At 64.3% G+C, this 115343-nt stretch carries 99 protein-coding genes and 2 pseudogenes (2 of these 101 cut by a window edge); 48 read left to right on the plus strand and 53 right to left on the minus strand.

Annotation, left to right across the window (positions count from 1 at the left end):
* Both IPM16_22700 and IPM16_22705 read right to left on the minus strand, forming a co-directional pair.
* Positions 1-1624: the 5' portion of a protein kinase gene (locus IPM16_22700; GenBank protein ID MBK9125916.1), read on the minus strand. It extends 470 nt beyond the left edge of the window; 1624 of the gene's 2094 nt are visible here — the first part of the coding sequence; the start codon lies at positions 1622-1624; the stop codon falls past the left edge of the window.
* Between the two features lie 57 nt (positions 1625-1681).
* A complete protein-coding gene (locus IPM16_22705) occupies positions 1682-2608 on the minus strand; it encodes a hypothetical protein (GenBank protein ID MBK9125917.1) in 927 nt (308 codons plus the stop codon).
* A 444-nt stretch (positions 2609-3052) separates the two neighbouring features.
* Between IPM16_22705 and IPM16_22710 the strand changes: the two genes are divergently transcribed.
* The 5 genes from IPM16_22710 (at position 3053) to IPM16_22730 (ending at position 7472) form a co-directional block, all read left to right on the plus strand.
* The gene (locus IPM16_22710) at positions 3053-4048 is read left to right on the plus strand and encodes an NAD-dependent epimerase/dehydratase family protein (GenBank protein MBK9125918.1); all 996 of its coding nucleotides are present in this window, start codon (positions 3053-3055) and stop codon (positions 4046-4048) included.
* Entirely contained in the window at positions 4045-5322 is a 1278-nt protein-coding gene (locus IPM16_22715; GenBank protein MBK9125919.1) for an MFS transporter, read from the plus strand. The genes IPM16_22710 and IPM16_22715 overlap by 4 nt, the downstream gene beginning before the upstream one ends.
* Positions 5323-5463: 141 nt before the next feature.
* Entirely contained in the window at positions 5464-6183 is a 720-nt protein-coding gene (locus tag IPM16_22720; protein MBK9125920.1) for a CPBP family intramembrane metalloprotease, read from the plus strand.
* A 302-nt stretch (positions 6184-6485) separates the two neighbouring features.
* Complete coding sequence (locus tag IPM16_22725; protein ID MBK9125921.1) at positions 6486-6818, plus strand: hypothetical protein; 333 nt, start codon at positions 6486-6488, stop codon at positions 6816-6818.
* Positions 6819-7130: 312 nt separating this feature from the next.
* Entirely contained in the window at positions 7131-7472 is a 342-nt protein-coding gene (locus IPM16_22730) for a hypothetical protein (GenBank protein ID MBK9125922.1), read from the plus strand.
* Between the two features lie 35 nt (positions 7473-7507).
* On the opposite strand, the gene IPM16_22735 is transcribed toward IPM16_22730, so the two are convergent.
* The 6 genes from IPM16_22735 to IPM16_22760 all read right to left on the minus strand — a co-directional run bounded on the left by IPM16_22735 (position 7508) and on the right by IPM16_22760 (position 13898).
* A complete protein-coding gene (locus IPM16_22735; protein ID MBK9125923.1) occupies positions 7508-7807 on the minus strand; it encodes an N-acetyltransferase in 300 nt (99 codons plus the stop codon).
* A complete protein-coding gene (locus IPM16_22740; GenBank protein ID MBK9125924.1) occupies positions 7788-9431 on the minus strand; it encodes an MFS transporter in 1644 nt (547 codons plus the stop codon). The genes IPM16_22735 and IPM16_22740 overlap by 20 nt, the downstream gene beginning before the upstream one ends.
* 130 nt (positions 9432-9561) lie before the next feature.
* Complete coding sequence (locus IPM16_22745; GenBank protein ID MBK9125925.1) at positions 9562-10596, minus strand: tetratricopeptide repeat protein; 1035 nt, start codon at positions 10594-10596, stop codon at positions 9562-9564.
* A gap of 114 nt (positions 10597-10710) precedes the next feature.
* Entirely contained in the window at positions 10711-11760 is a 1050-nt protein-coding gene (locus IPM16_22750; GenBank protein ID MBK9125926.1) for a folate-binding protein YgfZ, read from the minus strand.
* A 15-nt stretch (positions 11761-11775) separates the two neighbouring features.
* Positions 11776-12369: a hypothetical protein gene (locus IPM16_22755; protein MBK9125927.1), complete on the minus strand. Its 594-nt coding sequence runs from the start codon at positions 12367-12369 to the stop codon at positions 11776-11778.
* A 182-nt stretch (positions 12370-12551) separates the two neighbouring features.
* Complete coding sequence (locus tag IPM16_22760) at positions 12552-13898, minus strand: DUF4397 domain-containing protein (GenBank protein ID MBK9125928.1); 1347 nt, start codon at positions 13896-13898, stop codon at positions 12552-12554.
* 176 nt (positions 13899-14074) lie between these two features.
* On the opposite strand from IPM16_22760, the gene IPM16_22765 reads away from it, so the two are divergent.
* Positions 14075-14521: a PaaI family thioesterase gene (locus tag IPM16_22765; protein MBK9125929.1), complete on the plus strand. Its 447-nt coding sequence runs from the start codon at positions 14075-14077 to the stop codon at positions 14519-14521.
* A 306-nt stretch (positions 14522-14827) separates the two neighbouring features.
* The gene (locus tag IPM16_22770) at positions 14828-16117 is read left to right on the plus strand and encodes a hypothetical protein (GenBank protein MBK9125930.1); all 1290 of its coding nucleotides are present in this window, start codon (positions 14828-14830) and stop codon (positions 16115-16117) included.
* 145 nt (positions 16118-16262) lie between these two features.
* On the opposite strand, the gene IPM16_22775 is transcribed toward IPM16_22770, so the two are convergent.
* Both IPM16_22775 and IPM16_22780 read right to left on the minus strand, forming a co-directional pair.
* Positions 16263-16745 carry a hypothetical protein gene (locus IPM16_22775; protein MBK9125931.1) on the minus strand — a complete coding sequence of 161 codons (483 nt, stop codon included), beginning with the start codon at positions 16743-16745 and terminating at the stop codon, positions 16263-16265.
* Positions 16746-16847: 102 nt separating this feature from the next.
* The gene (locus tag IPM16_22780) at positions 16848-18263 is read right to left on the minus strand and encodes a phosphomannomutase/phosphoglucomutase (GenBank protein MBK9125932.1); all 1416 of its coding nucleotides are present in this window, start codon (positions 18261-18263) and stop codon (positions 16848-16850) included.
* A 179-nt stretch (positions 18264-18442) separates the two neighbouring features.
* Between IPM16_22780 and IPM16_22785 the strand changes: the two genes are divergently transcribed.
* Positions 18443-19618, plus strand: a complete 1176-nt coding sequence (locus IPM16_22785) for a putative C-S lyase (GenBank protein MBK9125933.1) — start codon at positions 18443-18445, stop codon at positions 19616-19618.
* Positions 19615-20271: a deoxyribonuclease V gene (nfi, locus tag IPM16_22790; GenBank protein MBK9125934.1), complete on the plus strand. Its 657-nt coding sequence runs from the start codon at positions 19615-19617 to the stop codon at positions 20269-20271. The genes IPM16_22785 and nfi overlap by 4 nt, the downstream gene beginning before the upstream one ends.
* Here the strand turns inward: nfi and surE are convergent.
* From surE to IPM16_22805, 3 genes are all read right to left on the minus strand, one after another.
* Positions 20260-21024, minus strand: coding sequence for a 5'/3'-nucleotidase SurE (gene surE, locus IPM16_22795; GenBank protein MBK9125935.1), 765 nt, complete (start codon positions 21022-21024; stop codon positions 20260-20262). The two genes, nfi and surE, sit on opposite strands and share 12 nt — an antisense overlap.
* Positions 21025-21603: 579 nt before the next feature.
* Positions 21604-22356, minus strand: coding sequence for an alpha/beta hydrolase (locus tag IPM16_22800; protein MBK9125936.1), 753 nt, complete (start codon positions 22354-22356; stop codon positions 21604-21606).
* 27 nt (positions 22357-22383) lie between these two features.
* A complete protein-coding gene (locus IPM16_22805) occupies positions 22384-23649 on the minus strand; it encodes a UDP-N-acetylglucosamine 1-carboxyvinyltransferase (protein ID MBK9125937.1) in 1266 nt (421 codons plus the stop codon).
* A 144-nt stretch (positions 23650-23793) separates the two neighbouring features.
* Between IPM16_22805 and IPM16_22810 the strand changes: the two genes are divergently transcribed.
* Together IPM16_22810 and IPM16_22815 are read left to right on the plus strand one after the other, a co-directional pair.
* Positions 23794-24453: a polymer-forming cytoskeletal protein gene (locus IPM16_22810; GenBank protein MBK9125938.1), complete on the plus strand. Its 660-nt coding sequence runs from the start codon at positions 23794-23796 to the stop codon at positions 24451-24453.
* Between the two features lie 1275 nt (positions 24454-25728).
* Complete coding sequence (locus IPM16_22815) at positions 25729-25917, plus strand: hypothetical protein (protein MBK9125939.1); 189 nt, start codon at positions 25729-25731, stop codon at positions 25915-25917.
* 693 nt (positions 25918-26610) lie between these two features.
* Here IPM16_22815 and IPM16_22820 read toward each other — a convergent pair.
* Both IPM16_22820 and IPM16_22825 read right to left on the minus strand, forming a co-directional pair.
* Positions 26611-28566, minus strand: coding sequence for a VWA domain-containing protein (locus IPM16_22820; protein ID MBK9125940.1), 1956 nt, complete (start codon positions 28564-28566; stop codon positions 26611-26613).
* Between the two features lie 199 nt (positions 28567-28765).
* On the minus strand, positions 28766-29848 hold the full coding sequence (locus IPM16_22825; protein ID MBK9125941.1) for a hypothetical protein: 1083 nt from the start codon (positions 29846-29848) through the stop codon (positions 28766-28768).
* 197 nt (positions 29849-30045) lie between these two features.
* On the opposite strand from IPM16_22825, the gene IPM16_22830 reads away from it, so the two are divergent.
* Positions 30046-30645 carry a LysE family transporter gene (locus IPM16_22830; protein ID MBK9125942.1) on the plus strand — a complete coding sequence of 200 codons (600 nt, stop codon included), beginning with the start codon at positions 30046-30048 and terminating at the stop codon, positions 30643-30645.
* A gap of 172 nt (positions 30646-30817) precedes the next feature.
* A complete protein-coding gene (locus tag IPM16_22835; GenBank protein ID MBK9125943.1) occupies positions 30818-31456 on the plus strand; it encodes a DsbA family oxidoreductase in 639 nt (212 codons plus the stop codon).
* Positions 31457-31467: 11 nt separating this feature from the next.
* Here IPM16_22835 and IPM16_22840 read toward each other — a convergent pair whose 3' ends face one another.
* The gene (locus IPM16_22840; protein MBK9125944.1) at positions 31468-32124 is read right to left on the minus strand and encodes a hypothetical protein; all 657 of its coding nucleotides are present in this window, start codon (positions 32122-32124) and stop codon (positions 31468-31470) included.
* Positions 32125-32394: 270 nt separating this feature from the next.
* Here IPM16_22840 and IPM16_22845 point away from each other — a divergent pair, with 270 nt between their 5' ends.
* The 5 genes from IPM16_22845 to rplT all read left to right on the plus strand — a co-directional run bounded on the left by IPM16_22845 (position 32395) and on the right by rplT (position 35328).
* Positions 32395-33138, plus strand: a complete 744-nt coding sequence (locus IPM16_22845) for a hypothetical protein (protein MBK9125945.1) — start codon at positions 32395-32397, stop codon at positions 33136-33138.
* Between the two features lie 222 nt (positions 33139-33360).
* Positions 33361-34020 carry a DedA family protein gene (locus IPM16_22850; protein ID MBK9125946.1) on the plus strand — a complete coding sequence of 220 codons (660 nt, stop codon included), beginning with the start codon at positions 33361-33363 and terminating at the stop codon, positions 34018-34020.
* Positions 34021-34134: 114 nt separating this feature from the next.
* The gene (locus IPM16_22855) at positions 34135-34623 is read left to right on the plus strand and encodes a translation initiation factor IF-3 (protein ID MBK9125947.1); all 489 of its coding nucleotides are present in this window, start codon (positions 34135-34137) and stop codon (positions 34621-34623) included.
* A gap of 16 nt (positions 34624-34639) precedes the next feature.
* Complete coding sequence (rpmI, locus tag IPM16_22860) at positions 34640-34876, plus strand: 50S ribosomal protein L35 (GenBank protein MBK9125948.1); 237 nt, start codon at positions 34640-34642, stop codon at positions 34874-34876.
* A 98-nt stretch (positions 34877-34974) separates the two neighbouring features.
* Positions 34975-35328, plus strand: coding sequence for a 50S ribosomal protein L20 (gene rplT / locus IPM16_22865; GenBank protein MBK9125949.1), 354 nt, complete (start codon positions 34975-34977; stop codon positions 35326-35328).
* 490 nt (positions 35329-35818) lie between these two features.
* On the opposite strand, the gene IPM16_22870 is transcribed toward rplT, so the two are convergent.
* The 4 genes from IPM16_22870 to IPM16_22885 all read right to left on the minus strand — a co-directional run bounded on the left by IPM16_22870 (position 35819) and on the right by IPM16_22885 (position 39866).
* A complete protein-coding gene (locus tag IPM16_22870; GenBank protein MBK9125950.1) occupies positions 35819-36391 on the minus strand; it encodes an AAA family ATPase in 573 nt (190 codons plus the stop codon).
* Between the two features lie 81 nt (positions 36392-36472).
* Positions 36473-36829: a hypothetical protein gene (locus IPM16_22875; protein MBK9125951.1), complete on the minus strand. Its 357-nt coding sequence runs from the start codon at positions 36827-36829 to the stop codon at positions 36473-36475.
* A gap of 4 nt (positions 36830-36833) precedes the next feature.
* Positions 36834-37154: a hypothetical protein gene (locus IPM16_22880; protein ID MBK9125952.1), complete on the minus strand. Its 321-nt coding sequence runs from the start codon at positions 37152-37154 to the stop codon at positions 36834-36836.
* Positions 37155-38777: 1623 nt separating this feature from the next.
* Positions 38778-39866, minus strand: coding sequence for an NAD-binding protein (locus IPM16_22885; GenBank protein ID MBK9125953.1), 1089 nt, complete (start codon positions 39864-39866; stop codon positions 38778-38780).
* A gap of 39 nt (positions 39867-39905) precedes the next feature.
* Between IPM16_22885 and IPM16_22890 the strand changes: the two genes are divergently transcribed.
* Entirely contained in the window at positions 39906-40823 is a 918-nt protein-coding gene (locus IPM16_22890; protein MBK9125954.1) for a pseudouridine-5'-phosphate glycosidase, read from the plus strand.
* Between the two features lie 256 nt (positions 40824-41079).
* Positions 41080-43827: a right-handed parallel beta-helix repeat-containing protein gene (locus IPM16_22895; GenBank protein MBK9125955.1), complete on the plus strand. Its 2748-nt coding sequence runs from the start codon at positions 41080-41082 to the stop codon at positions 43825-43827.
* Positions 43828-43917: 90 nt separating this feature from the next.
* Here IPM16_22895 and IPM16_22900 read toward each other — a convergent pair whose 3' ends face one another.
* A complete protein-coding gene (locus tag IPM16_22900; protein ID MBK9125956.1) occupies positions 43918-44364 on the minus strand; it encodes a MarR family transcriptional regulator in 447 nt (148 codons plus the stop codon).
* Positions 44365-44620: 256 nt separating this feature from the next.
* On the opposite strand from IPM16_22900, the gene IPM16_22905 reads away from it, so the two are divergent.
* Positions 44621-45586 (plus strand): ring-cleaving dioxygenase, encoded by a 966-nt coding sequence (locus tag IPM16_22905; GenBank protein ID MBK9125957.1) that lies wholly within the window; start codon positions 44621-44623, stop codon positions 45584-45586.
* 166 nt (positions 45587-45752) lie between these two features.
* On the opposite strand, the gene IPM16_22910 is transcribed toward IPM16_22905, so the two are convergent.
* Both IPM16_22910 and IPM16_22915 read right to left on the minus strand, forming a co-directional pair.
* The gene (locus IPM16_22910) at positions 45753-46151 is read right to left on the minus strand and encodes an SET domain-containing protein-lysine N-methyltransferase (protein MBK9125958.1); all 399 of its coding nucleotides are present in this window, start codon (positions 46149-46151) and stop codon (positions 45753-45755) included.
* Between the two features lie 432 nt (positions 46152-46583).
* Positions 46584-48968 carry a hypothetical protein gene (locus IPM16_22915; GenBank protein MBK9125959.1) on the minus strand — a complete coding sequence of 795 codons (2385 nt, stop codon included), beginning with the start codon at positions 48966-48968 and terminating at the stop codon, positions 46584-46586.
* Positions 48969-49234: 266 nt separating this feature from the next.
* On the opposite strand from IPM16_22915, the gene IPM16_22920 reads away from it, so the two are divergent.
* From IPM16_22920 to IPM16_22930, 3 genes are read left to right on the plus strand one after another with little or no spacing between them, the layout of a single operon-like run.
* Positions 49235-49531, plus strand: coding sequence for a cupin domain-containing protein (locus tag IPM16_22920; GenBank protein MBK9125960.1), 297 nt, complete (start codon positions 49235-49237; stop codon positions 49529-49531).
* Positions 49532-49538: 7 nt separating this feature from the next.
* Positions 49539-51299: a L,D-transpeptidase family protein gene (locus IPM16_22925; protein MBK9125961.1), complete on the plus strand. Its 1761-nt coding sequence runs from the start codon at positions 49539-49541 to the stop codon at positions 51297-51299.
* 48 nt (positions 51300-51347) lie between these two features.
* Positions 51348-51815 (plus strand): transcriptional repressor, encoded by a 468-nt coding sequence (locus tag IPM16_22930; protein ID MBK9125962.1) that lies wholly within the window; start codon positions 51348-51350, stop codon positions 51813-51815.
* Here the strand turns inward: IPM16_22930 and IPM16_22935 are convergent.
* Positions 51769-52902: a response regulator gene (locus IPM16_22935; protein ID MBK9125963.1), complete on the minus strand. Its 1134-nt coding sequence runs from the start codon at positions 52900-52902 to the stop codon at positions 51769-51771. The genes IPM16_22930 and IPM16_22935 overlap by 47 nt on opposite strands.
* An 11-nt stretch (positions 52903-52913) precedes the next feature.
* Positions 52914-53930, minus strand: a complete 1017-nt coding sequence (locus tag IPM16_22940) for a homoserine dehydrogenase (GenBank protein ID MBK9125964.1) — start codon at positions 53928-53930, stop codon at positions 52914-52916.
* A gap of 227 nt (positions 53931-54157) precedes the next feature.
* Between IPM16_22940 and IPM16_22945 the strand changes: the two genes are divergently transcribed.
* Both IPM16_22945 and IPM16_22950 read left to right on the plus strand, forming a co-directional pair.
* Positions 54158-55114, plus strand: a complete 957-nt coding sequence (locus IPM16_22945) for a tetratricopeptide repeat protein (protein MBK9125965.1) — start codon at positions 54158-54160, stop codon at positions 55112-55114.
* A 76-nt stretch (positions 55115-55190) separates the two neighbouring features.
* Positions 55191-56330: a hypothetical protein gene (locus IPM16_22950; protein MBK9125966.1), complete on the plus strand. Its 1140-nt coding sequence runs from the start codon at positions 55191-55193 to the stop codon at positions 56328-56330.
* Between the two features lie 75 nt (positions 56331-56405).
* Here the strand turns inward: IPM16_22950 and IPM16_22955 are convergent, their stop codons facing one another.
* Positions 56406-58574 (minus strand): DUF3160 domain-containing protein, encoded by a 2169-nt coding sequence (locus IPM16_22955; protein ID MBK9125967.1) that lies wholly within the window; start codon positions 58572-58574, stop codon positions 56406-56408.
* A 279-nt stretch (positions 58575-58853) separates the two neighbouring features.
* Between IPM16_22955 and IPM16_22960 the strand changes: the two genes are divergently transcribed.
* Positions 58854-59663: a methyltransferase domain-containing protein gene (locus IPM16_22960; protein MBK9125968.1), complete on the plus strand. Its 810-nt coding sequence runs from the start codon at positions 58854-58856 to the stop codon at positions 59661-59663.
* 182 nt (positions 59664-59845) lie between these two features.
* Here IPM16_22960 and IPM16_22965 read toward each other — a convergent pair whose 3' ends face one another.
* From IPM16_22965 to IPM16_22995, 7 genes are all read right to left on the minus strand, one after another.
* Positions 59846-62668 (minus strand): DUF3160 domain-containing protein, encoded by a 2823-nt coding sequence (locus IPM16_22965; GenBank protein ID MBK9125969.1) that lies wholly within the window; start codon positions 62666-62668, stop codon positions 59846-59848.
* Between the two features lie 921 nt (positions 62669-63589).
* The gene (locus IPM16_22970) at positions 63590-64654 is read right to left on the minus strand and encodes a tRNA (guanine(46)-N(7))-methyltransferase TrmB (protein ID MBK9125970.1); all 1065 of its coding nucleotides are present in this window, start codon (positions 64652-64654) and stop codon (positions 63590-63592) included.
* On the minus strand, positions 64651-65400 hold the full coding sequence (locus IPM16_22975) for a fumarylacetoacetate hydrolase family protein (protein ID MBK9125971.1): 750 nt from the start codon (positions 65398-65400) through the stop codon (positions 64651-64653). The genes IPM16_22970 and IPM16_22975 overlap by 4 nt, the downstream gene beginning before the upstream one ends.
* Before the next feature lie 105 nt (positions 65401-65505).
* Positions 65506-66030, minus strand: coding sequence for a hypothetical protein (locus tag IPM16_22980; GenBank protein MBK9125972.1), 525 nt, complete (start codon positions 66028-66030; stop codon positions 65506-65508).
* Between the two features lie 101 nt (positions 66031-66131).
* A complete protein-coding gene (locus IPM16_22985) occupies positions 66132-66626 on the minus strand; it encodes a Uma2 family endonuclease (GenBank protein MBK9125973.1) in 495 nt (164 codons plus the stop codon).
* A 187-nt stretch (positions 66627-66813) separates the two neighbouring features.
* Positions 66814-67857 carry a peptidoglycan bridge formation glycyltransferase FemA/FemB family protein gene (locus tag IPM16_22990; protein ID MBK9125974.1) on the minus strand — a complete coding sequence of 348 codons (1044 nt, stop codon included), beginning with the start codon at positions 67855-67857 and terminating at the stop codon, positions 66814-66816.
* 97 nt (positions 67858-67954) lie between these two features.
* On the minus strand, positions 67955-68752 hold the full coding sequence (locus IPM16_22995) for a hypothetical protein (GenBank protein MBK9125975.1): 798 nt from the start codon (positions 68750-68752) through the stop codon (positions 67955-67957).
* A gap of 39 nt (positions 68753-68791) precedes the next feature.
* On the opposite strand from IPM16_22995, the gene IPM16_23000 reads away from it, so the two are divergent.
* The gene (locus IPM16_23000) at positions 68792-69982 is read left to right on the plus strand and encodes a hypothetical protein (GenBank protein MBK9125976.1); all 1191 of its coding nucleotides are present in this window, start codon (positions 68792-68794) and stop codon (positions 69980-69982) included.
* 132 nt (positions 69983-70114) lie between these two features.
* On the opposite strand, the gene IPM16_23005 is transcribed toward IPM16_23000, so the two are convergent.
* The 10 genes and pseudogenes from IPM16_23005 to IPM16_23050 form a co-directional block, all read right to left on the minus strand.
* Positions 70115-70993, minus strand: coding sequence for an aldo/keto reductase (locus IPM16_23005; protein MBK9125977.1), 879 nt, complete (start codon positions 70991-70993; stop codon positions 70115-70117).
* 147 nt (positions 70994-71140) lie between these two features.
* Complete coding sequence (locus tag IPM16_23010; protein ID MBK9125978.1) at positions 71141-72427, minus strand: N-6 DNA methylase; 1287 nt, start codon at positions 72425-72427, stop codon at positions 71141-71143.
* 161 nt (positions 72428-72588) lie between these two features.
* A pseudogene (locus tag IPM16_23015) lies at positions 72589-73046 on the minus strand (transposase).
* Positions 73046-73402 (minus strand): IS5 family transposase, encoded by a 357-nt coding sequence (locus IPM16_23020; protein MBK9125979.1) that lies wholly within the window; start codon positions 73400-73402, stop codon positions 73046-73048. Before IPM16_23020 ends, IPM16_23015 begins: the two are co-directional and overlap by 1 nt.
* Positions 73403-73432: 30 nt before the next feature.
* The gene (locus IPM16_23025; protein ID MBK9125980.1) at positions 73433-73762 is read right to left on the minus strand and encodes a type I restriction enzyme HsdR N-terminal domain-containing protein; all 330 of its coding nucleotides are present in this window, start codon (positions 73760-73762) and stop codon (positions 73433-73435) included.
* A gap of 112 nt (positions 73763-73874) precedes the next feature.
* On the minus strand, positions 73875-74591 hold the full coding sequence (locus IPM16_23030; protein ID MBK9125981.1) for a hypothetical protein: 717 nt from the start codon (positions 74589-74591) through the stop codon (positions 73875-73877).
* Positions 74592-74746: 155 nt separating this feature from the next.
* Positions 74747-76000 carry an amidohydrolase family protein gene (locus IPM16_23035; protein ID MBK9125982.1) on the minus strand — a complete coding sequence of 418 codons (1254 nt, stop codon included), beginning with the start codon at positions 75998-76000 and terminating at the stop codon, positions 74747-74749.
* Positions 76001-76155: 155 nt separating this feature from the next.
* The gene (locus IPM16_23040) at positions 76156-77379 is read right to left on the minus strand and encodes a hypothetical protein (GenBank protein ID MBK9125983.1); all 1224 of its coding nucleotides are present in this window, start codon (positions 77377-77379) and stop codon (positions 76156-76158) included.
* A 158-nt stretch (positions 77380-77537) separates the two neighbouring features.
* A complete protein-coding gene (locus tag IPM16_23045; GenBank protein MBK9125984.1) occupies positions 77538-78554 on the minus strand; it encodes a hypothetical protein in 1017 nt (338 codons plus the stop codon).
* A 272-nt stretch (positions 78555-78826) separates the two neighbouring features.
* Positions 78827-80680 (minus strand): CSLREA domain-containing protein, encoded by a 1854-nt coding sequence (locus IPM16_23050; GenBank protein ID MBK9125985.1) that lies wholly within the window; start codon positions 80678-80680, stop codon positions 78827-78829.
* Positions 80681-81041: 361 nt separating this feature from the next.
* Between IPM16_23050 and IPM16_23055 the strand changes: the two genes are divergently transcribed.
* Positions 81042-86042, plus strand: coding sequence for a hypothetical protein (locus IPM16_23055; protein ID MBK9125986.1), 5001 nt, complete (start codon positions 81042-81044; stop codon positions 86040-86042).
* Positions 86043-86152: 110 nt separating this feature from the next.
* On the opposite strand, the gene IPM16_23060 is transcribed toward IPM16_23055, so the two are convergent.
* Entirely contained in the window at positions 86153-87433 is a 1281-nt protein-coding gene (locus tag IPM16_23060; GenBank protein MBK9125987.1) for a hypothetical protein, read from the minus strand.
* Between the two features lie 102 nt (positions 87434-87535).
* Between IPM16_23060 and IPM16_23065 the strand changes: the two genes are divergently transcribed.
* The 4 genes from IPM16_23065 to IPM16_23080 all read left to right on the plus strand — a co-directional run bounded on the left by IPM16_23065 (position 87536) and on the right by IPM16_23080 (position 91713).
* Positions 87536-88333, plus strand: a complete 798-nt coding sequence (locus tag IPM16_23065; protein ID MBK9125988.1) for an enoyl-ACP reductase — start codon at positions 87536-87538, stop codon at positions 88331-88333.
* Positions 88334-88509: 176 nt separating this feature from the next.
* Positions 88510-89628, plus strand: a complete 1119-nt coding sequence (locus IPM16_23070) for a glycosyltransferase family 61 protein (protein MBK9125989.1) — start codon at positions 88510-88512, stop codon at positions 89626-89628.
* Positions 89629-89703: 75 nt separating this feature from the next.
* Positions 89704-91152 (plus strand): saccharopine dehydrogenase NADP-binding domain-containing protein, encoded by a 1449-nt coding sequence (locus tag IPM16_23075; GenBank protein ID MBK9125990.1) that lies wholly within the window; start codon positions 89704-89706, stop codon positions 91150-91152.
* A 204-nt stretch (positions 91153-91356) separates the two neighbouring features.
* The gene (locus tag IPM16_23080) at positions 91357-91713 is read left to right on the plus strand and encodes a hypothetical protein (GenBank protein MBK9125991.1); all 357 of its coding nucleotides are present in this window, start codon (positions 91357-91359) and stop codon (positions 91711-91713) included.
* Positions 91714-91979: 266 nt separating this feature from the next.
* On the opposite strand, the gene IPM16_23085 is transcribed toward IPM16_23080, so the two are convergent.
* The 4 genes from IPM16_23085 to IPM16_23100 all read right to left on the minus strand — a co-directional run bounded on the left by IPM16_23085 (position 91980) and on the right by IPM16_23100 (position 95702).
* Positions 91980-93074: an ATP-grasp domain-containing protein gene (locus tag IPM16_23085; protein ID MBK9125992.1), complete on the minus strand. Its 1095-nt coding sequence runs from the start codon at positions 93072-93074 to the stop codon at positions 91980-91982.
* A gap of 287 nt (positions 93075-93361) precedes the next feature.
* On the minus strand, positions 93362-94036 hold the full coding sequence (locus IPM16_23090) for an O-methyltransferase (GenBank protein MBK9125993.1): 675 nt from the start codon (positions 94034-94036) through the stop codon (positions 93362-93364).
* 608 nt (positions 94037-94644) lie between these two features.
* Positions 94645-94959: an AzlD domain-containing protein gene (locus IPM16_23095; protein ID MBK9125994.1), complete on the minus strand. Its 315-nt coding sequence runs from the start codon at positions 94957-94959 to the stop codon at positions 94645-94647.
* Complete coding sequence (locus IPM16_23100; protein MBK9125995.1) at positions 94956-95702, minus strand: AzlC family ABC transporter permease; 747 nt, start codon at positions 95700-95702, stop codon at positions 94956-94958. Before IPM16_23100 ends, IPM16_23095 begins: the two co-directional genes overlap by 4 nt.
* A gap of 276 nt (positions 95703-95978) precedes the next feature.
* On the opposite strand from IPM16_23100, the gene IPM16_23105 reads away from it, so the two are divergent.
* From IPM16_23105 to IPM16_23140, 8 genes and pseudogenes are all read left to right on the plus strand, one after another.
* The gene (locus IPM16_23105) at positions 95979-98180 is read left to right on the plus strand and encodes an ATP-dependent RecD-like DNA helicase (GenBank protein MBK9125996.1); all 2202 of its coding nucleotides are present in this window, start codon (positions 95979-95981) and stop codon (positions 98178-98180) included.
* A 277-nt stretch (positions 98181-98457) separates the two neighbouring features.
* A complete protein-coding gene (gene ftsH / locus IPM16_23110) occupies positions 98458-100281 on the plus strand; it encodes an ATP-dependent zinc metalloprotease FtsH (protein MBK9125997.1) in 1824 nt (607 codons plus the stop codon).
* A gap of 350 nt (positions 100282-100631) precedes the next feature.
* The gene (gene mdh, locus IPM16_23115) at positions 100632-101582 is read left to right on the plus strand and encodes a malate dehydrogenase (protein ID MBK9125998.1); all 951 of its coding nucleotides are present in this window, start codon (positions 100632-100634) and stop codon (positions 101580-101582) included.
* 559 nt (positions 101583-102141) lie between these two features.
* Positions 102142-103092 (plus strand): homocysteine S-methyltransferase, encoded by a 951-nt coding sequence (gene mmuM, locus IPM16_23120; GenBank protein ID MBK9125999.1) that lies wholly within the window; start codon positions 102142-102144, stop codon positions 103090-103092.
* Positions 103093-103180: 88 nt separating this feature from the next.
* A pseudogene (locus tag IPM16_23125) lies at positions 103181-104115 on the plus strand (acetamidase/formamidase family protein).
* A gap of 78 nt (positions 104116-104193) precedes the next feature.
* Positions 104194-104550 carry a hypothetical protein gene (locus IPM16_23130; protein MBK9126000.1) on the plus strand — a complete coding sequence of 119 codons (357 nt, stop codon included), beginning with the start codon at positions 104194-104196 and terminating at the stop codon, positions 104548-104550.
* Entirely contained in the window at positions 104490-105158 is a 669-nt protein-coding gene (locus tag IPM16_23135) for a phosphotransferase (protein ID MBK9126001.1), read from the plus strand. The genes IPM16_23130 and IPM16_23135 overlap by 61 nt, the downstream gene beginning before the upstream one ends.
* A gap of 15 nt (positions 105159-105173) precedes the next feature.
* Entirely contained in the window at positions 105174-105422 is a 249-nt protein-coding gene (locus IPM16_23140; GenBank protein MBK9126002.1) for a hypothetical protein, read from the plus strand.
* Between the two features lie 148 nt (positions 105423-105570).
* Here the strand turns inward: IPM16_23140 and IPM16_23145 are convergent, their stop codons facing one another.
* A complete protein-coding gene (locus tag IPM16_23145; GenBank protein ID MBK9126003.1) occupies positions 105571-106353 on the minus strand; it encodes a sulfite exporter TauE/SafE family protein in 783 nt (260 codons plus the stop codon).
* 212 nt (positions 106354-106565) lie between these two features.
* Positions 106566-106994: a hypothetical protein gene (locus tag IPM16_23150; protein MBK9126004.1), complete on the minus strand. Its 429-nt coding sequence runs from the start codon at positions 106992-106994 to the stop codon at positions 106566-106568.
* A gap of 378 nt (positions 106995-107372) precedes the next feature.
* Between IPM16_23150 and IPM16_23155 the strand changes: the two genes are divergently transcribed.
* The 3 genes from IPM16_23155 to IPM16_23165 are packed head-to-tail and all read left to right on the plus strand — an operon-like array spanning position 107373 to position 108507.
* On the plus strand, positions 107373-107657 hold the full coding sequence (locus IPM16_23155; GenBank protein MBK9126005.1) for a transposase: 285 nt from the start codon (positions 107373-107375) through the stop codon (positions 107655-107657).
* The gene (locus IPM16_23160; GenBank protein ID MBK9126006.1) at positions 107654-108298 is read left to right on the plus strand and encodes an IS3 family transposase; all 645 of its coding nucleotides are present in this window, start codon (positions 107654-107656) and stop codon (positions 108296-108298) included. The genes IPM16_23155 and IPM16_23160 overlap by 4 nt, the downstream gene beginning before the upstream one ends.
* A complete protein-coding gene (locus IPM16_23165; protein ID MBK9126007.1) occupies positions 108295-108507 on the plus strand; it encodes a transposase in 213 nt (70 codons plus the stop codon). The genes IPM16_23160 and IPM16_23165 overlap by 4 nt, the downstream gene beginning before the upstream one ends.
* Positions 108508-108792: 285 nt before the next feature.
* On the opposite strand, the gene IPM16_23170 is transcribed toward IPM16_23165, so the two are convergent.
* Positions 108793-109077, minus strand: coding sequence for a PD40 domain-containing protein (locus IPM16_23170; GenBank protein ID MBK9126008.1), 285 nt, complete (start codon positions 109075-109077; stop codon positions 108793-108795).
* 165 nt (positions 109078-109242) lie between these two features.
* Here IPM16_23170 and IPM16_23175 point away from each other — a divergent pair, with 165 nt between their 5' ends.
* On the plus strand, positions 109243-110394 hold the full coding sequence (locus IPM16_23175; protein ID MBK9126009.1) for an acyl-CoA dehydrogenase family protein: 1152 nt from the start codon (positions 109243-109245) through the stop codon (positions 110392-110394).
* A 99-nt stretch (positions 110395-110493) separates the two neighbouring features.
* Positions 110494-110967, plus strand: coding sequence for a low molecular weight phosphotyrosine protein phosphatase (locus IPM16_23180; protein ID MBK9126010.1), 474 nt, complete (start codon positions 110494-110496; stop codon positions 110965-110967).
* A 98-nt stretch (positions 110968-111065) separates the two neighbouring features.
* Here IPM16_23180 and IPM16_23185 read toward each other — a convergent pair whose 3' ends face one another.
* Positions 111066-111560 carry a hypothetical protein gene (locus IPM16_23185; protein MBK9126011.1) on the minus strand — a complete coding sequence of 165 codons (495 nt, stop codon included), beginning with the start codon at positions 111558-111560 and terminating at the stop codon, positions 111066-111068.
* Complete coding sequence (locus IPM16_23190) at positions 111557-112717, minus strand: ribonuclease D (GenBank protein MBK9126012.1); 1161 nt, start codon at positions 112715-112717, stop codon at positions 111557-111559. Before IPM16_23190 ends, IPM16_23185 begins: the two co-directional genes overlap by 4 nt.
* 223 nt (positions 112718-112940) lie before the next feature.
* On the opposite strand from IPM16_23190, the gene IPM16_23195 reads away from it, so the two are divergent.
* Entirely contained in the window at positions 112941-113567 is a 627-nt protein-coding gene (locus IPM16_23195) for a ubiquinol-cytochrome c reductase iron-sulfur subunit (GenBank protein ID MBK9126013.1), read from the plus strand.
* Between the two features lie 23 nt (positions 113568-113590).
* Positions 113591-115343, plus strand: partial view of a cytochrome bc complex cytochrome b subunit gene (locus IPM16_23200; GenBank protein MBK9126014.1) — the 5' portion only. The gene runs 50 nt beyond the window's last position; 1753 of the gene's 1803 nt are visible here — the first part of the coding sequence; it begins with the start codon at positions 113591-113593; its stop codon lies beyond the right edge, outside the window.

Below are 115343 nucleotides of genomic sequence, written 5' to 3' on the forward strand. Positions count from 1 at the left end.
TGCCGTCGGAGGCGACGCGCAGCAGATCGGTTGCCCCGTCGCCACGCGTGTCGGATGCGACGATCAGCGCCGTGCCATCCGGCACCCACGCCGGCGTGAACTCGTCCACCTGCGTATCAAGCAGCTTCTGCACGCTGCCGCCGCCAATGTCCATGACGTACAGGTCGCGGTCGCCGTCCCGGTCGCTGATGAACGCGATGCGCTGGCCGTCCGGGCTGATCGCCGGGCTGACGTTGCGGCTCTCGTCATCGGTAAGCTGCGTGGGCGGTGTCGCGCCAGTCAGCGGCTGAGACGCGATCTGGAACGTGATCGGGCCGTCGCCGCGCTGCATTTCAACCACGTAGATGATCAGGCCGTCCATCGGGTCGCGCACGCCAATCGGCGCGGCCGTGGCCGAGTCGGCGGCGGTCGGGCTGAGCGACGGTGCGGCGGTCGCGGCCGTAGGCGTCACCTCGGCGCCGCTCGGCGCGTTGATGCGGTCAAGGAGCTGCGCCGCCACAACCACGATCACAAAGCCGATGATCGCCAGCAGGCCGCACCCGATCGCCGCGCCGATCGTCATGTTCATCCACAAGCTGGCCCCGGGCGGGCGGCGGCGCACGGGCCGCACGCTGGGCTGCGAGACCGACACCGGCGCCGGCATGTAGTCCGAGGACGCACGCTGCGGCGTAAACGTGGTGGACGGCGGCGGCGGAATGTACAGCGTTCCGCTGGGCTGCGCGTGCATGGGCTGCGTATCGCGAATGTTCGACCGGCGGTTCGGCTGCGTGTCGTTGGGGTTGAAGCCGCCGGGATTCTCGATGGCCGTGCGCAGCGCCGCGACCATCTCGACCGCGGTCGGGTAGCGCTCGTCGGGCTTCTTCTTGAGCGACTTGAAGATGACTTGCTCGACGGCGGGCGTCACGTCCGGGTTGATGGCGCGGGCGGACGGCGGCGCGGCAGTCACCTGCATGACGGCGATGCTGTACGGCGTGTCGCTCATGAACGGGCGCCGCCCGCACAGCAGTTCGAACAGCATGATCCCCAGCGCGTACAGGTCGCTGCGGCCGTCCAGCGGCTGACCCTGCGCTTGCTCGGGGCTCATGTAACTGGGCGTGCCCACGACGCCCTGCGCGGTGATGGTGTGGCCGGGGTTCTCCTCGCCGATCAGGCGCGCGATGCCGAAGTCGGTCAGGAAGGCGCCGCCGGTCTCGTCGAGCAGGATGTTGGACGGTTTGAGGTCGCGGTGCAGGACGTTCTTGGCGTGCGCGTAATCGAGCGCAGGCGCGATCTGGGTGTAGACGTTCAGCACCAGATCGGCCGCCAGCGGCCCTTTCGCAAGGTGCTGATCGAGCGATCCGCCGGCCATGTAGCGCATGGCGATATAGGGCTGACCGTCGAACGTGCCGTGGTCATAGACCGGCACGATGGAACGGTGCTCCAGTTGGGCGACGATGGCGACTTCGCGCTCGAAGCGCTTGGCGTATGCGCCATCTTCGCTGAGGTTCTTCGGCAGCACCTTGAGCGCGACGACGCGGTTCATGGAGGTCTGACGGGCGAGGTAGACGGTAGCCATCCCGCCGCGCCCGATCTGCCCCTCGATCACGTAGCCGCCGATGCTTTTGCCGATCAGGTCGTCGGTCATGCGCGGTGGTTTCCGCCCTGCGTGATGTTCACGCGCCTAAGCCCGGCGCTGGGTAGATTATAGGTCAAAACGCACAACGGCACAGCCCCCGCGCATAGTTGCCATAGGGGTGAAACATGGTAGAACAAGACGGACCAGGCATATTCGGTTTGCCTCAAGTCGAGCCATGTTGCATAGTTTGTCGACGTTATGTCCAAGCACGACAGTTGGGGGGGAGCTCATGGTCTGGAAGTAGTTCGCTGCCGTGTGGATCTTCTGCTGTACCACTCGGGATACATGCCAGAATGTCCACCCACCTATACGTCCCGGGAGCGTCACTCTGGAACGCACCCACACCGCATCGGTTGGATACAAGTCGACCGTCCCGTATGCGACATCGACGCGGCCCGGGATGCCCCAGTCTTCGCTGCACTCGTCGATGAGGGTGCGAATCAGCGAGTCGCGATAATTCGGATTGTCGAGGCGAACTGCGAGATTGAAGTACAGGAAGCGGTTCGGAAAGATTCCCCTTAATCCCCGGTTCGGCTCTTTGAGACAGGTGTCTCCGGTCAACGTTTGTAGGTTTTCGAACGACAGGTCAAAGGCGACGATGGTCGTCTCGGCACGGTACGCCTCATACGTCCACTCGATATCGACTTGGTCGAACCGGCTCTCGTGAACGATCAAGACGTCGATCGGGGCGTCTGCTGCTGCGGCCAATACGTCATCCCACCGCGGCGCGACAACTGCACCAAACGACCGCTCCAAGACATCTGCTGCGGGCTCGCCGAGGACGTCAACCGCGTCTGGATCAGCGAAGAGTACAATGTTGAGATCGGTGATGTTCAGCGAACTATAGTACGCTGTGGCTTCCGCTTCCCATGCCGCAAAGAATGCGGCGTCCTTCGAGTTCGCAGGCTCAGGAACCGCAATCGGAGTATCTGAACCTTGCGCCGATGCCGTCCCCGTTCCGCCGGAAACTGCGACAAGCAACAGAACCACCACGATTAACATTCGCCATGCGGGCAGATCTGACGAATCTAGTGTCCAATTAACGCTCACACGTCCTCCCAGCATATTGCCAGTCTATTGAACAACCTAATAGTAAATCGGGGGGAGTGTGTCAAGTCATATAGCCCATCCGTACCGTGGGGGTACGCTCAAGCCAACCCAGTCTGACGCCATCTTCTCATCTGGTACTTAATATTGTGAAACAACGCCACGGATAACGCTGGCTTGCTTAATTATCCACAGCCCCGCGCATAGGGGGTGACAAATCGGCCCGCGCGCAATACGCTTGAGAGACCTACACAGGGAATCGTGTTGAAATTGCGTACCTCACCCCCAGCCCCTCTCCAATTTGGAGAGGGGGAGCCGAGCACTGCGAGGCGGGGGTGAGGTTTAGCCTTCGGCGGCGCCGGAAAAGGCTCACCCCCAAGAGCAGGAGTCATGCCTCCTCTCCAAACCACCCCCGTGCTCGTCACCGGCGCGTCCGGATTCGTCGGCGGGCACCTGACGCGGACGCTGGCTGAACGCGGTGTGCCGGTCAAGGCGCTCGTCCGCGTGCGCGAACGCGCCAAGTACGTCGACGGCGTCGAGAACGTCGAGATCGTCCTCGGCGATCTGACCGACGCCGACTCGCTGCGGCGCGTAGTGGAGGGCTGCGCGGTCGTGTACCACGTCGCCGCGGCCACCAACGGCCCGCTGGCCGTTCAGCAAGCGGTCAACACCGACGGCACGCGCGCGCTGGCGGAGATCGCCGCTGACGCCGGCGTGCAGCGGTTCGTCCACGTCAGCAGCGTAGCGATCTACGGCTTCAAGGGCTTGCCGGAACGCGTCGACGAGGATATGCCGCCGATCCCGTCGCCGTACGCCTACACACGCACCAAGCTGGCCGGCGAACACGCCCTGCGCGAGGTCGCGGATGCGCGCGGCATGCAATACAGCATCGTGCGCCCCGGCATGATCTACGGCCCGCGCAGCGGCTTGTGGACGGCGCAAGTGTTCCGCCTCGCGGCCGCGCCGGTGACGGTGTTCCTCGGGCGCGGCGACGGGTACGCCATCCCCATCCATATCGACGACGTGTGCCGCTTGTTGATCGCGTGCGCCGAGCATCCCGGCGCGGCCGGAGAGGCCTTCAACTGCGCGCCCGATCCCGGCGTGCCGTGGCGCGAATGGTTCGGCGCCTATCGTCAGCTCAAGGGCCGCGTGCGCTGGCTCGGCATACCGCCGTTTCTCGTGCGTGCGGTCGCCCCGCTGATCGCCGCGCTCTCCCCGCGTGACAGCCTCGGCCGCGACTTCCCGGCCGTGATCGAAAGCTACCTTCAGCGCGTCACGTACTCGAATGCCAAGGCGCAGCGGGTGTTGGGCTGGTCGCCGTCGCACACCCTGCAATCCGGTGTCGAGTCCTGTGTCCCCTACCTGAAACGGATCGGCCTGCTGTGAACCGACACACGCCCCTGTGGTACAAGATGGATCCGCGCCGGTTGTGGTTGTTGATGGTCGGCTGGCGCGCGTTCGCGCAGCGCGTCGCCTTTACGATCTTCATGGTGTATCAGGTGCGCGACGCCCAGATGGACCCGCTGCAGCTCGTGCTCGCTGGCACCGCGCTGGAGATCGGCGTGCTGCTGTTCGAAGTGCCGACCGGCATCGTCGCTGACACGTACAGCCGGCGTATCTCGGTGATTGCCGGATACAGCATCATCGGCCTCGGCTTCGTCATCATGGTCGTGCAGCCTGCTTTTTGGGCAGTCGCGCTCGGTTCGTTTGTGTGGGGCATCGGCCACACGTTCACCAGCGGCGCGGCGCAGGCGTGGCTCGCCGACGAGATCGGCGAGGACGCCGCCAGCGAGGCATACTTGGCCGGTGCACAGCTGGAGATGTACACGAAAGCGGTTGGGATCATCGTCAGCGTGCTGATCGCGTCGGTCAGCCTCGGGCTGGCAATCCTGGTGTGCGGGCTCCTGAATCTCGTCCTGGCGGGTATGCTGCTGGCGGTGATGGGCGAGGATGGCTACCGTCCGGTGCCGATTCAGCGCCGCCAGACCGTCGGGCACATGATTGGCGTGTTCCGCAGCGGGATCAAGACCATTCGCACGCGCCCGCTGCTGATCGCACTGATCCTGATGACGCTCATGTTCGCCGCGCAGTCGGAGAGCTACGACCGCCTCTCGACCGCACACCTGCTCGAAAACTTCACGCTGCCGGGCATCGGCGAGGTCGGCGACGTCGTGTGGTTCGGCGTCATCAGCATGGCGTCGCTGTTGATCGGCGTGTTTGTGCTGCGCTACCTGCGCCGCCGCGTCGACAGCACCGATCCGGTCGCGGTCGCGCGGGCGCTGTGGGCCGTGACCGCGACGTTGATCGCGCTGTTCGTGGTGTTCGCTGTGACCGGCAGCGTGGCGCTGGCGATCGTGGCCATGATCGTGATCGGCCCGCTGCGCGAGGCGATTATCCCGCTGCACCTCAGCCTGCTCAACCGCGGCCTCGACCCGCGCATCCGCGCGACGGTCATCAGCATGGACGGCCAGACCGACGCGGTTGGCCAGCTCGTCGGCGGCCCGCCGATGGGCGTGATCGGGCGGCAGTTCGGCGTGCAGGCCGGCTTGATCGGCGGCGCGCTGCTGCTGGCGCCGGGCATCTGGCTCGGGGCGCGTATCACGCGGCTGGCCCGCGGCCTGCCGGCAAGCGCCGAGCCATCCACCATGCGGGACATCTAGGGCGCGATTTGGAGGCGTTTCTGTGAAATACCGGACGAACGCCTGTCTACGCGTTTCGCAGCACCGGTCCACCAACCTTAAGTGATGACGGGTTCAGAGTCGCGGTACAGTTGCCTATCATCACCGAGAGGAAGTGACCCCATGGCTGCATCCATCCAGGCAGTGGACCGTAAGTCACGATTCAGAAAGTCGATGATCATAGCAGGCATCCTGCTGGCCCTGGCTGCCCCTCAGATTGCTGGGTTCCTGGACAGTTACTTCAAGGTTTGGTTCGATTACAACGGCAAAGTCTTTGCTGGTGCGCTCAGTTTCTGGGCAATAGCAGCAGTCATCTTCGTCATGGTTCGCGTCACAGAAGCTCAGAGCTGGCGCGAAGTATGGTCGAGTATGGGTTTTCGTCGTGTAAAGCTCCGGACGAGCCTTGTGGTACTGATCCTCAGCTTCGTCACACTCTTTGTGGTTAATCTGCTTTTCTACCTTCTATCGACTCACGTGTTTCGCGAAGACGTCAGTTTTGCACGAAATCGCCTGCAAGCACTTCCCGTCGGGATGGTCATACTCCTGTACCTCACGGGGGTCTTTGTGGAAGAGATCCTGTATCGCGGTTACGCGCTCCAACGCATGTTCCAATTGACGGGAAGCTGGACGTTGGCAGGTGTTGTCAGCGGCGCACTGTTTGTGGCTTTCCACATTCCCGCATATCCTCCTGCGCACATTCTGGGTGTTGTGTTGCCCGCGACGATCGTTGTGACGCTCGTGTACATTCGGCTGCAAAACATCAGCTACACGGTGATGATGCACGGAGTCCTGAACATCGTGTTGGTGATCGCCTATGTGGTGCTGCCCCTGCTGCCGGGCTGACCGGACACGCGCTTTACGGGTCAAGCCGGGCTTGGCGCGCGGCCTGCCGGCGAGGATGGGGCCGGCGTCCGTCGGGGAGGCGTAGGGCGCGTCGGGAGGCAGGCAGGCGGCCGTGCATCTCCGGCGCAGTTCCCGCCATCCATGCGACCAGCGCGCGCGTCGGTACGTATCTTATTCTGACAGATGAAACCAATAACAGTCATCGCCAGAACACCCGATACGCTTGCGGCGGAACCTTTCTGCCGCGCCCGACGTCAACGCAGTATACACACGCGCATGGCGCACCAAAAGGACACACGATCATGATCGATCCGCTTTCCGACCCCTCACACATCCCCGGCACGACTGCGCTTTCGCCGGATGGCTGCAACGTCGCCTTCTGGGAATGGGGCCGCGGCCACAGCGCCCGCGTCGCAACGTTCAGCGTCTACGGCGTCGACCGCGAGGTGCAGCAGATCGCAGCGCTGAACATCCCTTATGGTTTGGCGCCGTTCGTCCGCTGGATCGATCATGCACGCTTCGAGTACGGCTGTATCCTGCCCAACGGCACGCCGATGGTTGAGATCGCCGAGCTGGGCCATACCCCCGCGCCGGCACCAGTTCCGGCCTTCATCCGCGTTCGCCGCACCGGCTGAGCGCGAGGTTGGGGCGCTTCCCCAAACCCCGCAGAAGGCTTCGCCCTCCCCCATCCCCTCTCCACGGCCCGATTTCGGAGAGGGTCAAGGGATCCAAATCACTTATGGAGGTGCGGAGGCGAAGCTTCTGCGGTAGTACCCATTACGGCGAACAACCTGAATGAAACCGTAACGTATAGTACTTGAGTACTATAACGCACCTCTGACAACCCGCGACTCTTCCGCTAGACTTCCGCTTGTTGATCGGCTGGCGGCTACACCCGTATGACTTCTGCGAAACGGTGCAGCCACTGCGAGCTGGGACGATTGACCATGACACGCAATTTGGACGACACGCAGCCTGCACTCGCCACCGCGGTGCTCTCTCCCGGCGGGTTGAACGCCATATATTGGGAGTGGGCGGGCAAGTTCGCGGTCAGGGTGGCCCGCTTCATGCTCTACGGCGTCGACCGCGACGAGCAGTTCGTCGCCGCGCTCACCATCCCCCGTGCGTGCGTCCCGTTCGTCCGCTGGGCCGACGCCGTTCACTTCCAATACGGCTATCTCCTCCCCAACGGCGTCGAAGTCGTGACCACAACCCGCCTGCCTCCGCTTGTCGCACGTCCAACGCAGCGACCCGCCGTGCGCGGCGATGACGCGGCGGCTAACGCCTAGCCCCGGCGAGTTCGCGCCATACGGTATGGATTAAATTAGAATCCCCACGTGATAGGTTGAAATTCGGTATGTTTTTCGACATACCGCTTCACCACCGGGCACAGCGCATTGACCTTCAGCCCGTGCTCCTGCGCGTATAACATGGCGTGTTCAGCGAGTTTGCCGGCGATGCCCCTGCCTTCGAATTCGCGCGGGACTTCGGTGTGGTGATACGTGATGGTGTGCTGCCCGGGCAGATACTCGAGCAGCGCCTTATGACCGCCGCCGAGGTCGATCTCGAAGCGCTTCTCCGCCTCGTTGTTGACGATTTTCAGGCTATTGACGTCGATGTCCATCCAGCGCCCTCTCAGTCCTCTGCCGCCGATACGTGCGGCACCGTGACCTAGACGCCGGTTGGCCATCTTCTTTTACTCGTATTCCACGGCCTCGGCCTGCCCCCCTGCGCGTTCCACGCAGGATCGCAGCGGAAAAGACGGCGCTGGCGAAACACAGTCCCGCACACACGACCATCAGGACCTGAAAGACCTGCACGAAGGACTCGTGAATCGCGTTCTGTGCGACCTCAGCCAGCTCGGGACTCAGCGAGTCAGGGATCGCTGTAGCGGCTAAGTCGCCCGCACCGGCGACCAGCGCGTCGGCGGCAGCGGGTGGCAGCACCGCGGCGGCGTTCGTTTGCAGCGTCGACGCAAACAGGACAAGCGCGACAGCCCCGAAGACACCGGTCATCAACGCTTGCGACGAACGTGTCACGGCGTTGTTGATTCCGGATGCGATTCCGGCATTGCGTTCAGGCACGGCGCCCATCACCGTCGACGTCAGCGGCGCGACGGTGATCCCCATGCCCGCGCCCAGCAGCACGATCCCCGGCAAATACGTCGTCCAGTATTCGGACGCGCCAGCGGTGATTCCGGGCAGCGCGAGGGCCACGAAGCCCAGCGCGACCAGCGCCGGCCCGATCGTCAGCGGCACGCGCGGCCCTACGCGTGCGCCCCAGCGGCCCGCCCACGGTGACAGGATTGCCAGCAGTCCGGCAAACGGCAGCATGACCAGTCCGGCCTGACCGGGCCCATAGCCCTGCACCTGAATCAGGTTGAGCGGCAGAAACAGCAGCCCCCCCGAAAGCGCGCCGTACAGAAACGCCGTCATCAGGTTGGCGCCGCTGAAAGCCCGCGAGCGGAACAACGTCAGGTCCACCATCGGGTGTGCGACACGCCGCTCGATCACCACGAACGCGATCAGTGCCGCGACGCCGACGATCAGCGCGCCGATTACACCGGGGTCGCGCAGGCCGGCCTGCGGGCCCAAATCGCCCAGCGTGACCAGTCCGTACGTCAGGCCCGCAAGCCCGAGCGTCACACAGGCGGCACCCGGAATATCGATTTGCCCTGAGGCGTCTTCGGATCGTGTCTCAGGCACGCGGCGCAGCGCCCAGAGCGCAACGAGCGCCAGCGGCACGTTGATGAAGAACACGCCGCGCCACAGGCCGACATCGCCCAGCAGCCCGCCCAGCACCGGCCCGCCGACCGTTGTGATCGTACTGAACGACGACCAGATGCCAATGGCAGGCCCGCGTGAGTCGCCGTGGAAGTTTGCCGTGATGATCGCCAACGACCCCGGCACCATGAGTGCGCCGCCAATGCCTTGCACCGCACGCGCGGCGATCAAGACGCCAGCACTCGGCGCCAGCCCGCACGCCACGGACGCACCAGCGAAGATCGCGATACCTGCGCCGAAAACACGGTTGCGCCCGTAGTTGTCGCCCAGTGACCCGCCGATCAGGATCAGCGAGGCGAGCATGAGCAAATACGCGTTAACGACCCATACCAACTGCGCGCCGCTCGCACCGAGGTCGACCTGCAGAACGGACAGCACGACGTTGAGTGCCGAACCGTCGATAAACGCCATACTGCTGCCGAGGATGGTCGCGAGGAGTACATACCGGCCAGTGGGTGGTGTCATTGGAATAGTCCCGTCGATTCTCTGACGGAGTGTAACGCATTGAAGACATCCGGAACCTGTCCGTATGGGTGGCACAGAATCAAAAGGCGCCCCGATTCGGAGCGCCTTCGATCGCAAACCACGTACGCTGCTAGAGCGGCAAGCTGGTGACCGCGATCGCAATCACCACGGCAATCCACAGCCCCTGCCCGCCGACGCCCGGGTAAATCCGCCCCCAGTGCCGGTGCAGCAGCAGCGCCGCATACGCCGTGACGGCAATCGCGATGATCAGGAAGATCAGGCCAAGCCCGCCTGCGTTGAAGCTGAACGACTGCAGGAACCCCGGCAGCGTCATCACGAAATCGCCGGTCAAGCCGCGGATGAGCGTGATCACGGCGAAGACCGCGCTGGCCGGCACCCACACGCGCACGAACGTCATCGTGTGGTCGAGCAGACTAGCCGTGCCCTCGCGGTACGTCTTGAGGTACCAGTGCGATAGGAATGCGCCAGCCCCGACCGCCGTGACAGCCAGCATCGTATACAGGAGGGGTACCGTCAGGATCGTTAGGAACGACCGGAAGCGCAGGCCCGCGATCGCGATGCACAAGCCGGTGACCAACCCGACCAGCACTACCGATAGCACGCCGTTCCACCAGCTTGTCGGCATGTCCGCCGACCCATCGTTCTGTCCGCTCAACACGGCGATCATCGAGCGCAGCAGGCGCTGCACGAAATCGACGAAGTAGTCGGCGTTGAGCTTCTCGGGTGCGCCCTCGATTCCCTTCGGCGCTTGCATGTCCGGGCCGCCATAGCTGGCGCGTGCGGCGGCGCTCGGCGCTGCCTCCTCGCGGAGTGCTTCGGCGACCGGCGCCGGTTCGGCAGCAGGCGGCGGGCTTGCCGGCGCCTCCTCAGGTTCGGCTTCGGCTTCGGCAGGGGCATCGCCCAATGCCGCGATCATTTCGGTGGCCTCGGCGTTCAGCGGGTTGATCTTGAGCACGTTTTCGTAGCACTTGCGCGCACGCACGGGGTCGTCCGGATAGGTTTTCGCTAGCCCGAGCCAGGCGTCCTCGTTGGCGTTATTGACCCGGATCGCTTGCTTGAAAAAGACCTGCGCCTGATTGAAGTCGCCGTCGCTCAGCGCCTCGTTGGCATGCTGCATGTACTCCTGCTCGTTGGAATCATTCATTGGAAAGCCCCCCGTCGCGAGCGCTAGTGGTCGGATAATGAATTTCTCTTTGGCTCAATTATGGCACGGTTCCGCGTGAGCGCAACACGGCGCGCTCCCGATGTGTCGATACCGTTACACCGGCGGCTGGACTCCGGGCGTCCCACTGACGGTCCCGGTGCTTCCGTCAGGCGTAGCGACCTGTACGCCTGCGCGCGCAAACTCCGGCTTCAGAACACCAATCCCAAGCGCCTGCCCGTCCGGCGTGATGGCGAGGCTCGTGAGCGTGCCGGCGCGCTTGCCGCCGATCAACAGGTCGGCGGGGGCAGTGACGGGGGCGTCGAGCGCCAGCGTTACGATCGTCTTCGCCAGCTTGCCGCGGCTTTCCATGCGGGCGATGATCTCCTGCCCGGTATAACAGCCCTTGCTGAAGCTGACTTCGTCCCACAGCCCGAGTTCCAGCGGAATGAACCCGTCGGTCAGTTCGCTGCCCGCGGCCGGTACGCCAGCCTCGACGCGCAGGATGTGATACGTCTCCGACCCGGCCGGAAGCCCGCGAATCTCTGCCGCGGCGCTCACGATGGCATCCCACGCCGCCAGTGCGTTCGCCGCCGGGACGATCACGCGCAGGTGGTCGCCGGTCAGCGGTTTGGCGCGCGCGATCCACGCCGGCCCGCCTGCGATCTGCGCGCTGGTATGGCCGAACAGGGCAAGGCCGGAAACGTCGATGCCAACGCCGCTCAGCACGTCTGCCGAGCGCGGGCCGTGCACGGCGAACATCGCCGTCGCCGACGCCATATCGTGCACCTTAATGTCGTCGCGGAAGAACACATTGCTGCGGATCACGTGGTGCAGCGCGGACGCGCGGCCCGGCCCCCCAATCAGGACGGCGTGGTCGGCAGCGGCGTACACTTCGGCGCGTTCGAGCACGCGACCGTTGGCATTGGTGAAGATCGTCGGCCTGCCCGAACCTGCGGCAAGCCGTTCGACATCATTGGTGCTGGTGCGGTGGATCAGCGCAAGCCGATCCGTGCCATCGACGCGCAAGCGCGCCTCGTGGCTGCGGTCCAACACCACGGAGCTGCGATGCGCCGCCTCGAACTCCGCGTACGGGCTGCCGTAGTGCTGTGGGATTCCGTCATCTGCGACGAACGCGCCCCAGCGGGCGTGGTGTGCGGCCAGCACGCTTGCGGGGGACAGTCAAGCGTGTACGGGCCTCGGGTTGCGCAGGCGTTCGATCACGCCGCGCAGTTCGCCCGCAGCTTGCGACTGGACGTCGTTGACAATGAGCGTTTCGCACTGCTCGGCGAAAGCATATTCGCGCTCGGCACGGTCGAGTCGTTCCCGAATATCCTTCTCGCTGGTGCCGCGCTCGCGCATGCGTTCTTCCAACACTTCCGGCCTTGCCCAGATGAAGACCAGCACGGTGTTGTCCGGGTAGGCTTTGCGAATCTCCGCCGCGCCTGAAATCTCGATGTCGGCGATCAGATCGTGCCCCTCGGCGAATGCGCGCTCCAGCGGAAGTTTGGGCGTGCCGTAAAACTTCTCCGGCGTGACCTGTTCGAATTCCACGAGCCTGCCGTCATTCTTCCACTGCTCGAACGTCGCCAGATCCATGAAGATGTGTTCGCGCCCGTGCTGTTCGCCGGGGCGGGGATCGCGGGTCGTCGCGGTTGCGAGCTGGCTGAGGTTGTCGAGCTGCGGCAGAACCGCTTTCATCAGGGTGTTCTTGCCCGCGCCACCGGGACCAACCAGGACAAAGATCTTGCCGGGGCCAAAGGGAGAAACAGCCATTGGGGGACACCTCGGAGACGAACCGCGAAGTCGATTCTGCCTATTTTATCACAACAATGCGGCCCATCCGGCACATAATCGGGGCTTCTCAAACACCGCTAACATGACAAAAAAAGACCCCACCCCCCGCCGTGTTGTACACAGCGCGGAGTGGGGTCGTTAGGTTCTACGGACTGTCTTGCCTAGTCCTCGAGGTCGACGGCCGGGTCGACTTCCTGCACCACGAGGCGCGGGGCATCCGGCGTGCCGATCACTGCGATCAGGTAGTAGCTGCCGGCCGCGAATTCAACCTCGCGGCTGAGCAGCGCATCCTCTGGGCTGGCCGCAAACGCGCCAGTGACGGCCACGGTGACCGAACCTGCCGCAGCAGACACTTCGCTGATACCGTCGTTGAAGCCACCCGCCGGGAGCAGGAACGAACCCGCGTGTGCCAGTCCTTCGACCAGCTTGACGTCGCCCGCCCACACGTCGACGGTCGGGCCACCAGCGATACCGTGGTAGACGGTCACCGCAGCGCCTTCGTCCACCGCCGTGTTGTCGTTCAGGACAACCGCGGTCACGCCGCCGTCGCCATCATCGATCGCGGCGACGGTGTAGAAGCCGCCGTCTTCGAACGTCAGGTCGACCGGGCCGATCACGGCGCTGGCAATGTTGCTGTTGGGGCCAACGGCGATCTCATACGTGCCGGGCTGGAACGGCAAATAGCGCGTCACGAAGCGGTAGTTCAGACCACTGAGCGCCACCGTGCCGTTGACGAAGATCCGAACCGACGGTGTCGAGGCGGAGAAATGCGCGACACGCACGCGGGCCTCGCCCTCGGCAAAGTTCGGAGTCGAGAACTCGGCCTGATCAGTGTCGATCACCAGCAGGCGCGGGCTGTCCGGGCTGCCGATAGCGGCGACCAGATAGTTGTGATTCGCGGCGATCTCGCGATCGGCGTTCTCCAGCAGGGTCGCGCCGGAGCCGAAGGCGGTCACGGTCACACCAGCACCGGGGGCAATTTCGCTCGCATCCCAACCGTCAGCGCTGGCAATGGCGCCGGGGAAGTTGATGTACTCGAAGCTGCCGCCACCGACCGAGAAGTTGACCGGGCCGGCGCCTTCGATCGCATGAACGACCGTGGCGCGCGCCTGGCCCGTGCTGATCCGGGTGTAGTCTTCGGGAATGGCGATACCGGTAAGCGTGTCGCCGTTGCCGACCGCAGCGAGCGTCGTGAAGCTGCCGGCAGCTAGGTCGAGGCTGAACGCCGGGATCTGCGCGGCGGCGGGATCGCTGCCGGTGCCGACGGCAAACTCGTACGTGCCGGGCGCTAGATCAAGCCAGCGTGTCACACTTCCGAACTGCAGACCGCTGATGGCGGCGGTGCCGTTCACGAACGCCTTCACCGCCGGGGTGTCCGGGGACAAATGCGCGATGCGAACGAACGCCGCATCCGGTGCGGGCTCGGGGGGCTCAAGCTGGGCGAATGCGCTAATCGAGGTCAACGCTACCGCGATCAGCACCACCAGTAGGGTGAGAAATTTCCGCATGGGACTGCTCTCCTCGTCGTGCAAAAAAAGGGGTGTGCTCGTGACGCAAAAAACGGTCAAGACGCACAAGGCGATTAGAGTATACTGTAACGCGAAATTGCACACAAACTCATCTTTCGAAATTCTTCAAATCGTTCTCTAATGCGAGAACGATCAGGCACCGGAAAGGCCACGGCATGGGCGACGATATGGGCGTGCGGATCGGCGGGTCGCCGCTTGTACAGGGCGATCCCCCGGGCGGCTTTGGCCTGTGCATGTATTTCAACGCGGAGACCGGCCGCACGACCGGTAAACTGGTCTTTGACCCCAGCAAGACGGGACCGCCCGGCTACGCGCACGGCGGCGCGGTCGTCACGGTGTTGGACGAGGCGATGGGCGCCGCCGCGTGGGCGGCGAATCTGCCGGTGTTGGCCGTCAACCTCAACGTCGATCTGCGGATCAGCGTACCGCTCGGCGTCGAGATCACTGTCGTCGGCCGCGTCGAGAACATCGAAGGACGCAAGGTGCACACCGCAGCGGACCTCATCCTGCCTGACGGACGCGTGGCGGCGACCAGCCGCGGGCTTTTCCTGACCGTCGACCTTCCCGGCGAAATGGCCGACAACCCCTTCCGCCCGCTCTAACGACTTGGCGGAGGCTTGGCCTCCAGACCTCCATAAGGGGTTTGCACTTCGCACGAACCTCACCCCCGGCCCCTCGCCCGAAGAGAGGGGAGCGGGACTCGCGTCGGATGTCGCAAGCCTGCCCTAACCCTCTGGTAGCGACGAGCAAGACATATGCCGGCTTCCAGAAGCCCCTCTCCCCGGGAGAGGGTTTGGGGTGAGGTGTCAGTGGCGGGGTTGGGGCAGCGCCCCAATCCTCCGTAAACGCGCCGAAACGCCGTTCGCCGTACAATGGGAGTCAGTGCCAATTGCCATGGAGCCGCGTTGATGCGCCGACTGATCGTACTGTTGCTCGCGGGCGCACTTGCCGCCACCGCCTTTGCCACCGCTGGCGAGATTGTGCCGCTGGACGACCGTTACACGATCGAGCTGTTCGACGGGTGGGCGATCGAGGACGAGGGCTTCGCGCCCCTGTTCCCGCTGGTCGATGACGAGATCGAAACCTTCGTCCTCACGTACGACACGCTGACGCTGATCCTGCTCAGTCCCGACCACGCCGCCGCGCTCGGTCTGGACCTCTCCCGCGAAGATTTGCGCGACACGCTGGCGCGCGGATTCCGGCGGCTGTACGGCTACAGCCTGCCGTTCGACGAGATTGAGGAGGCGACGCTGGGCGACAATCCGGCGGCGCTCTGGGCATACGAGACCGCCGACAGCGACGGTAATCCGCTGACGGGCGTGACATTAGCCGTGGACAGCGTCTTTGCCGACGGGCTGGTGATCGCCGACGCCTACGGGCCGCCAGATGTGTTCGAGGAACAGCGCAGTGTGATCGACATGCTCGTGATGTCACTGGCGCTCGATCCGGATGCGCCGCGCACGCCGACGTCCGGCATCCGCCCGACACCGCCGCCGCGCCGAACCGCGATACCCGCCAACGCTTGTACCGTTAGCACGCCGCTGGTGCGCACCGTCCCGCTGCGCGTCGGCCCGAGCAGCGACCGCGGCACGTTTACCTACATGCCGGCGGCGACACCGCTAACCGTCGTCGGACGCACCAACGACGCCGTGGGCGCGCTGTGGTATGAGATCGATCGCACGCAGATCGAAAACGGTGGCAACGCGCAGGCGCTGTGGGTCGAGGCGGCATCGGTGACCGCCGCTGGTCCATGCGGCGACGTCCCGACGACCGCCGCACCCCCGGTTGTTCGGCCGCAGCCCACGTCCGTCCCCGGCGGATCGACCAACACGGGCCTGCCGCAGTCCGGCTCATGGACGCTGACCCTCAAACCGCAGTACACCGCCATTTGCGCGGGCTTTCCGGTCACCGGCGACCTGCGCGACATCTCGCCGGAACTGGCCGCCGCGGCGCTGCCCGGCCTGCTCAGCATCAGCCCGGACGGCAGCGTGCTCACCTTCCGCACGCTCGGTGTCGACTACGCGTTCGCGCGCACCACGCCGGGCATCTACGCCGGTCCGCTGCAGCTCGGCGAGCTGTCGACGCAAGCCACGCTCACTGTGATCTCCACCACCCTGATCGACCTGATCGTGCGCGACGAGTTCCCCGTCGGCCGTGTGTCGTGTCAAGTCACCCTCGGCGGCTTGCTCACGCCGTAGCACACGCTCGTCGGGGCGCTGCACCGAACCCCGGCAGGGACTTGCATCCCTGCACCCACATGCTGCGGATTGACCTCGCTCGCGAGGTCAATCCGCAAGAATGGGAGTCCAGAGGGTGTAAACCCTTTGGCGAATCGGTTCTCTGCTAAAGCGGGCGTTCGCGCAGCAGGCCGATAAGGACCAGCAGCGGGACGAAGATGCAGCACAGCGATTGGATGACGATCCCGCCAAACGAGAAGAAGTTCCATAGGCCGCTGAGCAGCCCCCACACGGCGTTGACGATCCCGCCGATGACCCCACCGACGCCGCCTGCGGACGTGTCGATCAGGGCAGGCGCGGGAGTAGGTGTGGTGCTGGCGGCAGCGGTCGGCAGCGGCGTGCCGAGCGCGACCTGCGTCAACCGCGCCTCGATCGACGCGGTGACGTCAGGCGTCACGGCGCGGGTCGCGGTGCCTTCGAGCCTGCCGGCGACCTCGGCCGCGACGGTCGCCTCGATGTCCGCGTCGCTGAGCTGCGACAGATCGGGCGTACGATTGAATACCGCGTACACGCCGAAGAGCACCAGTCCGGCGAGGACGGCGTAGGTCAGATAGCGCAGGGCGCGCGAAATCCGCGGGTTTTCGATCATGGATATGTCCTTTGGGCGATCACCCCCGGCCACTTTCCCGACCTTCGGCGCACCTCGAGTTCCCCTCTCCCTCAGGGAGAGGGGCTAGGGGTGAGGGCTCGTTTACATTGCTTTGAATCGGTCGATCTGCGCATCCAGCTTGGACGTGTCGACCTCCGGATATTTCGCCAGCTCGGCGCGGAAGCGGTTCATGTAATCGACCATCTGCGCCGGGGTGTAGGCCTCGAAGCGCATAGTAATGGCCGGCTGCGTATTGCTGGCCCGCACGAGGCCCCACCCGCCGTCGAACTGCGCGCGCACGCCGTCCAGCGTGATGACGTCGTCGGACTGCGTCTTCATCGCTTCGGTGAGCGCCTCGACGATGACGAACTTGCGGTCGTCCGGCGCGCTCATGATGATTTCCGGTGTAGCGTGCAGCTTGGGGATTTCCTCGAACAGCTCGCTGATCGTCTTGCCCGACGTGCTGATAATTTCGAGCGTCTTGAGGGCGATCAACGGAGCGTCGTCAAAGCCGTAGTAGTCGTCGCCGTAAAACAGGTGCCCGCTGACCTCGCCACCGATCGGCGCGCCGATCTCGTGCATCTTCTGCTTCATCAGGCTGTGGCCGGTCTTCCACATGACGGGCTTGCCGCCGTACTTCTTGATGAAATCGCTCAGGGCCATCGAGCCTTTGACGTCATAGACCACGTACGCGCCGGGGTGACGGCTCAAGACGTCTTTCGCCAGCAGCGCCAGCAGGCGGTCGGCGGCGATGTGATGCCCGTGATTATCGATAAACCCGCAGCGGTCGCTGTCGCCGTCGAACCCGAGGCCGAGGTCGGCGTTGTGCTCGACCACCGCGCGTTCGAGGTCTTTGGTCATCTCCGGGTCTTCCGGGTTCGGCAGGTGGTTCGGATAACGCCCATCGCTCTCCAAGTACAGGCCGATCACGTCGAGGCCGAGCTTCTTCAGCAGCGGATAAACGTACGTGCCGCTCAGGCCGTTGCCGGCGTCCAGCACGACCTTCAGCTTGCGCGGGAAGTGGACCTTTTTGCCGATAGCGTCCATGTGCTTGTGGATCATGTCGAAGTCGGTACCGACCTCGCCTTCGCCGGTGGCGAACGCGCCGGACTGGATGATCTTCAACAGCGACGTGATCTGGTCGCCGGCCAGCGCCAGCGGCCCGTGCGCCATCTTGATACCGTTGTACTTGGTCTCGAGGTGGCTGCCGGTGATCATCACGCCGGCGCCGCCTTCGCCGAACGAGGCCGAGGCGAAGTAGACCGTGGGCGTCAGCACCTGTCCGATGTCGGTCACCGCCATGCCTGTGCTGGCGAGACCCTCGATCATCGCCTTCTTGAGACCGGGCGATGTCGCGCGGTTGTCGCAGCCGACGAAAACACGCTTGGTGCCGAAGTGTTCTGGCAAGTACGTGCCCAAGGCTTGGCCGACGCTGCGGGCCAGTTCAGGTGTGATCTGTGCATTCTCACCCTCGACCGTGCCGCGGATGTCATACTTGCGGAATACGCTGGTGTCCATACGGGTTGCTCCCTCCGCGATTGCCGTTGTCGTGTCGTCATAGTAACCGGATCGATTGTACCGCACCGCCTTCTGGCGCACACCCGTGCGCAAGTTGGCTATATCCCGAACGGCCGACATGCGGTACATCTAGGCGCTGTTTGTTCTCAGCCGGCATTAGTCGTTAGGTATCGTCCCTTATGTCCCACATTCAGTACGACTTCGACTGCGTGATCGAACGGCGCAGCAGTGGCAGCGCCAAATGGAACAAATACGACGCCGACGTGCTGCCGATGTGGGTAGCGGACACCGATTTTCCCGTGCCGCAGCCCGTGATCGACGCGCTGCACGCGCGCCTTGACCACCCGCTGTTCGGCTATCAGTTCGCCAGTTCGAGCGCGCGCGACGCGGTCGTGGACTACGTGCAGCGCCGCTACGGGTGGCAGATCGCGCCGGAAGACGTCATCTTCGCGCCAAACCTGATCGCCGCCATCAACCAGCTCATCAAGGTGATCGGGGTGGCGGGCCACGAGGTGCTGCTGCTCCCGCCGATCTATCCGCCGTTCATCGCCGCGCCGCCCAACTTCGGCCACCCGATCCGCTACGCGCAGATGACGCTGACGTCCAGCGGCCAGCGCATGCGTTACGAGATCGACTTCGACGCACTCGAAGCCGCGATCACGCCCGCCACCAAACTGCTGATCATGAGCAGCCCGCACAACCCGACCGGCCGGACGTTCAGCCGTGCCGAGCAGGAGCGCCTCGCCGAGTTCTGCCTGCGCCACGGAATCCGCGTCATCAGCGACGAAATCCACTGCGACCTGATCCTCGAACCGGAGATCAAGCACGTCCCGTTCGCCACGGTATCGCCCGAAGCCGCGGCCAACACCGTCACGCTCATGTCGCCGTCCAAGACGTTCAACATGCCGGGATTGCAGGCGTCCTTCGGCATCGTGACCGACAAGACGATGCGGGCGGCCATCAAGGCTGAACAAGACCGGTACATCGTCCCGGGACTCGGCGCGCTGAGCTGGGTCGCGCTGGAGGCGGCGCTCCGCCACGGCGACGACTACCGCGAGCAGCTTGTGCCGTACCTGCGCGCCAACCGCGATGTCGTCCTCGATTTCGTAGAGCGCGAACTGCCGGGCGTGAAGGTCACCGTGCCGGAAGCGACCTTCCTCGCGTGGCTCGACTTCCGCGACACGTCGATCGGCGACGACCCGTTTACGCACCTGCTCGAACGCGGACGGGTTGCGCTCAACGACGGCAAGACCTTCGGCCCCGGCGGCGGCGGCTTCGCGCGGCTAAACTTCGGCTGCCCGCGTGTAACGCTGCTCGACGGGCTGGAGCGCATCAAGCGCACGCTGGCCGGATGACCCTGCACGACTGGCCGCAGTCGACCGCGGAGGCAAAGGCGATCCAGCTTACGCTGGCCCCGCGCCTCGACTTCGACACGCCGCTCGACCTCGCATCGGTTGCGACGGTCGCCGGCGTCGACGTCAGCGTGCGCGACGGCCTATCCACCGCCGCGGTGGTCGTGCTGCGCCGTGCGGACTTCGCCGTGCTCGACTCGGCCGTGGCGCGCCTGCCAACTCCGTTTCCGTACGTGCCCGGCCTGCTCAGCTTTCGCGAGATTCCGGTCATTCTTGAGGCGTGGGACGCGCTGACGACGCGGCCGGACGCGGTGCTGGTCGACGGTATGGGGCGCATTCATCCGCGCCGGATCGGGTTGGCGTCGCACTTGGGGTTGTGGATCGACCGGCCAACGGTGGGAGTCGGCAAGACTCACTTCCTCGGGGCGTATCAGCCGCCGGGGATAGAGCGCGGCGCGTGGTCGCCGCTGGTCGATTCGGATGAGGTGTTGGGGGCGGTGCTGCGCACGCGGGCGAGCGTCAAGCCGGTGTACGTCTCGTCGGGCCACCGGATCGATCTCGACTCCGCGCTGGCGCTGGTGATGGCCTGCACGACGCGGTATCGGCTGCCTGAGCCGATCCGCGCGGCGCATGGACTGGCGGGGTCAATCGACTGAGATATCCCACGCGGCCAGTTCGGCCATAAACTGATGGTGCGTCATGTCGAGGTGAATCGGGGTGACGCTGGCATACCCTTGATGCAGCGCCCACACGTCGGTGCCGAGCGTGTCGTACACGCCGCCGGGAGCCGGGCCGACAATACGATACGCCGTGTCTTCGGCGTTGCGGCCGAGTTCGTCGTTGTAGATGCGGACGCCCTGCCGGACGAGCCGGATGCCCTTCACGCGCTCGGCGTTGGGAATGTTGACGTTCAGGATCGTCAGCGGCGGGAACGGGTGCGCCAGCGCGATTTCTACCACCCGCTGAGCGACCCGCGCGGCTTCGGCATAGTCTTCGACGTCGTTGGCCTGCGCGTTGTCGAGGCTGACAGCGACTGCTCTCACGCCGTCGATGGCGGCTTCGAGCGCGGCGGTCACGGTGCCGCTGTAGGTGATGTCCTGCCCCATGTTCGCGCCGCGGTTAATGCCGCTCACGACGATGTCTGGCGGCCATTGACGCGCCAGTCCCATCGAGACGACCGCCACGCAGTCCGCGGGCGAGCCGCCGACCGAGAGCGCCGGCGTGCCGTCCTTGAGTGTCGTGTCCGTCACCGGGATGTCGTGGAACAGCGTCTTTTTGTGGCCGCTGGCGCTCTGGTTGACAGCCGGCGCAGCGACTTCGACCTCGCCGAACTTGCGCATTGCCTGCACGAGGGCGAACAGCCCCGGGGCGTGTACGCCGTCGTCGTTGGTCACGAGAATGTGTGTCATAGGTTGATTGTCTCCCTCACGTGTATGTTACTCCTCCTTTGGATGTTTGAACGTTAGGCCCGGACTGGTGTGTCCGGGTGAGGTGGAAGCCACGGCATGCCGCAGCCAGACGATACTGAGATTGAGCGATCTTCGTTGGTGTTTGCGAAACCTCCAAGCCCTAACTACTGATGACTCTCAATAACCCTAAGAAAGGCAATAAAGTGCGCGATGTTTACCCCTTACCCCTGGCCCCTCTCCCTCAAGGGCAGACGGGGATGGTCGGCGGTGGGGGGTGTTTGCGGGCGACCCGCCGGGTCGCCCCTACAGACCACCTTTGTGCGCGCTGTGTACTCCGTGTCCGCTGTGGTTTCTCTCTTTCTTGGACACGGCACTGCCGTGTCCCTACGGATGGCGGCGTGGTTCTCTCTCGCGATCGTCCGTACTCCTGACGTCTGACAACTGATTCCTGACTACTTTATAACCCTCACCCCTGGCCCCTCTCCCTCAGGGAGAGGGGGAAACGTCGGCAGTGTGGGATCGTGCTTGTCTTCCCCCACTGGATCGCCGGGTTCCTGACAACTGACGTCTGACAACTAACTACTTCTCCTCATCACTCAGGAATCGGTGGATGATGCGGGCGGTGTCGGCGGCGCGTTCGAGATAGGCGTAATGCCCGGCGCCCTCGAACACGACCAGTCCGGCGTCGGGGATGAGCGATTCAAGCTCGCGGCCTTGCTCCAGCGGCGTGTCTTCGTCGGCGCTGCCCCAGAACAGCAGCGTCGGCGCGGCGACCCGCTTGGCCCAATCGCGCAGGTCTTGATTGACGACCTTGACGAACGTCTCGCGCATCACGCCGGACGCGGCGTTGAAATCGCTCGACCCGTAGCGCGCGTTGTAAGCAGCGCGCAGTCGTTCGCTCAATCCACGCAGTCCGACCGCCTCTAGCCCGCGCCGGAGTCCCTTATAACCACCGGTGCGTGCGCGGATCATCAGCGGCAGCGGCGCGCGGATGCCGGCCGCATCGGACAGCACCAGCTTGCCGACCCGGCCGGGATAATCTGCGCCGAGGATCAGGCTCAACCGGCCCCCGAACGAATGCCCAAACACATGCGCCTTCTGAATGCCCAGCGCGTCCAGTTCCGCGGCGACGTGCTGCGCATAATCGAACACGTTCCACGGCGTGGAAGGCGGCGGAGTCTGGCCGAATCCCGGCAGATCGAACATCACGACGCGGTAGCCCAATGGTGCAAGCCGTTCACCCAACGGACGCAGCAGGTCGATACTCGCGCCCCACCCGTGCAGCATCACGACCGTGGGGCCGTCCTCCGGGCCGAGCACCTCACGGTTCATGCCGTCCCGCGCCTGTCGGAGCGCCGATCAGTCGACATGGATCTTGGCCCCCAGCCGTTGAATCTTGCCGATGGCGTCCTCGAACACGTTACCGACCGACTGCGCGTTGTCGATGGTGCTGGTGCCGTCTGCGATCAGCGCGGCGCCCAACAGCGCCAAACCCGCGCGCACGTCCGGGGTGTCCATGTAGATGCCGGTCAGCGGCGAGCGCCCGACCACGATCGCGCGGTGCGGGTCGCACAACACGATCTGCGCGCCCATCGCGTTCAGTTTGTCAATGAACAGCAGGCGGTTGTTGAACATCTTCTCGTGGATGAGCGACGTGCCGTGCGTTTGCGTGGCAATTACGGTCGCCAGCGGCAGCAGGTCGGACGGGAAGCCCGGCCACGGCGCCGACTCGATGCTGGCGTCGACGTCTTCCTCGCGGTTCGACAGGTTGAACGGCTCCTGCCGAGGCACGAACACGTCATTGAAATCGAGATCAAGGTTGAGGCCGAAGCGCTTATACACCCGCGCGATCATGCGCAGGCTGTCGTGGGGGACGCCGTGCACCTGCCCGCGCCCGCCGCTGAGCGCGATCAGCCCTGCCGCCGCCGCCGCTTCGATGTGGTCGGCCGGGATGGCCATGTGCGCGCCGACCAGCTCGTGCTGGCCGTAGACCGTGAGCGTGTTGCTCCCCAGCCCGTCGACCGACGCGCCCATCAGCGTCAGCAGTTTGCCCAGCGCCTGCACGTGCGGTTCGCTGGCGGCGTTGCGGATGATCGTCTCGCGCCCGAGCGCCACGGCCAGCATCATCACCATGCCGGTCGCCGTCACCGACGCTTGCGAGAGCAGCACGTCGGCGCTCTCCCAGCGGACGGCGTTGACCTCGATCGCGCCGTGCGACGTGACCACGTCCTGCTTGAGGTCGCGCAGGGCTTCGAGGTGCGTCCGCACGCGGCTGAGCGGAAAGTCGACCTCCAGCCGCAGGAATCCGCGCCGTGCCAGAATGGGAGCGACGAACAGCATGCCGCCCACCATACCGCCGGTCATGGCCGGGGTGAGCTGGCGCTTGGTGATCTGCTCGCTGATCAACTCGTGCGGCGTGTCGCCGGTGCCGCCGGTGATCTCCGCGCCGAGCGTGTGCGCCAGTTGAAGCAGCGCGGCGGTGTTGTTCGTGCGCGGGACGTTCGACAGCGTGACCGGGTGCGGCGTCATCAGCGCCGCCGCCAGACAGGCAGCGGCAGCATTGGCGCTGCCGCTGGGGGTATAGGTTCCGTTGAGGGCGTGACCGCCTTCGACTTTGATTCGCATGGCGTGGTGACGTTTGTCCGATGATAGGCGCGCATTATACCATGCCCGGAATCCGCGCCGTGGTGCGATCGGCGGCTGACATCCGGCCGGATTCATGTCAGAATCAACGGTGTGAACGTCGGATTGTAAGAGGAGTGACGTACCATGTCGTTTTTCGGCGGACGCCGCAGCCAAACCCCGCCCGACCATCAGCCTGAAGCCCAGCCCGCCGACCGTCAGCCGGCCAACGAGCGGGTCAGCACCTACAGCTCGCCCGTGCGCGACACCCGCGAGACGCCCATCCCCGCCATGCCTCAGCCGGTCGGGTTCGACACCGTGATCGGCGCGGGCTGCACCATCGAAGGCAGCTTGTCGAGCACCGGCAACGTCCGTCTCGACGGCACGTTCACCGGCAGCCTCGACATTCAGGGCAATGTGCTGGTGGGCGAGACGGCCAAGATCATGGCCGACCTGCACGCCAAGAACATCAGCATCGCCGGCGCGGTGCACGGCAACGTCAACGGCAAGAAGGTGCAGCTTCTGCGCACGGGCCGCGTGTGGGGCGATATCAGCGCGACCGCCCTCAGCACCGAGGAAGGCGCGTTCATCGACGGCAAGATCTCGATGGTCAGCCGCGAGGAAGCCCGCCCGGTCACCGAGCCGACCCGCCCCGAAGACGCGCGCCTTGATGCCGAGCCGCCGGTCGCCGCCGAGCCGGATTTCATGGTAGGCGACGAGACGCCCAACCCGGATGCCGAGGACGACGAACCGGAGGCGATGGCCGAGACCGACGACACCACGGACAGCGACGACCGGATCGGGTGAGGTTTGCGGCGGGCGTCTTTCTTCCGGCGACAGGGGGGCCCTGCCCCCTGGCAAGTCGCATTGACCTCGGCATTGGGACCGGCGGTACTGGTTCGTTTGCCGCGCAACGAATCGCGGTGTGGTAGGGACCATGCGTGCCCGTCAGGGGCGGGCGGGCCCCGGCCCCGGGGGGGGTGAGGCGGGGACAATACGGGAGACGCGCGATATGCGAATGACGAACCGATGGCACCCTGTGGTCGCCGTGCTGCTGGCCCTTACGCTGACGACCGGGACGCTGCTGCACGCCCAAGCGCCGACTCCGGACCCCGCGACGACCGCTGCGACGTCGCCCCGGCAGGATTGTTCGGTGTCATTCGCGGAGTTCGCGTACGCGGTAGAGCCCGACCGCCCCGCGCTTCCGACGGAGTTGGGTCCGGAGTGGATCCGCGATCCGATTTCCGATCAGTTCCAGGAGGCCGGCTACATGATTGACGGACCGTCTGTTGCACGGGATATAGGTGGGAGAACTGAAATCTGGTTCGCTGGGACGCGTCTCTCAGATCGTTCTTCGGTCTATATACGTTACCGGCCCGAAGATGGGTCTTGGGACGACATCCCGCGAACACTGCCCGATGAGTCATCCGTATTTCGACTCTCTGTCCTGCCAAGTGGCGAACTGTGGGGGAGGGTTCTTAGGTTGCAGCCACGAGGTATCGAAGACGTCACCTATCCTTTGCTCGCTCGATTTGACGAAGTCTCACAGCGCTTTGAGTTTGTCGAATGGGGATATCGCGGTTCTCCGAACGATGTGGTGGGGTTTGTTCAGTACAGTAGGCTGCTCGTAGATGGATCCGGATATCTGTGGCTGCTCGCTTACAACGACGGCATTATCCGCATCGATCCCAATACGCAGTCCATGACTCGCATTGACGATGCCTCGCCACACTGGTATCTGCATGCTACGTTCGCCGTGAACTCGATTTACTACGTTCACCTTGCGCTCCCATTCGCAAAAGAAATGGTAGGGGTCTTGCCGTCGGAAGGAACCGAGTTGTATCGTCTTGACACAGATACACTTGCCGTCGAACGCATCGAGGGTCCGCCGCCGACCTGGGCAGGACCAACCGGCTTGCAGATGGACGAACTGGGACGGCTGTGGTACGGGACGACGGGGTATCGCACGCCAGAGGGTGTATGGACGGCAGTCGACCCGGAGGCGAACTCTCGCATTGCCTCCAGCTTACCGATCTACTGGTTACAAATGAACCTGGTAGATAAGACTTCGGATGGGCGACTGTGGTTCCGGGTCGCTTTGCCGGGCAACCTGACGTGCAAAACTCGGTGGGCACGGCATGGCTCGATCCGGCGACCGGCGAGGGCTGTGCCTTCATTGCCCGGAACATTCCGCTTGTGGAGGACACCGACGGCAAGCTCTGGACGGTCGTGGACGGTAACGTGTACTACACCGACCTGAATCCGCGCTGAGGGATTAGGGCAACATCCATCCCGGACATGGCGGGTGCAGTGTCCCTACGGACAAAACCGCACGCTGTGAGTACTGGCCCCTCTCCTCGGGAGAGGGGCGGCGGAGCGAGAGCGACGCGGGGTGAGGTCTCGGTGGGCGAGGGGTTTGGGGTGAGGTTGGCGGCGGGCGACCCGCCGGGTCGCCCCTACGGACCGTCTCTGTGCGCTCGCTCTTCCTCTGTGGCCTCTGTGTCTGTTTTTCTCCCGCCGTGTCCCGACGGACAAACATGCACGCTGTGAGTATTGGCCCCTCTCCTCGGGAGAGGGGCGGCGGAGCGAGAGCGACGCGGGGTAAGGTCTCGGTGGGCGAGGGGTTTGGGGTGAGATTGGCGGCGGGCGACCCGCCGGGTTGTCCCTACGGACCGTCTCTGTGCGCTCGCTCTTCCTCTGTGGCCTCTGTGTCTGTTCTTCTCCCGCCGTGTCCCTACGGACAAAACCGCACGCTGTGAGTACTGGCCCCTCTCCTCGGGAGAGGGGCGGCGGAGCGAGAGCGACGCGGGGTGAGGTCTCGGTGGGCGAGGGGTTTGGGGTGAGGTTGGCGGCGGGCGACCCGCCGGGTCGCCCCTACGGACCGTCTCTGTGCGCTCGCTCTTCCTCTGTGGCCTCTGTGTCTGTTTTGCTCTTCCTCAGCACTCAGCACTCGCCACGCATCACTTACTTTACAGCGCGGCGGAGCGGGCGCGGGAGCCAATTCCAGCTCGGGCGGGCCGGCGTCGCGGGGCGCACGATGCGGTCGCGCGTGCGCCGGTGATACACCCACCACTCGAACATCAGTACGGCCAGCGCGAGGCCGGCCAACAGCGGCCACACTTCGAACTGTCCCTGTTCGTCGGCGCGCTGGGTCAGCACCGGTGTCCCGCTGAGCGAGACGTCGCGCGGGGCGATGTCGCTCTCCTGCGGGGCGAACAGGTTGACGGCGAAGGGCTGTTCCTGCAGCAGCGTCCCGCCGCTGAAGATTTCGAGGCGGTACACGCCCGGCAGCGACGTATCGGTATAGACGATCTGATCGGCGTCGACCGGCAGCGTGCGCTCGGCGCCGTCGGGGCGGGTGACGCGCACCGCGTCAGCTTCCAGCGGCGGTTGAATCAGCACCGCGTCACCGACTGCCGGCGCGGCGTTGACGATCGAGCCGACCGGCGAGAACCACGCCATCAGGTTCGACATCAGGATCGGGAAGGCGATGTTGAGCTGCAAGTCGGTGTCGCGCAGGGCGAAGCCGAAGATCACGACCTGCCGTCCGCCGCGGTCGCCCGCAACGATCAGCGGCGTATCCCCGGCCCGCAGAAGGACGTCGCCCCAGCTCACGCCGCGCAGATCCTGCGTCCGCCCGATGTTGACGGTATCGAAGTCGACGAACACCATGCGGTCGTCGGCCGTCTCGGCCTCCAACGGCGGAAGACCGCGCAGATCGCCGGCGATGTCGAACCAGCCCGGCACACCGACCGGCGGCCCGATCAGCAGCACGTCGCCGGGAGGCTGCTCGCGCGGTACGGCCTGATCGTAGACGTACAGGTCGAATGTCTCGGCCGGCAGCCCGGCGTCGGGACGGGTCTTGAACACGCTCACGCCCGGCAGGCTGCGCAGGACCTGTTCGAGGAACAGGTTGTCCTCGCCGATCAGCAGGACGCGCCGCTCGGTCGCCGCGCGGGCCACCGTCCACGCCGTATTGTCGACGTCGAGCAGATCGCGCCCGACGCTGTTGAGCGCCGTCGTCACCGAGGCTTGCAGCACGGAATAGCCGTCCAGCCCGCGCGACGAGACGAACGGCAGCGACGCGCCGCCCGGCACGACGAATCGTTCGTTGAACACCGGCAGCGGATCGTCATCGGCGCGCAGCGTGAGGATGATCTCGGCGTCCTGCGATCCGTAGTTGGTGACCTGTGCGAACACCTGCGGCGCGCCTCCGGCCAGCGACCGGGCCGCCAGCGCCGTGAGCGCGACGTTTTCGTTCGATTGACCCACCGGCACGACGCGGATGCGCCCCGGAAGCGCGGACTCGGTCAGCGCGTCTAATCCGGACACGCCGCCGTCAGTCAGCATCACCATCGTGAAGTCGTCGACAGCCTGCCCGCCCGCGGCCGCCAGCGTGATCGCGGCCAGCCAATCGGCGCCGCCCTGCCCGGCGGATACCGAACGCACCGCGGCCACGGCGGCCGATTTGTCCTGCGCATAAGGCAGGATGACCTCGGGCGTATCGCCGACGCGGATCACGCTCACTTCGGCGTCTTGCGACAGCGCGTCGATCAGTTCGAGCGCCTCGTCCTGCGCCTGCGCAAAACGGGTTGCGCCGGCGGGGCCGTCGCTCGCCGCCATGCTGGCCGACGCGTCGAGCAGCAGCGCCATGCGCGCCGCGCTGATAGCCGGCACGGTCAGGAATGGCCGCGCCAGCGCGAACGCCAGCAGGGCGAGGATAATCAGTTGGAGGATCAGCAGCAGGTTACGGCGCAGGCGCTGCCACGGCGTATTGGCTTCCTTGTCCTGCAGAAGCTGCTGCCACAGGTACGTGCTGCTGACGACCATCTCGCGGCGGCGCAGGCGCAGCATATACATCAAGATGATCGGGATGGCGAGCAGCAGGCCGATCAGGGCCAACGGGGCCAGAAGCGACATAGGTCAGACGTCCTTGCAATGTGTCTCAAGCCTACCGGACCCAGCCCCACTGGTCAACCGACCAAACGGAATACCAAGAAGTTATCAGGAGTCAGTATTCAGGAGTCAGAAGGTACTTCGCGTGCGCCCGGATGTCTCCGCGAGTAAGTTGTCCGCTCGCGCGTCCTGACCACTGACAACTGCCTACTGACTCCTGCCCTTAGGGCAGCGTGACGACGTCGAGGCCGAAGGGGAGCTGTGGGCTCACGCCCGGCTGTGCCAGCGCCAACGAGTCGAAGTTCGCCACCACCACGCGGCCATCCGGCAGCACGGCGACATCGCTGGGGCCGCGGAAGTTGCCGGCGATGTAACTCGGCGGCGATCCGACGTACGGCGCTCCGCCGCGGAACAGCACCAGCCCCTTCTGATCGAGCGCCGTGACGACGATCTGGTTGTCGGTCAGCATGGCGATGCCGTCGAAGCCGGGCGGGAAGGCCTGACTGTCGAGCGTCGGATCGTAGTAGTACAGCAGCTCGGACGCGCCGCGGCTGAGCGGCACGCGCACGATCGTGTTGAGATCGGGGTCGGTCACCAGCATCGCGTTGTGGATCGGGTCGAAGGCGAGTCCGGTCGGTGCGGGGCGGGCGGCAAACGTCGGCACCGGCTCGTCCGGCAGACGCACGATCGACTGCGGCGCGGTGAGCAGCGACCACCACAGCTCGGGATTGCCACCGTCGGCGTCCCAGCGCCAGACGTCCGCCCGCGAGCGGTCCACGACGTAGACCGCGCCGGTGTTGTCGAGCGCGATGTCGAACGGCGAGACGAACCCCTGCGCGTCGTCCACCGTGCCAAATAACGAGATCTCGCCCGCGGGCGTCGCCCGCCATACGGCCCACGACCCGTTGTCCCCGCCGGTGAAGGCGATCGCCAGCAGGTCGCCATCGGGCCGCACCGCCAGCCCGGTGACCGACTCGAATCGCTCGCGGCTGTTGGGGATTTCGCGCGTAGCCCCGTCCGCGTCGACTGCCCACACCGTGCCGGTACGATAGCTCGCCGTATACACCGTGCCGTCTGGCCCGACCGCTACCGTTGACGGGTACGCGTCGTTGTCGGCAAGCGTGGCATACTCGGCCACTGCGGCGCCTTCGGCCAAGGCCTGCGCGGTCTGGCGCGGCACGCTGTTGACCGACAGCAGGATCAACAAGACGGTGCCACCCGCCAAAGCGAGGAAGATTCCGCCGAACATCAAAAAGAAGATCAGCATGCGCGGACCGCGCGGCAGGGATTGAAGTTGCCGGATCATGGGGCAGGTTGCCTTGCGTGAATTGTTGTCCGAAACGAGTGCATCATCGCACAGGCCGATGAGAAGCGGTAGAGAGCGTCGATCACCTCACCAATTGGCGGGCGGACGTCGGGCGCGGTGTGGTACGCTGTGCGTCGGCGTGTTCACCCCTACGGAGTAAACAATGACAGACCGTCTTCAGTCTCTTTGCTAGCAGCATGCTGCTAGGCCTGTCGGTCGCGGCGCCGGTCGGCGCGATCGGCGTGCTGATCATCCGGCGTTCGCTGGCCTACGGATGGCGCTTTGGGTTCGTCAGCGGGTTGGGCGTCGCCACTGCTGACGCCGCGTACGGCGCGATCGCCGCGTTTGGCCTGACCGCGCTGACCAGCGCCCTCACCGCCATCGCCGATCCGCTGCGCTTGTTCGGCGGTCTGTTCCTGCTCTACCTCGGCATACGGACGTTCCTCGCCCGCGCTGCCGCTCCGGCCACCGGAACCGCCGATACCCGCCGTGGCCTTCCCGGCGCTTACCTCTCCATCTTCGCCCTCACCATCGTCAATCCGCAGACCGTCCTGACCTTTCTCAGCGCGTTCGCCGGCCTCGGCGCGCTGGACGCGACCGACACGCTCGCGCCGTTCCTCATGGTCGGCGGCGTGTTCCTCGGCTCGGTGAGCTGGTGGTTCGTGCTCAGTTCGGCGACCAGCGCCCTGCGCACGCGCATCGACGCCCGCCTGATGACGTGGATTAACCGGATTTCCGGCGCGATCGTGATCGCCTTCGCGCTGGCCATTCTGCTGTCGCTCGTGCGCGGCGGTTAATGCGCAGGCTTCGCCTTCACACCGCCACAAGGGGTTTACCCCGTTACTGCGAATGGGAGTTCAGCGGGCGTAAGCCTTCTGGCGGGGTGCAGGGGCCGGCGCCCTGCGATGTAAGGTTCCCCGGCGGCAGTGCGTCCGTGCGGGAAAGGTGTCAACGGGCGAGGAGCGCGACATGCACATCGACATCGTTCACGACACGGCGTGCCCGTGGTGCCGGATCGGCAAGCACAATTTGCGTGCTGCCGTCGCACACTGGGCCGGCGAGCCGATCTCGGTACGCTTCATCGCGTACTTTCTCAACCCGCATCTCCCGCCGGAAGGCATGCCGTATCGCGAGTTGATGGCGAGCAAATACCCCGGCGTCAGCGTCGAGCAATTGTTCGACGGGCCGAGCAAGGTCGGGGCACAGGTCGGGCTGACGTTCAACTTCGACGCGATGACACGCGCGCCGAAGACTCTGCTCAGCCACCGGTTGATCGCGCTGACGCCACCCGAGCACCGCGAGCGTATGATCGACGCGGTATACGACACGTTTTTCGAGCATGGGAAGGATATCGGCCGGCTTGACGTGCTGGTCGATCTCGCGGCGGGCGTTGGCCTCGACCGCGCCGAGATGCAGCGCTTGCTCGAAAGCGACGCCGCCGAGGCCGACGTGCTTAGCGAGGCGCAGCAGACGGCGCAAATGGGCATTACTGGCGTGCCGTTCTTCATCTTCAATGGTAAGTGGGCGCTCAGCGGGGCACAGCCGCCAGACGTGTTCGCGCAGGTCTTGGAAAGGGTCGCAGCCGAAAGCGCAGCGCAAGCGCCTTAGGCGTAGAGCGATTAGTCGTTAATCCCCAGCCACTTCAGCGCACGCCGCCGCTCCGACTCTGGTATGGCCGAGCGATGGATCGAATCGATGGCAAGGGCAAGCGCGCTGATCAACTCGATGCCGCCGACCTCGTGCTCGAGCGTATTGATGCTGTGGCTGACGAAGAAGTCGAGGGGGCGTCGGCCTGCGATACCGCGCGTCGGCGCGCAGCGTGCACGCGCCTCGATAAAGGCCTGCCTGTCGCTTTCCAGCACGGCATCGACGTAGAATGCCGTAGCGACCCAGTAGTCGATGGGATCGGGATAGTCGTTGAAGTTGAGCCACCGATCGCGGCAGTGGAAGCCCATTAGTCCGTTCAGGTCGGCAATCGTCACATTGACGAATCCGACGGGCATCCCGCTTTGGTAGGCATCGCGCAACCAGCGCACATCCGCCTCGCTGAAGTCCCGCCAGACATCGCCGACGATGGCAAGCGCGTCGGGCCGAGGCAGTTCGCCGGTGGTGAACTGCTCCACACTTTCGAGTGTGTCGATACCAAACGTGTCTACGAGGAACTCGGGCGAAAGCCGACGCAGATCGAGGTCGATTCCCGGGTCGTCAAGGTCGACAATCAGGTCGATTTGATTATCGCTCAGCATCGCTTTCACGCCGGCTACGTATTGATCCACGTTTGGCTCGGGAATAGCTGGCTGTGCCGCAACGGATCCTGCGAGGCACGCTCCGGCAAGAACGACCATCAGGGATCGAATCGGAAACGGTGACATCGTGACTCTCGCTTGCCGCCTCGGTAGGCACTACCGCCGTTAACTTACCAGATTATTTCCGGTCATCAGGGCTGTCAACCACCGCTCGATATCTCCCCCGGCACCCTGCTATCGCCAAAACACAATTCCGCATACGATAATCCATAGACGGGGCGTCGCGTGGGGGTACGGGCGATGAAGCTGATCCTGAACGGCGTGGAAGTATCGGCAAATGCAGGGTCGGACGACATCAAGCGGGTGATCGACGGCCTGCCGCCCAACGACGAGGCGATCCTCGAACTGCAGAAGACCGAAGACGAGTTCATGCAGGCCGGCGGCGTGCCGGAGTCGGGCTTCGTCCTCGGCTACGTCAACCGGCCCAGCAAAATCGAGATGGTAAGCGGCAACGAGGCGATCAAACCGCGCACCGTCGCGCAGGTGTTCTCCGCCTACGCCGCCGGCGAGTTCAAGTGGCGGGGCATGGTCGCGTGGAAGCCGGTGAACGAGCGCGTCAGCAAGGAGATGCAGCGCCAAGCCACGCGCAAATACGGGCCGTACGTCTTCCTGCTGTTCCTCGCGGTGATGGCATGGTTGCCGGCGATGGAACTGGCGCGCGTGATTTCGGAGGCGGTCGTGTTCAAGCCGCTGTGCCAGCGCGCGCACCCGGACTTCCTCGGCTTCCGGCACGGCTACTACCCCGGCCTGACCCAGATCTTCGCATTCGGCACGTCCAGCGACGAACCGGTCTGCCTGTTTGTCGAGCGCCCACCCGTGCCGCTTTCGTCCGTGACCGGTGGCGCGACCGTGCTGGACGTCACCATGCGCATCGTCGAAATCGTCTTGCCGCTGTTCGTGCTCGGAATCCTGTACGCGATTCTGGTTGTTTCGATTCATCGATTTCGCAAACGCCGGCGCGAAAGTTTGCCACAATCGATCTGACACAGACCGCATCTGCCAGTCCGAGGTCGCTTGAGACCCCGACGTGGCGCGCCATTACCATTCGGGCGCAGCATGCCGCGCCCCTACGATTCGTTGTGTTCGTTGTGTGGCGGATAACCGGCAACTGATTCCTGACTCTTGACGGCTCGTCACGGTCAGCACTCCCCGAAGAGGCCGCGGCGCGGTATGCTTGGCCGGCACACCACACGGAACCCGCTGCCCATGCTCGCCGACCTCATCGAGCAGATCACCCTGTTCGTCGAATCGATCATGCTGACCTTCGGCCTGCCCGGCATTGGCCTGATCGCCGCGGCGGAGAACCTGTTCCCGCCGGTGCCTTCGGAGTTTCTGTATCCATTGGCAGGCAAGCTGGCATTCGACGGCCTGATGCCGCTGTGGGCGGTCGTGGTGGTCGGGGTGGTCGGCACGTGCATCGCGTCGAGCATGTGGTACGCGCTGGGCGTGCGGCTGGGCGAGGCGCGCGTGCGCCAGTTCATCGAGCGGCGTGCCACGATTACGATCGGGCGCTTGCGCATCCCGATCTTCACCGTTGACCAGTACGACCGCGCGCTCGAACTGTTTCGTACGCGGGGTGGGGCCATCGTGCTGATCGCGCGAATCCTGCCGTACGTGCACAGCGTCGTCAGCCTGCCTGCCGGCGTGATTCGCATGCCGTTCTGGCGCTTCATGATCTACACGGCGATTGGCGCGACCGCGTGGATTCTTCCGCTGACCGTCCTCGGCTATTTGCTGGGAAGCCGCTGGCGCGAGGTGCTGACGTTGATGGACGCTTATCAAAATGCGATTCTGATTGCGGCCGCGGCAGGACTGGCTGCGTGGCTGTTGTGGCGGCGCGTCCGGCGCCGCGCAAAACTCCGTTGACTCGATTTTTCGCCTATGCTACACTTGCCGTTCGTTAAACCGCGGCAGACAAAAGAGAGACAGCCCATTAGCAACCCGGAATATCGCATCAACCGCCAAATTCGTGCGCGGGAAGTGCGCCTGATCGACGACAGCAATGAAAACGTCGGCGTGGTCACGCTCTTTCGTGCGCTTGAACTCGCTGAAGAGGCCGGCCTCGACCTTGTCGAAGTGGCCCCCACAGCCAGTCCGCCCGTCTGCCGTATCATGGACTTTGGTAAGTTCCAGTACGAGAAGCAGCGGCGCGAGCGGAAGGCCAAGAAAGCCCAGAAGATTGTCGAAGTCAAGCAGGTGCGGCTCAACCCTGCCACCGACGACTATCATCTCGGCTTCAAGATGGAAGATGCGAAACGCTGGCTTTCCGAGGGCAATAAGGTGCGGTTCAGCATCCGCTTCCGCGGGCGCCAGAACCTGCACACCGACATCGGTCGGACGCGGCTGGTCCGGATTGCCGAAGATATGAAGGAGTTCGGCGTAGTCGAACAACCGCCAACCCTCGAAGGCAATACGATGACCATGACTCTCGCGCCGCAAGCATCGCAAGCTGAGAAGAAGACGCAATAACACGGGGAAGACCGACGTGGCTAAGAAGTATAAGCTCAAGACACACAAGGCAACCGCCAAGCGCTTCAAGGTGACCGGTACCGGCAAGCTGATGCGCACCAAGGGCGGCAAGAGCCACTTGCGCCGCAACTCGTCCAAGCGGGTGAAGCGCCAGTGGGACAAGACGATTGAGGTATCCAGCAGCGGTCAGGCGAAGCGTGTCAAGCGCCTTGCCCCGTACCTCAAGCATTACAAGGCCAATCCGCCGGCCTAACCCGCCGGTTTGCGTTTGGGATCACCCGTCGCGAAGGCGGGCCGCACAGCCCGTTCCCACCGGCGGTCCACAAGTTGAGACCCTAGGAGTATTCGATCATGTCCCGCACCAAGACCGGCTTCGTACGCCGCCGTCACCACAACAAGATCCGCAAGATGGTCAAAGGCCAGTTCGGCAGCCGCGGCACGCTGTGGAAGCGCTCGAACGAGGCCATGCTCAAGTCGCTGTTCTATAGCTACCGCGACCGTAAGCAGCGCGCCCGCCGCCTGCGCGAATTGTGGATCATCCGCATCAACGCGGCCGCCCGCCTCAATGGGTTGAGCTACAGCCGGCTGATCTACGGCCTGAAATCGGCCGGGGTCGAGCTGGACCGCAAGGTGCTGGCCGACATCGCCGTGCGCGATGCCGAGACCTTCACCAAGCTGGCCGCGCTGGCCCAGAGCAAGCTCTAGCCAGTCCCTTCCCTGAGACTCAAGACGCCGCGCTTGTCACATTCGACAGGCGCGGCGTTTTTGTGTTGGTGTGGGTCGTCTGAATGCGACGCGGGGTGGAGGTCGGGCGCGGGCGACCCAGCGGGTCGCCCCTATTGTGCTCTCTCTGTCTCTGTGTGCTCTGTGTTCACTTTTCCCCCTGACACGGCAGTGCCGTGTCCCTACGCACGGAACGCGCGCGGCGGTGGTATTCTCCCCCTCGCCCCTTGACGACCAACGGGAGCACCGAAGGTCGGGAGAGGGGGCCGCGGGATGAGGTTCCAGGCGGGCGACCCGCCGGGTCGCCCCTATAGACCCGTTCTGTGCTTTCTCTGTCTCTGTGTGCTCTGTGTCCACTTTTCCCCCTGACACGGCAGTGCCGTGTCCCTACGCACGGAACGCGCGCGGTGCAGGCGTTTGCCCCTCGCCCTGAGGGAGAGGGGGCGGGGGTGAGGGTTATTGCACTTCGCCGCTAGGGCGCGAAGCCGAGGCGATCCAGCAGCGCGTCGAGTTCGCGCAGCGTCTCCTCGGCGCTGCCGTCGTTGGTGAGCGTGTAGTCGGCAATCGCGATCGGGCCGCCCTTTTCGAGATTCTCGATCTCCGCCCAATCGCGCGATTCGGCCTCAGCCGCCGTCAGCGGACGGATCGGACGCTCGGCCAGCCGCTGATAGCGCAGGTCGCGCCGGCACACCACCGCCACGACAGTCAGCTCGGCTTTCAGCTCGTGGCGCAGATACTTGTACTCGCTCCAGCTGTACAGTCCGTCGATGACGATGCACTGCCGGGTGTCAAGCGCCGCGTGCAGCGAATCGAGCGCCAGCTTCGCCATCGCCGCCATGCCGTGCGTCGCGCGCAGCTCCTCGCGTACGATCTTCTCGTTCTCGGGGTTCACGGCCATCCCGCGCCGGCGCACCTCGCCCTCGACGATCCCGCCAAAGCGAAACTGCCAGAACCCGCGCTGTTCGAGATGATACGCGCACGAGCTTTTGCCGGAGCCGGGCATGCCAACCAGAGCCAGCGCGCGCGCCTTAGAGGTATCAGTCATGGGGGATGTGTCCAGATGCGAGAGAGCCAGCCGCATTATATAGACCGCGCGCGCGGGTTGGCAACGCCGGTCTGCGGCCGGTTACGATGTGGCCCAGTAGTCGCACAATTCCTCGAACTGCGCTTGCCAGTACGTTTCAGGATCGTCAACCGTGTCGCCTTCCGCGGCGGAGATCACAAAATAGCCCTGCCCGGGGATGCCCGAGTCCTTGCGCACGACCAGCGTGGCGAGGCTCGGCATGCCCTCGGCGGCGTCCTCGCGGCTCATCTCGTCCAGCAGGCGGTGGAAGATCGGCGCGCGGTGATGCAGGCGTGCCGTGCTGATCAGCGCGGCGAGGTCGGAATAGCAGATCGTTTTGCGCTGTTTGGCGAGGTGGATCAGGATGGCGCGCATCTCGTCCTTAACCGCGCCCCAGTCGATGGGTTCGGTGACGGGCATCGGCCTACGACTCCGGCTTGAACGACTGGTCGGACATCAGGTGTTCGACGTAATCGCCCATTTCGCGCACGAGCGCGTCGGCCGGGGCGGTGCAGCCCATGACGAAGCAGCCGCTCCAGTTGTCCCAGCCGATGGTGATTTCGGCGGCATCGCGAACGCACGTGACGTACAGCTCGTCAAACCCGTGCACGGGCAGGCGCGACGTGAACCCGAACTGCTCGACGGCGATGCGCACTAGCGGCAGCACCATCATCCAGTCGGCATCGGCGATTTCATAGGATTGGCGACCGCTGACGGTCGTTGAAAACTGCCCGACAAGCTCCACGGCGGGCCCCCTCCGCTGTCGGTGACATCGGAGTCTAGTATGCCCCGCGGATCGTGTGCTGACCAGCCCGGTGAGGAGCGAGTGATGAGGAAAAGAAAAGCGGGCACATTGCACACGGAGAACACAGAGACCACAGAGGCGGTCTGTAGTAGTCTTAATCAAGTGTGGCGGGCGGCGCGGGCAGGGGGGCGGCCGGGGTCTCGCGTGCGGCCCGGTGTCGCCGCGCGTGCTCGGCCCCGGCGCGGGCGGTTGCCAAGGTGGGGCTGCTGGGTGCGGCAGTCGGCGAGACGGGGGGGTCGCTGGCTCGCGGTGGGCGCTGGCTGTCGGCAAGCTCGCTGCGCCGGGGGGGTAGCCGCTTCGTGCAGAAACTCGTCGATGTCGGTCGCTCGGCCCTGCCCCGCTTCTAAGTGGCGGCTGGTTAAACCCCTTGTGAGGCTGCGTTGGCCATCTTCCCGACAGCATTGTTGCCGGTAACGGCGGTGGGGCGCGGGGGCCGGGCTTGGGGGTCTGCTCGGCCGGGGCATCCTCTGCTTCCAGCATACCCCAATCTCAAGATACAAGGGGCGACCCGGCGGGTCGCCCGCGCTGAACCTCACCCCGCGTCGCTGGCGCTCCGCCGCCCCTCTCCCAAAGGCGAGGGGCAAATGCCTGCGTCGTGCGCGTTCCGTGCGTAGGGACACGGCACTGCCGTGTCCGAAAAACAGACACGGAGGCCACCGAGGGGCTTGTAGGGGCGACCCGCCGGGTCGCCCGCTGTTGAATGCTCCTCAAACCGTCGCGGTGTGGTAGGGACGCGATACATCGCGTCCGGCAATCGACGGATGAATCGCCCGCCGCCCGACCTCACCCCGGCCCCTCTCCCACCAAGACCTCACCTCAAACCCCTCTCCCGAGGAGAGGGGCCAATGCCCACGGCGTGCGGCTCCGTGCGTAGGGACACGGCACCGCCGTGTCCGCGGGAAAAAGGCTGAACCATGGACCGTGTCGTAGGGGCGACCCGCCGGGTCGCCCGCTGTGAATGCCTCTCAAACCGTCGCGGTGTGGAATGGACACGATACATCGCGTCCGGCAATCGACGGATGAATCGCCCGCCGCCCGACCTCACCCCGGCCCCTCTCCCACCAAGACCTCACCCCAAACCCCTCTCCCGAGGCGAGGGGCCAATGCCCACGGCGTGCGGCTCCGTGCGTAGGGACACGGCACCGCCGTGTCCGCGGGAAAAAGGCTGAACCATGGACCGTGTCGTAGGGGCGACCCGCCGGGTCGCCCGCTGTGAATGCCTCTCAAACCGTCGCGGTGTGGAATGGACACGATACATCGCGTCCGGCAATCGACGGATGAATCGCCCGCCGCCCGACCTCACCCCGGCCCCCCTCCCACCAAGACCTCACCCCAAACCCCTCTCCCGAGGCGAGGGGCCAATGCCCACGGCGTGCGGCTCCGTGCGTAGGGACACGGCACTGCCGTGTCCGCGGGAAAACGATTGAACCACAGAGGCCGCAGAGCACACAGAGGCGGTCTGTAGGGGCGACCCGCCGGGTCGCCCGCTGTGAATGCCTCTCAAACCGTCGCGGTGTGGAATGGACACGATACATCGCGTCCGCAGGCTGGCGGCCTCCCGCACTACACCCCGCGCGCGTTGACGCGGTTCGACGTCGCCAGCTCGCGCATCTTCTCGATGTGCGCGAAGATCACCAGCGTGTCGCCGGCGGCCACGGTCACGGCGTTGTCGGGGTGCACGTCGGCGTCATCGCCGCGCCCGTGCAGCACCACGTCGACGTCGTAGCGATCCTGCACGCTGCCGATCGTCCGGCCCTCGAAGTACGATCCTTCCGAGACAGTCAGGCGGAACATCGCATATTCGCGGCCGTGGAGTTTGAGCGTCTGCGTGACCTCGATGCCCGCCGCCGCCCCGGCGAAGATCGGCGCGGCGATGTCGGCGCTGCTGATCACCGCGGACACGCCGAGAAACTGCTTCATCTGCGCGGCGAACTGGTTGTCCCACATGCGCGTCACGATGCGAATGCTCGGGTTCAGGTCGCGCACACGCATGATCATCTCGAGGTTCATGTAGTCCTGCGACGTACACACCACCAGCGCCTCGGCGCGTTCGATGCCGGCTTTAGCCAACGTCTCGGCGCTTCGCCCGTCGCCGGTGATGATCTGCACGTCCAGCCCCCGCAGCGCGGTCTCCTGCTCGGGCGTAAACGACTGATCGACCGCGACGACCTCAAAGCCCATCTCGGTCAGGGCGCGCGCAACGCGCATCCCCACATGCCCCACGCCCAGCACAATCGTGTGGTTTCGCATCGTCGACACAAGGGCCTCCGTCCATGCTGTCCGCCGCCCGCTGCGGTCGAAGAAGAGTCGCGTGAAATCGGCCGCACCGCGCCCGACGATGATCAGGGCGATCGGCGGCAGCACGTACCAGAACACCAGCAGATACGGTTCGGGCGGGATCTCCGTCGGGCCGGCCAGCACCATCAGCGCGAACATGACGTACGGCAGTTCGAACCACGGCAGGCGCGGATAGCCCGCCGCCACCAGCAGTTCGCCGTAGATCAGCCCCAGCCCGAACGTCGCCAGCAGAAAGGCGAGCAACGGCCAGCGGAACTCTTTGAGCAGCGCCTGCGTGTCGCGCAGGACGACTTGCAGCAGACGGCGCACGCCGCGCCGCTTGCGTTTGATCGGGGTGGGGCTGGTGGTGATCATACGGCCGATTATAATCCACACGCCACTACAGGAGGCATTATGCGCCAAGATTTAACCATCGCGCCGCGCGTCGTCGATGCGCTCGACCTCGGCCGGCCCGTCGTCGCGCTCGAGTCGACGCTCATCACGCACGGCCTGCCGTACCCGGACAACGTCGAGACCGCGCTGGCGATGGAGGCCGCTGTCCGCGACGGCGGGGCCGAACCGGCCACGATCGCCGTGCTGGGCGGGCAAATCACGGTCGGCCTGTCCACCGACGACATCGAGCGGCTCGGCCGCGCGCCGTCTGGAAGCGTCCGCAAGATCAGCCGGCGCGACCTGTCGATCAGCGTTGGCCTGCACGAGGACGGCGCGACCACCGTCGCCGGCACCATGATCGTTGCGGCCCGCGCCGGAATCCGCGTGTTCGCCACCGGCGGCATCGGCGGCGTCCACCGCGGCCACCCGTTTGACGTCTCTGCCGACCTGATCGAACTCGGGCGCACGCCGGTCGCGGTTGTGTGCAGCGGCGCCAAGTCGATCCTCGACCTGCCCGCCACGGTCGAAGTCCTCGAGACGCACGGCGTCCCCATCATCGGCTACGGCACCGACACGCTGCCCGCCTTCTATTCACGCAGCAGCAGCCTACCCGTCACCGTCCGCGTCGATACACCCCAGCAAGCCGCCGCCATCATCGCCGCCGCTTTCCGCCTCGCACTCGGCCACGGCCTGCTCATCGGCGTGCCTGTCCCCGAGGCGGACGCCATGCCCGAGGCCGACGCTGAAGCCGCCATCCGTCAAGCCACCGCCGACGCCGATGCTGCCGGCATCCACGGCCGCGACGTCACGCCTTACGTGCTCGCTCGCGTCGCCGATCTCACCGCCGGCGTCTCTCGCCGCGCCAATACCGCCCTGCTCGTCAACAACGCCCGCACCGCCGCCCACATCGCCGCCGCCCTCACCGCTCACGGCGAGTAGCAACTCGCGGGGCTTTGCCCCGCACCCCAGCAGGGACTTACGCCCCTGCACCCCATCCTTGCATTTGCGCCTCGCGCAAATGCGGATTAGGGGTCAAGGGGTGCAAACCCCTTGCGGACGTGTGGAGGCAACGCCTCCACAATCACGCGCCGAGGCCGAGGCGTTTACAGAGATCGCCGAGGGTATCCTTAACTTGCCGCGTTGAGAAACTCCCGCCTATACTGTGGCATAAGTCGTCGCCGGGGGGAACATTCACATGATTAGCGCAACGTGGTCGCGTCTAGCAGCCGGATTTCTTGTTGTTTCCGTGCTGCTTGTTTCGTTCCCCGCGCACGCGGCCGTCATCGACGTGGCCTGCGACACGGCCGAACTGGCCGCCGCCATCAATACCGCCAACGCCAACGCCGAAGCGGATGTCATCAATTTGGCGACCGGCTGTTTATACGAGTTCACGGCCGGCGACGTGAGTAACCCCGACACCGCCCTGCCGGAAATCTACTCGGAGATCGAAATCAACGGCAACGGCGCGACCATCGCGCGCGCCGACGGCAGCCCGGACTTTCGCCTAGTTTACAGCTTCGGTGGTAACCTGATTCTCAACGACCTCACCATAACGGGGGGGCGGAGCAACAGCGGGGGCGGCGTCGTCAACAACGCCGGTGCGCTGATGCTTGTCAACAGCAGCGTTGTCGATAACTACGCCCTTTCTGAAGCGGGCGGCATTCTTAACGGCGGCCCGCTTACGTTGATCAACAGCATCGTTTCCGGCAACAGCTCTCCGGGCAGCGGCGGTGGCATTTACAGCACGGGTGGAAGCCTGGCGACGCTGATCAACAGTACTGTCATCGGTAACAGTTCTAGCGTCTATGGTGGGGGTATCTACAGCGTCGGCTCCGTGACGCTCGAAAGCTCATCGGTCGACGGAAACTTCGCCGTCGGCGCACCGAGTGGCAGCAGGGGCGGCGGCATCTACTGTTCCGGTGTACTGAACATCACCAACAGCACCGTCAATGACAACACGGCCTCCCCATCCGGCGCTGGCGCCGGCATTTTCAGTTCTTCTGCAGCCACGATAATCAATAGCACCGTTGCCGGCAACAGCGCGTCTGCGACCGGCAGTTTCGGCGGTGGCATCTACAACAGCGGTCCACTGACTATAATCAACAGCACCGTTTCCGACAATGACGCCGGCGACTCAGGGAGTGGCATCATCGACATTACCGGTTCGGTCACCGTGCTGAACAGCACGATCTCCGGCAACAGCGCGGTGAACGTCGGCGGTGGCATCTACTTCAACTTCGGCTCGGACAACACGTTGGCAAATAACACCATATCCGGCAACAGCGCCGATCAACAGGGCGGCGGCATCTACGTGAGTGCCGGCATCGTCACGACGGTCAACAATACGTTTGCCGGCAACAGGGCCAGCGTAAGTGGTGGCGCTTTATTCAATGGGGCCGGTACGGTAACCGTAGCCAACAGCATTCTCTGGGGCAATAGTTCGCAGATCAGTGTCGGACCCGGCACAGTGACCGTAAACTACAGTATCGTTGAAGGCGGGTACTTCGGCGGCACCGGCAACTCCATTGCCAATCCCCTGTTCGTATCCCCAGTGTCCTACTTAAGCGCGCCGACCATCGCCGGCGATTACCACGTGCAGGCCAACAGCCCGGCGCTCAACGTCGGCAGCAACGCGGCACTGCCCGCCGACACGCTCGATCTCGACAACGACTCGAATACCGCCGAGCCGATCCCGTACGATCGCGACGGTAATTCCCGCATCGTCAACGCGACCGTCGATATGGGCGCATACGAGCACCAGACCTTGGCGGCGGTTGTCGTCAGCGAAACGAGTGTCGACGTGGCCGAAGGCGGGGCGACCGATACCTACAGCGTCCACCTCGCCTCACGGCCAGCCAGCAGTGTCACCGTAACCCCTGCCGGCGACGCCGACTGCGACGTGAGTGCGGCCCTGACGTTTACGACAGACAACTGGAGCTCGGCGCAGACCGTCACGGTGACGGCGGTCGACGACGATATCTTCGAGGGCAGCCACAGCTGTACGATCACCAACACGGCGACCAGCGGCGACGCGGCCTATAACGGCATCGGCGTGGCCGGCGTCGGCGGTACCGTGACTGACGACGATACGGCGGGTGTGGACGTGACTCCAACCACTGTGGATGTCACCGAGGGCAGTACGACCGATACCTACGACGTCGTGCTGAATAGCGAGCCGACAGCCGACGTGACGATCACGCCCGAGGGGGACGCGGACTGTTCGGTGAGCGCCGCGCTGACGTTCACCAACGCCAACTGGGACACGCCGCAAAGCGTCACGGTCACGGCGGTCGACGATGACATCGAAGAAGGCGAGCATGGCTGCACGATCAACAACACGTCAGCCAGCGACGATCTCGACTACGACGGGGTTTCGGTCGCCAGCGTCGACGGCACAGTTACGGACAATGACCTCGAGCTGCTGATCAACGGCAGCTTCGAGGCCGGCATCGCACCGTGGGCGGTCACAACCCTCGGGCAAGACAAGGTTAAAGACAAGAACCCGTACGATGGGCTGTTCGCGTTCCGCTTCAAAGGCTTCGCCGGAAAGCCGAGCGCCAAGCTCAAGCAGACGATCCTCGCGCCGCCGATCGCCGACGGCGATATCGTCACCGCCCGAGCCCAGATACAGCCCGGTTCGGCGGCTAACGGCAAGATGATCCTTAAGGTTAAGACCGATCTCGGCACCGTCTTCAAAGACAATGTCGCGTTCGATCAGGGCGGTGCGTATGTACTGCATCAGATCGGCCTGCCGATTACGCTCGGTATTGGCGAGGCGGTGGCCGATATTAAGCTACAGTTCAAGGACAAATCACTCAGCGGCAAGGTGTACGTCGACGCCGTCCGCGTGACCGTGACGATCGCGCCCGCGCCGCGCACCGTCACACGAGCGCCGATCCTGCCGCCGCCTGCCGCGCCGGACGGGTTCCGCGGCGGCAACTAGGCCAAAAGCGCCGCCGACAGGGTGCCAGAGTGAAGCGGAGCAGGAAACCCTGCTCCGCTTGTTTTGTGTTGGGACCACACGACGTCGCGATCACGCGCCGAGGCCGAGGCGTTTGCAGAGATCGCCGAGGGTCTCTTGTTCGGTGGGCGAGAGGGCGGACATCGCGGCGGAGATGCCGGCAATGTGCGCGGGCAGGATCGATTCGAGCAGTGCGCGCCCGTGGTCCGTGATGTGAACGCGCATGACACGGTTGTCGGCCGGGTCGCGCTCGCGCGTGATCAGGTCGTGTTTTTCGCACGTCTTGAGGACCGACGAGATGTTGCCGGTGCTCTTGAGCAGCTTTTGAGCAAGGGTGGTTTGCGAGAGCGTCCCGAGGTGATAGAGTGCTTCCAACACGGCAAACTGGCTGAGCGAAAGGTTATGCGCGGCGAGGTGTGCGCTGGTGCGATGGAGGATGCTTTCGGCGGCGCGCTGTAGCTTAATGTAGGCGTTGAGGGCGCGGATTTCGTCGGGGGTGCCGGAGTAGTGGGTGGGCATGAGTCCTCTGTCGGGGCGACTCTGATACGCTTCTAACGCGAGCGTGGTTGACAAGTGAATTATACCGCATTAAACTGTCAAGTATCGAATAGTTCAATATCAAACTATTCGATGCATGCTCAAACCACAATCCGTTTGCGTTAAGGTGCCACGCGGACACATCCGAAGACCTCACCAGCCGTCCCGTCTTCGCTGTGAGAGGCCGGGCGTGAGGTCGGCACGGCGCAGGCGAAGTGTCGAAAGTCAGGAGGAACCCATGAATCTCGGCGGAATTCACCACGTGACGTCGGTCTCGGCGCAAATCGGGCTGAACGCGGCATTTTACACGCGCATCCTCGGTCTGCGCCTCGTCAAGAAGTCGGTCAATCAGGACGATGTCAGCGCCTATCACCTGTTCTACGCGGACAAGGTCGGCAGTCCCGGCACGGACATGACGTTCTTCGACTGGCCGAGCGTCCCGCGTGAAACGCGCGGCACCGACAGCATCACGCTCACGGCGTTTCGCGTCCCCGACGAGGCAGCGCTGTACTACTGGGCCAATCGCTTCGAAGAGTACGGCGTTCAGCACAGTGGGATTGAGCAGTTCGCGGGCCGCAGCGTAATCCGCTTCGAGGATCGCGAGGGCCAGCGCCTAATGCTCATGGACGACGGCGGCGCGGACTATCACGGCACGTACTGGGAAGAACCGGGCATCCCCGAGCCGGTCGCGATCCGCGGGTTCTACGCCTCGATGATCTCCGTGCCGCGGCTGGAGCACGTCGAACCGATCCTGACTCAAGTGCTCAACATGCGCGAATCAGCGCGGCATCCGTACCCCGATGGCCGCGAAGTGATCCTTTACGACATTGGCGAAGGCGGCCCCAACCGCGAGCTGTGGGTGATGGAGGAGCGCAACATTCAGCGTGCCCGGCCCGGCGCAGGCGGCACGCATCACGTCGCCTTCCGCGTCAAGGACTTCGACGAGCAGCAGTACTGGCACAACCGTGTGAGCAGTGTCGGCCTGCCGATCAGCGGATTCGTCGACCGGTACTACTTCAAGTCGATCTACTTCCGCATCTCCAACGGTATCCTGTTCGAAATCGCCACCGACGGCCCCGGCTTCGCCACCGACGAAGATCTGGAAACGCTGGGCGAACGCCTTGCCCTGCCGCCCTTCCTCGAAGACCGGCGCGAAGAAATCGAAGCGCAGCTCAAGCCGATCGTCATGCCGGAGACGGTCTAGGTTCTACGGGGTGCTGCCCCGAACCCCGCCAGAAGGCTTTCGCCCTCTGGACTCCCATACATGCAAAAGAGGTCGCCTACGCGACCTCTTTTGCAGTAACGGGGTCAAGGGGTGCAAACCCCTTGTGGAGGTGTGGAGGCGAAGCTTCCGCATCGTTGCTGGTTGGTCAAGCACTCACGCCAAAGTCGGCGCTAAAGTCGCCGGGCAGACCTTGCTTCGCGGCTTCGGTCGCCTCCCGAATATACGGCGGTACATGGTCGCCGTGGGTGAGCTGAAAGCGCGGATCGAGATAATCGAGATGGGTGATCCGCCCGCGGCAGTTGGCTGCCCCGCAGTTGCAGGGCATGTCATACGGTACTGACATCATAAATGCGCCGTAGTCGCACGTGATCTCCTCGCCAGCGGCGATGTCGCGCCGGGCGACCGTCGTGTCTTCGTTGATCCACCATGTATTCGGGTCGCACGAGTGGTTCTGGTAGCGCCCGATCCCGCCGTCGAGGCATAGGGTGGTCGGGCCGCTTTGCCATGTGTAGTACAGGATGGGTTCGCGCTGATCGGGCGGCATGGCGTATACCGCGTCGATCTCATACTCGGTGTCGTCGGGATGCGCCGTAAAGACGACCTCTCCCGCCTTGATGGGCCGGGCTGCAAACACGCCGCGCCCGGCAATCGGACTATCACGAAGCTCGATGTGCTCCTGACTCATTCTCCGCCCCCAACATGACAACCCACAATGCGAGAAGTCAAACAGGGCGGGCGCCGCCGCAACCACGTTACCCCGTCATCGGCATAACGCTGTGTGCGTCGCGATGAGCAGCGCGCGTCCGTATCCTGATGGCCCAATGACGCATGATTATCTGCGCAGTTGGCCGGTTCGCAAGGGCCGTAATCGCCCAGAAAACGACGATTGGGATACGCTTTTTGGCGTACCGTCTCTGAGACGAAAAACCGGCCCCGTGTTGAGCGAGGCCGGTTTCGTGGTGTGTGCTGCTCTGCGCTAGTTGCTGCCGCGGAACTCCGGCGGCGCGAGGCGATCCGCCGGCGGCGGTGGCGACGTCAGGAACTCGTCGTAGTGCAGCAGTTGCAGATCGTCGACGTAGACCTTCCCGCCGGCGCCGGTCATCTTGAGCTGTACCTTGATCTGCGCGACGTCCAGCGAGTCGAGGCCGAGGATGGCGTTGGCTTCGCGCGTAAAGTACGGGTCGGTCTTGGCCTTGTCGCCGGGCAGCCCCTCGACCTTCAGCTTGATCTTGCTGCCGTCGATGAAGGCGATCTTCGCCATCGCCACGAAGTCGGTCTTGAGGTTGATCGTGTCGAACTGGCCGCGCAGCGTGAAGGCGTCGGCCGCGTCGCCGATCTGAAGCGCGACCGTCTGCTGAAGCTTGCCGTTCAGCCCCGCCACACCCTTGAACAGGTATGCGCACTCGCCGCTGTTCGCGACGGTCTTTTCGAGCGTGTTGCACGCACGCTTGCCCTTGTCCAACTTCTTCTCTGTCCAGTCCAGCGCCAAATCCGGATCGAGCGGGTCCGGGTCTTCGAAGCCGCCATTGACCAACAGCTCGGTGCCGACCCCGCTGTAGCCCTCGGCGTCGACCGTCCACGTCAGGGTCGTACGGCTCAGGTACGCCAGCGACGGGTGCAAAATGCCTGCGACGTCGGTGACTTCAGCCGTCAGCGTCGTGACGCCACCGGCGATCGGCGTATAAGTGAAGCTGGCCGTGTCGCCGTAGCCGTAATAGAGGTCCTGCACCTTCACGCCGTCGATCTTCCACATGACACGGGTGTTGCTGCCGCCGGTCGGCGACAATACGTCGAGGCTGAACGTCGCGCCTTGCCCGCTGGGGATATTGACCGTGCCAGCGTCCGGGTCGGGGCTGACCGTCCCCGGTTCGACGATGTCGATTCCGTCCGGGTCTTCGAGATCCCACCAAAACGCGCTCTGGCCTTCCCAGCCGCCGGAATACAGCACGACCGGAAGCTGTTCGGCGGCGACCTTGCCGAACGGCTGGTTCAGCGACTTCATCAGGCAGTTGAAGCACCCGCGGTAGTAGGTCGTCGGCGAGTAGTGCGCGCCCAGCCACAAGCCGCCCTCTTCGCCCAAGTCGGCAAAGGTCGGGATCGGCGTGCTGCCGGCGATCCAGCGGTTCCACTTGATCAGCGCGCGTACGGTCTGGTCGGTGACGTTGGGCATGCACGGGGACGAGATGCCGTTACGTCCATAGTCGGAGCACGGCGGATACCCGGGCGTGAACGTGTCGTACTCGTCGTCGAGGCGAAGCAGCGAATGGCCGACTTCGTGGCGCAGGATGTCGACCCCGTAGCTGTTGGTCGACACCGCCGCAATCTCGCCGCCGCTTCCGCCGTACACCGAATCGTTGGCGACGAGGAAGATCTCGTCCCAGTCCGGCAGCGCCGCGTCGGCGTCGGCAAACACGGTGTCGTAGTCGGTCGCCACCATCAGGCGGGCGATACCGGCGTAGCAGTAGGTCGTGTCGTAGCGCGTGTTCTTAAGCTGACCGCTCATCGACTCGACGTTGTAGGGCGCGGACGGGCAGCAGGTGATCGGATGGTCCGAGCTCGGGCTGCACGATCCGCTGTAGCCGGGCTGATCCACACCCGAGTCGTTGGACGGCTCGAACAGCGCGTAGGTGTTGAAGTACTTCTTGTAGCGGCTGTACGGCGAGAAGCTGAACACTCCGTCGAGCAGCGCGGTCGCGTCGTTGACGAACTTGGTCTGCTCGCCGGCGGTGTAGCCGTCGCCCATCACGATCAGGTCGACGCGATTCTCGGCCGGGCCGTTGACGTCGATCGGGATCAGCACGCCGCGCGTCTCGCGGGGCTGCGCGCCGAACTGCTGGGCCACGGCATTCAAGTCGATGATACCGTTGGACCGCACCGCGCCGGTGAACTGCACGCTGAGCCGGTTCGCGCCAGCGATCACCGGCACCTTGACGTTGAACGCGCGGTCGGCCCACGGAAGGCGCTGGCCCTGAATGTTGGAGCCTTGCGCATTGACCTCGCCGAGGTTGGCCGGGTCGATGGCGTGCTCGGCCCGAATCCAGCGTGATACGGCCACGGTCGTTTGGAACACGACCGCCCCGCTGGCATCGTCGATCAACTGCACGACTGCGATGTCACGCTCGCGGTCCGGTGCGGCGGCAGAAGCCGCGGCGATCTTGCCGGAATCGTCCGATACGATGTCACGCTGAAGGATCACCGGTGCGTAGCCGGCGACCGTCACCGCGCCGTCGAGGTCGGCGTTGAGCGTCAGGCTGTGGACGAGCTGTCCGAGCGGAAGGGGTTGGGCAGCCGCCGGGACGACACCGATTGCGAGCAGCGCAAGCGCGAGGAGGACCGGGATAGCGCGATGGAACGAGGTCATCATCTTCCTTTGTTTGAAATACTAGATGCGGCACGGGATGGGCAATTCGCGACCCTTTCGCACTCTAACGGAAAGCGTCGAGCCGGTCAACCAGCTTGTTCTCAACGATTGACCCGTCGGCACGTTACAACGTTGTGATGCACAGCCCCGGTAGAAAATCGCGTCAGAGGACGTCATAATAGAGACAACTGGGCATACATGACAGAAGGTCCGACGCAATGGCCGACCCCGAGATTGTGACGCAGGACGATTCCCCGCAGGTACAGATGCCGGTTGCCGGCGTCCACCGGCGCACGATGGCCAGCGGTGAACGTGTGATGGTCTGCGAGTTCTTCCTCGAGCGTGGCGCCGAGATTCCGATTCACAGCCACATGCACGAGCAGGCCGGCTACGTGATCCAAGGCAGCATCACGTTCACCATCAATGGCGAGGCACGCAAGCTCTACCGGGGCGACACGTATGCCATTCCGGGCGACATTCCTCACGGCGCCCACGCCGACGAAGACTGTATACTGGTAGAAGTCTTTAGTCCGCCCCGAGAGGAATATCGCATTACGAGGTAGACCCTGAATGAATACGTACGATCCGCGCCGCAACAGCCGCCTCAGCCGCGCCCGTGACCGCCAGCACGCGCGCGAGGCGCGCCGTAACGAAGCGATGGCAGTCCCGCGCGAAGAGAAGATCGCGCCCGCAGTCGAGCGCGAACCGGTCGGCATGACCGCCCAGTCGCGCATAGATACCGAGGCGCTCAAGAAACGCGCGAACTTGGTCGTTCAGGATGCCTTATGGTATGCGCGGCACCGGCCTTCGGTGTGGCGGTGGGGCGGCCTGATCGTGGTCGCGCTGATTCTGCTTTTCCTCGGCTCGTACTTGCTGCCGGGGCGCATCTTCCCGAACGTGTACGCGCTCGGCGTCCCATTGGGTGGCCTAACGGTCGATGAAGCGGCCGAAGCGCTGCAAGACGCGTGGACCAACGACGTCAAAGTGCGGCTCGTCGTGCAAGGCGAGACGATCGAGGAACTGTCGCCGCAGCAGGTCGGCCTGCGCACCGACTTCACGCGCATCGCCGAAGCAGCGCGCGGCGTCGGTCTGTCCGGAATCCCCCTCGGTTACGGCATCCAGCCGCAGGTGACTCTCGACTATCGCACGGCCGAAGACCTGTTGGTGGCGCGCGCAGTCGCCCTCAACACGCCGGCGCAGAACGCCAGCTACACGCTCAAGGACGGTATCGTCGTCGGCGTACCCGGCATGACTGGCCGCCAAATCGACATCACCCTGACGCTTTCGCAGATCAACGACGCGCCCGAGTCGATCTTGCGCCGCGGGCAGCTCGAAATCGTGACCCTGCCCGTTGAGCCGGACTACCCCGACCCGGAACCGTTCCTGATCGAAGCGCGGCGGATGGCCAGCCAGCCGTTCCAGTTGATCGGCTACGACCCGTTTACCGACACCTCGACCACGTGGGCCACGCCGCCCGAAAACCTCGTCACGTGGCTGGAGGTCGGCCAGAACGGCCTGACCGTCAGCGAGCGCCAGATCGTGCGCTTTTTGGAGGCGCTCAACACCGAAATCGCGGCGATCGATCCGGTCAAGTACATCTCGCGCGATGACGCGGTGCGCGCGCTCAGCGAGGCGCTGCAACTGGGCGAACGGCGGGCATGGCTGCGCGTCAGCCACTATCCGCAGCGGTATACCATCCAACGCGGCGACAGCGGCTATGCGATCTCGCGGCGGACGGGCATCCCGTACTTCATGATTCAAGAGGCCAACGCCGGGCGCGACCTCGGCATGATCTACCCGGGCGACGAGATCAATCTCCCCAGCAAGGACGAGGTTGTTCCGCTGCCGCCCGTGCCAAATAAGCGCATCGTGGTCGACATCAACACCCAGATGCTCTACGGCTTCGAAAACGGCCAAGAGGCGTTTAGCTGGCCGATCTCGACCGGCATATCCAAGTATCCGACAGCGCCGGGCGTGTACCAGATCCTCAACCACGTCGAGCTGGCCTACGGTTCCAGCTTCGAGCTTTGCAGCTCGGATACGTCGTGCGGCCAGTGGAAGATGTACTGGTTCATGGGCATGTACGAGGTTTCGACCGGCCTGCAGAACGGCTTCCACGGGCAGGTCGAGCTACCCAACGGCGCGTACTTGGGCGGCGGCAACGTCGGCCAGCCGTTCACCTATGGGTGCGTCATGTCGCGGCCGGAAGAGGCCGAGTTCCTCTACAACTGGGCGGACGATGGCGTGGTGGTCGAAGTCATCTCCAGCGACTTCCTACCGACCAGCGAGGTTGGGCGCCAGGTGCTGGCCAAGCGCGGCGGCAGCGCGTGATCGCTTGGCAGCCGCGCGGCGCCGGGCGCATGGCGTTCAGGTCCGGCCATGACTAACCTGACCCCGCGCTTGCAGCGCCTGCGGGACGCCGGCTATCGGATTACCAATGCGCGCGCCGCCGTCCTCAAGGCGCTCGAACAGTCCGGCGGGCATTTGACGTCGGCGCAGATCGTCGACATCGTGGCGTCGATCGATCCGGCGGTTGGGCGTGCCAGTGTATTTCGCACGCTCGACCTGCTTTCGCGTTTGTCGCTCATCCGCCCGACTTACACCGAAGGCAGCAGCGCGCCGGTCTTCGTGCTGCTCCCCGGCGGCCACCATCACCATGTCATTTGCACCCACTGCGGGCGCGTGTTCGAGTTCGAGAACTGCGGGCTTGAAGGGCTGTCGGCGCGGCTTGAGGTCAACACAGGCGTGCACATCGCCGGCCACCTGCTCGAGTTCTACGGCATCTGCGCCGACTGCGCAGCTAGCGAGGCGGTGTCTTCGGCCAGTTCGCGGGAAGCACCAGCGTAAAGCGCGACCCCTTGCCCACCGCGCTTTCGATCTCAAGCCGTCCCTTGTGCGCGTCGGCGATCGCCTTCACGAGTGTCAAGCCGATGCCTGAACCCTGCTGCTCGTGGGCAGGGCGGCTGGCCTGATAGAAAGCGTCGGGCAACCGGTCGAATTCGGCAGCGGCGACGCCGCGCCCCTCGTCACTCACCGCAAGTTTCACGTCTGGACCACAGCGCTGTGCCAATAAAGTGATGGTCGAACCGGCGGGCGAAAACTTGACCGCGTTGTCGATCAACTCGCGCAGGGCGATCAACAGCAGTTCGCGGTCACACCGGAAGCCGGCCGCAGTCGATTCGGCTTGAACACGGAAACGGTGACCATCGGTGGCCCTTTCGACCGCTGCGACGGCGTCGTGCAGCATGCGTTCCGGATCGTCGATACGCTGCATGCGCTGGGCAGCGACCTCATTCTTGACGTCCGGATAGCCGAGGTCCATCAACAGCACGAAATTTCCGATCAAGCGGCGCAGCCGGTGCGCGCCTCCCCCGATATGGCGCAGGGTATCGTCGAGGTCGGCGACGACCGATCCGCGCTGACGCACGTCGTTTAGCAGGTTCGAATACGCCACGATCGAGGTCAACGGCGTGCGAAACTCGTGATTCAACAGGCGCAGGATCCCTTGCCGCATGTCGTCCACTTCGGCGGACTGGCGGCTTGCTAGCGCCCGCGCCCGCTCGATGCGCGCCTCGATCAGCGGCAGCAGCTCGTCATAGGAGAACGGCTTGGAAACGTAGTCCTCGGCGCCAAGAGACTTGCCCTGAAGGACGTCACGGCGATCGGTACGCGAGGTGAGGAACAGGAACGGGATCGACATCCACTTGGGGTTATCGCGTATCCGGCGCAGCAGTTCGAATCCGTCGACATTCGGCATCATCACGTCGGCGAGGATCAGGTCCGGCGTCATGCCTGCGGCAAGCCAGTCGATCGCCTCCTGCCCGTCGCAGGCGGCCTCCACACGATACCCTTCCAGCGCCAACGACTCGGCAAGCGCCGCACGCAGATCGGGGTCGTCTTCAACCACCAGGAGCAACGCGCGCGCCGGTCCCATCGGTCATGCCCCTATGTGCGCCGATGCAGCGCGAGCAAATCGGACAATACGGCGAAGCCGGTCTGAACGCCGCCCGCCCCTGCGCCGACAAGCGTCACATCGCCCAGCACGTCAGTGGAGAACGTCACGGCGTTGTTCGCGCCGGAGACGCCGGCCAGCGGATGGCTGTGAGGGAGCTTCACCGGCTGAACGCTGCCGCCTGCTTGCGACGCCTCGGCGATCAGCTTGTAGCGCATGCCCTCGGCAGCAGCGGCCTGCAAGTCCTCCGGCGTCAGGTCGCGGATGCCGCGCACGTCGAGGTCGGCCAGCTTGAACGTGCGCCCGAACAGCGCGCTGGCGAGGATCAACAGCTTGCCGGCGGCATCCCACCCGTCCACATCGGCGGTCGGGTCGGCCTCGGCATAACCGAGCCGCTGCGCCTCGGCCAGCACGTCGTCATAGGTGCGGCCCTGCTCCATCAGCGAGAGCATGTAGTTGGTCGTGCCGTTCAGGATGCCGCGCACCTGCGATACCACCGCCCCGGCCAATGCCTCGCGGGCGAGGCGCAGCGCGGGCGTGCCGCTCATCACGGTGCCTTCGAACAGCACCTGACGTCCGCACTGCTCGGCCCGCGCCATCAGGTTGACGTAATCGAGCGCGACCGGCCCTTTGTTCGCCAGCACGACGTGCTTGCCGTGATCGAGCGCGGTGTAGCACAAGTCGAGCGCGGGCTGACCGGTGCGCAAGTCGGTCGGGCTGACTTCCACCAGCACGTCGACATAGGGGGCGGCAGCGACGCCTTCGGCGCTGATGTCGCGGCGCAAATCCGGCGAGTTGGGATAACTGCCAAAGCTGCCTTTTTCGGCTGCTGTCAGCAGCGCGGCAAGGTCGAGTCCTTCGGGGTGATAGAGGTTCCCGCGCGATCGGGTGATCACGGCGGTGACTTGCGGGGCAAAGCCGTACTGCTGCGCCAGCGCGGTCTGTTTGTCGATCAACAGCCGCACCAAACCTTGCCCGACGCTTCCAAATCCAATCAGGGCGAGTTTCAAGGAGACACTCCTTTGCCGGCAGGTGAGGCACGATGCGGCGGATGACCACCGAGTTGAATCTCTCGGCTGTCCGCGATAAAGTCAATCGCCAATCTGGCCCAGCCTTACGCCGCCGGGTTGGACGGGTAGACACCACGCCCTAATAATACCGCGCCGCTGCGCTTGTTGCGCCGTGGTCGTGCGCAGACCGAATAGATCGCCCCCTTATTTGACCGGATTCTTGGCCCATGGAAGACAGCAACCTCCAGCAGCACAGCACCGCCCTGCTGACCGCGTGGGAAGACGGGACGTTGAGCTACCATGATGCCGTCGCCCAGCTTAACACGCTCAGGGCCGAAGCCCAGACCCGCGCGCGCCCCGAAGACGAAGCCTTTCTCGAGTCACGCCTCGGTGTGATCGAAGGCTATCGCGGCAACTATGTGGGCAGCATCGCCCACTTCGAACGCGCCCGCGATCTGTACCTGCGCGCCAATAACCGGCGGCAAGTCGTGACGTGCACGCTCAACATCGGCGAGACGTACCGCCTCAAAGGCAACTTCGCCCGCGCGCGCCAGTATTTCCGCACCGGCCTCGACGCCGCCGTCGAACTCGGTGACCGCGAGCTGCAGGTGCTGGCACGCGCTAACGAAAGCCAGATGATGATCAGTCAGGGCAACGCGGCGCAGGCGGAGGCCAGCTTGCGCGAGTGCTACGCGCTGTGCGAAGAGCCGTTCCCCGTACTGGCCGGCGCATCGCCGGAAGTCGTCGCGCGCAACCAGCTCGATCAACGCGCCGACATCGCCCATGCGCTGTCTACGCTGTACCTCGACTCCGGCGACATCGAGCAGGCGTGGCACTTCGCGCAGGAGGGGTTGAAGCTGGCGACCCTGCTGCAAACCGACCTGCGGATCGGCTTTGCGTATCGCGCCCTCGGCGAGGTCGTGACCGTGCTCGAACACCCGCCCGAGCCGCCGCTGTCGCCCGACCCCGACCATTACTTCAGCGAGTCGATCGCGCGCTTCAAGGCCGTCAACGCCGAGGGAGAAACGGCGCGCACGCTGTTTGCACAGGGGCGCAGCCTGCGCCGGCGCGGCCGGCAGACTCAAGCCACACGCAAGCTGCATCAGGCGATGATCATGTTCAGCCGGCTTGGCATGGTCGACGACGCCGCCAAAGCCGCCGAGGAACAGCTCAAGCTGCTGTAGGGCGCGCGGTTGGCGTGCGCAGGGCGGACGGGGCACGCGCGTACGGTACCTGGGCCGGAACCGGGCTACGATGATCATGTCGATCGCTACAGACAAAGGCTCAACTATGCTGCTGCGTGTCGTGCCCGTTTTGTTGATGCTGCTCATCGGGGGCGTGTCCTCCGCCCAGTCGACCGATCCGCTCGACCCGCTGCCGGTGCCGGGTTCGGTGTTCGTCCGCATCCCATCGAGTGACGGGGCATCAGAGTATTTCTCGGTCATCGACTACGCCGACGAAGGCCGCGTCGACCGGATCTACCGCCTCGACACCGCCAGCGGTGAACTCGCGCTGTTGGTCGACTGGAGCCGCGGCTATGACGATCCGGCCCGCTTCGGCGGAATCCTCGAAGGCGACATCGCCATCACGCCGGACGAGTCGACGCTGCTGTTCGACGCCTACAGCGACGAGACCGGCGCGACGATCTGGTCGCTCGACCTCACGACGCCGGACGTGGAACCCGTGATGCTGCTCGACCGACTGCCGTTCTACGCCGACGCCGGCAACTTCGCGCTGCCGCGCTTCACCGAGGTCACCGCCGAGGATTTCACGATCGAGACGTTTGGCTACCGGAGCGGTGACGAACGCCGCACGTACACCCTCGACGGCACGTTGATCGAGGCGGTCGAACTGCCGTCGTACGGCCGCCCGCTGTACGTCATCCGCGACGGCCGGCTGTACGGAGATTCTGGTGACGGGCCGGTCGAGGTGGTCGCGCCGCCGATGTCGGAAATCCCGGTGATCGCGTACAGCGAGGTGTTCACCCTGCCCGCCGGTTATACGGTCGTCGTCGGCACGGCCGAGGACGGCACGCAGAATTTCGTGCTGGCGGCCCCGGTCTTCGACGGCCAGCGCTTCTTCCCCGAGCCGGCGCTCTTCCGCCAGTCGGTGCTGGGCGATGTCTACGCCGGGGATTACGCCGTCTTCGTTGTGGCGGTGATCGGCGAGAACGCCGGCCCCAGCGCGGCGGCGCTCGATCCGGCATACATCGGCAAGGCCGCCGCCTATCGCTTCGACGGCACGCTGACCCTCACGCCGCTGACACCGCCGTTCGACGTGTTGCTCGCGGACGACGGCACGCCGATTCTTCCGGTCATCACGGCTGTGGACGAAAGCGAAGACGTGCGCCGGCCCAGCATCACGCTGCGCTTTGACGGTGCCGCAATCCCGAGCCGGTGAAACGACAATCCGCGAGAATCGAAAGGGCGGAGCCAACTCGGCTCCACCCTGTTGTGTTTCGGCGTCCGTGGAGTGCTACGGCGCGAGATATGTGCTCGACCAGCTTGGCCGCGGGGGCAGATCGCCGGCCTCGACCCGCGCGCGCCAGTCGTCGTCGGTCAGCCGCGATTGGATGCCGCCGGTGAACTGGTACGTGCTGAAGACGAACCCGCGCGTGAGCTGTAAGCCGTATGGGCTGTTGGTCACCACCCACAGCGTATCGACGTTGCCGGTGGCGGTGTAGAGGACCTCTCCGCGGTTCGGGTCGCTCGCGATATCCGCGATGATGCCGTCACCGCGCGGTTTAGCGTCGGCAGCGCCGAGACTGGCGGGTATTAACCAGTCCGGCATATCCCGATCGCTTTCAATATCGACGGCGCCATCGGCAGTATCCCAATCAAACGGGTCTGTTTCGGCGTCTGGCCAAGCGGGATCCAAGAATTCCTGAACGTCCTCGAGAAACTGCGTGAAATCGCCAAAAAGGCCATCCTTCGCTTCGAGGATCGGCTCGCCGCGAAGCTCACGCGCGGCCTCGTCGGCAAGTTTCGAAGCTAGTTTGACGAGATCGGCGCAGAGACCGGTCAATTCACCTGAACCATCGGCTGATCCCAAAGACGAGCGTAGTGTTGCTGCCAGAATCGCGATACGGGCGAACACCAACGGATTGGGCTCCACGACATGGTGGGGCGTCAGGTAGGGTCTCGGCGGAGAATCGGCCTCGCACAACCAAGCAGGATATTCTTGCTTAGCATAAAGCACCGTGGCGTGCTTGATCTGGGTGTAGCTGCCGGCGAACGTGTTGAGGTCCTTGTACTTCCACGCGTCGGCCCGCATCATCGGCGGATATTGTGCGTCGGTTCTCACCAGCAGCGGCTGAAGCGCCGACAGCCACCCGCCGTACAGCGTCTCCTGCCACGCCTCGGCCGTGATCGTGTTGACCTGTTCGCGCAGTTCACTGAGGTTTTCGGTGTAGTGCACGAAGTCGGTCGCGCCGGCCGCGTCGGTAACGGCGAACGCCAGATCGCTGCCCAGCACCGCCGCCACGTCCTCGACCATCGGCAAGGTGCGTGGACGTTCCCATGTGCCGACATTCGAATAGACCAGGTTTTGCATGGCGTAGGCATCGAACGTAAAGCGCTGACCAAAGATGCACAACCCGTGTCTGGGGCCGTTGCCCGGCAGCTCACGCGCTCTACTGTTGATCTTCGGCCCCGGCAGCGCCAGCAGACCTGCGACCACCTGATCGGTGAGCGCTCCGTCCGCGAGCGCGGCGAGCGGGAGGTCTTCGCCGTACACTTCCCGCATGATCGGCAGTACGATCCGCGGACCGAGGTCGTCGCTGGGGCCGATGAAGGAAGCCAGCAGGTCGTCCACACGGGTCCACCGCTCGTACGCGCCGGACTGTGCGAGGGCGCGCATGGCCAACAACCCGGTCTGCGTGTCGATGCGATCCGCGGTACGGAAGGTGATCCGGCCCAGCCACATCATCGTGCGGAAGTAGCGGCTCAACGCGGTCGAGTCAGCGTAGTAGCTGCGCGGTCGGTACTGGCTGAAATCCTCGACGTAGTCGGTGAGGATTTGCACATCGGCCGTCCCTTGCGCGGCCGAGATCATCGCGTAGATCGCTTCGGCCGCGGCATGGATCGGATTTGGCAGCGTATCCAAGTCGTCAGTCATGGCCAGCGCCGCTACTGCATAGTAGACGGCGGCACGCCGTGCGGGCTCTTCCAGCGGGGTACCCGCTGCCATCGTCCATTGAGCGACAGCGGCGGTCACGACGTCAATCAAGATGAGGGAGAGCGAACTGCCGATACGCCCTTGTTCGACGTCCTTCTGCGCAGCGGCGAAGAGTTGACCCAATGTGTTGAGCACGGCATCGGTCGTCATGAACGACCCTTTGCCATCGTGTCCATCGGTCCAGCCGCTGCTGTTATACGCAGAGCTGAACCGCGAATGATGACCGGGGACAACCACGAACCCATTGCGTGCCAACATTTGGCGCTGCTCGGTGGTCAGGCGCGCATCGCCGATGAAGCCCACTTCGTCGAGGTCTATCGGCAGTTCCGGGAAGCCGCCACGGTAAACATCCGGCAGCTCCACTTCAGGAAGATACGGATAGATAGACGAATCTGGCTCGCCGTCTCGAGCGACGAGCCGCTCATCTGGCATCACCTTGGGGATAGGCAACTCAGGTCCGGAGCTCATCGTCGTCCCTCTGGCATCATGGGTCGAAGGAGTCCGCTCGGTGGCTCTGGAGTCGGATTGCAGATAGGATAGCGATAGAGTCACGGATTACAAAAGAACCCAACAATAGCGACTTCCAGATGCAGCAAGGCGGAGCCGCGTTGGCCCCGCCCATCCTCCTTATGCACGAGCCGCGCACCTAGAACGCCAACCGGGTGTATGCTGATCCCATGCACCGATTCGTACGGAACGTTTGACTGTGTTCGGGCAAGCCGCTTGCCCGCACGGAGGCGATCCACCATGACGCCACAATCAAGCTCCGCATTCAGCAATGCCAGCGCGTACGATGGCTATGTCGGGCGCTGGAGCCGCCTCGTCGGCCAGTCGTTCATCGCGTGGCTGAACCCACCGCCGGGTCGCACGTGGCTCGATATGGGCGCGGGAACGGGCATCCTGACCGAAATCGTCATCGAGCACGCGGCGCCGCAGAAGATCGTCGGGGTGGATCTCTCGCCGGAGTACATCGAGGTCGCACGCCAGCGCGTCCGCGACGCACGCGCCGAATTCGTGGTGGCCGACGCGCAGAGTCCGATCGCGGATGCCGGCTCTTACGACATCGCCATCTCCGGCCTCGTGTTGAACTTCGTGCCTGATCCGCAGCAGGCGGTGAACCGCATGGCCGAAGCCGTACGGCCCGGCGGACAGGTCGCGGCCTACGTGTGGGACTACGGCGGGCGTATGGAGATGATGCGCCATTTCTGGGACGCCGCTACCGTGGTCGATCCATCCGCCGCCGAGCAGGATTCCGGCCCACGGTTCGCGATCGCACGGCCAGAAAACCTGCGCGCGGCCTTCGAGGCGGCCCGGCTGCGCGCGGTCGAGACCACGCCAATTGACGCCCCCACCCACTTCGCCAGCTTTGACGATTACTGGCTCCCGTTCCTCGGGGCGCAAGGTTCGGTGTCGAAGTACTTGCGCAGTCTGGACGAGGCCGGGCGCGAAGCGATCCGCGAACAGCTCACCCGGCAGCTTCCGATCGCCTCGGATGGCACGATCGACCTGATCGCCCGGGCGTGGGCGGTCAAGGGGGCCAAGCCGCAGACCGGTTGACCTGCGCTTACGTTCAGATCAGCGCGCAGAAAGCCAGCAGCCTGTTCCAAAGGGCTGCCGCCCTCTGGACTCCCTTCTCTGTGAAACGATGCCGCATGCGGCATCGTTTCACGAGTAAGGAGGTGCAGGAGAGCAATCTCCTGCTGGGGTTTGGGGCAACGCCCCAATAATCAGCCTGGCAACTACGGCACGAGGTATGTGCTCGTCCAGCTTGGCCGCGGCGGTAGATCGCCCGCCTCGACCCGCGCGCGCCAATCGTCGTCGGTCAGCCGCGACTGAATGTCGCCGGTGAACTGATAGCTGCTGTAGACGAACCCGCGCGTGAGCTGCAAGCCGAGCGGGCTGTTGGTCACCACCCACAGCGTGTCGACGTTGCCGACCGCCGTGTACAGCACCGTGCCTGCAGACGGGTTGCTGGCGATATCCGCGATCAGCGCCATGCGCTCCGGTGGGTCGGGGATCGCCTCCTGCAGGATGATGCGGATCGCGCTCAGGCGCTGCGCGAAGAACTCCTGCAGGTCGTAGTACTCGTCCTCGGTGAGCGGCTCGCCGCGCAGTTCGCGCACCGCCAGATCGGCCAGCTCAGACGACATCGACGCGATCTGGCCGCCGGCAAAACGCACCGCCGACAGCAGTTGGGCGTTGTCGAGGTAGCCGCGCGACTCCAACCCGAGCATGAGCGAGTTTGACGCGATCGCAATGCGCGCGAACACCAGCGGATTCGGCTCGATCACGCTGTAGCTGGTGACCGGCGGCAGCCAGCCACCGCCGCCGAGACCGCCGTAAGGCTGTTCGGCATACAGCAGGGTGGCGTGTTTGAGCTGCGTATAGCTGCCGGCGAACGTGTTGATGTCCTTGTACTTCCACGCGTCGGTCTGCATCAGCGGCGGATACAGCGCGTCGTCGCGCACCAGCAGCGGCTGAAGCGCCGACAGCCACCCGCCATAAAGCGTTTCCTGCCACGCCTCGGCTGTGATCGTGTTGACCTCGTCGCGCAGTTCGCCGAGGTTTTCGGTGTAGTTCAGGAAGTCGGTCGCGCCGGCTTCGTCAGTGACGACGAACGCCAAGTCGCTGCCCAGCACCGCCGCCACGTCCTCGACCATCGGCAGCGCGCGCGATTTCTCGCGTTCGCCCACGGCCGGGTAGATCAGGTTCTGCATCACGTAGCCGTCGAACGTGAAGCGCTGCCCGAACACGCGAATACCGCGTGTGAATTCGTCCAGTTCGCCTTCGGTGATCCCGATCGGCAGTTCGATGCTGTTGATCTTCGGCCCCGGCAGCGCCAGCAGCCCCGCGAGAACCTGATCGGTCAGCGCGTCGTCGGCCATCGCCGTGAGCGGCAGGTCGTCTCCGTAGGTCGTGCGCATCAGTGGCAGCACGTCGCGCGGGCTGAGGTCGTCGACCGGCCCGACGAGCCACGCCAGCGTCTCGTCGAGGTTGGCCCAGTTGTCGTACGCGCCGGACTGCGCCAACGCGCGTGTCGCCAGCAAGCCGGTCTGCGTGTCGATGCGGTCCTTGGTGCGGAAGGTGATCCGGCCCAGCCACATCATCGCGCGGAAGTAGCTACTCAGCGCGCCCGAGCTGGGGTAATAGCTGCGCGGCTTGTACTGGCTGAAGTCTTCGGTGTAGTCGGTGAGGATCGGCACCTTGCCGGAGCCTTCTTCGGTCGCGATCATCGCGTAGACCGCTTCGGCCTCGGCGCGGATGTCCGGGTCCAGCCCGATGAACGCCTCGCTGATGGAGGTCAGTTGGGGATAACTGCCGGTGTAATCCAACGCGCCGCGTTCGAGCGCCAGCGCCGCTACCGCGTAGTAGATCGCAGCCCGCCGCGCCGGTTCTTCGAGCGGTGTCCCGGCCACAGCCTCCCACTGCTGCTGGGCGCTCACGAGGCTCGACGCGACGATCCCCGACGCTTCCCCGTACAGCCGTTCCATCTCGAGGTACTTGAGCGTGTTCTCGTAGAGCTGATACAGCGTATCGAGCAGCGCGTCGGTCGTAATGAAGTCGGCCTTGCCTTCGGTGTGATCCCAGCCTTCGAAGTAGGCGCGATCGAAGTACGGCGCGTCGCCGGGGACGACCACGAAGCCGTTCTGCGCCAACGTGCGAAGCTGCGCATCGGTCAGGCCAGCGTCGGCCACGAAGCGCACCGCGTCGAGGTTGATCGGCAGGCTGGGGAAGTCGCCGCTATAGGCATCGGGCATCTCCAGCAGCAGCGGGTCCGGCCCGCTGGTGAACGTCCACAGCCCGGCGAACTCGCCGGCGACCAGACGTTCGTCGGGGGTGACGGTCGGCACGGGCAGTACCGGCGTGGTGATGACCGGCGCGTCGGCGGTAATGCCCAGCGCGACCGGCTCAGCCGGGTTAAATTCGAACGGTTCCAGCAGGTACGCGCCGTTCAGGAATTCCGGGATGAACCCGTAGTACGCGCCTTCCGCCTCCCACACGATCGCGCCGGAAACGCAAAGCGGCCCGCGGAACAGGTGGAACCATTCGTCTGCCCCGATCGACGCAGGCTCGCCGCTAGCGTTGGTGTAGGTGAACGAAACACCGGGCGCGAGTTCGACGAAGTCGCCTTCGCTGAAGCGGCTCGCAACTTCCGGGCACTGCCCGTTGTCGGTTGTATCTTTGAATATATCGAGGTCGACTACCCCACCCTGCACGGCGGCCGTGCCGGGCGCGAAGAAGTACTCCTCGGCATCGCCCTCGGCGACCCACCCCTGTTGACCGTCGCCGTAGTCGATCCGCCACCAGTAGTAGCCGTCGGCGCACGTCGGCCCGTCGCCGATGGTGAAAGCGGTGCCTTCAGGCAGTTGATCGATTCGTTCGGCCGACGTCCCCGGCGCGGATCGGACGTTGAGCGGCGTGCCGTCGGTGAACATGACGTACGCCGCGGCACCGACGTCCACTCGCGGTGTGGGTGCGTCCCCGCACGCCTCTTGCGCGTTGGCGCTCGGCGCCGGGACAAGCAAACTGAGTGCCAGCAACAGAATTACAAGCTGACGCATTCGTAGCCTCCTAAATAGATTCGTGTGTTGATTCCATTGTATGCCTGTCCCGTGCGGGTGCTGGCCCGTATGGACTCTGCCGGGGGCCGGCCAGCCGCCGGTTGATCGCCTGTGTACCGACGGCTTCGCCACGGAAACGTATGGGGCTGCGACAAAACCAGACACCGAGGTCACGGCGCCGGCTCCGGACGGGGCGAGCCGCCGGCTCCCTGCCTCACCCGACGAAGGGTGTGTCCCTGACCACACCTCAACATTGCGTCATTCTGTTCGTATGGCGTAGGGACACGGCACCGCCGTGTCCGGCAGAAAAACGACTGAACCACAAAGGGCACAGAGGACACAGGGCAACATTGAGCACACTGAGATGGTCGTAGGGGCGAGCCGGCGGCTCGCCCGCCTCGTTGGAGGGAGCGTGCCCCGTCCAACCGATGATGCCGCGTTTTAGCGTTCGATGGACGTCGCCACACGGGGGCCGGGCCCGGGGCCAGCCGGCGCCACCCGGGCCCGCGGGGCGGGGGCACCCGCGGGGCCCGGCCGCGCCCGGGCCCCCCGGCGGGCCCCGCCGCGCGGCGGCGGGGCCCCCGCCCCGGGGCCCGGGGCCCCCGCCGGGGCGCGCCCGCCCGGGCCGGGGGGGGGGCGCCCGCCCCCCCGGCCCCCCACGGCGGCCCGCCCCCCAACCCCCCCCCCGGCGGGGGGGGCGCGGGCCCCGCCCCCCGGCCCCCGCCCGGGCCGGCCCCCGGCCCCCCCCCCCCGGCCCCGCCGCCCCCCGCCCCCCCCCCGGCCCCCGGCCGCGGGGGGGCCGCCCCGGCGGGGGGGGGGGCCCGGGGGGGGCGCCCGCCCGGGCCGCGGGCGGCCCCCCGGGCCCGGGGGCGGCGGCCCGGCGGGCGGGGGCCCCCGCGGCCCCCGCGGGGGCCCCCGGGCTCACTCGCTGCGGGCGTCAGGCGCGAGCGACTCAAACCCGGTGCGGGCTTTGTCGCCGGTCACACGGGCGTCGGGGTGCAGCGATTCGACCCATTCCGCCACCTGCCGCACGGCGAAATGGATGCCGTCGGTCGGGCGCGGGCTGCCGAGCGTCCCCAGACCCACCGCCCACTCGCCGGGGCGTTCCTTGATCGGCACGATCATCACGGCGACGTGCTGGTGAATCGTCGGCTCGCTGACATAGCACTCGACCAGCACCGCGCCGCGCCCTGTGAACGCCTCCGACGCATTGACCGAAATCTGGCCGGCGATCCCGCGCGGCTCGCGCGCCGCAGCTTTGGCCGAGAACGGCACAAACGCGGCGGCGATCTCCGGCGCGGTCAAGGGCAGGGCAAGCGTGATGTGCGGCATCTCAGCCTCCGTAATCACGGGCAGGTCGGGCAGCGCGGTGGCGTCCCGCCGGTAGGCGAAGTAATGGCGTTCGCGGCCCTCGGCGATGGCCTTGCGCTCGTATTTGGTGACGATGCGCCCGGGCAGCGGCTCGTCCGACCACGGCGCGGGCAGCGTGTTGACCAGCCCTGCCGTCTCGCGCAGCGCCTCGTCGCTCATCAGCGCGTAGTCGTGGATGTCGGTCGCCAAGTACAGCATCCCGCCCGGCTTCAGGCGCGAGGCCATGACGGCGAGGTTGGCCGGGGTCATCAGGCGGCGGCGTTCGTGGCGTGCCTTAAACCACGGGTCGGGAAAGTTGACGTGAATCTGATCGAGCGATGCCGGTCCGAACAGGTGATACAGCGCCGTCTCCGCGCGCGAAAACACGGCGCGCACGTTGGGCAGATCGCCGCGGTCGCGCATTTTGTCGACATGAACGAGACACTCGTTGGCGATTTCCACGCCGACGATACGCGCCCGCGGGTACTGCGCTGACAAGTGTTTGAGAAAGTGCCCGTAGCCAAAGCCGATCTCGAGGATCAGCGGGCCGCCGGCGGGAGCGTCATCCGCGAACAGCGCGTCCCAATCGCACGGCCACGGCAGCGTGAGGCTGCTCAGGCGCGGGGCAAGCCTCACGGCAGCGCCTTGCACGTATTGGTCAGCGTCCCGATGCCCTCAATGGTTACCGACACGGTGTCGCCGTCCTGCAGGAAGCGCGGCGGTTTCATGCCCTTGCCGACGCCCGACGGCGTGCCGGTCAGGATGATGTCGCCCGGTTCGAGCGTAATCCAGCGCGTGATGTAAGCGATCAGGCTGTCGACCTTGTGGATCATGTCGGCGGTGCTGCCATCCTGCATGGTCTCGCCGTTGACCGTCGTCGTGATCTTTAGGGCGTGCGGATCGGCCACGTCCTTGCGCGTGACGATCGCCGGCCCCAGCGGGCAGAAGGTGTCCATGCCCTTGCCGCGCACCCACTGCGGCTCTTTGGCTTGCAGGTCGCGCGCGGTGACGTCGTTGGCGACAGTGTAGCCGTAAATGTACTTGAACACATCTTCGGCGGTCACATGGCTGGCGCGCTTGCCGATCACGACCGCCAGCTCGCCCTCCCAGTCGACCTCCTGCGAGACGGCCTGACTCCACGTGATCGCCTCGCCATGGGCGATGACGGCGCTTGGCAGCTTGGCGAACATCAGCGGATCGGCCGGGGCTTCGCCGCCCATTTCTTTGGCGTGGTCGGCGTAGTTCTTGCCGATGGCGACGATCTTTCGCGGGTGCAGCGGCGGGCGCAGCGTGACCTCGCTGAGCGGGTAATGGATGCTGGTTTCGTTGGGCGTGATCCCGGCTTCGAGCAGCGAGAGCATATCGCCGGTCCAAGCGGTCATGATGACGGTGTCGTCACGCAAAATGCCGACTCCCGTCCGCTGGGGATGAGCAAACGTTACGAGCTGCATGATACTGTCCTTAGGCGGTTCGTCTACGAAACTTGGCTATATCCAGCCCTTGCCGGCACTCGCGTCTTTCAGGTTTTCGACCAACTGGGCGCGGTACGGCCCGAGTTCAAGACGGAGGCGGTCTAGGGTTTGGGCGTCGGACGACATCTCGAGCACGAGCGCCGGATGCCCGCTGCGCAGCCGGTCGGCCAGCGAGTCGATCTGGCCGGACTTGAAGCCGCTGTCGAGCAGGTTGGCGGCAAAGCGCCCGGTCGCACCGCCGACCAAGCCACCGACCAGCACCCCCGCGCCCAGCGCGATGATCACGCCGACGCCGGGCAGCGCCAACGCCCCCAACTGCGCGAACCCGAGCGCGGTCATCGCTGCGCCCAGCGTCCCGCCGGCGATGCCGGCCTCGTCCGCGCTAATGTCATCGCCGATTACGATGGTCTCGCCGGTAGTGGCCCGGGCAACGATAGCAGCACGCCGGATTTTCAGATCCGGGACGGTCATCAGATGATCGAGCGCCTTGGTCAGGACGCTGCGTGATGGAAACACCGCCACCAGAATCTCGGTCGCCATAGGAAAAGCGGCGTGCCCCCGTCCTTGTTGTCAGCGCGTAGTGTACCACGAACGCCCCGCAAGCGGCAGTGGCGCGCAAGGCCACGGACGGGTCGATGGGCCTAGAACGGCAGCGCAAATACCTGATCGACGGTGAGTTTGAACCCCGGCAGCACCGCTCCGGCGTCGATCGCCTCGCGCCCGCGGTACGCCCGGATGATGCCCGGCTGATCGGCTTGATAGACGTGGACCTCGAACAGCGGCGCGGTGAAGCACATCCACACCTGCGTGCTGCCCGCCGCCAGAAAGTCGCGCACGGCCTCCAGCTTGAAGATCGTCGGATCGGTCTGGCTGACGACCAGCACAGCCAAGTCCGGCGCGCCATGGAACGGCATCAGGTCGTCGTGGTGTGCGTCAAGGCGCTCGCGGCGGATGTAACTGGCATCCGGCACGCGCGCGCGGTTGACGTCCGGCGTGCCGTGCCACAAGGCGTAGAACAGCCCCGGCGGGAAAGCGGTGCCGTTCTGAGTTTCATCGGCATATTGGCGCAGGGCAGCATACACGTTGCCGCTCACCGCGGCACGCTGTACGTCAACAATCGGGTTCGGAAATGTCATGTTTTCCCCTTCACCCCCGGCAGAATTGATGAACCCTCACCCCCGGCCCCTCTCCCAACCTTCGGTGCTCCCGTTGGTCGTCGCAAGCGGGGAGAAGGGCTTGGACTTCGGGCCATGTTTCTCCCCCTCTCCGGTCTGTACACGCCCGGAGAGGGGGCCGGGGGGTGAGGTTCCTCCTCATCACTCATCACTCAACGCCCCGCCGTAGGCGGAGGGCTTGCCGGAATGCCCAGTACAGCGGCGGGATAAGCGGCTTGTCCCACGCGCCGAGCGTGCGGACGACCTGCCCGCCCCAGCCGCGCTTGAAGCCGTACACGCCCCACAAGCCGTCGCTGCGAGACTGGAACTGTGCCTCGAGGTCGGTTTCGTCCGCGTCAGGCACGCCCCACAGGTCGTAGGTGGCGCATCCGCGCGCTTTGGCCCATTGGATCGCCGCCCACTGCACCGCGTAGCTCGCCATCATCTCGCGCTTGGCGTCGCTCGACGCGCCATACAAATACCACGCCGGCCCGCCGCTTGCACCCTCGACGGCGAACACCATCACGCCGGCCAGCAGGTCACCGTCGTGTTCGGCGAGGATCAGCGCGGCGTCACGCGGGGCGAACAGGTCGTACGCGAGCTGGTAGTAGGCGGCACTGTGGACGCCAAAATCGTTGCGGGTGCCGGTGGCCGTCATCAAGTCACAGAAGCGTGCGACATCGCTGGCCGCGGCCTCGAACGTGCGCACGCCGGCCTTCTGCGATTGGCGGATCTTGCGCCGTGTGCCTTGATTCATGCGCGCGAGAATGGCGTCGTCGTCCGCCGTGATGTCGAGCACGATGGTGCGCGGCGGCTGCACAGTTTGCGCCGACGGCCGGAAGCCGAGCGCGGCGGGATCGGGCGCGGCGTCATCCGCGTACAGTCCCGGCTCCCACTTGAGGAACACGGCGCGATGCTTGCGGACAGCGCCGGCCACCGCGTCGATCAACGCCGGCCACTGCGAGTCGTCGGTCACGAACCCGCCGTGCGGGATGTACGCCAGCGTGAACAGCCGACCCGGCAGCGGACGAATCAGCACCTGCGCGCCGGCGTGAATCGCGCCGCCGGAGTCGCTCAGCGCGACCCGTTCGTACGCCCAGCCGAAGTGAGTCTTATGCTCGGCCCACGCGGCAAGCTGCAGAACGTGCGCCTGCGGATGGGCACGCACGAACGCATCCCACGCGGCGGCGGACGGGGTGGCGGGCGTCAGCATAGGGCAAAGGGCGTTTCCATCGCCGGGGGCGTGCCGCTCACCGCATGTGTGAAAACGGGCGGCAGGTTCTTAGCACTCATCACTCATCACTTCGTGCTTAGGCGTCGACGCGCACCGCGACATCCAACCTCCACGCGATGTAGAGCGATTGCAGGAATGCCTTGAACTGCCGCACGCTCGAGTCGTCGCTGTCGCTGTCCTGAATCAGCAGCGGGAAGCGCACGTCGGCATCAGCCGGCGCGGGGCGCAGATTGCGGAAGTCGTCGGCCTCCAGCTCGCGCGGGACGGCGCCGGTAAACAGCAGCAGAATGGCGGCGTGGTTCGGGTTGATCGCACCGACCGAGAACATCATCTCGAACACTTGATTGGCGTTCAGCTCGAACTCGCCGAGGATGCGGCGCGCCGGCCGGTTGTCCTCGAAGTACACATCCGAGGCGGCGCGCAGCGGTTCGATGCTGGCGCCGTCGTACTTGAACTCCTCAACGCCCTGCTTGAGCAGCAGCCACACCAGCGCGTCGTCCGGCACCGGCATGCGATCGAGCAGCCACGCTTCGGCGGCCCCACTGACCGGATACTCGATGCTGCCGACGCACCCGAACGGCTTGCCAGCGCGGTTGGCGGGGCATCCGGCGCAGGCGGATTCGTGCGGCTTCAACTCGGCCGCGGCGTCCAGCAGGTGCTGCACGATGACGACCTGCGTTTCTTCCTGCCCCTCCGGCGTGCTGCGGGTGAACTCGAAGCCCATCTCGCTGGGCGGACGGTCGTCGCCGTTTTGCCGAAACAGCGCGATGATGCGCTGCGCGCGCGACTCGCCCTTGAGCCGTTCGATGATTCCGTCAGAGGTCAGCGCTTGCTTGGGCGCGCAGTCATAGTCGATGATATAGTCGATTGCCATGCTGAGAATCCGTGTCGTACGCAGGCCCCAAAGTATACCATGACCGACAAGCGTCCCCGCCGTGCGTGGCTCGTGCCGCTGCTGCTCAGCGCCGGCAGCGTCGCATGTGTGCTGGCCGTGCTGACCGCCGCGCTGATGCTGCTGCCCGACCGGCTGATCGGCCCGACGCGGTGGGTCATGCGCACCACCGCGAATCAGGCGATGGACGTGACGTGGCGCCCCAGCGACGGCGACGTGTTCGCCGCGCTGCCCGGTCAGGTGCGCCCGCCCGCCGACGACGCGCCGTACGCCGCGTTTCGCATCGCGTGGGATGCCGACGGCTTTCGAGTCCCGGCCGAGCCGCACGAGTCGTATCCGGTCGCCGTCTTTGGCGACTCGTTCACCGAAGGCTTCAACGTCGAGCGCCCGTATGCCGATGGGCTGGCAGACGCGTTGGGCGTCGGCGTGCGCAACTACGGCTACCGCGCCTACGGGCCGGTCGAGATCGCGCAGGCCGCCGCGGAGTTCGCCGCCGCCGAGCCGCGCCAATGGGTGCTGTGGGGCTATTTCAGCGGCAACGACCTCGGCGACGCGGTGCGCGAGCCGCGCATCGACGTCAGTAACCCGATCGCCGCATGGGGCGCGTTGTTCGACCGGCTGCGCCCGCCGGCCCCCACCCCGACCGCCCCGCCCGACGAGTCCGGCGCGCCGCGTTACAACCAGCCCCTGCCGGTGATCATCGGTGGCAGTTACTACGAGCTGGCGTTCGTGAGCTATTACGCGTGGTGGCAGCAAACGCCGCCGGACGCCGCCTCAAGCCGCAACGCCGACGCCGTGCGCGCCGCGCTGGATGCCTTCGATGCCGCGCTGCCGCCGGAGACCTGCCGCGCAATCGTGTTCATCCCGCCGAAGGAACTGGTCTATGCGCGATACATCGTCGAAGGCGACCGGCAGTTCGTCAACGCCGCTAACCAGCGCATCGTGACGACCACCGGGGGCGCGCTGACATTTGCCGCTTCGCCGGTCGACGACGAAGACGCCTATTTCGACTCGCTGTACGCCCACCGCGACCTGATCGCCGCGCTGCTGGAGGAGCGCGTGGGTTGGCGATTGATCGACCTCACGCCGGCGTTCGAGGCCGCCGCGGCGGACGAGCGCCTGCTCTATTACCCGTACGACACGCACTGGAATCAGGCCGGGCACGACCTTGCCGCGCAGGTCATCGCCGGGGCTATCGAGGGCGGGTGTTGAGGCGTTGGGGCGCTGCCCCGGAACCCCGGCAGGAGTTTGCACTCCTGCACCTCGCTTCTCGCGGATTTGAGACGCACGCGTCTCAAATCCGCAGATAAGGGAGTCCAGAGGGCGAAAGCCTTCTGGAAGCGATTAGCTCTTCTGCGACTTCGCCCACTCGACGCGGCCGAGATCGTCCAACGTCTTGAAGTCGTCGTCGCTGAGGACGAGATCGGCGGCGGCGGTGTTCTCTTCGAGGTGCGCCAGCTTGCCCGTGCCGGGGATCGGCAGCATGACCGGGCTGCGCTTGAGCACCCACGCCAGCGCAACCTGCGAAGGTGTGGCGTTCAGCCGCGTGGCGATGTCGCTGAGCACGCTGCCGTCGTCGGACAGGCGCCCGGCGGCCAGCGGGAACCACGGGATGAAGCCGATGTTTTCGCGCGCGCAGTAGTCCAGCACATCCTCGCTGTGGCGGTGCACGAGGTTGTACAGGTTCTGCACGCTGACGACCGGGAAGAACTTGCGTGCGGCCTCGATCTCCTCGACGCTGACCTCGCTGAGGCCGACGTGCCGGATCAGCCCTTCGCGCTGCATGTCGGCGATGACCTGAAACTGTTCGTCGCGGTCGACCTTCGGGTCGATGCGGTGCAGCTGCCACAGGTCGATGCGCTCGACGTTGAGCCGGCGCAAGCTCATCAGCACGCATTGACGCAGGTATTCCGGCCGACCGACCGCGTGCCAGCTGTTCGGACCGTGACGGGTCAGGCCGCCCTTGGTGGCAACGATCGTGCTGCCGTACGGGTGCAGCGCCTCGCGGATCAGGTCTTCGCTGACGAACGGCCCGTACGAGTCGGCGGTGTCGATGAAGTTGATGTCCAGCTCCGGCAGGCGCTTGAGGACGCGGATGGCCTCGTCGTGGTCGGGCGGATTGCCCCAGATGCCCTTGCCGGTGATGCGCATGGCGCCGAAGCCGAGCCGGTGGATCGGGAGGTCGCCACCGAGCATGAACGTTCCACTTGCTTTTGCCGTCATTCCGTCTTCCTCCGGAAGAGTGATGAGTCTGAAGTGATGAGTGCTGAGGATACCACGCGCAGGGCGGGGGTTGGCCCGCGTCTCAGGGGATGCTAAGGCCGATAAGGTGATTGCGCAGTGCGACTTCTCTTGAACGTTGGTGTCAGGTTACACTATGTTTTGTCGCCACCATTGCGCGAAGACTTCACCCACACGTGAGATCTGATCATCTGGAATTCTTTGGCCGGATTCATCAAGTAGGAATTCGCCTGTAGCGTGTCGTAGGTATACCGCGCTTCCACGCTTGTCGATTCCCGCCGTCGCCGGTGCGCAAAGGAAAACCCTGTGACTGGTATCGACAACATTGAGATCTAGTGCATTCTTTAGCTCATCGTCAGTGAATTTGCGGAGAATAAGTACGCTTGGGTTATTGACTCCACCGTTACGCCCAAATGTCTCCTTCGGCAAAGCGATAGAAGCGACAATCCGTGCTCGTTTCGTGATCCAGTCACGCAAGAACAACAGCCCGGGATTGGTCAAGATTCCATCCGGTATAACCACCCCCAAGATGCCGCCAGGTTTCAGGAAGTTCAAGGCCGCCTCAATGAATAGCTGCTCCGCAGGCATTGAGCTTCGTTCACGCGCGACATTCCACCGCGGCAGTTCGTATTGGGAAAGGATGTGTGCATCATCGATAGTTACCTCACTACCAAATGGTGGATTAGTAACGACAACATCAAAGGCACCAAAGGGTACATTAAGTCGAGTATCGTCTGGCCATTCGCCAGGTCTGGCGGCCGAATTTGCTCTATATACATTGGTTGAACCATCGCCATGCATGACCAGATTCATCTGCGCGGTTCTTACAAGACTGGGATTGATGTCTAGTCCAAACAAGTTCTGTGAGCAGGCCGATTTCACACGTTCCCTTACTCTTGCACCAATATCTGATGTGCCCCGCCTCTCCTCCTGAGCGGTAATATGCTTTCTCAAATTTGACAGCCACGAAACCAAGAAACCCCCAGTACCGCAACAACAATCGACGACTCGCAGTGTTGTAAGCTGATGTTCAGCATGCATGGCCATGATTACTTGAACAGTCATGTCACAGACATTGCGGGGTGTGAAGTACTCACCACGATCGCCCCTCAGATTAGCACCAACAAGCGTCTCGTACGCTTCGCCTTTTACGTCCGTGGTGCTGTTGAGTATCGAGATGAATTGGAGCTCAGAAACTACGTAAGCGGCCACCATTGGTGGCAAGGTCAATTGTTCATCTGACTTAAATATATGAGGGTAAGACGTCTTCACTTTGTCAAACATTGGCGCAAGACGATCTTCCAGAAGTCGACGTTGGCCGCTTTCCGACTTCTGTTCTATCGGGTCGATCGAGAAATCGAGTTCGTCACCCCCTTCTTGCTCTTCATACGTTTTGCAGAAGATTAGCTTGAGCATCTCGTGGAAAGCATCTGCTTTCGGCAAGCCAGTGTTGGCGTGAATATAGTTGTGACACCGCTTAAAGACTGACGTGAGTTCATGGACGATTTTCAGATCTCGACGTTGAGGTTTGCGAGCTCTGTCTTCACCCGCTCGTGGAATATCTGTTAGAGCCTATTTCAATAATACGGGGCGATGGTGGCAACAGGCCGCAGTAGCCGGTTGAGGGACCATTGGATAAAGGCAACCAGACAGAACGCTTTGAAGTTTTCCAGCTTGCGCTCGTAGCGCACGACCAGCCGACGGCAGTTGTCCATCCACGCGAAGGTGCGTTCGACAACCCAACGCCGGGTGCGTCCCAACGGCGCCTGCGGCCGACCGCGCCGCGGTCGGTGGCCCTCGGCACGTTTGCGCTGCGGGATCCGGGGCCGGATCCCTCGCCGGCGCAAGGCGGCCCGCAGACGTCGGCTGTCGAACCTTTGTCAGCGCCCAGCGCGCGCGGGCGACGCCGGGGTTTGCGCTTCGCACGGGGCACCATAACGTCATCAATCACGGCTTGCGCCAACGTGACTTCGTGAGGCGTGGCGCTTTCCACCACCACCCCAATTGGCAACCCATGTCCTTCTACCACCAGCATCACTTGACTGCCTTTGCCGACCTTCGTCGTTCCGACGCCGGAGCCCCCTTTTTAGCGGGGGTGAAACTCCCATCCAGAAACGCTTCGGTCCATTCCAACTTGCCTTGCGCATCCAGTTGCCCCAGCAGCGCCCGCCAGATCCGCTCCCACGTCCCGTCCCGCTGCCAGCGATCCAGCCGCCGCCAGCACGTCACATGGTCGCCGAACTCTTCGGGCATATCTTTCCATTGGCAGCCCGTCTTCAGGACGAACAGAATGCCGTTCAGCGTACGGCGATCATCCGCACGCGGTCGCCCGCGCCCCGGCTTCTGCTTAGGGATCAACGGCTCCAGGATTTCCCACTGTTGGTCAGTCACGTCATGTCGGCTCATCCCACCAGTGTACCGTTACCGCTCAATTTTTGAAACCGCTTCTACTGATGAAATGGAGCCGTCGGAGACATTACGGCTATAGGCCTGCCGTTCTTGTCCAACCCAAAGGCCGAATTTACATGAAGAACACGCAGCCATGTAACTCTTGAGTTGCTCAACACCGCTATCGACGTCAGATGGCTTAATTCCCTCCCTTTTTGCCTCAACGATTGTGACGATATTCTCTTGGACATGGGGTGTTGCCGCACGATAAATCACTAGGTCACACGACTTACGGGCGCGCCCCATTGAGATCGATACTTCTACCCCGATGTCAGTTTTCGAGTAGCCGTACTCGTCGACCAAGCTACGTGCCCACCGCTGCCTCACGTTTTCCTCTGGTGTATCTCGCCGGAGTTGTCCGGTTATGAAGCACTTAATCTTGCCGGGTGGAACAAGCGGAGTAACTGACACGTCGCTAGCCGTCACGCGTGAGTCCTTTCGTGATGTCGATTATTGCATCTGCAAACCTCACAGATGCCTCCTGTCGTAGGCTTTCTGCACGGTCGACCACTGCGGAAATCCGACGCATTTCGCTATCTTCGAAGAGGGGTACTAGGCATGTACCAAGCTGTACATCGGTAATGTGATCGATTTGCCCACCGTGCGTGTGCTTCAGAATCTGAGTCTGTGCGAAACGAGAACATAAGAATGCTTTGATGTATCCGCGCAGACCATCATCATTGGGAACAATCCTAATGATGTCGTGAGTCGCTATCCAACCGTCCAAGGCAGGTGGAACCTCGAACACTCTCCCTATGGTTCCTGAACACGTCATCAAGATCCACTTCTCCCTGATGACAAGGTTGTCAAAATCCACGTCAGAAGCTTTCGACAAATACCGCTCAAGGGCAGGTACGCCAAAGGCAGCCCAACTCATCAAGTCCGTCGCATTGAGATACGGGAAGCCATGTGCGGAGTCACGTGCCCATACTCGCGTGAACTGACTCGGCAACTTAAGCGCGGCAAGTTTGGAAAGTGGAACCAGCTCAAAACCGGACCGCTGCAGAATCTCCATGTTGCTCTCGACGTTAGGGTCGTAGTGTTCAGCATCAAGCCTAAGCTCAGGATCATGAAGAATTTCTGCGAGCGTTACGCTATAGCCAATTGGGTTTGCATGATCTACAGAATTCATCTGATAGTTCCACTTGAGTCTAGCATTGATGCTCCGTCATCCTACAGAACATTATCGGGAGCAACTTGCACATCTCGAGGATAGTATCGTTACTGATCAAGTTGGTCAATCGATTGTAATACATTGTTCTAGTAGTACCCGATGACAAGTGTAGATCAAGGAATACCCCGCAAATCTTTGACCACGTGACTGTCCTTCAGGACCGTGACGATGTTGGCCGGGTTTTCCAGCGAACGCAGGTCGTTGAGCGGGTCGGTGCGCGTGATGACGATGTCGCCTAGCTTGCCCGGCTCAAGCGTGCCGACCTTGTCCTGCCAGCCCAAACACTCGGCGGCCGTCTTGGTCGTGGCGACGATCGCCTCCATCGGCGACATGCCGATCCCAACCATCAGGCCAAGCTCGCGCAGGTTCGTCCCGTGCGGCATCACGCCGGCGTCGGTGCCCATGGCGATACGCACGCCGCGCTGATACGCCCGGGCGATGCTGTCGCGGTGCACCTCGATCACCTCCATCGACTTGCGCACGCCGTATTCCGGCATCGTACCGGTGGCCTGTGCGATCTCAAGCACGGCGACCGGGGCCAGCAGCGTCGGCACCAGATACGTCCCGTGGTCGAGCATCAGGTCGATCGCTTCGTCGTCCAGATAGATGCCGTGCTCGATGGAGTGGATGCCCGCGCGCACGGCGTTCTTGATCCCCTCGACGCCCTGCGCGTGCGCCATCACCTTCACGCCGCGCCGGTACGCCGCCTCACGCACGATCACGTCCAGCTCCTCGGGCGAGAACTGCGTGAACTCCGGGTGGTCGGTCGGGCTGAGCACACCGCCGGTCGAGCAAATCTTGATGATGTCCGCGCCCGCGCGCAGCACCTCGCGCACCTTCTTACGCACGCCGTCGACACCGTCGCAGATGCCGTCCGGATGCCCCGGATACCCCGGGAACAGGTTAAACGTGTTGCCCGACGGCATCCAGCCGTCCACATGCCCGCCGGTGATGCCCAGCACGCTGATGCTGATCTGCATGCGCGGGCCGACGATCACCCCCTGCTCGACGGCCTGCTTCATGCCGAGGTCGGCGCCGCCGGCATCGCGCACGCTCGTGATGCCCGCGTCGATCGTCCGGCGCAGATACGTCACGGCCTTGTAGAAGTTCAGCGAAAACGGCGTCGCCATCATGGCCGGCATGCCGGAGAACTCGAGGATCATGTGGACGTGCGTGTCGATGAACCCGGGCAGAATCCAGCCGCCCTGCGCATCGATGATGGTGGTGTCGTTCGAGGGCATCGAAACTGCCGCCGTTGAACCAGCAGCAGCGATCCGGTTGCCGTCGAGGACAACCGCGGCGTTCGGGATCGGCGCACGTCCCGTGCCGTCGATCAACGTTCCATTTCGAATCACGGTGTACGACATGATGGTGTTCCTCGCGTGGGGATTTGCGCCGGAGTGTACTCCGCGGCGTCATGGGCCGGCAAACGCGAGGGAATGCGGTTCAGCAGCAGTTAGCGCGCAAAACGAAATCGGCGGGGGCATGCGCTCCCGCCGATTGAGTTGCACCAGTATCGATGCTAAGCGTCGATATCGAGCGTCACTTCGGGGTAGTCGATCGACGGCCCGTCAAGCAGCGGCACATCCAGCCCGCGGACGTGCTTGTCAAAGAACGCCACGACGTACGTCGTGATGACCTGGTGTGCGCGCACGGCGTTGATGTGCCCGACAAACATGGGTTCGAAGATCCACGAATTGACACCCATGGTGGCGAGCAGCGCCAGGTCGGTGTACGTGCCGTGACTCGATCCGTCCAGGGTGAAGGCATATGCGTTGGAAGCGTGCTCGCAAACCTTCTCAAGATCGGTGTACACACCGTCGTACATCGCGTTCCAGTCTTCCTCGGACATCCCAAAACGATCTTCATCGCGCTTTGGCCACGAGTGATCCGACGCCATGAACATGAATGGCTGGTCGAGGCCGGTGTCATCGACAGTGCCGAAAAAAGCGCCATCCATGTTAGTGGCCGCGAGGATTCTATCGTCGCGTGACGCCGCTTCCGCAGAGGTTGCACCGCCAAACGAGTGTCCGAACATGCCGACGTGATCAAGGTCCATGCGTCCGCTCAGCAGCGGGTCGTCGCGGTTCATCGCCTGCAGTTGATCCAGCGCGAACAGCGCATCGCTGGCCCACACGTCCAGCGTGTGATCGCCGATCTGCTCGCCGTATTCCGGATCGCTCGAAAGCACCGTCATCAGGCGCGTCCCGCTGGCGTTCAGGTTGATGACTCTGCCGTTCGAGAACGCCACGGCGTCGGTGCTGTATGGGTGAGTCAGCGCGACAACCACGTAACCGTGACTCGTAATCTCCTCCAGCATGGCGGTGTAGAACACCGGGTTGGTCGTAAAGCCGGGCGAGAACAGCAGCACCGGATACGCCTTCCGCCTGTCCGAAACGGGGACGTTCGTGTACGCGTGCGACACGATCCGATCCCAGTCGAACGGCCCGATGCGGCGGTTGCCTGTCGACAGGCATTCGCGCCGTAGGCCTTCCAGATAGGGAGCGGATTGGTCGTCGGCGCTGGGCGCGGCAGGATAGTAGACGATGATCATCAACTCGCGCACGTCGTCGGGCCGGGTTGTGAACGTCTCTTTGCGGTCGTGGTCGATCAGGTGATACGCGGTGCGGCCAACTTGATATTCGCCTGTCAGGGGCGGGAATTCGAGGATGTCTTGCGCACGCGCAGTTGGCAGCAGGGCGGACATCCCAACGGCGAGTATGAGGAACCTCGTCAGCCGTGTCATGGGGTACGCTCCTTTCGTTACGGTCTGGTGCAGGCAGTCCTTTCGGTGTCACGAACAGAAGACACGCTCTCCTATATCTATTGTAAATCCGGATGGCGAACGTACTGGCTTTTTCGGCTGTGTGTATGGACACCAAGGCTTCAAGGCGTGTCCGAAAATCAACGAAAGAGGGTGGCTAAGGCGCCAAGTGGGCGGTTGAGCATGCGGTTGAGATAGAGGCCGATGTTGTAAGCGGCGGTTTTGGCGGCTAAGCGGGTGAGTTGTCCCCACCGTGAGTGGGCCAGTAGCCGTTTGAAGCCGAACACGTTGTCCAGGCGGGCGAACACCGTTTCTACGATCTGCCGATGCGAGGCTAGCCAACGGTGCTGCGCCGCACTCCACGTGCCGGGCTCGTTAGGCGGCGGCGGGGCCAACACGCGTGCGCCATAGGCCTGCTGCCATTGCTGCCGCCAACGCCGCCCATTGAACCCGCGGTCGGCTAGATAATCGCCGCTCAATGTTTCGCCTACTGCAGCCCAGCCAAACAGATGCGTGGCTGCAGGCGGCGTAGTGCGTGGTTTGTTGCCATCCCGTGGGCGCTGTTTCGGTTCGTGCAGCGCGTCCCCACCTGCCCGTCGGTTCAACAACGCTTCTAACAACCAGCGGTCGTTCACATTCGCGCCTGCCGCAATCCAGCCTCGAATAACGCCGCTAGGGCTCACCGCCATAAGCACCCGCTCGCCCCACACGAAGCGCCCGTAGCTGCCTCGTCCCCGACGGCTTTGCCAGGTCCAATGGGTGGACTGACGCTGGGCTTGGCCATTGCTGAGACTGGGTACAGGCACGCTGTCCACGCTCTCATAGAGTTCATCTGCGCCGCGCAATTGCTCGGCTACAAGCTGTTGCAGCCTCACAAAGCCACCCCACAAACACCGCACCCGCCGATTGAACGCACTTCGCCCCAACATGGTCGGGAACAAACCGCGTAAATGCCGCTGCACGTAAGCGACCACTTCCCGTTCTGAGCGCCACGGCATTCCCGCCTGCCATTGCCCCGCCAGCGCAACGGTCAGCACCTCGCTGTCGCTCATTCTCATTCTGCCACCGCGGTGTCGCTGCATCGATTCGGCGATTTCAGCTTTGTACCAGTCATCGACCAGTACGTATAATGTCGTGAAGAAGGTGTCCATATCCATCGCTGATCTCCTTGTTGGCGCAAGAGATTCTAGCGCTTATGGACACCTTCTCTATTTTCGGACACGCCTTTCAGCCCGGGTTGAAACCCGGATCCAATACGCATCGAAGTCCCTGCCGGGACTGTTTTACGAACCGTATGCCCGCCCAGCCTCTTTAGCAGGCTTCGCACCTTTTAGCCGTGCGTTTCAACGCTCGGCGGGCAAACACCCCGCATCGCCAGCGCTCTGCCGCCCCGCTCCAGTTTGGAGAGGGGACGGGGGTGAGGTACGCATTACCCGCTGCGCGTGAGCCACACGCCGAGGTCGTCGAGCTGCCACGTGCCGCTGAGCGTGCGGTCGGTCAGCTTGTAGACGACTTTGGCGATCGGCGGCTTGCCGGCGGGCAGCAGGTCGCCAATGAGGACGTCGCCGGTCTGGTCGATGGCTGGGATCGCCCCCGTCCACGAGTCCGACGTGCCGTCGACGTACACGACCTTGACCTTCCATGTGGCGGCGGTCGCGGTGGTGGTTTGCGCGGTAAACGTCCAGCGGAACCCGTCGACCGAGCCGGGTGTCACAGGCGCGTTGTCCTTGAACTTGAGCGATCCGGGCGTGGCGGCCTTGCTGCCCTTGCCCTTGAAGCGGAATGAGCACACACCGGCGATCGGGGCGGAATTGACCGGCTTGTCGCCTGTGAGCTTCGATTTCCACGGCGTGGAGAGGCCGCATCCGCCGCCGTTTTCGAAGTTCGTATCCGCGCCGCGCGACTGGACTTGCAGCTCATACGCGCCGAGGTCGCATGCTTCGCCGCTGATCGGCAGGCCGCGCTGGTCGTGCAGTCCGCACGGATCGCCCCCCGCATCCACCGCCGGCGAGTCGGGCAGCAGCGCCAGCGTACGTGTGCCGTTGGTGGCGCCATACGCTTCTAGCACCGGCGAGACGCGGGGATCAACGCCGGTGAGCAGCAGCGAGGGTGGCCCTGCCACGTTGCCACAGCCGGTACCCCCTATGCTCGTATCGAGTACGACAAGCTGCGCAAGGGATGACCCGGAACCGGTACAGTCCACGGGTTGTCCACTGAAGGTTCGCACATTATTGGCGATGATCGTGCGGCGTACGATGGGCGGGTTTGAGGCCAGTACCTGCAAGCCGGCGGCGGTCTGCGTGGCCGTGTTGTAAGCGATGGTCGAATCGTTGATCTCGGTGAGAGTTATGCCGGTGACGACTACGCCAGCACCGTTGAAGTCTTCCTCAGTCGTGTTGTAGGCGACCGTGACGTGATCCAGTGTGATGAGTCCGCTGTGGATGTGTATGGCGCCCGCACCTTCGGTCGACAGATTGCCCGAGACCTCGGTGTATTCGAGCCTGACGTGCGCCCCGCTGTCGGCCGTGCTGGAACCGACCCCGCTGATGGCGCGCGCCGTATTGTCGGTGATCGCGGAATGGGATGCGCGCAAGAACGCCCCGCTCCCGACATAGGCCCCGCCGCCGATGTACGCGCTGCATCCGTGCAAGGTGACGTGATCGAGCAGCGCGGAAGCGCCGGCCTGCACGGCGAGGCATCCGCCGTTTTCAGTGCCGGCACTCCCGCCTTCGATCGCGATACGCGACAGATGCAGCACGCCGCCGGGTGCAACCTCGATGCCACGGCGGTTGGGCTGTGCATGGATCGTGATCCGTCGATCGGGAAGGCCGACGACGAAAACCGTACCCGTGACGTCCAGATCGCCGTTTGATTCCACGTCCGCCACATCGGAGAAGGCGAGGGTGACGTCATAGATATCGGGTGCAAATGTGATCACCGCGCCGCCGAGCGCATTGGCTTCCATGATCGCGGCGCGCAGCGTACAGCCACCGACCGGGTTACACTGCCCATCGCCGGGAGTGGGATCGGGTGTGTCCTCCGTGCTAATCACGATGAACGTTGCGCGCGGTGTGGTGATGACAGGCTCGGTGGCAGGCGGAATGGTCGCGGTCGCCACAGTTCCGGACGCCATAAGCTGCTGATACGCCGCCATATCATACTGCGCACGCTCGACGAGTGGGACATCCGGCCCAACGGGCGGGGGCAGCGGCGCACGCTGCGCGCCCGACGACAGCAGCGTCAGCGCGGACAGTAGGACGACGACGGCAGCAGTACGGCGCATCACATGTTCCTCGGTGAAACGGGTCCAAAACGAACCTTACCGCGCGGTGTGGTCGCCGGACAAAAAGAGGCGCGAACGTAACAGGATTCTATCATTAGCATCTGTCGGGTTAACGCTATTCCAACCGCAAACAACCTTAAAACTAGTGGACAGGTGTTCCAGTTCCATGCTATAAAAGGGGGGTACTCCACTGATTCAGCCCCCCTCCGCATGGGGCTGATTTGTCCTCGCAATCCGACTCAGCTAATGAACGATCCGGAGCGGCTGTCGTCTCTTATTCGACAGTGGGATACAGTGTGATTCTGTTGGTTATTTGTTACAGGTCAGGCCTGCCTGACGACGATTCAGGAGACGGTTCCACATGGCACAATCCTCCGCCACCGACAATAACGCCCTCCACGATCTGGGATACAAGATCTTTCTCGATCGATATGCCCTGAAGGATATGACGCGTGCCTCGCTGGCGGTTGGCGACACGGTGATCGTCGTCGTCGACTCGAAGACGGGCCAGCGCGAGGTCGGGACGGTGACGGAGATCGACCTGCCATCGGTCACCGTGAAACTGCTCGACGGCGAGACGGTGACGCGCGACCTCGAGCACGTCGACAAGCCGCTGGAGATTCAGCCCGGTCAGATGATGGATCGTGTGGCGCGTGGCATTGCCGATATCGAAACGACCGACGCGGCCAAGGCCGAGTGGGCAAAGAAGTTTCGCTGGCTGCTGGACGGCTGGAAGTTCGTCCCCGGCGGCCGAATCTTGGCCGGCGCCGGCACCGATCAACAGCTTACCTACTACAACTGTATGCCGCCGGAACAAGAGATTCTGACGGCCGACGGCTACCGGCCTATCGCCGAAGTGTCGGTCGGCGATATGGTAGTCACCCACCGCAATCGTCTGCGCAAAGTGCTGCACAAGTTCGAGCGCCAGACGCAGGAACCGCTTTACACGTTCTCGATGCGCAAGCTGGGTTTCGATGATCTGCGCGTTACGGGAGATCACAAGGTGCTGGTGATCCGGTCGGAGACCGTGAACAGGCATCGTTCCCGTGACGGCCTGCGCCTAGGTGAAGAACCACAGTGGATTCCTGCCAAGGATCTGCGTGTCGGTGATTTCCTCGCGGCGGCCTACAACGGCGACGTCAGCGGCCAAGACGTACTCTATGTGTCCAACTACGTCGGTCGTGAAGACTACCCTGGCCGGCCAGCAGGCAGCGCCTACGAAGTCCGTGACGGTTGGCTGAACAAGCCGCGCGTACAGCCTGACGGCACGAAGGTCATCGGGAAGCCCACAGCGGCAATTCGCGACGCGCTCGTCATTGACGAGCCGCTGATGGAGCTGTTTGGCCGCTGGCTGGGAGATGGATGTGTCACGCATCGCACCGGCACCAAGACACCTTCAGGTATCAAGATCGTCTTTGGGCTTGACGAACAGGTCGACGCCGAAGCGATCGCGGCAATCATCGAAGACAAGTTTGGCATTGCCCCCTCGATCAAGATAAGCAGCACGGGCCGGTGGCTCGATCTGTGGGTCAACGCAATGCCGGTCGGCGAGTTCTTTGCTGGGCTGTTCGGGCGCTATAGCCACGGCAAGACAATCCCCGCCGACCTCATGCGCCAACCTGACAATCTGATCACGGCGCTGCTGCGCGGACTGTTCCGCGCTGACGGATACACCAGCGGGCAGTACGTGGGCATTCTCTTGTCGAACCGCGCGCTGGCCGTACAAGTGCATCAGCTTCTGCTTCGTCTCGGCTACTTCTTCTCGATCTTCGAGAACACCCACGAGAACGGCAGAACCGAGGCATTCCGCGTGACCGCCGGGTTAGGTGAGGCGCGCGACCTGTACGAGAACTTCTTCGACCGATCCGCGCCTGACGCCCGTGGATTCCGTTCGCATCTCGAATACGACGGCCTGAAGTGGGTGCGTATCGAGACGATCACCACGTCGATCTATTCCGGCACGGTGATGGACATCGAGGTCGAGGAAGACCACTCGTTTGTGTCTGCTGGTGTCGTGGTATCGAACTGTTACGTAGTCCCGTCCCCCCGTGATTCGCGCGGCGGGATCATGGAAACGCTGTCGCAGATGACCGAGATCATGTCGCGCGGCGGCGGTGTCGGGATTAACATCTCGTCACTGCGCCCCCGCCATGCGTACGTGAAGGGCGTCAACGGGCGCTCGTCCGGCGCGGTGAGCTGGGGCGCGCTGTACAGCTTCGTCACCGGCCTGATCGAGCAAGGTGGGAGTCGAAGGGGCGCTCTTATGTTAATCTTAAATGATTGGCATCCGGACGTCTTCAACTTTATTAGCAGCAAGCGACAGGCTGGCCAGATCACCAACGCCAACATCAGCGTCGGCGTGAGCGACAAGCTGATGGACGCGATCAAGGACGACGGCGACTGGGTGCTGCAGTTCCCCGACACGTCCGACCCGGCCTATGACGCCGAATGGGACGGCAACCTCGAAAAGTGGCTGGAAGCCGGCCGCAAGACGCACGTCTACAGGACGGTCAAGGCGCGCGAAATCTGGAACGCCATCATCGAGAGCGCGTGGGCCAGCGCCGAGCCGGGCGTGTGGTTCCGCGAGCGCAGCAATAAGCTGGCGAACTCGTGGTACTTCAATCCGCTGATCAGCACTAACCCGTGCTTCACCGGCGATACGCGAATCCATACGACCGAGGGTTTGGTCAAGGCGCATGACCTGTGGGACGATGAGACCGACATCGGAGTCGCGGTCGACAGTCGATTCGGGATCGAGTCGCGCTCGTTGGCCGCCAGCCGTGTGTTCATGACCGGGGTCAAGCCGGTGTTCAAGCTGCAGACCGACGAGGGCTACAGCGTGCGTGCTACGGCAGATCACCGCTTCATGACTCCGCGCGGATGGGTCGAACTGCGCGACCTCAAGCCGGGTGACCACGTGCACGTCATGAACCGCAAGGGAACATTCGGGCGGCAGGGATCGCTCGAGCTGGGCCGCGTGCTGGGCTGGCTTGTCGGCGACGGCACGCTCAAGGCCGATCGTGCGGTGCTGTCGTTCTTCGGTGAAGAGAAGCGCGAGCTTGCGCCGCTGTTCGCCGAGCACGTCAACACGGTCGTACAGGGTGTAGGCACCCGCACCACGCGCACCTATCCAGTCGGCGTGGTCGAGGTCGCGGATCGCGACGAGGCGCGCGTCCAGTCCGAGCGGTTGCGCCAGTTGGCCGAGGAATACGGCCTGACCGAGGACAAGTTCCAAGTGCCGGAGGTCGTCTTCCGCGGTACGGAAGAGATGCAGCGTGGTTTCTTGCAGGCGCTCTTCACTGCCGACGGCAGTGTGCAGCATGCCAGCGGCATGGCGCATATTCGCTTGGCGAGCAGCCACGTCGCGTTGCTTGAGCAGGTGCAGGTCGTCCTCGCCAATTTCGGTATTGCCTCACGTATCTTCCGCAACCGCCGCAAAGCACAATATCGCATGATGCCGGACGGCAAAGGTGGTTCGAAGGCATACTGGACGCGTGCGCAACATGAGTTGGCGATCACCAAGTCGAATCTGGCGACATTTGCAGACGAAATCGGCTTCCTGACGGGCGCGAAGCAGGACCGGCTCGCTTCCCGGCTTGCCGGTTATAGCAAGGGCCCCCGTACCGAGTCGTTCGTGGCGAAGGTCGCGTCTGTGATGCCCGATGGCGAGGAAGCTGTCTTCGATTTGAACGAACCGGTTACCCATGCGATCCCTGTTAATGGGATTATTACACATAATTGCGGCGAACAGCCACTCGGTGCGTTCTCGGTTTGCAACCTTGGCGCGATCAATCTGGCCAAGTTCTACGACGGCGAGAATCACGACGTGGCATGGGACGACCTCGCCAGCACCGTGCGGTATGCCGTGCGCTTCCTCGACAACGTGATCGACAGCACGCCGTACTTCTTCGAGGAGAATGCGCGCGTGCAGGGCATGGAGCGGCGCGTCGGCCTCGGCACGATGGGCATCGCCGAGCTGATGATCCATCTGGAAGTCCGCTACGGCAGCCCCGAGTCGGAAGACTTTATCGACAAGCTGTACAAGTTCATCTGCGTGAACGCCTACGACGAATCGGTCGAGATTGCCAAGACCAAGGGGCCGTTCTCCGCCTTTGACGCCGAGAAGTTCCTGCAGTCCGGCTTCATCCAGACGCTGCCCGACGAACTGCGCGAGAAGATCCGCACCCACGGCATCCGCAACGTCACGCTGCTGACGCAAGCGCCGACCGGCACGACCGGCACGCTCGTGAACACCAGCACCGGAATCGAGCCGTTCTTTAGCTGGGTGTATTACCGCAAGAGCCGGCTCGGCTTGCACGAGGAGAAGGTGCCCATCGTGCAGCAGTGGCTGGATGCCAACCCCGACATGACCGACAAGGATCTGCCGGAATACTTCGCAACGGCGATGGATCTGACGCCGGAGGAGCACGTGCGGGTGCAGGCCGCCTTCCAGCGCTGGATCGACTCGGCCATCAGCAAGACGTGCAACGTCCCCAACGAGTACACCGTCGAGCAGGTCAGCGAGCTGTACAAGCTGATGTACGAGTTGGGCTGCAAGGGCGGCACGATCTACCGCGACGGAAGCCGCGACGAGCAGGTACTTATGCTCAAGGGCGACGAGCGCGCCGAGAAGGAAATGGAGAAGCGCGCCAAGTCCGACGGCGTGCCCGCGGCGGCCGAGGCCATCGCCGCGCTGACCACGCCGGTCACGCAGGTGACGACCCCGCACCGCGTGTATCCGCGCCCCGGCAAGCTGTTCGGCGTGACGGTCAAGGTGGCCACGCCGTTCGGCACCGCCTACGTCAACATGAACGTCGACGAGAACGGCAACCCGTTCGAAGTCTTCATCACGGCGCCGGGCAAGGCCGGCAGCGACCTACAGGCCGACGCCGAAGGCTTGGGCCGCCTGATCACGCTGTCGCTGCGGACGACCGACCCGCACAACCGGCGCGAGATGCTGCGCCTGATCATCGAGCAGCTGCGCGACATCGGTGGCGCACGCGTGAGCGGCTTCGGCCCCAACCGTGTGACCTCGCTGCCGGACGCCGTCGCCCGCGCGCTGGAGGATCACTTCTTCAATGTGCCGCAGCCCGCGCAGCTCAGCCTACCGCTGGGCCACGAGTCCGGTGGCGAGCACGCTCCGGTCAAGCTGCCGCCAGTCACGGGGGCGGGCGCCGCGCCGGAGGACGAGCCTGCGCCAGTGCTGGCCTTCGAGCAGGGGCCGGACGGCGAACAGCCGCAGGGCTATACCAACGGCCACAAGCTGATGGGCGCGGACATGTGCCCGTCGTGCCACACCATCTCGCTGATCCGGACGGAGGGCTGCCGCAAGTGCCTCACCTGCGGCTACAGCGAGTGCTAGGCGCGGACGCTACGCGCCAGTGATGAGTGATGCGCCAAATTGACAGGTAGGAAATCCACCCCTTGTTCACCTACGGACAAGGGGTGTTTCTTTCAACATGAGACCCCGCCTCACTGCCCCAGCGTGACGGTCGGGACGACGTCACTCGGGCCGGCGGAGGGCTGCTGATTGATCGCCGCGGCGATGATCAGCGCGGCCAACAGGATCAACAGCAGGATCGCTAACCCCCGCACGGTCGCCGGATCGGGGGGACGCGTCCCCGCCGACCCGCCTGACTTACGAAGCTGCTCCGGCTTGACGCGTTCGCGCACCCATGACTCGAACAACCCTGCGCGCACCCGCACCTGGTTGGGCGTGTTGTCCACGACCTCCACGAAATCCAGACGGCGCAGCACCGCATACACGGCCGTCAGGTCGAGCGGGTAGTCGCTGTCGGCCAGCCACGCCTCGACATCCTCGCCGCGCAGGGGCGCATCCGGCCGTTCGAAATGCTGATACGCCAGCGCCGCCACCACCGCCTGCTCGTCGGCGTTAAGGTTCTCCCACACCTGCTTGAAATACGGCGCGGCTTCGGCGGCGAGCGCGGGCCGCACCGCGCGCAGATGATCGACGCGATACGCCTCGCCGTGCGACTGCGCATGAACGGCCAGCGCGGCCTTCAGCGTCCACTCCGGCAGGCCGCCGGTCAGCGCATACAGCGCTGCGACCAGCTCCGGGTCGGCGCCGTCGCGCCCCATATTGAGCAGATCGCCCGTCTCTTGCAGCGTCAAGGCCAACAGCCGCGCGGTGTAGTCCGGTTGAACGAGCGGCGCGAGCCGGACCAGCGCGCCTTCCTGATCGAGATGCGCGGCGAACACCATCCCCAACTGCGGGCCGATCATCCCGCTCATCCACGCACCGAGGTCGGCGGGATGCTCGCCACGGGCAACGGCTTCCGCCAGCGGTTCGACGCCGTCGACGACCCACACCAGCCTGCGGTGCGGTCGGATCAGTTCGAACAGCTCGGGCAAGCCGGTTTCGGTCAGCCACACGCGCTGTTCGGCGGCGGACTTTTCGTCGGGCCAGCGCGGCAGGCGGTGGACGGACAATCCGCGTGCCGAGGCGGCGTCCTTGCCGGCCTGATACAGCGCGGCCAGCCAGCGGCGCTCGTCGGTCGCGGCGGCCATGTCGGGGAAGGCCCACACGAACGTATCGTCGAAGCGGCGGCGAATGTGCTCAAGCAGGGCGGTTTGCCCGGCGCGGCGGCGGCCGACGACCGTGAACGCGCACGAAACCGCGGCGCTCGTCAGGTGTTGATGAATGCGGGCGATGACGTCGGCACGCCCGACAAACGGGGAAGTGGGTTGGGCCGAATCGAACGAGTGATGCGGCACACCGTTGTCCTCTGGCATCGTCCCTCACTTTCGCGGTGATGTGCTAGACTATAGCGCACTTACGACGGCACTAGCCAAACATCCTGCCCACGCTCGGGCAGGCTCAAACTGGAGGGGATTATGGGACTGCTTGACGGCAAGATCGCGCTGGTTTTTGGCGTAGCGAACAAGGACAGTATCGGTTGGGGGATCGCCAAGCGGCTGCATCAGGAAGGCGCGACGATCCTGCTCAGCTATGCGGCCGAGGCGCTGGAGAAGCGTGTGCGCCCGCTGGCGGCGGAGGTCGACTGCGACTTCATCGAGTTGTGCGACGTCGGCAGTGACGAACAGCTCGACGCCGTGTTCGACAAGGTCAAGGAACGCTATGGCCGGCTCGACGTGCTGGTGCATTCGGTCGCCTTCGCCCCGCGTGAAGACCTCGGCGGGCGTTTTCTGGATGTCAGCCGCGAAGGGCTTAAGGTGGCCGTCGACATCAGCGCCTACAGCCTGATCGCGATGTGCAAGCGCGCCGAGCCGCTCATGCCGCCGGGCAGCACCGTGATGAGCATGACGTACCACGCCGCCGAGCGCGTCATGCCCAAGTACAACGCGATGGCCGTCGCCAAGGCCGCGCTTGAGATCATTACCAAGTACCTCGCCGCCGACCTCGGCCCGAAGGGCATTCGCGTCAATGCCATCAGCGCCGGGCCGATCAAGACGCTGGCGGCCATGGGCGTACCGGGAATCCGCACCATGCTGCGCTTCAACGAAAAGACATCCCCCCTGCGCGGCAACGTCTCGCAAGACGACGTCGGCAAGACCGCCGTGTACCTCGCGTCCGACTGGTCGACCGGTGTCACCGGCGAGATCATCTACGTCGACTGCGGGTACAACATCCTCGGCTTGACCGCGACCGAGGAAGACATCGCGCAGTTCTAAGGCGGCACGTTCGCAGAGGCTTCGCCTCCGCACCTCCACAAGGGGTTTGCACCCCTTGACCCCGTTACTGCGGATTTGGTGCACGCGCGCGTGCACCAAATCCGCGGAATGGGAGTCCAGAGGGCGAAAGCCTTCTGGTAGGCGTTGGCGCAGCGCCCTAAAACCGAGGACATCCGGTGATTCATACCATCCAGCGTGTTCGCAGAGGATTACAGCGCCGGTGGGCGGAACGACCGTACCGCCGCTTTCAGCGTTTGCCGGAGGTCTCGATCTACGACCTCGGCGGCGATTCGCGCGTGCCGACAGCCGTTTTCGCGCCGCCAGAGGCGGTCGATATCCCGCATACGCTGACGGTCGGCCCCGTGCCGGAGGAGTTGACGCGCGCGGGAGGCACGACTCGCGACGTGCCCGAACAGATTGCGGTCGTGCTGCCGGATGCGGAGATCGCCGGACAGTACGCGGTCGCCGTGTGGGACGGGCGGCGCATCCGCGAGTCGGCGCTGCTCAGCCGCAAGAGCGCGGTAAATTGGGCATGGCCCGCCGGCACAGCGCATCGCGAACCGCTCGAACTCGATTTGGCCGCGCCGCTGTGCAGCCCCGGCAGCGGCGACGTGTACTTCGTGTGGATGGTCTACGGCGCCCTGCGCATTCTGGCGATCCGCGCATTGGCCGAAGGGCTCGGCCAGATGCCCAAGCTGCTCGTCCCCAGTAACCCGGCGCGGTTTGTCGCTGAGACGCTCGACCTGCTTGGGGTTGCGCCGGACGATGTTATCAGATGGCAGCACGCGCGCGGGCGCGTCCGCCGCTTGGTCGTCACCAGCGAAACGCGCTGGGGGCCGACCTTCGCGCCAGCCACGTGCCGTTGGTTCCGCGAGGCGATGGTGAACGCTGCGGGTGCTCCCACCGCTGATCAGCCGCGCCGGTTGTACATCTCGCGCGGGAAGGCCCGCCGCCGGCGCATCCGCAATGAAGATGCGGTGACCGCCCTGCTGGCGCCGCTCGGCTTCGAGGCGTTCACGCTGGAAGACCTGCCGGTGGCCGAGCAAGTGCGCCTGTTCGCCGGGGCCGAAGCCGTCGTCGCGCCGCACGGATCGGGCCTGACCAATCTCGTGTTCGGACAGCGAATCAAAGTGATCGAACTCCACACCCCCGCCAAGTACACCAATTCCTTCTTGGCGCTCAGCCACGCGTGCGGCCACGCCTATGCCGCGTGGATGGCGCCTGCCCCGGACCTCGACTACGATATCGACCTCGACGCGCTGCGGAAGCTGCTCGCGCTGCACGAGCTGTATTGATCCTGCCCCCTTGCGACGTGAGCAGGGGCCGGGTTACAGTGGGAAGACCTTAGCTACGGACAACTACGAGGCGTTATGCGAGTAGCGTTTGGCGGCCGAGTCCTGATTTTGGGCTGCGGCTCAGTCTCCCAATGTTTACAGCCCCTTCTTCTGCGTCATCTCGACATGGATTTTTCGAAACTCACCATCTTGGACATGAACCCGCCCAACGGCAGGGCGGACGAAATGCTCGCCGCCGGCGCCACCTACGTGCAGCATGCCATCGACCCGGACAACATGGCCGAGACGCTCGGCGGGCTGGTCGGCGCAGGCGACTTGCTGATCGATCTGGCGTGGAACATCGAGGTCACCGAGATTATCGACTGGTGCCACCGCAACGGGGTGTTGTACATCAATACGGCGACCGAGCTGTGGGATCCGTACGACACCTCCGTCCCGCCCAACGAGCGCACGCTGTACGTCCGCCACATGATGCTGCGCGACCTCAAGGCGACGTGGGCCGAGACTGGTCCGACCGCCATCGTGGAGCACGGCGCCAACCCCGGCCTCGTCAGCCACTGGACGAAGGTCGCGCTGACCGACATCGGTAAGGCGATGCTGGCGCAAGGCGTCAGCCCGCACAAACACGCCGACATCGATCGCTTCTTAAGTGAGCGCGCGTGGAACCGCCTTGCCATGACTCTCGGCGTCAAGGTCATTCACATCAGTGAACGCGACACGCAGATCACCAGCGTGCCCAAGCGCACCAACGAGTTCGTCAACACATGGTCGGTGGCCGGCTTCCACGAGGAAGGCATCGCGCCGGCGGAGATGGGCTGGGGCACGCACGAACGCTACATGCCCGAAAACGCGTGGGTCTACGACTATGGCCCCGGTAATCAGATTTGCCTGAGCCAAATGGGCATCAACACGCTGGTGCGCTCGTGGGTGCCGGCCTCGGGCGAGATCATCGGCATGGTGGTGCGCCACGGCGAGGCGTTCACCATCAGCGACCACCTGACCGTGCGCGCCGAGAACGGACGCCCGCTGTACCGCCCGACCGTGCACTACGCCTACCACCCGTGCGACTCGGCCATCGTGAGCCTGTGGGAGCTCAAGATGCGCAACTACGAAATGCAGCCCGAACAGCGCATCCTGCAGGACGATATCACCGACGGCATGGACGAGCTGGGCGTGCTGCTGCTCGGCCACGACCTGAACGGGTGGTGGGTCGGCAGCCAACTCGACATCCACGAAACGCGACGCCTCGTGCCCGGCCAGAACGCGACCACGCTGCAGGTCGCCGCGTCGATCCTCGGCGCCGTTTCGTACATGATCAAACATCCGAACCTAGGCCTGTGCGTCGCCGACGACCTGCCGCATGAGGACATCCTCGCCGTCGCCAATCCGTACCTCGGACCATGTCCGTCGGTGCAGACCGACTGGACGCCGCTGACGAATCACACCGACATCTTCAGCCCGTGGAACGGATGGCGCGCACATCCGGACGACGTTTGGCAGTTCAGCACGTTTCTGGTGCGGTAACCCCTGTTAGCTCCCTGATGCAATCGAGCGAGGACCGAGAGGAACACAACAATGTCGGAGCCAAATGGATGCGCACAACTCCTTGAGCGTTTCATGGCGTTTGCGTTGATCGTCGTCGGCGTGGCCATCGCCGCCGCACACAGCGCGAGCGCCGCCGGATTGTAGCCAACGCCTATCGCCAGCCCCGCGCGGGCAGGAGCCATCATGCACATCGAGTGGGGCAAGGTCGCGCCGGTGCTGGTCTCGATCGGCATCATCATCGCGGTGGCGATTCTGCGCAATTATTCCAAAACGATCGCCGCCATCGCCGCCGTGATGCCGATCAATATCCCGCTGGCCTTGTGGATCCTCGCTTCCGGCGACACCAACAGCCCGGCCGCATTGGCCGATATCACGGTGACGATGGCGTGGAACCTGCTGCCGACCGTGCTGTTCCTGATCGTTGTCATGCTGCTGCTGCGCGCCGATTGGACGCTGCTGCCGTCGATCGTGGCCGGTTACGTGGCGTGGGCGATCTCGCTCGGCGTGCTCAACCTGATTCGCGGGTGGGTCGGGGGGTAAAGAGCCCTCACCCCCGGCCCCTCTCCCTCAGGGAGAGGGGAGTCCGCTATCCGCGCAGCGACATAGTGCGATAGTGCAGCGATTCATGACATCCGGCGTGGTAGGATTCGGACCGAGACAACCGGGCGACCCGCCGGCTCGCCCCTGTGAACCCGGCGCAGGTGCGCCGTTCCACATTCACGGCACTGCTGTAGCTCTCCTTATGACCGAGCCGCACGCTTTGCGCCACCGACAAGAAGGTTTCCCCTCTCCCTCAGGGAGAGGGGTTAGGGGTGAGGGCTTACACGCTTCCCTTCATCCCCGTAGTCCTCGAGGGTCGTCGGGAAGGCGTGCGGATCGGGCAGGCGGCCATCGCGGGCCAGCGCCGCGTACGCCTCCGAGGAGACATACAACTCGTTCCAGTAGCGCACGGCGATCCCTTCGGTGACGCGCGGGAGGGTGACGTCCTCGCCCAGCACATAGTGGCGCAGCGCCGCCTCGACCTCGTTGAACCCGAAGCGTGCGCGCATCGGCGTGGTGCCGGAGAAGCGGACGTTGATTTCAAACGCGACCGGCTTGCCGTGATGCACGCGCATTTGCACGTTGCATGACGCCACCGGCTTGAGCGCCGCAGCGATCCGTTCGGCTTCGGCACGCACGTCCGGATAGTCGCCGACCTGCGCGAACACGGTCGTTCCCTGATGCAGGTGGCGGCGCATGGCGATGCTGCCGCGCACCGCGCCGTTCCGGTCGACAAAACAGCCGACCGTGTACTCCGACTCGGTGTCGCCCAGCAGTTCTTCGACCACGGTGTTCGGACGCGTGGCGATGTATTCGGCGTCGGAGTCGCTGCGAAGGATCAGAATTCCCTCGGCGCTCTTGCCGCCGCGCGGTTTGGCGATCAGCGGATACCCCGCCTCGGCGGCAAGCCTGCGCACCGCCTCGCGGTCGCTGCCGTCGGCATAACGCGGCGTATTCAACCCGTGCGATTCGAGCCATTGGCACGTCCGCAGCTTGTCGTCACCGACCGCCAGCACGTCCGGCGGACTGACGAGGCACACCGCGCCGGTCTCCGCCTCGATGCGTGCGCGCTGGGCAGACATCGCCGCGACGACCGGCTCGACGCCGGACAGCACCGCGCGTACGCCTTCGCGATTGCACACGTCGATGAGCCACGGGACGAACGCCGGATCGGTGGCGCGGGGCGAGATGTACGCCGTGTCGGCCGTGTACAGCCCCATCGACTCCGGGCCGACGCACGCGCCAATCACCCGCACGGGCAGGGTAGAGAGGGCTAGCGCCTTGAGGATTCCCTGGCTGACGTTGCCGCCGACGCCCAGCACGAGCACGGTCAGTGGCGAAGCAGATGGCGAATCGGTCACGATGTGGACTCCACGGCCGGTACGGGCATCACTGTACACCGGACGGCGCGCGCTTCACAAGCGCGGCAGAAGGATTGTGAGCGTCTACAGGCCAGAAGCCGATGTGGTCTCACCCCCTCACCCCCGACCCCTCTCCCTCAAGGGGCGAGGGGAGAAACGTGCCTTCCGGCATGACCATGATTATTGCAAGGGGTACAGTCACAAGCGGCAATCGAGGTAATACTTGATTACCTGAGCATCTCTGTTGCGAAACGTTTCCAGATTTCCCAAAACGATTCACGCCTTGCCTACGACAGCTCTTTCACCAGCGCGAGCAGCAGGCCGTCGTATCCCTTCGCGCCGACCGTTTGCACGGCGGTGGCATCCACGCGCGGCTCGGCAGCGATGACGTCGAACATCTCGCGCACGCCGCGCACGCTGCCGTCCGTGCTGCCCTCATCGACGATCCGGCCCTCGCGCACGACGTTGTCCACGATGATCACCGTGCCGGGGCGCGAGAGCGCCAGCGCCCAGCGGAAATAATCGGGATTGCTCGGCTTGTCGGCGTCGATGAAGATCAGGTCGAAGCTGTCCAGTCCCTCGGCGGCGAGCTGCGCCAGCGAGTCGATCGCACGCCCCACGCGGATCTCAACGCGGTCGGCCAAGCCCGCACGCGTGATGTTTTCCTGCGCGACCTGTGCGTGTTTCGGGTCGTATTCCAGCGTGATCAAGTGCCCGTCCGGGGCAAGCGCCATCGCCAGCCAAATCGTGCTGTATCCGCCCAGCGTGCCGACTTCGAGGATACGCTTGGGGTGCTGCATCCGCGCCAGCAGATGCAGCATCATGCCTTGATTGGGGGCGACGTGAATCTCGGGCAGCCCGGCCTCGGCGCTGGCGTCCAGCGCGGCATCGAGCGCCGGATCGGGCGGGACCAGCGTGCGCTGGATGTATTCATCGACAGCGGTCCACAGTTCTTGTGACATGGGTCTCCCTCCGCATGGGGTGGGCGTATGCCTGAAGCATAGCAGAGTTTGGGGGAAAAGGGGAAAGATACAAGGGCAAAGGGAAGTGATGCGTGATGCGTGATAAGGAAGGGCAAAAGCGGGTACGGAGGACACGGAGAACGGGAGAGCACACAGAGGTGGCCGTAGGGGCGACCCGCCGGGTCGCCCGCGGTGATTTATTCGCGAAACGTCGCGGTGTCGTAGGGACGCGATCTATCGCGTCCGGCAATCGGCAGCGGGGGCACTTGCGCCCAACCTCACCCCAAACCCCTCTCCCGAGGAGAGGGGCCTTCGGGATTCCGCGCGTATCTTTCTCTCCTCTCCCACAACCGTAGGGAGCACCGAAGGTCAGGAGAGGGGCGTTCGCCCCGTGCGCGTTTTTCTCCCCTCTCTTCGGGAGAGGGGCCGGGGGTGAGGTCAGCGTGTGGGACGCGAACCATCGCGTCCGGCAATCGGCGGACGAGGCTGAGGGTGTATACCCCTTAGCCACTGGCCGAATGTCGTCAGGCTTGCTGTCGAGCTGTATAGCGCTCGGTGAGCGATGAACTGTGGTAGTTTCTCAGCACTCAGCACTTCCAACTTCTTGCCTAAAACACCGCGCCCCACACGAAGAACACGACCAACCCCAACACGATCGTGAGCAGCAAGCTCTTCGTCCGCCACGAGATCAGCGCGGTGATGATCCCCGCGTACAAATAGGCGTTATCGGGCGTGACGATCACGGCGCCCTGCGGCGCGGCGATTGCCGGCACGGTGATTGCAGAGAGCACCGCGACCGGGACATAGCGCAGCGCGCGCTTGACGGCCGGCGACATCTCGGCGCGGGTGACCAGCGCGAGCGTCCCGTAGCGCAGGCCGAACGTCACCACCGCCATGCCGAGGATCGTGACGAATTCGGTCATGATGCCGCCTTGTTGGAGCCGCTGCGCGCCGTTTCGAACACGTAACCGACGGCAATCGCGGCAACGGCCGCAATCAGCATCCCGAGCTTGTTGGGCAGCCCATTGAGCAGCAGGCCGAGCGTTCCGCCCGTGATCGCACAGGCGATCATGGGGCGCGTACGCAGCATCGGTACGACCATGCCGATAAACGTCACGCTCATCGCGAAGTCGAGCCCCAGCCCGCCGCCAGCCATCAGCGCCTGACCGGCGACGATGCCGATCACCGTCACCATCTGCCACGCGACGAACAAGCCCAGCTCGGCGCCCAGCATAAACCAGTGGCGGTCTTCGGCGTTCTCGGCCGAGCGCTCGAAGTGCACGACGGTGATGGTGTAGGCTTCATCGGTGAGTAGGAACCCCAGCGGGATCAGCCAGCGCTGCGGCAGATGCTTCAAATAGGGGGCCATGGATGCGCTGTACAGGGCGTGACGGGAGTTGACGACCAGCGTGGTGACGATTATCAGCACGGCCGACGCACCCTGCCCCCACAGCGTCGCGCCGATGAACTGCGACGATCCGGCGAACACGAACAGCGACATGCCCATCACGGCCAGCGGAGACAGGCCGACGCTAATCGCAAACGCGCCGAAGATCAGGCCGAACGGGATCGCCCCCGCGACCATCGGAAGCACGGCGATCAGCCCCGCCGCGAACTCTTTCCATCGCGCCGACCAGGGCGCCGCACCTACTGTCGTGATATCCATGGTGCCCATTATTCACGGGCGCAATTGCAAACTGTAGTGCCAATTGCCGCTCACTTGACCGACCACCCACCGGCGCGCAATTGCGCATCGGCTGATAAAATAGCGATTGAAACGACTCCAAAGGGCTTCCGCCCTCTGGACTCCCTTTTCTGCGATTTCAAGTCGCTGGCGACTTGAAATCGCGAGCAAAGAGGTGCAGGAGTGCAAGCTCCTGCCGGGGTGCGGGGCAGCGCCCCGCGATGGTATTCAGCGGCGAGGGTGGAGCAGGCAAACGGCATGAGCGATTCGCTGACCGGGGTGGTGGAGCGCACCACGTTCTATAACCCTGCCAACGGTTACAGCGTGGTGAAGATCACGCCAGACAAGAAGATGCCCGGTGTGGCCGCCCGCGACGGTACGGTGACGGTCGTCGGCACGCTGCCGGAACTGGCCCCGGGCGAGCCAGTCGAGTTCACCGGCTTGTGGATCGAGGACGCCAAGTACGGCAAGCAGTTCCGCGCCGAGACGTTCTCGCCCAGCCAACCGCGCAGCCTTGACGGCATCCGCCGCTACCTCGCCAGCGGCATTGTGAAAGGCATCGGCGAGGCCACCGCCGACAAGATCGTCAAGCACTTCGGCGAGGACACCATCACGATCCTCAACGCGGACCCCGACCGCCTGCGCGACGTCCACGGCCTAAAGGCCAGCCTCGCCGACAAACTGGCGAAGGCGTGGGCCGAGAACGCCGGCGTGCGCCAAACGATGATCTTTCTGCAGGACTTCGGCGTCTCGAGCAAAATGGCGAAGCGCATCTTCGACCACTACGGCGTCGCGGCCATCGAGACGGTCAAGCAGAATCCCTACGTGCTGGCCGACGAGGTGTTCGGCATCGGCTTCATCCGCGCCGATCAGCTCGCCCGCGCCATGGGCATCAAGCCGGACGCGCCGGAGCGCATCCGCGCCGGGCTGGCCTACGCGCTCAACCAGCTTTCCGGAGAGGGTCACACGTGCGCCCCGCATGACGTGCTCGTCAAGGAGGCGCTCAAGCTGCTGTCGCTGGAATCCGGCTTAGAGAACCTTGTCGAACAAGCCATCGGCGAGCAGACCTTCCGCGGCGATCTGATCAGCGAGACGTTGGACTTCAACGGCGAGCCGGTCGAGATGATTTATCTGCCGCGCTTCCACACCGCCGAGACCAAGGCAGCCAAGCGGCTGCGTGCGGTGTACAAGACGACCTCGCCGATTCAGCTCAAGCACAAGAAGACCGACTGGGACAAGCTGCTCAAGAAGCTGAGCACGCGCGACCGCATCGGCCTGAGCGACCAGCAGAAAGGCGCGGTGATCGCCGCGCTGACGTCCAAGCTCAGCGTGCTGACCGGCGGCCCCGGCACCGGCAAGACCACCACGCTCAAGATGGTGCTGGAGGCGTTGGACGAAGGCGACTTCGAGGTGGCGTTGGCATCGCCAACCGGGCGCGCCGCCAAGCGCCTGAGCGAAGCGACCGGCAGGCAGGCCTACACCGTCCACCGCCTGCTCGGGTACGGCGGCGAGGGCTTCGCCTATGACGACAGCGCGCCGCTGGAGGCCGACTTCGTGATCGTCGACGAGGCCTCGATGCTGGACGTGCAGCTGCTGTTCGCCCTGACGCGCGCGCTCAAACCCGAGGCGCATCTGCTGCTCGTGGGCGACATCGACCAGCTTCCGAGCGTCGGCCCCGGCAACGTCCTGCGAGATATGATCGAAAGCGGCCTCGCCCACGTCACGCGGCTTGAGGTGATCTTCCGGCAGGACGAAGGCAGCCACATCGTCCTGAACGCGCACCGCATCAACAACGGCGACGCGCCCTTCATGGACAACCGTTCCAACGACTTTTTCTTCTTTGTCGACACCGATGCAACCGGCGCGGCCGAGCTGCTGGTGGATGTTGTCATCAACCGTTTGCCGGCCAAGTTCGGCGTTGACCCGCTGGACACCGTGCAGGTCATCGCCCCGATGTACCGAGGTCCGGCCGGTGTCGACTCGCTCAACATGGTGCTGCAGCGGGCGCTCAACGGAAATCCGGCGCTCGCCAGCAAACGCTTCGGCGACCGCACGTATCGTACCGGCGACAAGGTCATGCAGACGCGCAACAACTACGAGAAGGACGTCTACAACGGCGACATCGGGCGCATCAGCGGGTTCGACTTCGAGGAAAGCACGATGGAGGTCGTGTTCGACGGCCGTTACGTGATCTACGAGTTCCACGAGGTCATCGAGGAACTGACGCTGGCGTACTGCATCAGCACGCACAAGAGCCAAGGCTCGGAATACCCGATCGTGGTGATGCCGGTCGTCAAGCAGCACTACATGATGCTGCAGCGCAACCTGCTGTACACGGCGATCACGCGCGCCCGGCAGGCGGTCGTGCTGGTCGGCGACAAGCAGGCCGTGTACATGGCCGTCTCCAACAGCAAAGTGACCCGCCGGTACGGGGGTCTCCTTCACTTCCTAACTGCGTAGGGACGCGTGCCGGCGCGTCATGGCCGCGGGACTAATGCCCGGTGAGAGAAATCCCGCCGCTCAGGCACCGGCCTCCGCAAATCGAACAGACTTTCGGTATAATGTGACGTGAAGCAATAGGTTCTCGGAGTAGTGTGTGAATAACAGGCCGCCGGAGCCTCCTCAGCGGGGAGGCGACAAGAAGGATCCCAAGACCACTCCGCCCCCCTCACCCTTCGGGAATGCACAGCGAATCTGGCTGGCGGTAGGGGCGTTCGTGCTGCTGCTCTTCCTGCTCATGATCGCCAACAACCGGGGCGCAGGCGGGGGAGCCGATCTGCTGACGTACAACGAACTTGCGCGGCTGATTCAACAGGGCCGCGTAACGCGCTTGGTCACCAGCGACAACGGCGAGGTCGTCGTACAGGTCGAGGGGCGCAATCAGCCGCTCCGCACGTTCAAAGAGCCGCTGATCAACCTGCGCGAGGAGATGTACGCGCTTGGCGTGACCGAGGACGAATGGCGTTCGATTGACGAAACGAGCGCCGTCCCCAGCGACAACACGTCCAGCGTGATCCTCAATCTCGCCATTGCCATCATCCCGACCCTGCTGATCGTGTGGCTGTTATGGCGCATGATGCGCTCGGTCCGCGTCGGGCAGGATCAGGCGATGAGCTTCGGCCGCAGCCGCGCACGCGTCAACCGCGACGTCGAGCGCCCGCAGGTCACGTTTGCGGACGTCGCCGGCGCGGAGGAAGCGAAGGAAGAGCTCAAGGAAGTCGTCGAGTTCCTCAAAGAGCCGGACAAGTTCATCCGCCTCGGTGCGCGCGTGCCGAAGGGCGTACTGATGGTCGGGCCGCCGGGGACGGGCAAAACGCTGATGGCGCGCGCCGTGGCCGGTGAGGCCGGCGTGCCGTTCTTCAGCATCAGCGGGTCGGAGTTCGTCGAGATGTTCGTCGGTGTCGGCGCGAGCCGCGTGCGCGACCTGTTCGACCGCGCCAAGGCCGAAGCACCCGCCATCGTGTTCGTGGACGAAATCGACGCGGTCGGCCGTCATCGCGGCGCCGGCTTGGGCGGCGGGCACGACGAGCGCGAGCAAACCCTGAACCAAATTCTGGTCGAGATGGACGGCTTCGAGACCGGCACCAACGTCATCGTGCTGGCGTCGACCAACCGGCCCGACATCCTCGATCCGGCGCTGCTGCGCCCGGGCCGTTTCGACCGCAAGGTCGTGATGGACAACCCGGACGTCAAGGGCCGCCTCGACATCCTCAAAGTGCACGCCAAAGGCAAGCCGCTGGCGCAAAGCGTCGACCTCGAGGCGATCGCCAAGATCACCCCGGGCTTCAGCGGCGCCGACCTCGAAAACCTGATCAACGAGGCCGCGATTCTGGCCGCCCGCCGCAACCTGAAGAACATCGGCATGTCCGAGCTTCAGGAAGCGATGGAGCGTGTGATCATGGGGCCGGAGCGCAAAACGCGCGTGATCAGCGAGAACGAGAAGAAGAAGATCGCCTATCACGAGGCTGGCCACGCCATCTTGCAGCACGTGCTCGAATACGCCGACCCGGTGCATAAGATCACGATTGTGCCGCGCGGGCGTGCTGGCGGGTACGTGATGAGCCTGCCCGACAGCGATACCATGCTCAAGAGCCGCGAGGAGTTCGAGGACGACATCGTGGCGGCGATGGGCGGGCGTGCCGCCGAAGAGATCGTGTTCAACCAGCTCACGACCGGCGCCAGCAACGACCTTCAACAGGCGACGCGCATCGCCCGCGCGATGGTCACCAAGTTCGGCATGAGCGAACTGCTCGGGCCGCGCAGCTACGACAGCAGCAGCGGCAACATATTCCTCGGCCGCGAGCTGAGCGAGATGCGCGAGTACAGCGAACACTACGCCGAGGAGATCGACAACGAGGTCCGCAGCATCTTGCAGCGCTGCTACGACCGCGCCAAGACGATCCTGTCCGACAGCCGCGAAAAGCTCGACACGCTGGCCGATGCGCTGATCGAGCACGAGACGCTCGACCGCAGCACGTTCGAAACGCTGATGACGAACCTATCTGGCCAGCAGGGCGCGCAGACGCCGGCGATGTTCGACACGCAGCCCCCGCAGGAGTAGCGCGGGCAAAGACACTGCACAGAACGGGCGGCCAATGGGTCGCCCGTGTGATTCTCCGCACCGGTCCATCGCTTCATTGGGGCGCTGCCCCAAACCCCGCCAGAAGGCTTACGCCCTCTGGACTCCCATTCCGCGAATTCGATGCGTATGCGCATCGAATTCGCAGTAACGGGGTCAAGGGGTGCAAACCCCTTGTGGAGGTGTGGAGGCGAAGCCGTTGCGCGGTCCTGAAAGCATGACAGCCGGCATGCCGGATCTAGGTCCAATGGCAGTGTACGCCTGTGCGCCTCACGCGTATAATCGGCCGCATTCGGAAGGGTTCTGAATAGCGCAAACAGGAGAGATTTGTCATGGCACTTGGACGCAGCAAGATTACGGTGGTCGGCGCGGGCAACGTGGGCGCCAGCGTGGCGATGTGGATCACCGAAGAAGAGCTGGGCGATGTCGTGCTGGTCGACATCATCGAAGGCGCGGCGAAGGGCAAGGCGCTCGACCTGCTCGAGGCTGGCCCGGTCAACAAGTTCGACATCCGTATCACCGGCTCGGGTGGCTACGAAGAGACTGCCAACAGCGACGTCGTGGTGATAACCGCCGGCGTGCCGCGCAAGAAGGACCCGGTCACCGGCAAGTTCCCCAGCCGCGACGAACTGGTCAAGACCAATCAGGAGATCGTCGGCAGCGTGGCCCGCGAGGTCGCCAAGTATTCGCCGAACGCGATCGTGATCGTCGTCAGCAATCCGCTCGACGCGATGTGCCACGTCGTGCTTAAGGAGACTGGCTTCCCGAGCAACCGCGTGATCGGCATGGCCGGCGCGCTGGACACCGCCCGCTACAAGACGTTCATCGCCGAGGCGCTCAGCGTCAGCGTGCGTGACGTGCACGGTATCGTGCTCGGCGGCCACGGCGACGAGATGGTTCCCCTGCCGCGCCACACCAGCATCGCCGGGATCCCTGTGCGCGAACTGCTGGCCGAGGACAAGCTGCAGGCGATCATCGAGCGCACCCGCAAGGGCGGCGGCGAGATCGTCGGCCTGCTGGGTTACAGCGGCTACTATGCCCCCGCCGCCGGCGTGGTCGAGATGGTCGCGTCGATCGTGAAGGATCAGAAGCGCATCATCCCGTCGGCCGTCCTGCTCAGCGGCCAGTACGGCTACAACGATCTGTACATCGGCGTGCCGGCAGTGCTCGGCTCGACCGGTGTCGAGAAGGTCATCGAGATGCAGCTTGACGATGCCGAAAAGGCGATGCTCGACAAGAGCGCCAAGGCCGTCGCCGACGTGGTGGGCGTCCTCGGGTACTAAGAAGCCGATTGAGAAGTAGTGTGTAGGCGTTGCCTCCACACCTCCACAAGGGGTTTGCACCCCTTGACCCCATCTCTGCGGATTGTCCTCGCACGCGAGGACAATCCGCGAGTACGGGAGGCCGGAGGGCGAAAGCCTTCCGGCAGGGTTTGGGACAGCGTCCCAACCTGAAAGCCCCTTTTCAAACTGTCTCTAAGGGCAGTGCTGAATATCGAGTGCTGAGTGCTGAGCAAAAGCGGGCACAGAGCGCCGTGAGATCACAGAGGGGCGGGCCGATGGCTCGCCCTTTGCGTTGTATGGCGCAGATTCCGGACGCGATATATCGCGTCCACACCGCGGCGGTTTGCGGGGTATGCGCGGCGAGCAAGACACGCGCCGAAATCCGAAAGCCCCTCTCCACGGGAGAGGGGTTGGGGTGAGGTTTCGGTGGAGAGGGGTTGGGGCTGAGGGTCGGGCGGCTCGCCCCTACAGCCTCCCGACGCACGCGGTAGAATAGGGTAATGTGTCGTTTTCTCCCCTGCGCCCCTCGTGGGAGGGGGCCGGGGGGTGAGGGAGTCTCATGCGCAGTCCATTACGCGCCATCCTTGACCGTCAACCTGTCGTCGTGCTGGACGGCGCGCTGGCGACCGAGCTTGAAGCGCGCGGGTGCGACCTGCACGATCCGCTGTGGTCGGCGCGGGTGCTGATCGAACAGCCCGAGCTGATCCGGCAGGTGCACGCCGACTACTACGCCGCCGGCGCGGACGTCGCCACGACCGCCAGCTATCAGGCGACGTTCGAGGGGTTCGCGCGGCGCGGATTCTCCGAGTCGCAGGCGGCCGACCTGATGCGCCTCTCGGTGGCGCTGGCGATCGAAGCGCGCGATGCCTTCTGGGCCGATCCGGCCAACCGGGCGAATCGCGTGCGCCCGTTGGTGGCCGCGTCGGTCGGGCCGTACGGCGCATTCTTGGCCGATGGCAGCGAGTATCGCGGCGACTACGCGCTGGACGAGGACGGGCTGGTCGCGTTCCACCGCGCGCGGTTCGGCGTACTGGCGGGGTCCGGCGCCGACCTGCTGGCCTGCGAGACGATCCCGTGCCTGAGCGAGGCACGCGCCCTGCTGCGCCTGCTGGACGCGCATCCGGGCACGTGGGCGTGGATCAGCTTCTCGTGCACGGACGGCGCGCATCTGAGCAGCGGCGAGTCGTTCTCGGAGGCCGCGGCGCTCGTCGGAACGCATCCGCAGGTGGCCGCGGTCGGCGTCAACTGCACGGCCCCGCGCTTCATCCTCGATCTGATCCGCGCCGCGCGCGCCGCAACCAGCATACCGGTTGCCGTGTATCCCAACAGCGGCGAGGATTACGACCCGGTCACCAAGACGTGGCAGGGCGAGCGCGCCTGCGACGCCTTTGCCGACGATGCGCGCAGCTGGTTCGATGCCGGTGCCCGCGTGATCGGCGGGTGCTGCCGCACGACACCGGCGCACATCCGGGCGGTCACGGACGAGATCATGCGTTTCCAGTCCCGCTGAGCCGGTTGGCACACTTCGGACCTACGCGCTGCCCGGGTAAGCCACGCTATACTCCACGCGGACAGATCCAATACCGGAAGGTGCGTGCATGATTCACCATCTGCAACCCGAGCGCAGGACGCTTCACGGGCACTTCTCGCGCGATCTTGCCCCGGTGCTGACGATCTCATCCGGGGATACGGTCGTGTGTTCGACGCTGGACGCAGGCTGGGGGATGGAACCGTTCGCCGGGGGCGCGTATACCCCGCGCAAAGAGTTCGAAGGGCGCAGCGCGCCGCTGGATGACGGCCACGCGTTGATCGGGCCGATCGAAATCCGCGAGGCACAGCCCGGCATGACGCTCGAAGTGTACGTCGACGCGCATGTGCCCGGGCCGGGCGGCTCATGCCTTGCCGAGGGCTGGCTCACTGTCTTCAACGAGCAATACGGCCTGCTCGATCGGGGATCGTCCACGCATGGACGCTGGACAACGAGCGCAGGGTCGGGCGCAATCAGCACGGGCACACGGTCGCGCTGCGTCCGTTCATGGGCGTGATGGGGATGCCGCCTGCCGAGCACGGATCTTTCCGACCGCTCCGCGCGCGCCACGGCGGCAACATGGACTGCCGCGATTTGGTCGCCGGCAGCCGGCTGCCTACCGATCGCCGTCCCCGGCGGACTGTTCTCGGTCGGTGACGGGCATGCGGCGCAGGGGCACGGCGAGATTAGCGGGACGGCCATCGAGTGCCCGATGGATCGCGTCGAATTGACGTTCCGCGTGCACGACGACTTTCCGATCGAAGCGCCGGTCGCCAGAACGCCGGACGCCTGGATTGCCATGGGCTTGACGCGGATCTGGAGAATGCGACGTTCGCGGCCATTGACTCAATGCTCGGGCTGATGGAGTCGAATTTCGGCATCAGCCGCCGCGACGCGCTGGCGCTGGCGTCCGTGGTCGTCGACCTGCACGTCACCCAGATCGTCAACGGCGTGTGCGGCGTCCATGCCGCCCTGCCGATCGGGTCGATTGGCGGTATGTGGTAGACCGCTGTACGGAGGGTCGAAGGTGCTTGAGAAGCCGGACATCGACGACGCGCTGATCGTCGCCTGCCTGCACGACGCATGGGAGTAGACGCGCGCACGCTCGATTTCTTGCCTATCGGCGCGCACGCCAACACGGCGGGCTACCGCGCAGAGACAACCGACAGTCCGTTGTTCGTCAAGCTGCGGCGCGGCGATTTCAACGCGGCGACCGTGACCGTCCCCAAGGCGCTGCATGACGCCGGCGTGACGCACGTCATCGCCCCCCATCGCGAACCGGCACGGGCGCTGTCGTCGCCCGTGGTGGACGGGCAGCTCGCCGTGTTTCCGTTTGTCGACGGCGCGGACGGCTGGGAGCGCGTGCTGATCGCCACCGATTGGATCGCGTTCGGGCGCGCGCTCAAGCACTTCCCACGGCACCCCTTCCCGCACACGTGACCGCGCAGATCCCGCACGACACATTCGATCCTGTATGGCGGGACAAGGTCGCCGCGCTGCTGAACGCGCTCGACTGGTGGCCGTTGGACGATCCGGTGACGTACGGGTTGGCCGACCTGCTGCGCGAGCGCCAGCCGCAGATCGAGGCGCTTATCAGCCACGCGCGTGTATTGGCGGGACATCTGCGTTCGCATCCGCTGCCGTTGATCGTCTGTCACGGCGATATCCACGTCGGCAACGTCTTGATCACGCCCGACGGCACGCTGTACCTCGTGGACTGGGACACGCTGATCCGCGCGCCAAAGGAACGCGACCTGATGTTCGTCGGCGCGGGCTTGGGCAGCAGCGATCCGATCGGGCCGGATGAGCAGGCGGCGTTGTTCTACGAGGGTTACGGCTCGACGGACGTCGATACTTCGGCGCTGGCGTACTACCGCTGCGAACGGATCGTCGAGGACATTGCCGCGTACTGCGAGCAGATCCTGCTCACGCTGCCGGATAATGCCGACCGTGCCAATGGTCTCGCCCAGCTTGCGGGTCAGTTCACGCCGGAAGTGTCGTGGACATCGCGCTGGCGACGGCCGAACGGGCCGCCGGTATGCGGATGATTTGAGTGAGGGGCGATGTCACGGGGTGAAGCAGCAGCCAACCTGTTGGTGACGGTGGTCGCGATGACGCCGCTGATGCTGCTGGCGTGGCGGGTAATTCCGCCGGTCGCCGCTGCCGCCCGGTCACGGCCCGGCGCGGTATCGGGCGCTGCGTATCCGGATCGGCGCCGGTGCGCTGATCGCGGTTGGCTTGGGCCTGATGCTTTGGTTCGGCCTGCAGTTGCTTGCCGCGCGCGAATGATCGTGCCGCTGAGGGGCGGGTAGGATCGATGTCGCGTTGTCTAAGCCACGGTTCGGAAGTCGAGGGCGTTGGTCTCCCATTTCGCAGCCTTGAACGAGCGATAGACCTGCAAGATGGTAGACCAAATCTTTCAGCGTACGAACACCGGCGTAGCCATATTGGTGAGGTGTTTCACACCCCGACGTACGGCTGTACCACGAACCAGATACCGACGACGACGAGGAACGCGCCATAGAGCTGCTTCATGCGCGCGGCCGACAGACCGATCGCGATACGTGCTCCGCCTAACGCCCCGACCGCCAACCCGACCGCGACCGGCACCGCGACCAGCACGTCCAACGTCCCCGCAGCGGCATAGCGCAGCACACCCGGCAGGCCGACCGGCAGCAGCAGCGCGCCGAGCGACGACCCGACCGCGCGCTTGTGCGGAAAGCCGAAGAATCCGACCAGTGCCGGCACGATCACAATGCCGCCGCCGATCCCGAACATGCCGGACAGGACGCCTGCGCCCAACCCGAGCGCGAACAGCCCCCACCACGGCGTGCTGGACGTGTCGGCGTCGTCGCTGACCGGCGCGGCAGGCTTGCCCCGGCTGAACACACCGAGAAAGCGCAGGCCCATAATGACCACGAACACGCCGTACGCCTGTTTGAACAGCGTGGCCGGCAGCGCCAGCGTGATCTCCGCGCCGATGATGGTCGTCAACACAAGCCCGACTGCCACCCACGCCGACGCGCGAATGTCGAGTAGTCCCTTGCGCCGGTACTCCAGCACAGCGAAGATGCCGACCGGCAGCAGCAGCGCCGCCAGCGACGTCGCGACGGCGGTCTTGGCGTCGAACGCGAGCAGCAGCGTTAACGCCGGGACGATGACGATGCCGCCGCCGATCCCGAACAATCCGCTGAACACCCCCGCGCCCAGCCCGAGCACGAGCAGCAGTAAGAAATTATCCATCTGATTGACCTAACGAGACCGATATACCCGGCCCAGTGTACCCAACTCCGCCGCACCGGGGGATCGCAATGGTTCACGGATACGGCATGCCAGACGTCACGTTGAGTTTTCAGAAATTAGGTATCCATCGTCAGTGATCAGGCGCCGAAGGTTGCGTAGGGGCGCAGCATGCTGCGCCCGTTTCGTCCGCCCGCCTCAATCTGGCCCATTCATCAAGGCCGCCATACACGCGCCACGCCGTCCAGAATAAGGTCAGTCCGTCCCGACAGCGCCGGGGCGTCCAATGTCAGAACCGGCACGCCGATGCGTTCGAGGATCCGAAGTAGATGTGCTGGCACCGGGGCAAACTGATCCCGGTCTGCTGCGATCACTGCCGCGATATCCGCGCCGGCGTTGGCAAGCCAGCGGCCCGCGACCAGCGCCCCGCCGCCATTTCCCCCTTTTCCAGCCAGCACGACAACCCGTTTGCCCAGCGGATTGCCGTGCAAGTACTTATCGCGCGCGACTTCGTGCAGGCTGCGCCCGGCATGTTCCATCATCTGGATCAGATCGATGCCGTACACCTCAATCATGAGACGGTCGACCTCGCGCATTTGCGCGGCGGTAACCGCCGGAATCTCCACACGCGATAACGGAATCATTGACCGTCGCTTCCCGGATTGAGTGACTCGCGCTGCTTCGATGGACACACCACCGTGCCGTACGAACAGAAGACACAGCAGTCGCCCGCCAAGGGTCGAAATACGCTGTTGCAGTGCGGGCACTGATACATGAACTGGCAGGTGTCTTCCGGCATGGTCTCGGTGGTGGATAATCCGCACACCGGACAGATGATCGTAGATGTGAGAACGATATCCATGTTTTACCACTTCCATTCTGAGTGCATGTTCAGTATAGCGAGCGCAATGTCGCTTGAATGTCGGCATTCCGACAGACATGCACAAACAAGCACGGTATGACCTTACCCCAGTTTAGCGGACGGAGAAAATGTCCGTTAGACTGAGCGTAAGGAGAGGACGATGGGACGCTACAAGAAGTACACCGAGGAGTTCAAGCGGGACGTATTGGCGATGGTGGCGGAGAAGACGCGGACGATCGCGCAGATCGAACGCGACCTGGATCTGACGCCGGGGCTGATCTACAAGTGGCAGCGCTACCGGGTGCAGGACGAGCGGCTGGAACTGAGCGAAGCGCGGGCGGAGCAAGCGGAGCTGCGACGGTTGAAGCGCGAGCTGGAGATCGTCAAGCAGGAGCGGGATATCCTAAAAAAAGCCATCCAGGTGTTCTCGCGGGGGGAGTTGTGAGCCGCTACCGGTTCATCGCCGAGGAGCGGGCGGTGTATCCGGTGCGTCGGATGTGTGCGGTGCTGAAGGTGTCGGTGAGCGGGTTCTACGACTGGCTGAAACGCACGCCCAGCCGTCGCGCGCAAGCCAATCACGGGTTGAGCGCACGGATCCGAGCGGTCCATGAGGCGAGCCGCCAGACCTATGGCACACTGCGCGTTCAGGCGGAACTGCGGGCACACGGTGAGCGGGTGGGCAAGCACCGGATTGCGCGGCTGATGCGCCAGATGGGCTTACAGACCAAAGGGCGGCGGCGCTTCAAGACGACCACTCAGCGCGATGCGACACACCGCCGCGCTCCGAACCTGCTGGCGGGCGATTTCACGGCCAAGCAGTCGAACGAAAAGTGGCTGTCGGATATCACCTACATCGCAACCCGCGAGGGATGGCTGTATCTGGCAGGCATTCAAGATGTGTTTTCACGGCGCATTGTGGGGTGGGCGATGAGTGACCGCCCGACCAAAACACTGGTCTGTGACGCGTGGAGGCTGGCGGTGGGGCGGCGTGGTGCACCGCGCTTGCACCATTCCGACCAGGGCAGTCAATACACCAGCGACGACTACCTGAGTCTGTTGGAGAACGACCAGGTGACCTCAGCATGAGTGATGTCGGGCGCTGCTATGACAACGCCATGCAGGAGAGCTTCTGGGGAACGCTGAAAACCGAGTGCGCCGACCGTCCGTTTGCGACACGCGCGGCAGCTCGCAAGGCGATCTTCGAATACATCGAGGTGTGGTACAACCGTCAGCGGCGGCATTCAGCCTTGGGCTATCTCAGCCCTGCTGATTTCGAGCAACTCGCTTGCCCCTGACATTCTTGCCGTCCGTTGAATCGGGGTTAGGTCACAGTGCGACTGAGGTCTGCATGTCCCAGTCATACGCCCAGATTCCCTGACCTTCGACAAATCCCGCGATGTAGCGGCCGGAAGAACTCCATGCAAGGTATGTGGATTCACCCCCACCGACATATCTCAGCCGCTCTGATGTGTAGTCAACAACGATAGGATAGCTCCGCGAACTAAACGCGAACCTCTCACTGTCTGGACTCCAGACGGGAACACGCGCTGTGGCGTCGTCTGAAGCATACGACTCCTGTGCTACCCAGACTGCATCGCCTGAAACCAGATCCCCACACCCACTTCACCCCCCAACGCCGCCCCGGCGAGCTTCGTGCCGTCCGGGCTGAGCGCGGCATAGGTGATGTGCGGGTGCGCGGCGATCTCCTGCAAGTTTGCGTCGAGCTGCCACGTCCCGGCCGTCGTGCCGATCCACACGCTCTGGCCGTCCGGCGCCCACGCCGCGCTGACAATCTCGCCGCGTCCGAACGTGAGCAGTGGGGCGGGTGGCTGTGAAAGCGCAGTACCTGCTACCAGCACAAGCACGTTCCGCTCCCCAAACACAGGAGAGCCAAACAACCCACAGCCGCGTAGAGCAGGGCCCAGGTCAACCATCCGCTTTGCCTCGGATCACGAAGTCCTTACCTCAGACGAGTATACTTAGGCAAAACTAGGATTCTGAGAAACGTGTACTAATCGGAGATAACCCGTATGGATTTTGACCTGAACGACGAACAGCAGATGTTCCGGCGCATCGTGCGCGAGTTCTGCGAGTCCGAGCTCAAGCCGCACGCCCGCGACATCGACGAAAACGGCGAGATGCACTGGCCGGCCATCCGTAAAATGCGCGACCTCGGCCTGCTGTCGATGCAGGTGCCGGAGGCGTACGGCGGCGCCGAGCTGGACACGATCTCCGCGGCCATCGCGGTCGAGGAGCTGGGCCGCGTGTGCGGCAGCACCGCCCTCTCGATCAGCGCGCACAACGGCCTCGGCCTCGGCCCGATCGTGCGCTGGGGCTCGCCGGAGCAGAAGGCACGCTTCATCCCCGTACTGACCGACGGCGACCATCTCGGCGCGCTGGCCCTGACTGAACCGCAGGCCGGCTCCGACCTGCTCAACGGCGCCAAAACCTACGCCGTGCGCGACGGCGACGCGTGGGTGATCAACGGGACGAAGGCGTGGATCACCAACCCGAAGTATGCGCCGGTGATCGTCGTGCTGCTGCGCACCGACCGCGACGCCGGGTCGCGCGGGTTCAGCATGATGCTGGTCGAGACCGACCGCTCCGGCCTGACCATTCACCCGCCCGAGAAGAAGATGGGCTTGAAAGGCTCGCCCACGCAGATGCTCACGTTCGAGAACGTGCGCGTGCCGCTCGACAACCTGCTCGGGCCGGAAGGCGACGGCTTCAAGCAGACCATGCAGACGCTCGACAGCGGGCGCATCAGCATCGGCGCGCTGTCGGTCGGGCTGGCACAGGGCGCGTTCGAGGAGATGGTGCGCTACGCGCAAGATCGCCACGCGTTCGGCGAGCCGATCGCCAACAAGCAGGCGATTCAATGGATGATCGCCAACGCCGCGGTCGAGATCGAGGCGGCGCGCACGCTGGTGTACAAGGCGGCATGGACCAAAGACGCCGGCCGCGACTTCACCAAGATCGCGTCGATCGCCAAACTCAAGGCGTCCGAGGTGGCCGAGAAGGTGTGCCACGACGCGATCCAGATCCACGGCAGCTACGGCTACAGCCGCGAATATCCGGTCGAGCGCATGTATCGCGACCAGCGCCTGATGACGATCGGCGAGGGCACCAGCGAGATTCAGCGCATGGTGATCGCGCGCAAGGTACTCGGCGGCGAGATGTAGCGACGGACCGTGCAGGCTTCGCCGCATCCGCTCGCGGTTGATCTGCGGACGCCGTCCCGACTAGACTTACCCGGTCTGCCGTACGCGAGGGAGTCGCACATGATCCGGGTTCTGTTCGTCTGTCACGGGAATATCTGCCGATCGCCGATGGCGGACGCTGTCATGACGCACCTTGTCCGCGAGGCCGGGTTGAGCGACCGGATCGCCGTCGATTCCGCTGGCACGCACGGGTGGCATATCGGCGAGCCTCCCCACCGGCACACGGTCGCCGTCCTCAACACGCACGGCATCAAGCCGGTCGGGGCTGCACGCCAACTGCGCGCCGCGGATTTCGACACCTTCGACTACATGCTGGCGATGGATCGGCACAATCTTGACGACATGGTGCGATTCACGACGGCGGGCAAGGCAGACGTCCGGCTTCTCCTGCACGACCTCCACCAGCTTGGGCACACGGCGTACAACGAAGTGATCGACCCTTACCCGAATGGGGACTTCGACCAGACATTTCGCGACATCTATGCGGCCTGTGCCCACCTGCTCGACCGCATCCGCGACGAACACGGCCTATAGCCCACCATCACGGCGCGTCCCCTCGCCGTGCGGTGAGGCGTGTCAGCACTCAGGCGGACTCTCCACCTGACAACTGATTCCTGACTCCTGATCGCTCCCTAAAAAAGGCTGAGCTGCGTGAAGCCCTCGGGGTCTTGGCGCGGATAGTCCTCGTCTGAGGCCTCGTCCGGTTCGGCGCCGTCCAGTTCGTCGGCGATCGTCGGCGTGGCGACCAGCATGCGCGAGCGTTCCGCCGCCCAGCGCGCTTCTTCCTCGGCCTCTTGCAGCGCGTCGCCGGTGAGGGGCTGGCCCTCGGCGTCGTGCGGCACGAGGTTCTCGCCCACGCACGACGGACACTGACATTCGGCCGGATGCCGGTTTTCCATCTGCGGCGTCAGGATGTCGAGGTTCGGCACGAAGTCGTCGGCGACGTCCTCGGTGCGCATCGTCGCCTCGATCGTCAGGTCGCGCAGTTCGTCTTCGCGAAAGCCCACGTTGATCATGACGCCGGTCAGGGTCGCCAGTGTCGCGCGGTCGTTCTCGCGCACGGTGTGTTTGTAGTGCTCGCGCAGGCAGGCGCGCCACTCGTCGGCGAAGGGGCTGCGGTTCATCATGGCTTGGCTCCGTTCTCGTGTTTGGCGATGACGGACAGGATTTCGGGGCCGTAGGTCCGTGTGCGCCACGGCCCGAGGCCCTCGATATTATCGAGGTCTTCGAGGGTCGCCGGCGTTTTGTAGGCCAACGACCACAACGTCTGCTTGGTGACGATCACGTCCGATTCGACGCCGCGCTGTTCAGCCCGCTTCTTGCGCCACGCGTGCAGCGCGGTATAGCGGTCGGCAATGTCCGGCGGGGTCTGGATATTGGCCGGCGCGCGCGGGGTCTCGGCGTTCTTGCCGCGCGCGACCGCCGCCAGCAGCGCGTCGCCCCAGCGCCGGACGCCGTTGTTCGACAGGCCGAAGATGCTGCGGAGTCCGTCGCGGTTTTCGGGCTGCTCCTGCGCCAGTTCGACCAGCGTGCGGTTCTGCACCACGTTCATGGGCGGGATGTTGGCGCGTTCGGCCAGCGCCTCACGCGTCAGGTAAAGCTCGCGCAGCACGGCCATCTGGCGCGGGGCGAGGCGAGCCGGATACCCGACCCGCCAGTAGCCGTCGGGGTCGAAGCTGCGGCCCTCGTGCGGCGGGGTCATGCGGCTCATGTCGTCGAACGTCTCGCGCGCTTCCTCAAGATGCCCGCGCGCCTCCAACTCGGCCAGCAGTTGATCGCGCAGGTCGGGCAGGTAGTGGGTATCCAGCTGGGCATAGCGCAAGCTGGACTGCGGCAGCGGGCGCTTGCCCCAATTGTCGCGCTGATGGCTCTTGTCGAGTTCGATCCCGAGGTAATCGCGCACAAGATGATTCAGCCCGACCTGCCGCAAGCCGCAGATGCGCGCCGCGATCATGGTGTCGAACAAGTTCGAGAACGTGAACTGATAGTCGCGCTTGAGGCACATCAGGTCGTATTCCGAGGCGTGAAACACCTTCTCGATGCGCGGGTCGGCAAACAGCGCGCCGAGCGTATCCAGCTTCTGCAGCGCCAGCGGATCGACGATGTAATCGGCGCTGCGGCTCGAAATCTGAATCAGGCAAACGCGCTCGTGATACGCATGCAGGCTGTTGGATTCGGTGTCGATCGCGAGCAGCGACTCGCGCTGCAGCGCGCCCACCATCGCGTCGAGCTTGCGCGGATGATCGACGTAGGTGGCCGGGGGGATGTTTACTGGACGTGGCATCACTTTAATGTGTGGGAACGTTGCGAATTTCGTTTCTGCGAGTCATGATCTGGGCGCATTATAGCGCGAGACAGGAACCCTGATGAGACGGAGTCTGAGTTTTGACACGTCTTTCGCGCTTGTGATAAAATCCACACAGTCAGATCGAGCGGAGGCAGCCGAGGGACCGACGAGCCTTTTTTCCGTCTGCGGCCTTTGGCTTTAAGTGAAGGACATCCAGCGTATGGCGACAGCAACACCGGCGCAAGGCGCGGCTTCGACCGCACCCGCCAAAGCACAAGCCGTCGAAGTTAGTGCAGTTAGCCGCCGCGAGTTTCTGTACTACATTTGGGGCGCCAGCATCGTGCTGCTTCTTGGAGAAGTCGGCGCGGCCACGATCTGGTTCGCGCTGCCGCGTTTCCGCGAGGGCGAGTTCGGCGGTACGTTCCGTTACACGCCGTCCGATGTGGTGCCCACAGCCGGCGATGCACCGCATACCGAGCCGGCCGGGCGTTTCCATATCTCGCACATGGCCGACGGCGGCCTCGTGGCGCTGTATCAGGTCTGCACCCATCTGGGCTGTTTGCCGAAGTGGGAGCCGGTCAACACACGCTTCGCCTGCCCGTGCCACGGTTCGCAGTATCAACTGGACGGCCGCTGGATCACCGGCCCGGCCCCGCGCGGCCTCGACCGTTTCCCGCTGACGATCGTTCTGAACAACGGGGAGACCCGCAGCAACGGTGTTGATGGCTGGCCCATCGACATCTCGGACATCACGCTTGACGACATCTCGCAAATCGTCGTTGATACCGGCGCCCGCGTCACCGGCCCTGCCCACGGTGCGGATGCCCAATTTACCGGTAGTGCGTAAGTAGAGAGTCGAGGAGCGGTTTAATGTCAGTTCTTCCGTTTCCGTCCTTCCTTGATGACATCAAGGAGAAGGGCCTGAAGAAGGCGGTCTTCGAAGGCGTCGACAATATCGTCGAGCGCGTCACCGCGGGCATGAACATTCAGGACATCCGCGAGGCGCTGCGCGGCGAAACCCCGACCCGCCGCCCGAACCCGCGCTTGCAGCCGCATGCCGACGGCTTCTGGCTGCACATGCGCCCGTCGTTCTTCCATCGCGATATGACCGGCCTCTACCCGACCTTCCGGTTGGGCTGGCTGTCGACCTACTTTGTCGCCTTCGAGACGATCACCGGCCTCATTTTGATGGTGTGGTACACGCCGTCGCCGGAAATCGCCTACAGCAACATGCTCAACATCCTCGGCAACGTGCCGCTCGGCCAGCTCATGCGCGACCTGCACCGCCTCGGCGCGGAAGCGATGGTGTTGATCGTCACGCTGCACATGCTCCGAACGTTCTTGACAGGCAGTTATAAAAAGCCGAGGCAGTTCACCTGGTTCACCGGCGTCGTGCTGCTGTTCGTGACCCTGTTCCTCAGCTTCTCCGGCTACCTGCTGCCGTGGGATCAGTTGAGCCTGTGGGCGGTCACCATCGGCGCGTCGATGATCGAAGCTACGCCGCCGAAGATCGTCGGCGACAACCTGAACCTGCTGCTGCGCGGCGGCCCTGAGATGGGCGCCAACGGTCTGCTCCGCTTCTACCTGCTGCACGTGCTGCTGGTGCCGGCGGTGCTGTTTATCTTTACCGGCGTTCACTACTACAAGGTCATCGTGCACGGGCACAGCCTGCCGCCGAAGGCCGAGAACATCGGCGAGGATACCGCCAAGCGCGTGCCGCTCGACAAACGCGTATACTTCATCCCCGACGTGCTGACCAGCGAGGTCATGTGGATCGCCGTCACCACGCTGGTGTTGGTCGTCTTGTGCGTGTGGTTCTATCACGCGCCGCTGGAGAACCACGCCGACCCGCAGATCACGCCGATCGGCACGACCGCGCCGTGGTACTTCCTGTGGATTCAGGGCGCACTGAAACTCGGCGACAAGGTGTTCTGGGGCGTCATCTTCCCCGGCATCTACCTCGTCTTCCTGATGGTCATGCCGTATCTCGATACGACCAAGAGCCGCCGCTATGCCGACCGCCGCTTCGCGCTCAGCATGGGCTTCCTGCTGACCTCGTTCACGGTCGTCCTGAGCTACATGGGCCTGCCGGAATACGGTGTGGCGACTTCGGCGGACGCGCGCGTCATCCACGAGATGACGATGGAGCCTGCCCACAATCACATGGGCAAGCTGCTGCCCGTGCCCTACAACCAGTTGGCGCCGGGGGCCTATACCACCGCGCAGTTCGAGAGCGACGCGCCGGACGTGGACGTCGCCGAGTTCAACACGATGATCGCGGAAACTGGTATCCGCGACGAACTGGTCGCCGAGCTCAACCTCGCGCACTTGAATAACGCGAGAGCCTACGAGCAGATCCCGTTCGTGGTCATCCCGGACTCGTCACCGGCCCTGCATAAGGCGATCGAGGAGTTCCATCACCTGCTCGAAATCGACAACAAGGAACTCTACAACGCGCACGGCGTCGTGATCGTCACCGATAATCAGGCTGGATTGAAGCGCCTCGACGTGCTGATCCAGTGGGAAGAGGTCGAACTGAACGAGACCGGCGGCGTCATCGTCGACGATCAGGGCAACCCGATCCCGGTGTTGAACGAGGACGGCACGCCGGTATACCGCTGGA

The sequence above is a fragment of the Candidatus Flexicrinis affinis genome (assembly GCA_016716525.1).
Lineage (GTDB): Bacteria > Chloroflexota > Anaerolineae > Aggregatilineales > Phototrophicaceae > Flexicrinis > Flexicrinis affinis.

What these genes read in the sequence shown, in the direction of transcription:
- IPM16_22765 (MBK9125929.1), top strand. Translation starts at nt 14,075, where the DNA reads ATGGGCGACGATATGGGCGTGCGGATCGGCGGGTCGCCGCTTGTACAG.
- IPM16_22800 (MBK9125936.1), bottom strand. Translation starts at nt 22,356, where the DNA reads ATGAACCGTGAGGTGCTCGGCCCGGAGGACGGCCCCACGGTCGTGATG.
- IPM16_22990 (MBK9125974.1), bottom strand. Translation starts at nt 67,857, where the DNA reads ATGCTGACGCCCGCCACCCCGTCCGCCGCCGCGTGGGATGCGTTCGTG.
- IPM16_22975 (MBK9125971.1), bottom strand. Translation starts at nt 65,400, where the DNA reads ATGACCGCTTGGACCGGCGATATGCTCTCGCTGCTCGAAGCCGGGATC.
- IPM16_23080 (MBK9125991.1), top strand. Translation starts at nt 91,357, where the DNA reads ATGCACATCGAGTGGGGCAAGGTCGCGCCGGTGCTGGTCTCGATCGGC.
- IPM16_23050 (MBK9125985.1), bottom strand. Translation starts at nt 80,680, where the DNA reads ATGCGCCGTACTGCTGCCGTCGTCGTCCTACTGTCCGCGCTGACGCTG.
- IPM16_22740 (MBK9125924.1), bottom strand. Translation starts at nt 9,431, where the DNA reads ATGACACCACCCACTGGCCGGTATGTACTCCTCGCGACCATCCTCGGC.
- IPM16_22945 (MBK9125965.1), top strand. Translation starts at nt 54,158, where the DNA reads ATGGAAGACAGCAACCTCCAGCAGCACAGCACCGCCCTGCTGACCGCG.
- IPM16_23030 (MBK9125981.1), bottom strand. Translation starts at nt 74,591, where the DNA reads ATGAATTCTGTAGATCATGCAAACCCAATTGGCTATAGCGTAACGCTC.
- IPM16_23100 (MBK9125995.1), bottom strand. Translation starts at nt 95,702, where the DNA reads ATGGATATCACGACAGTAGGTGCGGCGCCCTGGTCGGCGCGATGGAAA.
- IPM16_22890 (MBK9125954.1), top strand. Translation starts at nt 39,906, where the DNA reads ATGCGCCAAGATTTAACCATCGCGCCGCGCGTCGTCGATGCGCTCGAC.
- IPM16_23035 (MBK9125982.1), bottom strand. Translation starts at nt 76,000, where the DNA reads ATGTCGTACACCGTGATTCGAAATGGAACGTTGATCGACGGCACGGGA.
- IPM16_22770 (MBK9125930.1), top strand. Translation starts at nt 14,828, where the DNA reads ATGCGCCGACTGATCGTACTGTTGCTCGCGGGCGCACTTGCCGCCACC.
- IPM16_22930 (MBK9125962.1), top strand. Translation starts at nt 51,348, where the DNA reads ATGACTAACCTGACCCCGCGCTTGCAGCGCCTGCGGGACGCCGGCTAT.
- IPM16_23180 (MBK9126010.1), top strand. Translation starts at nt 110,494, where the DNA reads ATGATCCGGGTTCTGTTCGTCTGTCACGGGAATATCTGCCGATCGCCG.
- IPM16_23060 (MBK9125987.1), bottom strand. Translation starts at nt 87,433, where the DNA reads ATGCCAGAGGACAACGGTGTGCCGCATCACTCGTTCGATTCGGCCCAA.
- IPM16_22895 (MBK9125955.1), top strand. Translation starts at nt 41,080, where the DNA reads ATGATTAGCGCAACGTGGTCGCGTCTAGCAGCCGGATTTCTTGTTGTT.
- IPM16_23190 (MBK9126012.1), bottom strand. Translation starts at nt 112,717, where the DNA reads ATGCCACGTCCAGTAAACATCCCCCCGGCCACCTACGTCGATCATCCG.
- IPM16_22745 (MBK9125925.1), bottom strand. Translation starts at nt 10,596, where the DNA reads ATGAATGATTCCAACGAGCAGGAGTACATGCAGCATGCCAACGAGGCG.
- IPM16_22825 (MBK9125941.1), bottom strand. Translation starts at nt 29,848, where the DNA reads ATGATCCGGCAACTTCAATCCCTGCCGCGCGGTCCGCGCATGCTGATC.
- IPM16_23195 (MBK9126013.1), top strand. Translation starts at nt 112,941, where the DNA reads ATGGCGACAGCAACACCGGCGCAAGGCGCGGCTTCGACCGCACCCGCC.
- IPM16_22775 (MBK9125931.1), bottom strand. Translation starts at nt 16,745, where the DNA reads ATGATCGAAAACCCGCGGATTTCGCGCGCCCTGCGCTATCTGACCTAC.
- IPM16_23045 (MBK9125984.1), bottom strand. Translation starts at nt 78,554, where the DNA reads ATGGATATGGACACCTTCTTCACGACATTATACGTACTGGTCGATGAC.
- IPM16_22985 (MBK9125973.1), bottom strand. Translation starts at nt 66,626, where the DNA reads ATGACATTTCCGAACCCGATTGTTGACGTACAGCGTGCCGCGGTGAGC.
- IPM16_22845 (MBK9125945.1), top strand. Translation starts at nt 32,395, where the DNA reads ATGAAGCTGATCCTGAACGGCGTGGAAGTATCGGCAAATGCAGGGTCG.
- IPM16_23040 (MBK9125983.1), bottom strand. Translation starts at nt 77,379, where the DNA reads ATGACACGGCTGACGAGGTTCCTCATACTCGCCGTTGGGATGTCCGCC.
- IPM16_23095 (MBK9125994.1), bottom strand. Translation starts at nt 94,959, where the DNA reads ATGACCGAATTCGTCACGATCCTCGGCATGGCGGTGGTGACGTTCGGC.
- IPM16_22755 (MBK9125927.1), bottom strand. Translation starts at nt 12,369, where the DNA reads ATGGCTGTTTCTCCCTTTGGCCCCGGCAAGATCTTTGTCCTGGTTGGT.
- surE (MBK9125935.1), bottom strand. Translation starts at nt 21,024, where the DNA reads ATGACACACATTCTCGTGACCAACGACGACGGCGTACACGCCCCGGGG.
- IPM16_22910 (MBK9125958.1), bottom strand. Translation starts at nt 46,151, where the DNA reads ATGCCGCCCGATCAGCGCGAACCCATCCTGTACTACACATGGCAAAGC.
- IPM16_23055 (MBK9125986.1), top strand. Translation starts at nt 81,042, where the DNA reads ATGGCACAATCCTCCGCCACCGACAATAACGCCCTCCACGATCTGGGA.
- IPM16_22810 (MBK9125938.1), top strand. Translation starts at nt 23,794, where the DNA reads ATGTCGTTTTTCGGCGGACGCCGCAGCCAAACCCCGCCCGACCATCAG.
- IPM16_22830 (MBK9125942.1), top strand. Translation starts at nt 30,046, where the DNA reads ATGCTGCTAGGCCTGTCGGTCGCGGCGCCGGTCGGCGCGATCGGCGTG.
- IPM16_22820 (MBK9125940.1), bottom strand. Translation starts at nt 28,566, where the DNA reads ATGTCGCTTCTGGCCCCGTTGGCCCTGATCGGCCTGCTGCTCGCCATC.
- ftsH (MBK9125997.1), top strand. Translation starts at nt 98,458, where the DNA reads ATGATCGCCAACAACCGGGGCGCAGGCGGGGGAGCCGATCTGCTGACG.
- IPM16_22915 (MBK9125959.1), bottom strand. Translation starts at nt 48,968, where the DNA reads ATGACCTCGTTCCATCGCGCTATCCCGGTCCTCCTCGCGCTTGCGCTG.
- IPM16_23005 (MBK9125977.1), bottom strand. Translation starts at nt 70,993, where the DNA reads ATGACGGCAAAAGCAAGTGGAACGTTCATGCTCGGTGGCGACCTCCCG.
- IPM16_23155 (MBK9126005.1), top strand. Translation starts at nt 107,373, where the DNA reads ATGGGACGCTACAAGAAGTACACCGAGGAGTTCAAGCGGGACGTATTG.
- IPM16_22965 (MBK9125969.1), bottom strand. Translation starts at nt 62,668, where the DNA reads ATGCGTCAGCTTGTAATTCTGTTGCTGGCACTCAGTTTGCTTGTCCCG.
- IPM16_22730 (MBK9125922.1), top strand. Translation starts at nt 7,131, where the DNA reads ATGACACGCAATTTGGACGACACGCAGCCTGCACTCGCCACCGCGGTG.
- IPM16_22780 (MBK9125932.1), bottom strand. Translation starts at nt 18,263, where the DNA reads ATGGACACCAGCGTATTCCGCAAGTATGACATCCGCGGCACGGTCGAG.
- IPM16_22885 (MBK9125953.1), bottom strand. Translation starts at nt 39,866, where the DNA reads ATGATCACCACCAGCCCCACCCCGATCAAACGCAAGCGGCGCGGCGTG.
- IPM16_23140 (MBK9126002.1), top strand. Translation starts at nt 105,174, where the DNA reads ATGTCACGGGGTGAAGCAGCAGCCAACCTGTTGGTGACGGTGGTCGCG.
- IPM16_22925 (MBK9125961.1), top strand. Translation starts at nt 49,539, where the DNA reads ATGAATACGTACGATCCGCGCCGCAACAGCCGCCTCAGCCGCGCCCGT.
- IPM16_22805 (MBK9125937.1), bottom strand. Translation starts at nt 23,649, where the DNA reads ATGCGAATCAAAGTCGAAGGCGGTCACGCCCTCAACGGAACCTATACC.
- IPM16_22850 (MBK9125946.1), top strand. Translation starts at nt 33,361, where the DNA reads ATGCTCGCCGACCTCATCGAGCAGATCACCCTGTTCGTCGAATCGATC.
- IPM16_23185 (MBK9126011.1), bottom strand. Translation starts at nt 111,560, where the DNA reads ATGATGAACCGCAGCCCCTTCGCCGACGAGTGGCGCGCCTGCCTGCGC.
- IPM16_22875 (MBK9125951.1), bottom strand. Translation starts at nt 36,829, where the DNA reads ATGCCCGTCACCGAACCCATCGACTGGGGCGCGGTTAAGGACGAGATG.
- IPM16_23010 (MBK9125978.1), bottom strand. Translation starts at nt 72,427, where the DNA reads ATGCTCAAGCTAATCTTCTGCAAAACGTATGAAGAGCAAGAAGGGGGT.
- IPM16_22735 (MBK9125923.1), bottom strand. Translation starts at nt 7,807, where the DNA reads ATGGACATCGACGTCAATAGCCTGAAAATCGTCAACAACGAGGCGGAG.
- IPM16_22960 (MBK9125968.1), top strand. Translation starts at nt 58,854, where the DNA reads ATGACGCCACAATCAAGCTCCGCATTCAGCAATGCCAGCGCGTACGAT.
- mdh (MBK9125998.1), top strand. Translation starts at nt 100,632, where the DNA reads ATGGCACTTGGACGCAGCAAGATTACGGTGGTCGGCGCGGGCAACGTG.
- IPM16_22870 (MBK9125950.1), bottom strand. Translation starts at nt 36,391, where the DNA reads ATGACTGATACCTCTAAGGCGCGCGCGCTGGCTCTGGTTGGCATGCCC.
- IPM16_23065 (MBK9125988.1), top strand. Translation starts at nt 87,536, where the DNA reads ATGGGACTGCTTGACGGCAAGATCGCGCTGGTTTTTGGCGTAGCGAAC.
- IPM16_22710 (MBK9125918.1), top strand. Translation starts at nt 3,053, where the DNA reads ATGCCTCCTCTCCAAACCACCCCCGTGCTCGTCACCGGCGCGTCCGGA.
- IPM16_23175 (MBK9126009.1), top strand. Translation starts at nt 109,243, where the DNA reads ATGGATTTTGACCTGAACGACGAACAGCAGATGTTCCGGCGCATCGTG.
- mmuM (MBK9125999.1), top strand. Translation starts at nt 102,142, where the DNA reads ATGCGCAGTCCATTACGCGCCATCCTTGACCGTCAACCTGTCGTCGTG.
- IPM16_22955 (MBK9125967.1), bottom strand. Translation starts at nt 58,574, where the DNA reads ATGAGCTCCGGACCTGAGTTGCCTATCCCCAAGGTGATGCCAGATGAG.
- nfi (MBK9125934.1), top strand. Translation starts at nt 19,615, where the DNA reads ATGACCCTGCACGACTGGCCGCAGTCGACCGCGGAGGCAAAGGCGATC.
- IPM16_23150 (MBK9126004.1), bottom strand. Translation starts at nt 106,994, where the DNA reads ATGATTCCGTTATCGCGTGTGGAGATTCCGGCGGTTACCGCCGCGCAA.
- IPM16_23165 (MBK9126007.1), top strand. Translation starts at nt 108,295, where the DNA reads ATGAGTGATGTCGGGCGCTGCTATGACAACGCCATGCAGGAGAGCTTC.
- IPM16_22725 (MBK9125921.1), top strand. Translation starts at nt 6,486, where the DNA reads ATGATCGATCCGCTTTCCGACCCCTCACACATCCCCGGCACGACTGCG.
- IPM16_23105 (MBK9125996.1), top strand. Translation starts at nt 95,979, where the DNA reads ATGAGCGATTCGCTGACCGGGGTGGTGGAGCGCACCACGTTCTATAAC.
- IPM16_22935 (MBK9125963.1), bottom strand. Translation starts at nt 52,902, where the DNA reads ATGGGACCGGCGCGCGCGTTGCTCCTGGTGGTTGAAGACGACCCCGAT.
- IPM16_22760 (MBK9125928.1), bottom strand. Translation starts at nt 13,898, where the DNA reads ATGCGGAAATTTCTCACCCTACTGGTGGTGCTGATCGCGGTAGCGTTG.
- IPM16_23145 (MBK9126003.1), bottom strand. Translation starts at nt 106,353, where the DNA reads ATGGATAATTTCTTACTGCTGCTCGTGCTCGGGCTGGGCGCGGGGGTG.
- IPM16_23130 (MBK9126000.1), top strand. Translation starts at nt 104,194, where the DNA reads ATGGGAGTAGACGCGCGCACGCTCGATTTCTTGCCTATCGGCGCGCAC.
- IPM16_23075 (MBK9125990.1), top strand. Translation starts at nt 89,704, where the DNA reads ATGCGAGTAGCGTTTGGCGGCCGAGTCCTGATTTTGGGCTGCGGCTCA.
- IPM16_22720 (MBK9125920.1), top strand. Translation starts at nt 5,464, where the DNA reads ATGGCTGCATCCATCCAGGCAGTGGACCGTAAGTCACGATTCAGAAAG.
- IPM16_22905 (MBK9125957.1), top strand. Translation starts at nt 44,621, where the DNA reads ATGAATCTCGGCGGAATTCACCACGTGACGTCGGTCTCGGCGCAAATC.
- IPM16_22835 (MBK9125943.1), top strand. Translation starts at nt 30,818, where the DNA reads ATGCACATCGACATCGTTCACGACACGGCGTGCCCGTGGTGCCGGATC.
- rplT (MBK9125949.1), top strand. Translation starts at nt 34,975, where the DNA reads ATGTCCCGCACCAAGACCGGCTTCGTACGCCGCCGTCACCACAACAAG.
- IPM16_22980 (MBK9125972.1), bottom strand. Translation starts at nt 66,030, where the DNA reads ATGGCGACCGAGATTCTGGTGGCGGTGTTTCCATCACGCAGCGTCCTG.
- IPM16_22900 (MBK9125956.1), bottom strand. Translation starts at nt 44,364, where the DNA reads ATGCCCACCCACTACTCCGGCACCCCCGACGAAATCCGCGCCCTCAAC.
- IPM16_22785 (MBK9125933.1), top strand. Translation starts at nt 18,443, where the DNA reads ATGTCCCACATTCAGTACGACTTCGACTGCGTGATCGAACGGCGCAGC.
- IPM16_22950 (MBK9125966.1), top strand. Translation starts at nt 55,191, where the DNA reads ATGTCGATCGCTACAGACAAAGGCTCAACTATGCTGCTGCGTGTCGTG.
- IPM16_22995 (MBK9125975.1), bottom strand. Translation starts at nt 68,752, where the DNA reads ATGGCAATCGACTATATCATCGACTATGACTGCGCGCCCAAGCAAGCG.
- IPM16_23090 (MBK9125993.1), bottom strand. Translation starts at nt 94,036, where the DNA reads ATGTCACAAGAACTGTGGACCGCTGTCGATGAATACATCCAGCGCACG.
- IPM16_22920 (MBK9125960.1), top strand. Translation starts at nt 49,235, where the DNA reads ATGCCGGTTGCCGGCGTCCACCGGCGCACGATGGCCAGCGGTGAACGT.
- IPM16_23000 (MBK9125976.1), top strand. Translation starts at nt 68,792, where the DNA reads ATGACCGACAAGCGTCCCCGCCGTGCGTGGCTCGTGCCGCTGCTGCTC.